This window comes from Pseudomonas sp. Root329 (assembly GCF_001424925.1).
In the GTDB taxonomy this organism is placed as follows: domain Bacteria; phylum Pseudomonadota; class Gammaproteobacteria; order Pseudomonadales; family Pseudomonadaceae; genus Aquipseudomonas; species Aquipseudomonas arabinosi.
In genome coordinates this window covers 55,663-160,489 of record NZ_LMCV01000005.1, presented here as the reverse complement: position 1 = coordinate 160,489, position 104,827 = coordinate 55,663, and the positions used below count along the sequence as shown (strand labels likewise).

116 protein-coding genes, 1 tRNA gene and 3 pseudogenes (1 of these 120 cut by a window edge) are annotated in these 104,827 nt (G+C 58.6%); 39 read left to right on the top strand and 81 right to left on the bottom strand.

Translation table 11 applies throughout. From position 1 onward, the window contains the following. Nucleotides 1–135: 135 nt before the first annotated feature. Nucleotides 136–2,766, bottom strand: a complete 2,631-nt coding sequence (locus ASC74_RS08230; protein ID WP_056740733.1) for an MGH1-like glycoside hydrolase domain-containing protein — start codon at nt 2,764–2,766, stop codon at nt 136–138. A 130-nt stretch (nt 2,767–2,896) separates the two neighbouring features. Between ASC74_RS08230 and ASC74_RS08225 the strand changes: the two genes are divergently transcribed. From ASC74_RS08225 to ASC74_RS08215, 3 genes and pseudogenes are all read left to right on the top strand, one after another. Next, nucleotides 2,897–3,760 (top strand): LysR family transcriptional regulator, encoded by an 864-nt coding sequence (locus ASC74_RS08225; protein ID WP_033061633.1) that lies wholly within the window; start codon nt 2,897–2,899, stop codon nt 3,758–3,760. A 106-nt stretch (nt 3,761–3,866) separates the two neighbouring features. Beyond that, nucleotides 3,867–5,012 carry a sterol desaturase/SRPBCC family protein gene (locus tag ASC74_RS08220; RefSeq protein WP_056740743.1) on the top strand — a complete coding sequence of 382 codons (1,146 nt, stop codon included), beginning with the start codon at nt 3,867–3,869 and terminating at the stop codon, nt 5,010–5,012. Then, nucleotides 5,009–6,095 (top strand): annotated as a pseudogene (locus ASC74_RS08215) (SMP-30/gluconolactonase/LRE family protein). Before ASC74_RS08220 ends, ASC74_RS08215 begins: the two are co-directional and overlap by 4 nt. 120 nt (nt 6,096–6,215) lie before the next feature. Here the strand turns inward: ASC74_RS08215 and ASC74_RS08210 are convergent. Beyond that, nucleotides 6,216–6,455, bottom strand: coding sequence for a hypothetical protein (locus ASC74_RS08210; RefSeq protein ID WP_056740731.1), 240 nt, complete (start codon nt 6,453–6,455; stop codon nt 6,216–6,218). Between the two features lie 110 nt (nt 6,456–6,565). Continuing rightward, complete coding sequence (locus tag ASC74_RS08205; protein ID WP_056740730.1) at nt 6,566–6,808, bottom strand: DUF465 domain-containing protein; 243 nt, start codon at nt 6,806–6,808, stop codon at nt 6,566–6,568. A gap of 217 nt (nt 6,809–7,025) precedes the next feature. Between ASC74_RS08205 and ASC74_RS08200 the strand changes: the two genes are divergently transcribed. Further along, nucleotides 7,026–7,547 (top strand): DUF4142 domain-containing protein, encoded by a 522-nt coding sequence (locus ASC74_RS08200; protein WP_056740728.1) that lies wholly within the window; start codon nt 7,026–7,028, stop codon nt 7,545–7,547. Nucleotides 7,548–7,714: 167 nt separating this feature from the next. Here ASC74_RS08200 and uvrA read toward each other — a convergent pair whose 3' ends face one another. From uvrA to ASC74_RS08185, 3 genes are all read right to left on the bottom strand, one after another. Next, a complete protein-coding gene (gene uvrA / locus ASC74_RS08195; RefSeq protein ID WP_056740726.1) occupies nt 7,715–10,333 on the bottom strand; it encodes an excinuclease ABC subunit UvrA in 2,619 nt (872 codons plus the stop codon). A 165-nt stretch (nt 10,334–10,498) separates the two neighbouring features. Next, nucleotides 10,499–12,610 carry a hybrid sensor histidine kinase/response regulator gene (locus ASC74_RS08190; RefSeq protein WP_056740725.1) on the bottom strand — a complete coding sequence of 704 codons (2,112 nt, stop codon included), beginning with the start codon at nt 12,608–12,610 and terminating at the stop codon, nt 10,499–10,501. 337 nt (nt 12,611–12,947) lie between these two features. Next, on the bottom strand, nt 12,948–13,637 hold the full coding sequence (locus ASC74_RS08185; protein ID WP_008154995.1) for a GntR family transcriptional regulator: 690 nt from the start codon (nt 13,635–13,637) through the stop codon (nt 12,948–12,950). 140 nt (nt 13,638–13,777) lie between these two features. On the opposite strand from ASC74_RS08185, the gene ASC74_RS08180 reads away from it, so the two are divergent. The 7 genes and pseudogenes from ASC74_RS08180 to ASC74_RS08150 all read left to right on the top strand — a co-directional run bounded on the left by ASC74_RS08180 (nt 13,778) and on the right by ASC74_RS08150 (nt 21,099). Continuing rightward, nucleotides 13,778–14,863 carry an ABC transporter ATP-binding protein gene (locus ASC74_RS08180; RefSeq protein WP_056740724.1) on the top strand — a complete coding sequence of 362 codons (1,086 nt, stop codon included), beginning with the start codon at nt 13,778–13,780 and terminating at the stop codon, nt 14,861–14,863. A 1-nt stretch (nt 14,864) separates the two neighbouring features. After that, complete coding sequence (locus ASC74_RS08175) at nt 14,865–15,782, top strand: ABC transporter permease (RefSeq protein ID WP_046052935.1); 918 nt, start codon at nt 14,865–14,867, stop codon at nt 15,780–15,782. Continuing rightward, on the top strand, nt 15,779–16,567 hold the full coding sequence (locus ASC74_RS08170; protein ID WP_046048507.1) for an ABC transporter permease: 789 nt from the start codon (nt 15,779–15,781) through the stop codon (nt 16,565–16,567). Before ASC74_RS08175 ends, ASC74_RS08170 begins: the two co-directional genes overlap by 4 nt. A gap of 17 nt (nt 16,568–16,584) precedes the next feature. Beyond that, nucleotides 16,585–17,592 (top strand): annotated as a pseudogene (locus ASC74_RS08165) (extracellular solute-binding protein); the annotation flags it as partial. Nucleotides 17,593–17,743: 151 nt separating this feature from the next. Next, complete coding sequence (locus ASC74_RS08160) at nt 17,744–18,940, top strand: amidohydrolase family protein (protein ID WP_056740723.1); 1,197 nt, start codon at nt 17,744–17,746, stop codon at nt 18,938–18,940. Beyond that, a complete protein-coding gene (locus ASC74_RS08155) occupies nt 18,937–20,424 on the top strand; it encodes an amidohydrolase family protein (protein WP_056740720.1) in 1,488 nt (495 codons plus the stop codon). Before ASC74_RS08160 ends, ASC74_RS08155 begins: the two co-directional genes overlap by 4 nt. A gap of 12 nt (nt 20,425–20,436) precedes the next feature. Further along, nucleotides 20,437–21,099: a flavin reductase family protein gene (locus ASC74_RS08150; RefSeq protein ID WP_056740718.1), complete on the top strand. Its 663-nt coding sequence runs from the start codon at nt 20,437–20,439 to the stop codon at nt 21,097–21,099. Between the two features lie 137 nt (nt 21,100–21,236). Here the strand turns inward: ASC74_RS08150 and ASC74_RS08145 are convergent, their stop codons facing one another. From ASC74_RS08145 to ASC74_RS08065, 17 genes are all read right to left on the bottom strand, one after another. Then, complete coding sequence (locus ASC74_RS08145; protein ID WP_056740716.1) at nt 21,237–21,896, bottom strand: DUF799 domain-containing protein; 660 nt, start codon at nt 21,894–21,896, stop codon at nt 21,237–21,239. Then, nucleotides 21,893–22,237 (bottom strand): DUF4810 domain-containing protein, encoded by a 345-nt coding sequence (locus tag ASC74_RS08140; protein WP_371925536.1) that lies wholly within the window; start codon nt 22,235–22,237, stop codon nt 21,893–21,895. The genes ASC74_RS08145 and ASC74_RS08140 overlap by 4 nt, the downstream gene beginning before the upstream one ends. Nucleotides 22,238–22,297: 60 nt before the next feature. Next, complete coding sequence (locus ASC74_RS08135) at nt 22,298–22,972, bottom strand: CsgG/HfaB family protein (RefSeq protein WP_162247434.1); 675 nt, start codon at nt 22,970–22,972, stop codon at nt 22,298–22,300. 190 nt (nt 22,973–23,162) lie between these two features. Continuing rightward, on the bottom strand, nt 23,163–26,261 hold the full coding sequence (locus ASC74_RS08130; protein ID WP_162247433.1) for an error-prone DNA polymerase: 3,099 nt from the start codon (nt 26,259–26,261) through the stop codon (nt 23,163–23,165). Then, nucleotides 26,237–27,652, bottom strand: coding sequence for a Y-family DNA polymerase (locus tag ASC74_RS08125; RefSeq protein WP_056740710.1), 1,416 nt, complete (start codon nt 27,650–27,652; stop codon nt 26,237–26,239). Before ASC74_RS08125 ends, ASC74_RS08130 begins: the two co-directional genes overlap by 25 nt. A gap of 7 nt (nt 27,653–27,659) precedes the next feature. Next, on the bottom strand, nt 27,660–28,277 hold the full coding sequence (gene imuA, locus ASC74_RS08120) for a translesion DNA synthesis-associated protein ImuA (protein WP_033061610.1): 618 nt from the start codon (nt 28,275–28,277) through the stop codon (nt 27,660–27,662). Next, nucleotides 28,277–28,894, bottom strand: a complete 618-nt coding sequence (gene lexA, locus ASC74_RS08115) for a transcriptional repressor LexA (RefSeq protein ID WP_056740709.1) — start codon at nt 28,892–28,894, stop codon at nt 28,277–28,279. The genes imuA and lexA overlap by 1 nt, the downstream gene beginning before the upstream one ends. Nucleotides 28,895–29,043: 149 nt before the next feature. Further along, nucleotides 29,044–29,319, bottom strand: coding sequence for a DUF971 domain-containing protein (locus ASC74_RS08110; RefSeq protein WP_056740708.1), 276 nt, complete (start codon nt 29,317–29,319; stop codon nt 29,044–29,046). Next, nucleotides 29,316–30,278, bottom strand: coding sequence for a HEAT repeat domain-containing protein (locus ASC74_RS08105; RefSeq protein WP_056740707.1), 963 nt, complete (start codon nt 30,276–30,278; stop codon nt 29,316–29,318). Before ASC74_RS08105 ends, ASC74_RS08110 begins: the two co-directional genes overlap by 4 nt. Continuing rightward, nucleotides 30,275–31,123, bottom strand: coding sequence for an ABC transporter ATP-binding protein (locus tag ASC74_RS08100; protein WP_008155013.1), 849 nt, complete (start codon nt 31,121–31,123; stop codon nt 30,275–30,277). Before ASC74_RS08100 ends, ASC74_RS08105 begins: the two co-directional genes overlap by 4 nt. Continuing rightward, nucleotides 31,123–31,905 carry an ABC transporter permease gene (locus ASC74_RS08095; protein WP_056740705.1) on the bottom strand — a complete coding sequence of 261 codons (783 nt, stop codon included), beginning with the start codon at nt 31,903–31,905 and terminating at the stop codon, nt 31,123–31,125. Before ASC74_RS08095 ends, ASC74_RS08100 begins: the two co-directional genes overlap by 1 nt. Before the next feature lie 151 nt (nt 31,906–32,056). Next, entirely contained in the window at nt 32,057–33,463 is a 1,407-nt protein-coding gene (locus ASC74_RS08090) for an ABC transporter substrate-binding protein (RefSeq protein WP_056740703.1), read from the bottom strand. 249 nt (nt 33,464–33,712) lie between these two features. Then, entirely contained in the window at nt 33,713–33,958 is a 246-nt protein-coding gene (locus ASC74_RS08085; protein ID WP_007946457.1) for a 4Fe-4S dicluster domain-containing protein, read from the bottom strand. 21 nt (nt 33,959–33,979) lie between these two features. Then, on the bottom strand, nt 33,980–35,710 hold the full coding sequence (locus ASC74_RS08080) for a fumarate reductase/succinate dehydrogenase flavoprotein subunit (RefSeq protein ID WP_056740701.1): 1,731 nt from the start codon (nt 35,708–35,710) through the stop codon (nt 33,980–33,982). A gap of 11 nt (nt 35,711–35,721) precedes the next feature. Beyond that, nucleotides 35,722–36,474: a GntR family transcriptional regulator gene (locus ASC74_RS08075; RefSeq protein ID WP_033061603.1), complete on the bottom strand. Its 753-nt coding sequence runs from the start codon at nt 36,472–36,474 to the stop codon at nt 35,722–35,724. Between the two features lie 95 nt (nt 36,475–36,569). After that, the gene (locus tag ASC74_RS08070; RefSeq protein WP_056740699.1) at nt 36,570–37,535 is read right to left on the bottom strand and encodes a Gfo/Idh/MocA family protein; all 966 of its coding nucleotides are present in this window, start codon (nt 37,533–37,535) and stop codon (nt 36,570–36,572) included. Between the two features lie 16 nt (nt 37,536–37,551). After that, nucleotides 37,552–38,439: a Dyp-type peroxidase gene (locus tag ASC74_RS08065; protein WP_056740697.1), complete on the bottom strand. Its 888-nt coding sequence runs from the start codon at nt 38,437–38,439 to the stop codon at nt 37,552–37,554. Nucleotides 38,440–38,683: 244 nt separating this feature from the next. Between ASC74_RS08065 and ASC74_RS08060 the strand changes: the two genes are divergently transcribed. Continuing rightward, nucleotides 38,684–40,309 carry an NADP-dependent glyceraldehyde-3-phosphate dehydrogenase gene (locus ASC74_RS08060; protein WP_056740696.1) on the top strand — a complete coding sequence of 542 codons (1,626 nt, stop codon included), beginning with the start codon at nt 38,684–38,686 and terminating at the stop codon, nt 40,307–40,309. A 47-nt stretch (nt 40,310–40,356) separates the two neighbouring features. Continuing rightward, nucleotides 40,357–41,397, top strand: a complete 1,041-nt coding sequence (locus tag ASC74_RS08055) for an FUSC family protein (RefSeq protein WP_177338840.1) — start codon at nt 40,357–40,359, stop codon at nt 41,395–41,397. Nucleotides 41,398–41,411: 14 nt separating this feature from the next. Here ASC74_RS08055 and ASC74_RS08050 read toward each other — a convergent pair whose 3' ends face one another. Next, a complete protein-coding gene (locus ASC74_RS08050; protein ID WP_056740695.1) occupies nt 41,412–42,308 on the bottom strand; it encodes a DMT family transporter in 897 nt (298 codons plus the stop codon). A 135-nt stretch (nt 42,309–42,443) separates the two neighbouring features. On the opposite strand from ASC74_RS08050, the gene ASC74_RS08045 reads away from it, so the two are divergent. Next, nucleotides 42,444–42,881, top strand: a complete 438-nt coding sequence (locus tag ASC74_RS08045; protein WP_056740694.1) for an Lrp/AsnC family transcriptional regulator — start codon at nt 42,444–42,446, stop codon at nt 42,879–42,881. 64 nt (nt 42,882–42,945) lie between these two features. Here ASC74_RS08045 and ASC74_RS08040 read toward each other — a convergent pair whose 3' ends face one another. Further along, nucleotides 42,946–43,617, bottom strand: coding sequence for a Bax inhibitor-1/YccA family protein (locus tag ASC74_RS08040; protein WP_046048530.1), 672 nt, complete (start codon nt 43,615–43,617; stop codon nt 42,946–42,948). Between the two features lie 122 nt (nt 43,618–43,739). On the opposite strand from ASC74_RS08040, the gene ASC74_RS08035 reads away from it, so the two are divergent. From ASC74_RS08035 to ASC74_RS08020, 4 genes are all read left to right on the top strand, one after another. After that, nucleotides 43,740–43,821, top strand: a tRNA-OTHER gene (locus ASC74_RS08035). Between the two features lie 205 nt (nt 43,822–44,026). After that, on the top strand, nt 44,027–44,236 hold the full coding sequence (locus ASC74_RS08030; RefSeq protein WP_056740692.1) for a hypothetical protein: 210 nt from the start codon (nt 44,027–44,029) through the stop codon (nt 44,234–44,236). A 287-nt stretch (nt 44,237–44,523) separates the two neighbouring features. Continuing rightward, nucleotides 44,524–44,874, top strand: coding sequence for a hypothetical protein (locus tag ASC74_RS31830; RefSeq protein WP_177338839.1), 351 nt, complete (start codon nt 44,524–44,526; stop codon nt 44,872–44,874). Between the two features lie 28 nt (nt 44,875–44,902). After that, nucleotides 44,903–45,598 carry an SOS response-associated peptidase family protein gene (locus tag ASC74_RS08020; protein WP_056740691.1) on the top strand — a complete coding sequence of 232 codons (696 nt, stop codon included), beginning with the start codon at nt 44,903–44,905 and terminating at the stop codon, nt 45,596–45,598. Here ASC74_RS08020 and ASC74_RS08015 read toward each other — a convergent pair. The 10 genes from ASC74_RS08015 to ASC74_RS07970 all read right to left on the bottom strand — a co-directional run bounded on the left by ASC74_RS08015 (nt 45,595) and on the right by ASC74_RS07970 (nt 54,041). After that, on the bottom strand, nt 45,595–45,825 hold the full coding sequence (locus ASC74_RS08015) for a hypothetical protein (RefSeq protein ID WP_056740689.1): 231 nt from the start codon (nt 45,823–45,825) through the stop codon (nt 45,595–45,597). The two genes, ASC74_RS08020 and ASC74_RS08015, sit on opposite strands and share 4 nt — an antisense overlap. 53 nt (nt 45,826–45,878) lie before the next feature. Then, nucleotides 45,879–46,316, bottom strand: coding sequence for a cell wall hydrolase (locus tag ASC74_RS08010; protein ID WP_056740687.1), 438 nt, complete (start codon nt 46,314–46,316; stop codon nt 45,879–45,881). Between the two features lie 58 nt (nt 46,317–46,374). Next, nucleotides 46,375–46,758 carry a hypothetical protein gene (locus tag ASC74_RS08005; protein WP_056740685.1) on the bottom strand — a complete coding sequence of 128 codons (384 nt, stop codon included), beginning with the start codon at nt 46,756–46,758 and terminating at the stop codon, nt 46,375–46,377. A gap of 1 nt (nt 46,759) precedes the next feature. Beyond that, nucleotides 46,760–48,121: a hypothetical protein gene (locus ASC74_RS32015; protein ID WP_236713255.1), complete on the bottom strand. Its 1,362-nt coding sequence runs from the start codon at nt 48,119–48,121 to the stop codon at nt 46,760–46,762. A gap of 22 nt (nt 48,122–48,143) precedes the next feature. After that, nucleotides 48,144–48,824, bottom strand: coding sequence for a hypothetical protein (locus tag ASC74_RS07995; protein WP_056740683.1), 681 nt, complete (start codon nt 48,822–48,824; stop codon nt 48,144–48,146). Beyond that, a complete protein-coding gene (locus ASC74_RS07990; RefSeq protein ID WP_056740681.1) occupies nt 48,824–49,132 on the bottom strand; it encodes a hypothetical protein in 309 nt (102 codons plus the stop codon). Before ASC74_RS07990 ends, ASC74_RS07995 begins: the two co-directional genes overlap by 1 nt. A 15-nt stretch (nt 49,133–49,147) precedes the next feature. After that, nucleotides 49,148–52,711: a host specificity protein J gene (locus tag ASC74_RS07985; RefSeq protein WP_056740679.1), complete on the bottom strand. Its 3,564-nt coding sequence runs from the start codon at nt 52,709–52,711 to the stop codon at nt 49,148–49,150. Nucleotides 52,712–52,768: 57 nt separating this feature from the next. Further along, the gene (locus ASC74_RS07980) at nt 52,769–53,353 is read right to left on the bottom strand and encodes a tail assembly protein (protein WP_056740677.1); all 585 of its coding nucleotides are present in this window, start codon (nt 53,351–53,353) and stop codon (nt 52,769–52,771) included. Between the two features lie 53 nt (nt 53,354–53,406). Beyond that, nucleotides 53,407–53,751: a hypothetical protein gene (locus ASC74_RS07975; RefSeq protein ID WP_056740675.1), complete on the bottom strand. Its 345-nt coding sequence runs from the start codon at nt 53,749–53,751 to the stop codon at nt 53,407–53,409. 83 nt (nt 53,752–53,834) lie between these two features. Beyond that, nucleotides 53,835–54,041 carry a hypothetical protein gene (locus ASC74_RS07970; RefSeq protein WP_056740673.1) on the bottom strand — a complete coding sequence of 69 codons (207 nt, stop codon included), beginning with the start codon at nt 54,039–54,041 and terminating at the stop codon, nt 53,835–53,837. A 148-nt stretch (nt 54,042–54,189) separates the two neighbouring features. On the opposite strand from ASC74_RS07970, the gene ASC74_RS07965 reads away from it, so the two are divergent. Together ASC74_RS07965 and ASC74_RS07960 are read left to right on the top strand one after the other, a co-directional pair. Then, nucleotides 54,190–54,633: a hypothetical protein gene (locus ASC74_RS07965; RefSeq protein ID WP_236713254.1), complete on the top strand. Its 444-nt coding sequence runs from the start codon at nt 54,190–54,192 to the stop codon at nt 54,631–54,633. A gap of 97 nt (nt 54,634–54,730) precedes the next feature. Then, nucleotides 54,731–54,994 (top strand): hypothetical protein, encoded by a 264-nt coding sequence (locus tag ASC74_RS07960; RefSeq protein WP_156400803.1) that lies wholly within the window; start codon nt 54,731–54,733, stop codon nt 54,992–54,994. 225 nt (nt 54,995–55,219) lie between these two features. Here the strand turns inward: ASC74_RS07960 and ASC74_RS07955 are convergent, their stop codons facing one another. From ASC74_RS07955 to ASC74_RS07895, 14 genes and pseudogenes are all read right to left on the bottom strand, one after another. After that, on the bottom strand, nt 55,220–55,984 hold the full coding sequence (locus ASC74_RS07955) for a C40 family peptidase (RefSeq protein ID WP_056740670.1): 765 nt from the start codon (nt 55,982–55,984) through the stop codon (nt 55,220–55,222). A gap of 2 nt (nt 55,985–55,986) precedes the next feature. Next, nucleotides 55,987–56,736: a phage minor tail protein L gene (locus ASC74_RS07950; protein ID WP_056740668.1), complete on the bottom strand. Its 750-nt coding sequence runs from the start codon at nt 56,734–56,736 to the stop codon at nt 55,987–55,989. Between the two features lie 9 nt (nt 56,737–56,745). After that, nucleotides 56,746–57,084 (bottom strand): phage tail protein, encoded by a 339-nt coding sequence (locus ASC74_RS07945; RefSeq protein ID WP_056740666.1) that lies wholly within the window; start codon nt 57,082–57,084, stop codon nt 56,746–56,748. Next, a complete protein-coding gene (locus ASC74_RS07940; protein WP_056740664.1) occupies nt 57,084–60,404 on the bottom strand; it encodes a phage tail tape measure protein in 3,321 nt (1,106 codons plus the stop codon). Before ASC74_RS07940 ends, ASC74_RS07945 begins: the two co-directional genes overlap by 1 nt. Continuing rightward, nucleotides 60,401–60,715: a DUF1799 domain-containing protein gene (locus tag ASC74_RS30870; protein WP_082555783.1), complete on the bottom strand. Its 315-nt coding sequence runs from the start codon at nt 60,713–60,715 to the stop codon at nt 60,401–60,403. Before ASC74_RS30870 ends, ASC74_RS07940 begins: the two co-directional genes overlap by 4 nt. Continuing rightward, nucleotides 60,712–61,089 (bottom strand): phage tail assembly chaperone, encoded by a 378-nt coding sequence (locus tag ASC74_RS07935; protein ID WP_056740662.1) that lies wholly within the window; start codon nt 61,087–61,089, stop codon nt 60,712–60,714. Before ASC74_RS07935 ends, ASC74_RS30870 begins: the two co-directional genes overlap by 4 nt. Nucleotides 61,090–61,098: 9 nt before the next feature. Further along, nucleotides 61,099–61,746, bottom strand: a complete 648-nt coding sequence (locus tag ASC74_RS07930) for a phage tail protein (RefSeq protein ID WP_056740661.1) — start codon at nt 61,744–61,746, stop codon at nt 61,099–61,101. Between the two features lie 70 nt (nt 61,747–61,816). Beyond that, nucleotides 61,817–62,233, bottom strand: a complete 417-nt coding sequence (locus ASC74_RS07925; RefSeq protein ID WP_056740659.1) for a phage tail terminator-like protein — start codon at nt 62,231–62,233, stop codon at nt 61,817–61,819. Continuing rightward, nucleotides 62,230–62,883 (bottom strand): annotated as a pseudogene (locus tag ASC74_RS07920) (hypothetical protein). The gene ASC74_RS07925 and the pseudogene ASC74_RS07920 overlap by 4 nt, the downstream one beginning before the upstream one ends. Then, the gene (locus ASC74_RS07915) at nt 62,880–63,251 is read right to left on the bottom strand and encodes a hypothetical protein (protein ID WP_056740657.1); all 372 of its coding nucleotides are present in this window, start codon (nt 63,249–63,251) and stop codon (nt 62,880–62,882) included. The pseudogene ASC74_RS07920 and the gene ASC74_RS07915 overlap by 4 nt, the downstream one beginning before the upstream one ends. Nucleotides 63,252–63,267: 16 nt before the next feature. Then, on the bottom strand, nt 63,268–63,771 hold the full coding sequence (locus ASC74_RS07910) for a DnaT-like ssDNA-binding protein (protein ID WP_056740655.1): 504 nt from the start codon (nt 63,769–63,771) through the stop codon (nt 63,268–63,270). A gap of 62 nt (nt 63,772–63,833) precedes the next feature. After that, nucleotides 63,834–64,406, bottom strand: a complete 573-nt coding sequence (locus tag ASC74_RS07905) for a hypothetical protein (RefSeq protein ID WP_056740653.1) — start codon at nt 64,404–64,406, stop codon at nt 63,834–63,836. A 46-nt stretch (nt 64,407–64,452) separates the two neighbouring features. Next, complete coding sequence (locus ASC74_RS07900) at nt 64,453–65,403, bottom strand: major capsid protein (protein ID WP_056740647.1); 951 nt, start codon at nt 65,401–65,403, stop codon at nt 64,453–64,455. Between the two features lie 12 nt (nt 65,404–65,415). Then, a complete protein-coding gene (locus ASC74_RS07895; protein WP_056740645.1) occupies nt 65,416–66,144 on the bottom strand; it encodes a hypothetical protein in 729 nt (242 codons plus the stop codon). 131 nt (nt 66,145–66,275) lie between these two features. Between ASC74_RS07895 and ASC74_RS31580 the strand changes: the two genes are divergently transcribed. Continuing rightward, complete coding sequence (locus ASC74_RS31580; RefSeq protein ID WP_156400802.1) at nt 66,276–66,866, top strand: hypothetical protein; 591 nt, start codon at nt 66,276–66,278, stop codon at nt 66,864–66,866. On the opposite strand, the gene ASC74_RS07890 is transcribed toward ASC74_RS31580, so the two are convergent. Genes ASC74_RS07890 through ASC74_RS07870 form a run of 5 tightly spaced genes read right to left on the bottom strand, consistent with a single transcriptional unit; the run spans nt 66,805 to nt 71,684 of the window. After that, nucleotides 66,805–67,893 (bottom strand): minor capsid protein, encoded by a 1,089-nt coding sequence (locus tag ASC74_RS07890; RefSeq protein ID WP_056740643.1) that lies wholly within the window; start codon nt 67,891–67,893, stop codon nt 66,805–66,807. The two genes, ASC74_RS31580 and ASC74_RS07890, sit on opposite strands and share 62 nt — an antisense overlap. Then, nucleotides 67,868–69,283 carry a DUF4055 domain-containing protein gene (locus ASC74_RS07885; protein ID WP_056740641.1) on the bottom strand — a complete coding sequence of 472 codons (1,416 nt, stop codon included), beginning with the start codon at nt 69,281–69,283 and terminating at the stop codon, nt 67,868–67,870. The genes ASC74_RS07890 and ASC74_RS07885 overlap by 26 nt, the downstream gene beginning before the upstream one ends. Beyond that, a complete protein-coding gene (locus tag ASC74_RS07880; RefSeq protein ID WP_056740638.1) occupies nt 69,280–70,581 on the bottom strand; it encodes a terminase large subunit domain-containing protein in 1,302 nt (433 codons plus the stop codon). The genes ASC74_RS07885 and ASC74_RS07880 overlap by 4 nt, the downstream gene beginning before the upstream one ends. Then, entirely contained in the window at nt 70,568–71,029 is a 462-nt protein-coding gene (locus ASC74_RS07875; protein WP_056740636.1) for a DUF2280 domain-containing protein, read from the bottom strand. The genes ASC74_RS07880 and ASC74_RS07875 overlap by 14 nt, the downstream gene beginning before the upstream one ends. Before the next feature lie 31 nt (nt 71,030–71,060). Continuing rightward, nucleotides 71,061–71,684, bottom strand: coding sequence for a putative metallopeptidase (locus ASC74_RS07870; RefSeq protein WP_056740634.1), 624 nt, complete (start codon nt 71,682–71,684; stop codon nt 71,061–71,063). A 72-nt stretch (nt 71,685–71,756) separates the two neighbouring features. Here ASC74_RS07870 and ASC74_RS07865 point away from each other — a divergent pair, with 72 nt between their 5' ends. After that, entirely contained in the window at nt 71,757–71,957 is a 201-nt protein-coding gene (locus ASC74_RS07865) for a hypothetical protein (protein ID WP_056740633.1), read from the top strand. Nucleotides 71,958–71,988: 31 nt separating this feature from the next. Here ASC74_RS07865 and ASC74_RS07860 read toward each other — a convergent pair whose 3' ends face one another. The 14 genes from ASC74_RS07860 to ASC74_RS07775 form a co-directional block, all read right to left on the bottom strand. Continuing rightward, nucleotides 71,989–72,243: a hypothetical protein gene (locus tag ASC74_RS07860; RefSeq protein WP_056740632.1), complete on the bottom strand. Its 255-nt coding sequence runs from the start codon at nt 72,241–72,243 to the stop codon at nt 71,989–71,991. A 181-nt stretch (nt 72,244–72,424) separates the two neighbouring features. After that, a complete protein-coding gene (locus tag ASC74_RS07850) occupies nt 72,425–72,616 on the bottom strand; it encodes a hypothetical protein (protein ID WP_056740630.1) in 192 nt (63 codons plus the stop codon). Continuing rightward, nucleotides 72,613–72,834, bottom strand: coding sequence for a hypothetical protein (locus tag ASC74_RS07845; RefSeq protein ID WP_056740629.1), 222 nt, complete (start codon nt 72,832–72,834; stop codon nt 72,613–72,615). The genes ASC74_RS07850 and ASC74_RS07845 overlap by 4 nt, the downstream gene beginning before the upstream one ends. Nucleotides 72,835–73,055: 221 nt before the next feature. Then, complete coding sequence (locus tag ASC74_RS07835; RefSeq protein ID WP_056740625.1) at nt 73,056–73,433, bottom strand: hypothetical protein; 378 nt, start codon at nt 73,431–73,433, stop codon at nt 73,056–73,058. Next, a complete protein-coding gene (locus ASC74_RS07830) occupies nt 73,430–73,744 on the bottom strand; it encodes a phage holin, lambda family (protein ID WP_046047667.1) in 315 nt (104 codons plus the stop codon). Before ASC74_RS07830 ends, ASC74_RS07835 begins: the two co-directional genes overlap by 4 nt. A 748-nt stretch (nt 73,745–74,492) precedes the next feature. Beyond that, complete coding sequence (locus ASC74_RS07820; protein WP_056740621.1) at nt 74,493–75,188, bottom strand: hypothetical protein; 696 nt, start codon at nt 75,186–75,188, stop codon at nt 74,493–74,495. After that, nucleotides 75,185–75,826, bottom strand: a complete 642-nt coding sequence (locus ASC74_RS07815) for a recombination protein NinG (RefSeq protein WP_056740616.1) — start codon at nt 75,824–75,826, stop codon at nt 75,185–75,187. The genes ASC74_RS07820 and ASC74_RS07815 overlap by 4 nt, the downstream gene beginning before the upstream one ends. After that, nucleotides 75,823–76,410 (bottom strand): DUF1367 family protein, encoded by a 588-nt coding sequence (locus ASC74_RS07810; RefSeq protein WP_048392606.1) that lies wholly within the window; start codon nt 76,408–76,410, stop codon nt 75,823–75,825. Before ASC74_RS07810 ends, ASC74_RS07815 begins: the two co-directional genes overlap by 4 nt. After that, a complete protein-coding gene (locus ASC74_RS07805) occupies nt 76,403–77,203 on the bottom strand; it encodes a hypothetical protein (protein ID WP_056740615.1) in 801 nt (266 codons plus the stop codon). Before ASC74_RS07805 ends, ASC74_RS07810 begins: the two co-directional genes overlap by 8 nt. After that, nucleotides 77,190–78,170 carry a hypothetical protein gene (locus ASC74_RS07800; protein ID WP_056740614.1) on the bottom strand — a complete coding sequence of 327 codons (981 nt, stop codon included), beginning with the start codon at nt 78,168–78,170 and terminating at the stop codon, nt 77,190–77,192. Before ASC74_RS07800 ends, ASC74_RS07805 begins: the two co-directional genes overlap by 14 nt. 1 nt (nt 78,171) lies before the next feature. Next, entirely contained in the window at nt 78,172–79,023 is an 852-nt protein-coding gene (locus ASC74_RS07795) for a BRO-N domain-containing protein (RefSeq protein ID WP_056740610.1), read from the bottom strand. Between the two features lie 64 nt (nt 79,024–79,087). Next, nucleotides 79,088–79,513, bottom strand: a complete 426-nt coding sequence (locus ASC74_RS07790; RefSeq protein ID WP_056740608.1) for a phage regulatory CII family protein — start codon at nt 79,511–79,513, stop codon at nt 79,088–79,090. 398 nt (nt 79,514–79,911) lie between these two features. Beyond that, a complete protein-coding gene (locus ASC74_RS07780; RefSeq protein WP_020799051.1) occupies nt 79,912–80,115 on the bottom strand; it encodes a hypothetical protein in 204 nt (67 codons plus the stop codon). Between the two features lie 35 nt (nt 80,116–80,150). After that, a complete protein-coding gene (locus ASC74_RS07775) occupies nt 80,151–80,357 on the bottom strand; it encodes a Cro/CI family transcriptional regulator (protein ID WP_056740604.1) in 207 nt (68 codons plus the stop codon). A gap of 108 nt (nt 80,358–80,465) precedes the next feature. Between ASC74_RS07775 and ASC74_RS07770 the strand changes: the two genes are divergently transcribed. The 3 genes from ASC74_RS07770 to ASC74_RS07755 all read left to right on the top strand — a co-directional run bounded on the left by ASC74_RS07770 (nt 80,466) and on the right by ASC74_RS07755 (nt 83,052). Continuing rightward, nucleotides 80,466–81,347 (top strand): S24 family peptidase, encoded by an 882-nt coding sequence (locus tag ASC74_RS07770; protein WP_056740602.1) that lies wholly within the window; start codon nt 80,466–80,468, stop codon nt 81,345–81,347. A gap of 170 nt (nt 81,348–81,517) precedes the next feature. Then, nucleotides 81,518–82,405 (top strand): hypothetical protein, encoded by an 888-nt coding sequence (locus ASC74_RS07765; protein ID WP_056740600.1) that lies wholly within the window; start codon nt 81,518–81,520, stop codon nt 82,403–82,405. A 248-nt stretch (nt 82,406–82,653) separates the two neighbouring features. Continuing rightward, a complete protein-coding gene (locus ASC74_RS07755; RefSeq protein ID WP_056740591.1) occupies nt 82,654–83,052 on the top strand; it encodes a hypothetical protein in 399 nt (132 codons plus the stop codon). A gap of 76 nt (nt 83,053–83,128) precedes the next feature. On the opposite strand, the gene ASC74_RS07750 is transcribed toward ASC74_RS07755, so the two are convergent. Next, on the bottom strand, nt 83,129–83,440 hold the full coding sequence (locus ASC74_RS07750; protein ID WP_056740737.1) for a DUF1654 domain-containing protein: 312 nt from the start codon (nt 83,438–83,440) through the stop codon (nt 83,129–83,131). Between the two features lie 373 nt (nt 83,441–83,813). On the opposite strand from ASC74_RS07750, the gene ASC74_RS07745 reads away from it, so the two are divergent. From ASC74_RS07745 to ASC74_RS07720, 5 genes are all read left to right on the top strand, one after another. Then, nucleotides 83,814–84,266 carry a hypothetical protein gene (locus tag ASC74_RS07745; RefSeq protein WP_156400801.1) on the top strand — a complete coding sequence of 151 codons (453 nt, stop codon included), beginning with the start codon at nt 83,814–83,816 and terminating at the stop codon, nt 84,264–84,266. A gap of 441 nt (nt 84,267–84,707) precedes the next feature. Continuing rightward, complete coding sequence (locus ASC74_RS07735) at nt 84,708–84,956, top strand: hypothetical protein (protein WP_056740585.1); 249 nt, start codon at nt 84,708–84,710, stop codon at nt 84,954–84,956. A 3-nt stretch (nt 84,957–84,959) separates the two neighbouring features. Beyond that, entirely contained in the window at nt 84,960–85,406 is a 447-nt protein-coding gene (locus ASC74_RS07730; RefSeq protein ID WP_056740583.1) for a hypothetical protein, read from the top strand. Between the two features lie 158 nt (nt 85,407–85,564). Further along, on the top strand, nt 85,565–86,455 hold the full coding sequence (locus ASC74_RS07725; RefSeq protein ID WP_056740581.1) for a RecT family recombinase: 891 nt from the start codon (nt 85,565–85,567) through the stop codon (nt 86,453–86,455). Next, on the top strand, nt 86,452–88,098 hold the full coding sequence (locus ASC74_RS07720; protein ID WP_056740578.1) for a YqaJ viral recombinase family protein: 1,647 nt from the start codon (nt 86,452–86,454) through the stop codon (nt 88,096–88,098). Before ASC74_RS07725 ends, ASC74_RS07720 begins: the two co-directional genes overlap by 4 nt. A 219-nt stretch (nt 88,099–88,317) precedes the next feature. Here ASC74_RS07720 and ASC74_RS07715 read toward each other — a convergent pair whose 3' ends face one another. Then, complete coding sequence (locus tag ASC74_RS07715; protein ID WP_056740576.1) at nt 88,318–88,677, bottom strand: hypothetical protein; 360 nt, start codon at nt 88,675–88,677, stop codon at nt 88,318–88,320. After that, the gene (locus tag ASC74_RS07710) at nt 88,674–89,177 is read right to left on the bottom strand and encodes a hypothetical protein (RefSeq protein ID WP_056740574.1); all 504 of its coding nucleotides are present in this window, start codon (nt 89,175–89,177) and stop codon (nt 88,674–88,676) included. The genes ASC74_RS07715 and ASC74_RS07710 overlap by 4 nt, the downstream gene beginning before the upstream one ends. A gap of 439 nt (nt 89,178–89,616) precedes the next feature. Between ASC74_RS07710 and ASC74_RS07705 the strand changes: the two genes are divergently transcribed. Continuing rightward, the gene (locus ASC74_RS07705) at nt 89,617–89,982 is read left to right on the top strand and encodes a hypothetical protein (RefSeq protein ID WP_056740572.1); all 366 of its coding nucleotides are present in this window, start codon (nt 89,617–89,619) and stop codon (nt 89,980–89,982) included. Between the two features lie 18 nt (nt 89,983–90,000). On the opposite strand, the gene ASC74_RS07700 is transcribed toward ASC74_RS07705, so the two are convergent. From ASC74_RS07700 to ASC74_RS07690, 3 genes are all read right to left on the bottom strand, one after another. Continuing rightward, nucleotides 90,001–90,600 carry a hypothetical protein gene (locus ASC74_RS07700; RefSeq protein WP_056740571.1) on the bottom strand — a complete coding sequence of 200 codons (600 nt, stop codon included), beginning with the start codon at nt 90,598–90,600 and terminating at the stop codon, nt 90,001–90,003. A 160-nt stretch (nt 90,601–90,760) separates the two neighbouring features. Next, nucleotides 90,761–91,030 (bottom strand): hypothetical protein, encoded by a 270-nt coding sequence (locus tag ASC74_RS07695; protein WP_056740562.1) that lies wholly within the window; start codon nt 91,028–91,030, stop codon nt 90,761–90,763. 94 nt (nt 91,031–91,124) lie between these two features. Beyond that, nucleotides 91,125–91,310, bottom strand: a complete 186-nt coding sequence (locus ASC74_RS07690; protein WP_056740561.1) for a hypothetical protein — start codon at nt 91,308–91,310, stop codon at nt 91,125–91,127. Between the two features lie 77 nt (nt 91,311–91,387). Here ASC74_RS07690 and ASC74_RS07685 point away from each other — a divergent pair, with 77 nt between their 5' ends. After that, nucleotides 91,388–92,245: a phosphoadenosine phosphosulfate reductase domain-containing protein gene (locus tag ASC74_RS07685; RefSeq protein ID WP_056740560.1), complete on the top strand. Its 858-nt coding sequence runs from the start codon at nt 91,388–91,390 to the stop codon at nt 92,243–92,245. 7 nt (nt 92,246–92,252) lie between these two features. Here ASC74_RS07685 and ASC74_RS07680 read toward each other — a convergent pair whose 3' ends face one another. Further along, entirely contained in the window at nt 92,253–92,717 is a 465-nt protein-coding gene (locus tag ASC74_RS07680; protein WP_056740559.1) for a hypothetical protein, read from the bottom strand. A gap of 48 nt (nt 92,718–92,765) precedes the next feature. Between ASC74_RS07680 and ASC74_RS07675 the strand changes: the two genes are divergently transcribed. Continuing rightward, nucleotides 92,766–94,823 (top strand): DNA cytosine methyltransferase, encoded by a 2,058-nt coding sequence (locus tag ASC74_RS07675; protein WP_056740558.1) that lies wholly within the window; start codon nt 92,766–92,768, stop codon nt 94,821–94,823. On the opposite strand, the gene ASC74_RS07670 is transcribed toward ASC74_RS07675, so the two are convergent. Then, nucleotides 94,820–95,143 (bottom strand): hypothetical protein, encoded by a 324-nt coding sequence (locus ASC74_RS07670; RefSeq protein ID WP_056740557.1) that lies wholly within the window; start codon nt 95,141–95,143, stop codon nt 94,820–94,822. The genes ASC74_RS07675 and ASC74_RS07670 overlap by 4 nt on opposite strands. A 109-nt stretch (nt 95,144–95,252) precedes the next feature. Here ASC74_RS07670 and ASC74_RS07665 point away from each other — a divergent pair, with 109 nt between their 5' ends. Next, a complete protein-coding gene (locus ASC74_RS07665; RefSeq protein ID WP_056740555.1) occupies nt 95,253–95,888 on the top strand; it encodes a hypothetical protein in 636 nt (211 codons plus the stop codon). 50 nt (nt 95,889–95,938) lie between these two features. Here ASC74_RS07665 and ASC74_RS31570 read toward each other — a convergent pair whose 3' ends face one another. Further along, nucleotides 95,939–96,901 (bottom strand): HEPN domain-containing protein, encoded by a 963-nt coding sequence (locus ASC74_RS31570; RefSeq protein ID WP_156400800.1) that lies wholly within the window; start codon nt 96,899–96,901, stop codon nt 95,939–95,941. A gap of 152 nt (nt 96,902–97,053) precedes the next feature. On the opposite strand from ASC74_RS31570, the gene ASC74_RS32010 reads away from it, so the two are divergent. Then, nucleotides 97,054–97,476 carry a hypothetical protein gene (locus ASC74_RS32010; RefSeq protein WP_236713251.1) on the top strand — a complete coding sequence of 141 codons (423 nt, stop codon included), beginning with the start codon at nt 97,054–97,056 and terminating at the stop codon, nt 97,474–97,476. After that, entirely contained in the window at nt 97,473–98,372 is a 900-nt protein-coding gene (locus tag ASC74_RS07650; RefSeq protein ID WP_056740551.1) for a hypothetical protein, read from the top strand. Before ASC74_RS32010 ends, ASC74_RS07650 begins: the two co-directional genes overlap by 4 nt. Here the strand turns inward: ASC74_RS07650 and ASC74_RS07645 are convergent. Then, the gene (locus ASC74_RS07645; protein WP_056740549.1) at nt 98,356–98,874 is read right to left on the bottom strand and encodes a hypothetical protein; all 519 of its coding nucleotides are present in this window, start codon (nt 98,872–98,874) and stop codon (nt 98,356–98,358) included. The genes ASC74_RS07650 and ASC74_RS07645 overlap by 17 nt on opposite strands. Nucleotides 98,875–98,975: 101 nt before the next feature. On the opposite strand from ASC74_RS07645, the gene ASC74_RS07640 reads away from it, so the two are divergent. Genes ASC74_RS07640 through ASC74_RS07630 form a run of 3 tightly spaced genes read left to right on the top strand, consistent with a single transcriptional unit; the run spans nt 98,976 to nt 100,644 of the window. Continuing rightward, the gene (locus ASC74_RS07640) at nt 98,976–99,305 is read left to right on the top strand and encodes a hypothetical protein (RefSeq protein WP_056740547.1); all 330 of its coding nucleotides are present in this window, start codon (nt 98,976–98,978) and stop codon (nt 99,303–99,305) included. 45 nt (nt 99,306–99,350) lie between these two features. Then, nucleotides 99,351–99,593 (top strand): DUF4224 domain-containing protein, encoded by a 243-nt coding sequence (locus ASC74_RS07635; protein ID WP_046048601.1) that lies wholly within the window; start codon nt 99,351–99,353, stop codon nt 99,591–99,593. Nucleotide 99,594: 1 nt separating this feature from the next. Beyond that, nucleotides 99,595–100,644, top strand: a complete 1,050-nt coding sequence (locus tag ASC74_RS07630; protein WP_056740545.1) for a tyrosine-type recombinase/integrase — start codon at nt 99,595–99,597, stop codon at nt 100,642–100,644. A 427-nt stretch (nt 100,645–101,071) separates the two neighbouring features. Here ASC74_RS07630 and ASC74_RS07620 read toward each other — a convergent pair whose 3' ends face one another. The 3 genes in view from ASC74_RS07620 to ASC74_RS07610 are tightly spaced (at most 24 nt apart) and all read right to left on the bottom strand, a layout consistent with a single transcriptional unit that may run on beyond the window. Next, nucleotides 101,072–102,715 carry a fatty acid--CoA ligase gene (locus ASC74_RS07620; RefSeq protein ID WP_056740544.1) on the bottom strand — a complete coding sequence of 548 codons (1,644 nt, stop codon included), beginning with the start codon at nt 102,713–102,715 and terminating at the stop codon, nt 101,072–101,074. A gap of 24 nt (nt 102,716–102,739) precedes the next feature. Beyond that, nucleotides 102,740–104,518, bottom strand: coding sequence for an acyl-CoA dehydrogenase C-terminal domain-containing protein (locus ASC74_RS07615; protein ID WP_056740543.1), 1,779 nt, complete (start codon nt 104,516–104,518; stop codon nt 102,740–102,742). A gap of 7 nt (nt 104,519–104,525) precedes the next feature. Next, nucleotides 104,526–104,827: the 3' portion of an efflux RND transporter permease subunit gene (locus ASC74_RS07610; protein WP_056740542.1), read on the bottom strand. Its footprint extends 2,215 nt past the window's final position; only the last 302 of its 2,517 coding nucleotides appear in the window; the start codon falls outside the window, past its right edge — the gene reads right to left on this strand; it ends in the stop codon at nt 104,526–104,528.

The following is a 104,827-nucleotide window of genomic DNA, read 5'->3' as shown; positions in this document are numbered from 1 at the left end:
TCAGACTCCATAGCTACAACGACTACCGGTCGCCGGTAGCCATGGAGAAATTGGCTGCGTGAACCTTAACTGGTGTCCAGAATTACTTGACCAGTTCAAGCTCGCTCCCACAGGGGTTTTGTGTCGGGTGGGAAATCAAGGTTGTAATAACAGCGCCACCAACGCGCTCCACCCGGTCTGATGACTGGCCCCCAGACCGCGCCCGGTCTCTGCGTGAAAATACTCATGAAACAACACCAGGTCGCGGCTGGCGGGGTCAGCCTGCAATTGCGGATACCCCGCCATCGACGGTCGACTGCCGTCTTCATCGCGCAAAAACAATCGGGTCAGACGCTGGCTCAGGCTATCGGCAACCTCCTCCAGCGTGGCCAGGAAACCTGACCCTGTGGGGTATTCCACCGAGAAGTTCTGATCGTAGTAACGGTGAAACTCGCGCAAGGATTCGATCAGCATGTAGTTGATCGGCATCCACACCGGCCCACGCCAGTTGGAGTTGCCGCCGTACAGCCGCGAACCCGATTCCGCCGGTTCGTAACGGGCGCAGAGCCGATCACCATTGATCTGCGCGCCAAAGGGCCGTTTAGCGAAGGCTTTGGACAGCGAACGAATGCCAAATTCAGAGAGAAACTCGCCCTCGTCGAGCATGCGTTTGAGCAAGTTCTTGGTGCGTTCGCCGCGCAACAATGCCAGCAGCATCCGGTTGCCTTCACCCGGTTCGGTCCAGCGCGAGACCAGGCTGGCCAGATCCGGTCGATGGCGCATAAAACCCAGCAGGCGCTCCCGCAACCCAGGCAAACCCTCGTGCTCGTGCTGCTCCAGCACCTGCACGGCGAACAGCGGCATTAGACCGACAATAGAGCGCAGGCGCAGCGGTTCGTTGACGCCGTCCGGGCGGTGCAGCACGTCGTAGAAAAACTGATCCTGCTCGTCCCACAGACCTTCGGCATCAGAATCGACACGATTAATGGCCCCGGCAATGTAGAGAAAATGCTCGAAGAACTTCACTGCGATGTCGACGTACACACTGTTGCGTTTGGCCAGTTCCAGGGCGATGCGCATCAGATCCAGCGCATAAGCGGCGACCCACGCCGTGCCATCGGCCTGATCGAGTTGGTAGCCGGGCGGCAACATCGCCGAACGGTCGAACAGTGCGATGTTGTCCAGCCCAAGGAAGCCACCCTGAAACAGGTTGCGCCCCTCGGCATCCTTGCGGTTCACCCACCAGGAAAAATTCAGCAGCAGCTTATGGAAAATCCGTTCGAGGAAATCCATGTCCCCTGTCCCGGTCAGCGTTTTGTCCTGCTGATAGACCCGCCAGCAGGCCCACGCGTGGACCGGTGGGTTGGCGTCGTCGAAGCGCCATTCATAGGCCGGCAACTGGCCGTTGGGGTGCATGAAGCGGTCTTTGACCAGCAACAACAGCTGATGCTTGGCGAATCCCGGATCGATCAGCGCGAAGGCAACGGCCTGAAAGCCCAGGTCCCAGGAGGCGTACCACGGATATTCCCAGGTGTCCGGCATGGAGACGATGTCGAAATTCGACAGGTGCCGCCAATGGGTGTTGCGAATGTGCGAGCGCCCGGGTGGAGGTGCAGGTTGCGCCGGATCACCGTCGAGCCACTGATTGACGTCGAAGTAATACAGTTGCTTGGACCACAGCAATCCGGCCAGGGCCTGGCGTTGAACGTTGCGCGCATCCGGGTCGTTGATCCCGATTTGCAGCGCTGCGTAGAATGCGTCGGCCTCGGCGCGCCGACGGTCGAACAGCGCCTTGGCATTCACCCGAGTGGCACCCGAGGGGGCGAAGCGCAGATAAACGCTGCGACGCTGGCCACCCTCGAATGCCAATACGAAATGCGCCGCCACCCGCGTTCCCGTGTCACGGCGGATCGCGTCGTTGACGCCATCGACCAGGAAATCGTTGATCCCGTCCTTGAACGGCCCGTTCGCCGCCACACCATCGAGCTTGGGGAAGTTGCTCTGGTTTTCGCAGAACAGCCATTCGCAGTCCTCCTCACCCCAGACACTGGCCTGCCGGTCAGCCAGTTGCGGGTGCCGGGCCAGAACCTGATCGCCGTCCAGCGTCAGGCTCGGTTTCTGCCCATCGGCCACCCAGCTCCAAGTGTTACGCGCCCAGAGCTGAGGCACTACGTGCAAACGCGCTGGTTGATCGGCGCGATTGTGCACTGTGACGCGCATAAAGATGTCGTCCGTCGCGTGTTTGGCGTATTCCACCGTCACGTCGAAGTATCGGTCGTCATCAAATACACCGGTATCGAGGATTTCGTACTCGGTGTCCGCCAGACCACGACGGGCGTTTTCGGCGATCAGGTCAGCGTAGGGAAATTCGGCCTGAGGGTATTTGTAGAGCATGCGCATGTAGGCATGGCTCGGCACGCCGTCGACGTAGAAATACAGTTCCTTGACGTCTTCGCCGTGATTGCCCTCGGCATTGTTCAGGCCGAAAAGACGTTCCTTGAGAATCGGATCGCGCTCGTTCCATAGCCCCAATCCCAGACACCAGTGCTGAGCCTTGTCGGAAAACCCCGCCAGCCCGTCCTCGCCCCAGCGATAGGCCCGACTGCGGGCATGGTCGTGGGGAAAATAGCGCCAGGCATCGCCATCGGCGCTGTAGTCCTCGCGCACCGTGCCCCATTGGCGCTCGCTCAGATAAGGCCCCCATTCGCGCCAGGCATCGGCCTCGCTGCCGGCCAGGCGCTGGCCTTCGACAGTGCCTTGGATGTTCGCAGCGGGTTTGGCTGTCATGGTGAGTCCGTTGGGCGAGAGACGGTTGCAGTGTAGTGCGCACGCCCCGCCAGCAACGTGAAACCTGTGACACCTCGCCACAGGTGGGGAGTGCTCTTACAATGCGTCCACTCCCAACACCGGCCACCCCATGGACATCGATCTCGCCCGCACCTTTCTGGAAATCGTCCGCCACGGCAGCCTTGCCGCAGCCGCCGAAAAACTCCACGTCACCCAGACCGCGATCACGGCGCGGGTACAGAAACTCGAAAGCCAGCTGGGAAGTACGTTGTTCGTGCGCAACCGCGCCGGTGCGCGCCTGACGCCGAACGGTGAAGCCTTCGTGGTCTACGCCAATCAACTGGTCGAAACCTGGGAAGCGGCGCGACGGGACTTGCCGTTGCCCGAGGGTTACCGCGACGTGTTGCACATCGGTGGCGAGGTCAGTCTGTGCAACCCGCTGATGCTCAGCTGGGCCGGCGCGCTGCGCGAGAAGATCCCCAGCCACGCCCTGCGCATGGAAATCCGTGACGGTGAAAACCTGCTGCGCCAACTGGAACTGGGGGTTCTGGATGCGGCACTGGTCTACCAGCCCGAGTATTGGCCGCGCCTGCAAGTCGAACAGGTGCTGGAAGAAAAACTGGTCCTCATCCGCCTGGCCGCAAGACCCGATCCCTACGTGTACATCGACTGGGGCCCGGACTTCCGCCGCCAGCACGACGCGGCCCTGCCGGAAAAAGCCAAAGCCGCATTGAGCTTCAACCTCGGCCCACTGGGCTTGCAATACATTCTGGAAAACGGCGGCAGCGGCTACTTCCGCACCCGGGTGGTCCAGAGTTATCTGGAAAGCGGTGTGCTGGAGCAAGTGCCAAAAGCCCCGGAATTCAGCTACCCGACCTATCTGGTTTACTCCCGCGACCGAGACTCCGCGACCTTGCAACGAGCCTTCGACCTGCTGCGCGAAGTGATCAAATCCGACGATGACTGGTCGCAACGCTGGAACCCGCTGACCTGAGTCCGGTTTGCACCGAAGCATGGCGGTTGCATCCTCAAGGTTGGGCCAGCCAAAACGCCGGGATCGTCTAATCTGCTGGAGATAACAATAACTACAGGTGATTGCAGTGAGGCAGACCACCGAAGCATTCCGCGCCCGCTACCGCGCCGACATTCATCCGCTCTACAACCCATGGCTGCACGGCGCTTTTGTGCTGCTGTTCGGGGTGCTGGCCATTGGCGGATTCTGGAGCACCGTGCACCAGGTTCAGCCACTGGAATGGCTGGCGACGCCGTTGACGTTGTTGTTCTTCAACTTCGGCGTGTACATGGTCCATCGACACCTGGGGCATCACAAAAAGAGCTTCGCGCGAATGTTCTACGCACGCCATGCCGGCGACCATCACAGCTTTTTCGCCCCTGGCCACATGACCTACAACAGTGCCCGGGACTGGCGGGTGATTCTGTTTCCAGCCTGGTTGATCGTGTTGCACACGGTCGTCATCACCCTGCCCGTCTGGTGGCTGCTTGAGCAGTTCGATAACAACGTCGCCGGGTTGTTCGGTGGCTGTCTGGTCTTCGGTTACCTGACCTATGAAGTGTTCCATGCCTGCGAGCACCTGCCACCGGAGAACCCCGTCACACGGTTGCCGTGGATCCGCCAGATGCGCCGCCTGCATGAACTGCATCACCGTCGTGAGCTGATGCAGGAACGCAATTTCAATATCGTTTTTCCGCTGATGGACTACCTGTTCGGCACCCTCTATTGGGAACCGGAGCCGACGGACCTGCACCCGACGAGAACAACCATGACCCGCATGCAGCATCAGATCGACATTGCTGGAGACCCGATTGACGTACTCGCCTATGCCAGTACCGTGACCCGTTGGCCGGAGTGGCATCCCTCGTCCCTCAAGGTCGATGGCCAGAGCGGGCCGGTGCATGCCGGGGGGCGGTTCGAGGAAGACATCAAGGCGGGCGGGCGTGAGGGACACTTGCACTGGGAGGTTAACGAATACCTGCCAGGACGCCGCTGGAGTGCCTGGGCCCATGACGATCACGGGTTGTCTTTAGTGGTGACTTACGAGTGCGAGGCCCGGGGCGATGGCACACACTTTGTCCGCACCCTGGAGTATCGGTTCGGCAGTCTGGCGATGCGGATTGCCAATCGACTGCTGCTCAAGCGTCGCATCGATCGTGAGTCGGCAGCTTCGATGTTGGCATTGCGCGAGATGGCGCAAAAACAATTGGCCCCGGCAGGAGTCAGCGCGTGAGTCGAACCGTCAAGTTTCGCCATGTGTTCTTGCTGGTAATCGTCGCCATCGGCGCCTTTCTGCTGCTGATGCCGACCAAGGTTCAACCGGTGGCCTGGACACCGCCACCGGCGCCTTCCCTCACCAGCGGCATCTACGCCGACAATCAGCGCCTCAAAGGCGTGGAGCGCGTTGGCGCCGCGGATATCGACGGTCCGGAAGCGTTGCTGCTGGAGGAAGACGTCCTCATCACGGGTTTGCATGACGGCCGACTGATCCAGCCTCGACGGCAAGGTCACCAAGGTCCTGGCCGATACGGGCGGCAGACCCTTGGGCCTGGCCCGTCATCCCAACGGTCTGCTGGTGATTGCCGACGGGGTCAAGGGCTTGCTGTCACTGGATGCCCAGGGCCGGTTGATTGCATTGACCACGGCGGCTAACGGCGTGCCCTTCGGTTTCACCGACGACGTGGCGATCGACAAACCCGGGCACTACGCCTATTTCAGTGATGCCTCCAGCCGCTTTGGCTACGGCAGTGACGGCGAAGCGATCATCGAGCACGGCGGCGATGGCCGCTTGCTGCGTTATGACTTCCAGACCGGAAAGACCGCGGTCCTGCTGGATAAGCTGGAATTCGCCAACGGCGTGACCCTGGGCCCGGACGATGCCTTTGTGTTGGTCAACGAAACGGGCGCCTATCGCATCAGTCGTTACTGGCTGAGCGGGCCGAAAGCCGGCACCCGTGATCTATTCATCGACAATTTGCCAGGGTTGCCGGACAACCTCGCGTTCAATGGTCGCGACCGCTTCTGGGTGGCGCTCTATGCACCGCGCAACGCATTGCTCGATGCCACCGCGCCGCATCCATTCGTGCGCAAGATGATCGTGCGAGCGATGACTGTCCTGCCTAAACCGGTGGAGAAACGCGCCTTCGCGCTGGGGCTGGATCTGGACGGTAAAGTGATCGCCAACCTGCAGGACGGTAGCCGCGACAACTACTCACCGATCACTACCGTTCGCGAGTATGGGGATTGGTTGTATTTCGGGTCGTTGAAGGCCAAACATATGGCGCGATTGCCGTTGAGCACTGCGCTGCAGAAGTAATGCACATCACATGTGGGAGCGGGCTTGCTCGCGAAGGGGCCGTGTCAGCCACCAAAGATGTCGACTGAAAGGCTGCTTTCGCGAGCAAGCCCGCTCCCACAGGATGTGTATCAGGCCAATTCAACGCGGATCCACCTCACCATCGCGCACCGCATTATCCGTTTCCTCAAGCACCCTTTCCGGGTCCATGGCGGTGGAGTCATTCTCGTCCATCGGGCGCGCTCCTTCATTGTCGGGCAGTTCGTCGATGCCCGGCTCATCTTCGGGATTGCTGGTGGTGCGTCCTGGACTCAGGGGTTCGGGATGTGTCGGGATGGGGTCGTAGCCACCCTGCTCTTCGCTGGGGAATTTTGGATTCATGGGGCACCTCGCATGGAGCCGTAAAGTCGGACTCTGAACATTCGAGGTGCCGGTATTTATCGCCGTTCCAATTTTTCAGTCACCGATCGTCGGTGACCAGACAGGGCGCGTCAGGACGGCGTCTGGAGTCGATCAACGATCTTTTGCTTAACCTCCACGCGCTTCGCCTTGAGTTTCTTCAATGCGTCATCAGTGGGCGCATCCGATTTTGCGGATTCAGCCTTTACGACCTCGGCATCCGCCTGTGAATACTTGTTGATCAGTGAATCCAGTAACGGATCCTTGGTGCGTTTTTGCTGGATATCTTCCTTTGAAAGCTTGAGATCCTGATAAAGGTCGTGTGGCACCGGCATGGAACACCTCCGTTTGTTGATCGGAGGCAAACGCGATCAATTGCGTTCACCAACTATCAGAATGGCCTCGGTTAGCCGGTTCTGTCGACCGCCTATCAGACCAGCGGTGCCCGTTCGTCGCCATGCCGCAAACGCAATAAAACCTTTGTCCGCCTGTCGGCCTCCACACGTTAACGATCAATCGATCGTCCATGAAAACCTGTGTGGAGAATAACCAATGGACGGAGTTACCCTGCGCCACCTCAGTTTGGCCGTTGCCTTGAGCACCAGCATGGGCACGGTGTTCGCTGCCACTTCCAATGACTTCGTCGACAGCGCGGCCGCGGGCGGTATCGCGGAGGTCGAAACGAGCCGACTGGCCCTCGAAAAAAGCTCATCGGCGGACATCAAGGCATTCGCCAACATGATGATTACCGACCATTCCCAGGCCAACGATGAACTGGCGGCGCTGGCGAAAAAGAATGACATCAAGGTGCCGGACAGCACGACGCTGGTCAAACAGGCGAAAGAGAAAATCCTCGACTTGCGCGATGAATCCTTCGATGCGGCCTACGCCAACAATCAGGTGAAGGCCCATGAAGACACCATCGAGCTGTTCAAGAAAGAAGCCAACACCGTGACGGACGACAGAACCAAAGGCGCCACGGACTTGAAAGGTTTCGCACAAAAAATGCTGCCGGCACTGGAGAAGCATCTGGATATGGCGAAAAAGCTCCAGGCTGCTCATCCGAGCAAATAACCCTCCCACAAAAAGGCCGCACCGTTTGATGCGGCCGTTTTCAATGCCCCCGGGGACAGGGTTCCATTGCAGGGCCGAATCAAAATCCAAAGATCGCAGCCTTCGGCAGCTCCTACAGGTGTACGCCGAACCAATGTAGGAGCTGCCGAAGGCTGCGATCTTTTGATTTACCCGAGGGTTCTTGCAAGGAACGGTGCCGTCCGGCTCTTTTTGCTCTTGGCGACTTTCTGCGGTGTGCCTGCAATAACAATCTTCCCGCCCTGATCCCCCGCCCCCGGGCCAATGTCGATCACCCAGTCACTCTGCGCCACCACGCGCATTTCATGTTCGACAACGATCACCGTATGCCCCGCCGTCACCAGCGTATTCAACTGTTCGAGCAAGCGATCGACATCCCTTGGGTGCAAACCGGTGGTGGGCTCGTCGAGCACATACAACGTGGCCCCACGCTGGTTGCGTTGCAGTTCGGTGGCCAGTTTGATCCGCTGGGCTTCGCCGCCCGACAGCTCGGTCGCCGGCTGGCCGAGGCGCAGGTAACCCAGGCCGATATCGCGCAGCACCTCCAGCGAGCGGCGAATACCCGGTTGCTCGGCAAACACCGTGACCGCTTCGTCCACCGTCAGCTGCAACACCTGGGCGATGTTCAAGCCTTGCCAGATGATTGCCAGCGTCTCGGGGTTGTAACGCGCGCCGTGGCAGGTCGAGCACGGTGCATAGACGCTGGGCATGAACAGCAACTCGACGCTGACAAAGCCTTCACCTTCGCAGGTCGAGCAACGGCCCTTGGCGACGTTGAAGGAAAACTGGCCCGCGTCGTAACCCTCGGCCTGCGCCTCGGGTGTGGCGGCGTACAGTTTGCGCACGTTGTCGAACAGCCCGGTGTAGGTCGCCAGATTAGAGCGCGGTGTGCGGCCGATGGGTTTCTGATCGACTTGCACCAGGCGCTTGATCGACTCCAGCCCCGCCATGACCTGACCGCCGCTGACTTGCGGTGCGTCGTCCTCAAGGCTCAACTCTTGCGGCTCGCTGTCACTTGCAGCACGCCCGAGATGCGCGCCCACCAGTTCCAGCAACGCCTGACTGACCAGGCTTGATTTACCGGAACCCGAGACGCCCGTCACCGCGGTAAAACAGCCCAGCGGAAACTCGACGCTGAGGTTGTTCAGGTTATTGCGAGTGATGCCTTCCAGCCGTAGCCAATCGTTCGCCTTACGGCTGGCTTGGGGCTGAGCGACCTGCTCGGCGAACAGATAAGCGCGCGTCTGCGAGTTCGTCACCTGCGCCAACCCTGGCGGCGGTCCGCTGTACAGGACTTGGCCGCCATGCTCGCCGGCCGCTGGGCCCACGTCGATCAACCAGTCGGCGCGGCGCATGGTTTCCAGGTCATGTTCGACCACGAATAAGGTGTTGCCGGCAGCCTTCAGGCGTTGCAGCGCTTCGAACAATGCTTCGCCATCTGCCGGGTGCAGACCGGCCGACGGTTCATCCAGCACGTAGATCACGCCGAACAACTGCGAACCCAATTGCGTCGCCAGGCGCAGACGCTGCAACTCACCGGACGACAGCGTCGGCGTGCTGCGTTCCAGCGCCAGGTAACCGAGCCCCAGATCGGTCAACGTGCTGACCCGTTCCAGCAAATCCTGAGCGATCCGCTGCGCGGCCAGGCGTTTCTCTACTGACAGATTCGGTGTGTGGCGGACATCCGGCGCGTTGGCGTGACCACTGGCGCCGTGGGCCACTCGTTGCTCGCGGGCCTCGCGGGTCTGGTCGTGCGTCAATACTTCGCCCGCCGCCTCGCTCTGTTCGAGGTAACTGTGAGCGGCCACTGGTTTCAAGACTTCGGCCACTTGCAGCAACGGCATCTGCGACAACTCGCCAATGTCGTAACCGGCAAAGGTCACCGACAACGCCTCGCGCTTGAGCCGTTTGCCGTCGCACAACGGGCACGGGCTGCCGAGCATGAATTGCGAGACGCGCTTCTTCATCAGCGCGCTTTGGGAATGGCTGAAGGTGTGCAGGATGTAGCGCCGGGCGCCGGTGAACGTGCCCTGGTAACTCGGCTCCATGTTGCGTTTCAGCGCGACTCTGGTTTCTTCGGGGGTGAGCCCGGCATACACCGGCACCGTGGGCGTTTCTTCGGTGAAGAGGATCCAGTCGCGCAGTTTTTTCGGCAGATCGCGCCAGGGTTTATCGACGTCGTAACCCATCGTCACCAGAATGTCGCGCAGGTTCTGTCCCTGCCAGGCGGTGGGCCAGGAAGCTACCGCGCGCTGGCGAATGGTCAGGCTCGGGTCCGGGACCATCAACGCTTCAGTGACTTCATACACCCGCCCCAACCCATGACAGTCGGGGCACGCGCCTTGGGGCGTGTTGGGCGAAAAATCTTCGGCATACAGCATCGGCTGCCCCGGCGGATAACTGCCGGCCCGGGAATACAGCATGCGGATCAGGCTCGACAACGTCGTCACGCTGCCCACCGAAGAGCGCGTGCTCGGCGTACCTCGTTGTTGTTGCAAGGCCACCGCCGGCGGCAAGCCTTCGATGGAGTCGACGTCCGGCACCCCGACCTGATCGATCAGGCGCCGCGCATAAGGCGCCACGGATTCGAAATAGCGGCGTTGCGCTTCGGCGTAGAGGGTCGAGAACGCCAGCGACGACTTCCCCGAACCGGACACGCCAGTGAACACCACCAGGGCATCCCGGGGAATATCGACATCGACGTTTTTGAGATTGTGTTCCCGGGCGCCGCGCACCCTGACCATGCCGGAGGGAGGGTTGGAAGTCATGGACCAGCCTTGATTCGAGGGTTCTAAGGAATGATTGATAGCGTGGGTCCGTACTCGATCAACATGTGGGAGCGGGCTTGCTCGCGAAAGCGGTCTCTCAGTTGACATCTCTGTCGACTGACACGGCCCCTTCGCGAGCAAGCCCGCTCCCACATTTTAATTGCGTCAGCCATTGAGGACGGTTCGAACCATTTGAGTAAGCGCCTCGGGGCCATAGGGTTTGCTCAGCAAGTAAGTGTCGGGGCTGAGTTGGTGATTGCGCGAGATAATGTCACGGGTGTGGCCCGAGGTGAACAGCACGGCCACCGGCGGCGTCTGCACCTTGGCCCAGGCAGCCAGGTCCGCGCTTTTGATCAGGCCGGGCATGACCACGTCGGTGAAAATCAGTTCTACCACGGCGCCATCCAGCAACATCTGCATCGCGACGTCACCGTTGGCCGCCGTCAGCACTTGATAACCCTCTTCGTTCAGTAATTCCACCGCGGAGCTGCGCACCGCCTCGTTGTCCTCGACCACCAAAATGGTTTCGTGTCCGCCTCGCTGTTGCGGGTCATGGCGTGTCGTTTCGTTGAGCATCGGCCGCAGGCTGCGAGGGAAATACAGCTGCACCCGAGTGCCCTGCCCGACCACACTGGAAATCTCGATATGCCCGCCACTTTGCTTGACGAAACCGAACACCATGCTCAGGCCCAGACCCGTGCCCTGGCCATCGGCCTTGGTGGTAAAAAACGGTTCGAAAGCCTGTGCGAGTACCTGCGGCGACATGCCAGTACCCTTGTCAGTCACCGCTACACAGACATAGTCGCCAGCGACGATGCCCTTGCCTGCACAAAACCTGCTATCAAGGGCGATGTTCTCGGCGTTCAGGTCAATGGTCCCCTCGCCGTTCATGGCGTCCCGGGCATTGATCGCCAGATTGAGAATGGCGTTTTCCAGTTGATTGTGGTCCACGTAGATGTGCCAAAGGGCTTCGGCCGCGCTGACATTGATCTGGATGGTTTCCCCCAGCGCCCGCTGCAACAATTCCCCGAGTCCATCGAAGACCTGGCGCAGATCGCAGACCGCTGGCGACAAGGGTTGACGGCGGGCGAACGCGAGTAGTTGCGAAGACAGTTTGGCGCCGCGCTCGACCGCGGCAATCGAAGCATTGACCCGGCGCTGCACGTTGGCGTTGTCCGGCTCATGCCGCGCCAGCAAGTGCAGGTTACCGGCGATCACCTGCAACAGGTTGTTGAAGTCATGGGCCACGCCGCCGGTGAGACCACCAATGGCTTCGAGTTTCTGCGATTGACGCAGTTGTTCTTCAGCGGCCAGCCGCGCTTCGACTTCGTCGGCAACGCGTTGCTCCAGGTTACGGGTGAACTTGAGCAGGGATTCTTCGGCGGTCTTGCGTTCGTGGATATCGATCAACACCCCGGGAAAACGAAACGGTTCGCCCTGCTTATTGAACTCGCAGCCGCCACTCGCCAGCACCCACAGATAGCTGCCATCCGGGCGCAGGACCCGATACTCGGCGTTAAATGGTTCGCCGGTTTCCACTGATTGATCGATCTGCTCCTGCACCCAGCTGCGGTCATCGGGATGGATCCGTGCTTCGGCGACGTCCATGGGCAAGTCGGCCAGGTTTTGCTCGGGCGGGTAGGAAAAAGTGCGGGCGAAACGCTCATCGCCGGAGAGCACATTGTCCTTGATGTCCCAGACGAACGAGCCGAGCAAAGCCCCGGCATTGAGTGCCAGGCGCACCCGTTCGTTGTCGGCGTGATAGGCGTCCTCGGCTGCTTGACGGCGGCGTTCGGAAATCACATGTTTGGTGGTCTCGACCACCATCGCCATGACCCCGGCCGGTTTCCCGTCATCATCCGCCACCGGGCTGTAATAGAGGTCCAGCCAGACGTCTTCGGGAACCCCGTCGCGCAGCAGCTCCAGTACTTTGTTGCGATAGGACAAGGTGCCGCCGGCCAGGCAGGTGTCGACCACATGCCGATTGAATTCGGCGACTTCCGGCCAGCCCAGCTCCACCGGAGAACCCAACAGGTAAGGATGGCGACCACCGGCAAACTTCGAATACGCGTCGTTATAGACCATGTAACCCGGCCTGCCCCACAGCATCACCATCGGCAGTGGCGAGGCGAGCATCAACTGCACCGCGCTGCACAGGCTTCTGGGCCAGGAGTCCATGTTCCCAAGCTCAGTCAGGCTCCAGTCGAACGCGCGAATGCGCCCGGCCATTTCACCGTTCCAGCCTGCACACCCATGGCTATCGTCTAGAAACTGCATCGACTGACTCTGTATCCCTGTAGATGACTGGCTTAAGGGATCGCAACGGCATGAGGACGGTGCGTGCCCGTTTGTTTCGAGCATCGCCGTCGCCAATGGTTTCATAGAGGTTAGCTGATTCACATCATCCAGGCTTTTGTGGCAATGAAGCGTGCCCTGGGGGGTAACCATAGATGTAGCAGCTGTCGAGCAGCGCGAGGCTGCGTTCGGCTGCGAAGCAGTCGTAAACCCTGCATCCGAATTTGTCCTGACACACCGAGGTGTTTGATTTCACGACTGCTTCGCAGCCGAACGCAGCCTCGCGCTGCTCGACAGCTGCTACGAGGTTTCAGCGTGGCTACACCTCGATCAGGTGCTTGAGCGGGTGGTAGCCGGTTTTCAGCGTGGCGGCGACGTCGAGAATGGCCTTCTCGATGCCATTCAAATGCATGCAGGTCAGTTCGATCGCGGCGCTCTGATTGCCCGCTTCGATGTACTCGATCAGCCGCAGGTGTTCGTCGTCGCGGCAAGCTTCGTGACTGTCGTCATCCAGCGCGGCGGCGTACAGCGAGGCCCGGGAAATCAGCTTGCGAAACCAGTCCAGCAACACCGGGTTGTTGAGGCTTTGCGCGAGCTTGATATGGAATTCGCCGAGCAAATGAATCAACCGTTCATGGTCGCCACTGCGGTGCGCTTCATCCTCCAGCAACAGGTGATCGCGCAGGTCCTGGGTCACGGCCGTATCACGACGACGACAGAGCTCAGTGACGATGCCAATCTCGATCAGGCGCCTCGTCTCAAACAGCGAACGGATCTCCTCATCACTGGGCAACGACACCGACGCCCCTTTGTTGGGCTCGGTGGTGACCAATCCATCGGCTTCCAGTTGCTTGAGCGCGGCACGAACCGACGTTCGGCTGACATTAAAAAGTTCGGCCAATGACGCTTCGCCGAGCTTCATCCCGGGACGCAATGAACGTTTGCTGATCGCCTCGTAAACCCCTTGGTAGACGCGGTCGACCGTGGTCTCGAGTTTTTTCTCGGTCATCTGAACACTCCTTTAGCGCTAAACAACCGGCCCCAGGCGATGAGCAGCCTTTGAAAAAGGGGGTTGCACGAGCAGATTAATCCGGTTATTTCTAGATTGCATCCAGATATTGCATACAATAATTAGAGGAATGCACCATTATGGGTCATCCAACAGCAATCGAAGTGCGTAACGTCTCCAAGCGGTATTCCGACGATCCGGGGCTGGCTCCAGCCCTCGACAACGTTTCAGTCGACATTGCCGACAATGAATTCTTCACCCTGCTCGGCCCTTCCGGCTGCGGCAAAACTACCTTGTTACGCACCATCGCCGGCTTCGAACAGGTCAGCGAAGGCGAGATTCGTCTGGCGGGTGAACCGGTCAATGATTTGCCACCGTTCAAGCGCCGGGTCAACACCGTATTCCAGAGCTACGCGCTGTTTCCGCACATGAGTGTCGCGCAGAATATCGCCTTCGGCCTCGAGATGCAGGGTCTTGATCGCAAGCAAATTGCCCAGCGCGTCGATGAGATGCTGGCGCTGGTGCAAATGCAACACCTGGCCCAGCGCAAACCAGCCGAGTTGTCCGGTGGCCAGCAGCAGCGCGTGGCGCTGGCCCGGGCCCTGGCGCCGAAACCCAAAGTGCTGTTGCTCGACGAACCGCTGTCGGCGCTGGACTTGAAGCTGCGCAAGGAAATGCAGGTCGAACTCAAGCGCGTACAGAAGGAAGCCGGGATCACCTTCATTTTCGTCACCCACGATCAGGAAGAAGCGCTGACTCTGTCCGACCGCATCGCCGTGATGTCCGCCGGCAAGATCCTGCAAATCGGCACACCGAACGATATCTACGAACGGCCGCAGCACCGCTTCGTCGCTCAATTCATCGGCGACATCAACTTCCTCCCCGGCCACCTCAAGCGCGGCCAGCAAAACGAAAAACTGTTCGTCCCGAGCGGCATGCCGGTGGAAATCCCTTGCCCGGCTCAAGGTTTCGATGGCAGCAGCGTGCAATTGGCGTTCCGCCCGGAACGTTCGCAATTGGTCGACCCGGCGCAACCGCATCACCTGCGCGGCGTCATTGAAGCGGTGTTGTATGTCGGCACCGCGACCCTTTACCAGTGCCGGTTGAACAACGACATCAAGGTCATGCTGCGCGAGAACAACGAAGGCCTGAACCGTGGCCGGGTGGTCGGTGATCGCGTCGCGGTCAACCTGCCGCCCCACGCCTGCCTGTTGATGGAGGCTTGAGATGAGCGTCAGCAGCACTTCTCCCGCCCTCAACCGCGCGCTGTTGCTCAGCCCGGTGGTTCTGACTTTGCTGGCGCTGATCGCCATTCCGCTCGGCATCATGGGCTACATCAGCCTGTTGCCGCGCAACGTTTACGGCGGCGTCGACTGGCAGGCCAACTGGCAATTGCAAAGCTACGTGCAGCTGTTTTTCCAGGAAGGTTTCGACGGTGAACTGGAACTGAACTGGGTCTACGCCCAGGCGCTGTTGCGCTCGGTGTTCCAGGCCGGTGGCACCACGTTGCTGTGTTTCCTGTTCGGCTTCCCGGTGGCGTTGTGGATGTCGAGCCTGACACCGCGGCGGCGCAACCTCATGGTGTTGCTGATCACCATTCCGTTCTGGACCAACCTGCTGATCCGCAACTACGCCTGGCTGATCATCCTGCGCGAGCATGGCTGGGTTGCTCAGAGCCTCAACGCACTGTTCCCGCAGGCGGGTGGCATCACCCTGCTCTACAACGACTTCGCGGTCAGCGTCGGGCTGGTCTACAGCTTCCTGCCGTTCATGATTTTGCCGATCTACTCGACCCTGGAAAAACTCGACTGGCGACTGGTGGAAGCGGCGTACGACCTCGGCGCCAATCGCTGGCACGCGTTGCGGCGGATCATCCTGCCGCTGTCGATGCCCGGCGTGATTGCCGGTGCGCTGCTGGTGTTTGTGCCGAGTCTCGGTGCCTTCATCACCCCGGCGATTCTCGGCGGCGGCAAGACGCTGATGATCGGCAACCTTATCCAGCAACAGTTCGGCACCGCGCGTAACTGGCCGCTGGGCAGTTCGCTGTCGTTCCTGTTGCTGGGGATTCTGCTGCTGTCCCTGGTGCTTTACGCCCTGTATAGCCGCAGCACCGCTAAAACTCTACGCCGGGGAGCCACCGCATGATCGCCCTGCACCTGAAAAAACTGCCCCTGACCCGCGAAGTCAGCCTGTTGATCCTGGCCTATCTGTACGTGCCGATCTTTGTGCTGATCGCCTACAGCTTCAACGCCAACCGCTCGGCGACGGTGTGGACCGAGTTTTCCTTTGCCTGGTACGGAAGGATTCTGGCCAACCCGTCGATTCAGACGGCGGCGCTGAACTCGATCATCGTCGCCGGCATCGCCACGGTCTGCGCCACGGCCATTGCCTTACTCGCGGCATTGGCGACTTACCGGCCGTTCTATGGACAGAAGATGGTCGAGGGCGGGATCAACCTGCCGCTGATCCTGCCGGAGATCGTCACCGCCGTCGCCACGCTGCTGCTGTTCATGGCGCTGGGGATCAAGCTCGGTTTGCTGACGGTGATCGTCGCGCACATCGGCTTCTGCATTCCCTTCGCGTACCTGCCGATCCGTGCGCGGCTCAATGACCTCGACAAAAGCTTGCTGGAGGCGGCGAACGATTTGTACGCCAATCCGTGGCAGGTGTTTCGTCGGGTGACGCTGCCGCTGCTGTGGCCGGCGGTGTTGTCCGGTTCGGTGCTGGCGTTCGTGGTCAGCCTCGACGATTTCATCATGACCTTCTTCGTTGCCGGACCCGGTTCGACGACGTTGCCGGTGTACATCTTCTCGGCGATCAAATCCGGTGTCACGCCGGAGATCAACGCGATTTCGACCCTGATGCTGGTGATTTCCATCGTGCTGGTGGTGCTGGCCTTCTGGCTGGGACAGCGCGGCAAAAACCAATGAGCTTGGAGCGTTCTCTAATGAAAACAAAAAGCATGCGTTTCGCTGTCGCCGGTCTGGCCCTGAGTTGCTTCACGGCGTTCAGCGCCCAGGCCGCCGAACCCAAGGAATTGTTCTTCTACAACTGGACCGACTACTACCCGGTCGATCTGTTGGCCAAGTTCGAAAAGGAGACCGGGATCAAGGTCACCATGGACGGCTACGACAGCAACGAAACCCTGCTGGCCAAATTGCAGGCCGGTGGCGCGGCGTATGACGTGATCGTGCCGTCGCAGTCGATCATGCGCACGTTGATCAAACAGGACCTGTTGCTGGAAATCGACGCGTCGACCCTGCCCAACTTCCAGTACGTCAAACCGGCCTTCCGCGACCCGAGTTTCGACCCGGGCCGCAAGTTCTCCGCCCCGTACCTGTGGGGCACCACCGGATTTTCCTATGACAGCGCGCGGGTGCCCGGCGGCAAACTGGACGATTCATGGAAAGAATTCTTCGAACCGCGCAAGGAACTCGAAGGCCAACTCGCCGCCCTCGACACCTCCAGCAGTGTGATCAACGCCGCCAGCCATTACCTGAACGTCGACGAATGCAGCGAAAACCCGCAGGACGCCAAGCGCATTCTGGAGCTGCTGCAAAAACAGAAACCGCACTTGAAGATGTACAGCTCGGACAACACCGTCGACCGCATGGCCTCCGGTGAAGTGATCATGATGCAAAACTGGAACGGCTCCACCGCCCGGGCCACGTTGCAAAAAAGCACCATCAAGTACGTGTACCCGCGCGAAGGCCTGGCGATGTTCCAGGACAACTTCGCCGTACCGAAAAGCGCCCCACACCCTGGCAACGCGAAGATCTTCATCGACTGGATGATGAAACCGGACAACGCCGCCGCCGTGTCCAACGCCATCGCCTACGCCAACGGCATCCAGAGCGACAAGCTGATCGACGCCAAATGGCGGGTGATGGACGCGATCAACATGCCCGACGAGTTCGCCTCGCGCCTGCGGCCGGAGAAAGAGTGCAGCAACAAGGAGCAGTGCGATGCCGATCAGGCTGCCAAAAAACATCAGGCCGGCGGCGAGTACGAAACGCCATTGTTCGCGTACCAGTCGGGACAATGTGGGAGCGGGCTTGCTCGCGAAGAGGCCCGGCCAGACACCATAGAAATCAATGAGGTTTGCAATGACTCAATCTCGCTGGCTGCGCAACGTGCGGCCCTACGGTTCAACCGCCGAAGACCTGCTTCTGGAAAACGGCCTATTCAAAGATCGACGCCCGGCGTCCAACGCACCGTTGGCCCCGACCGACATCGACGGCCAAAACCAGCTCCTCACCCCGGCCCTGGTTGAAAGCCACGTCCACCTCGACAAAACCCTCTGGGGCCAACCCTGGCGCCCGAACAGCGCCGGCCCGACGCTCAAGGACTACATCGCCAACGAGCGCCGCGTGCTGCGTGAAGTCCAGGCGCCGATTGCCCAGCGTGCGGGCGCCTTGCTGGAAAACTGCATCGCCCGCGGCTCGCTGACGATGCGTTGTCACGTCGACATCGACCCGGAATTCGGCCTGCGCCATTTCGAGGCCATGCAACAGCTGCGCGAAGGCTACCGCGACCTGATCGACCTGCAACTGGTGGTGTTCCCGCAAACCGGCCTGATCAGCCGCCCCGGCACCGCCGAACTGATGCGCGAAGCCATGGCCCTGGGCGTGGAAAACGTCGGCGGGCTCGACCCGTGCGGTATCGACAACGACCCCATCGCCCAGCTCGACTTCGTGTTTAAGCTGGCCAGTGAATTCGAGCGTGGCGTCGACATTCACTTGCACGACAAGGGCGAACTGGGCCTGTGGCAGATCGCACTGATCGCCGACTACACCGAACGTTTCGGGCGTCAGGGTCGGGTGATGATCAGCCACGCTTACTGCCTTGGGATGTTGCCGTGGAGCCAGGTCAAACCGATGGCCGAACGACTCGCGGCGCTGGGCATTTCGCTGATGAGTTCGGCACCGGCCGATTGCGCGGTGCCGCCGTTTCTCGCCTTGCGTGAGGCCGGGGTGAATGTCTGCCTGGGTTCGGACGGCATTCGTGATGCCTGGTCGCCCATGGGCAACGGCGACATGCTGGAACGGGCGATGTTGCTGGCGTTTCGTTTCGACTTGAACAAGGACGATGAACTGACGGCAGCGTTCGAAGCCGCGACGGTGAATGGCGCTCGGGCGTTGGGCTGTGAAGGTTATGGGCTGGAGATCGGCCAACCGGCGGACTTTTTGCTGATGCCGGTGCAGACGCTGGGTGAGGCGGTGGTGTCGCGGCCGGTGCGGCAGGTTTATCGCGGCGGTGAGTTGATCGCCTCCGGTGGCCGTCTGCTGGAAAGCCGTTTGTGAAGCGCATTGGCCTCAAGAGCAGCTGCGTCGTTGGTTTCGACGGCACCCAGCATGTGCTGTGGCGCGACGGTGAAGTGGTGTTCGAAGGTTCGCGCATCGTGTTTGTCGGGCGTGACTATCCGGGGCCGGTGGATCAGTGGATTGATTATGGCAACGCGTTGATTGGTCCGGGCTTCATCGACCTGGATGCACTCGGGGATCTTGATTCGACGGTGCTGACGCTGGACAACGGCGATGAACGCGACATGGGCCGGATGTGGTCCGAGGACTACCTGACGAGAGGTCCGCGAGAGAGTTACAGCCCCGATGAAGAAGTCTTCAAATACCGCTACGCCTTCACTCAGTTGATCCGCAACGGCATCACTACCGCCATGCCGATCACCTCGATGTATTACCGCGAGTGGGCCGAAACCTACGACGAATTTTCTGCGGTGGTCGGTGTGGCGGCCGAGTTGGGGCTGCGGACTTACCTCGGCCCTTGCTACATGAGCGGCATGAGTTACTGGCGCGCCGATGGAAGCCTCGGGCATCACTGGGATGAAGCGCGAGGCCTGGCCGGGCTCGACGCGGCTGCTCGGTTTTTCCATGATTTCGACGGCGCGCACGAGGGTTTGATTCGTGGCGCGTTGCTGCCGGACCGTATCCAGACCTGCACCCCGGCCCTGCTGCAACGCACTGCCGCGCTGAGCCTGGAACTGAACGCTCCGATGCGTTTGCATTGCTGCCAGGGGCTCGGTGAGGTGGCGATGGTCGAGCAACTGCGCGGTACTTCGCCGCTGGGTTGGTTGCAGCAATTGAATCTGCTGACCCCGCGCAGTCTGCTGCCCCACGGCATCTACACCTCCGGCGATGACGATCTGCAACGCGTGGTGGAGGGCGGCGCGAGTCTGGTGCATTGCCCGGTGGTGTTTGCCCGTGACGGCGAGGCGCTGAACTCTATCGGTCGCTATCGGGCCAAGGGCGTCAACTTCGCCTTGGGCACCGACACCTGGCCGGCGGACTTGCTGGAAAACATGCGCCAGGGTCTGAACATTGCGCGATTGATGGAAGGCAGTGGTTCTTTGACCCGCACCCTGGATTTTTACAACGCGGCCACTCTCGGCGGTGCCAAGGCCTTGGGCCGCAATGATCTGGGCCGTTTGGCACCGGGCGCCAAAGCCGACATCACGGTGTTCAACCTTCGCGGCCTGCATTTGGGGCCGCTGTTCGACCCACTGAAAAACCTGGTATTGGCCGGGCGCGGTGACGACTGCATCGCCAGCTACATCGACGGCCGCTGCGTGATGCAGGACGGTCAGGTTCAAGGCGTCGACTACCCCGCCCTGCAACGCCAGGCCCAACAACAATTCGAAAAACTGATGCGCAGCCACAGCGACCGGGCCTTCGGTCAACCGGACTGGAAAGGCCTGTTCAAACCGGCCATCCCGTTCGCTGATGACTACAGCGCAGACGCGCCGCTGAGCGCGATTGATCCCCTTCTTTAGAGAGTTCTGCCCATGCAAAGCTTCGACTTCAGCCAATTGAGCCCGCGAGACAAATACAAGATTCTGATCGGCAGCGTGGTGCCACGGCCGATTGCCCTGGTCACCACCATCGACGGCGAAGGCCGGATCAACGCCGCGCCCTTCAGCTTCTTCAACGCCCTCTCGGCCGACCCGCCGATCCTCGCGTTGGGCGTGGAAAACTACGGCGACCAAAGCCCCAAGGACACCACGCGCAATATCCAGCTCAATCAGGAATTCACCGTGAACATCGTCAGCGATGCCCTGGTGGAAGCCATGAACGTCTGCGCCGTGCCGTTCGCCCCCGGTTTTGACGAACTGACGGCCGCCGGCCTCACTGCCATTCCCGGGACCACGGTCAAATGCCCACGGATCGGGGAGGCGCCGGTGGCGTTGGAGTGTCGACGGATGATGGCGCTGTCCATCGGGCAGTCCCGGGAGATTATCTTTGGCGAAGTGCTGATGGCGCATGTGCGCGATGAATTGATCGACCCGAAAACTTTGTATATCGATCAGCTCGGGCTCGATGCGATTGGCCGGATGGGTGGGCATGGGTATGCACGCACGCGGGATTATTTTGATCTACCGACAAGGTCGTTGCAGGCGTGGACGGAGACGCCGGGGGGTGGGGAGCGGTTTTGGCCTGAGGCCAAATAGAACTCTGCCCTCATATATAAACCCTGTAGGAGCTGTCGAGTGAAACGAGGCTGCGATCTTTTGACTTTGCTCTTTAAAAACAAGATCAAAAGATCGCAGCCTCGTTTCACTCGTCAGCTCCTACAGGATTGTGCAGGTCAGTCAGTGCCGTATTTCGGCGAACGCGGCCCGTACAGCAACCCCGCCGGTTGTCCTGCCGACAGCAGTCGTGCACTGGTCACCCCGGCAATCGGGTGACCGGCATCGGTGGAGTTGTTGATCACTTGCTTCACCGCCGCCGTAATCAGCATGCCAACCAAACCACCGCCACCGTTGTTACCGCCCTCCTCGCTCGAAGCCCGAGCCGAGCCGGTCCACAGGGTGGTGCCGCTCTTGAGGTCCACCAGTTTCGCGCTGGCCGTCACCACGGTTTCACTGCTGATGATCATGTAGCGAGTGCCGTAGTCCGTCACGGTGATGTACAGCGCAGCATCGGCACCGAAGATTTCTTGCAGTTTGTTGGCCGGTGCCTGATGGATATCCGCCGGTGTGGTCAAGCCATTCTGGCGGAACGTCTCATCGACCAGGGCGATCGGCAGCACGTAGTAACCGGCTTCAGCCAACGGGTACGTGACCTGCGACAACAGGCTGTAGGACGCCTTGACGTCCGGCGAGTTGTTCAGCGGCGGCAGCACCAGAATGGTTTTCGGACGACTTTGCTTGTACGCCGAATAGTCCACGGTCTTGGGGCTGACGCAACCACCGAGTACCGCCAGAGCCAGTAGCCCGGCCATCAGTTTCAATGAGCGCGCGATCATTGGGTGTCTCCGGTCTTGGCGTTTTTAAGCAGAAAGTCCATGTACGGCGTCGACTCGGGGAACAACGTCTTCTCGGTTCTGAATTGCTGCACCATCTGATCGTCCTTGCCCATGCTCAGGTACAACAGCCCCAAATGAGCGTGGTAACCAGGCGGCGGCGTCTTGCCGGTGGACCTGATTTTCTGCAGGTCGCGCTCCAGCGCTTCGGCCTGAGCTTCCTTGGGCTCTTCACCCTTGAAGTACTCGTAAACTTCCGGCTGGTAGCTTTCCCACTGGTAAAGGGTTTTCGGGCCGCTGTTGCAGCCGGCCAACAGGCCACTGACCAGCACGGTCGACGCCATCAGCGCCCATTTTGCATAAATCTTGAACATGCTTGTACCGCTCCTTGTCATCGACCTTGATCAGTTGCCCGGTTTCCATGCACCGGCATTCATGCCGTCCACCAGACGATTGATCGCCTCGCGCATGGCCAGGTCGAGCACTTTGCCGTTGAGGGTCGAATCGTAGGCAGCAGTGCCGCCAAAGCCGATGATTTCACGGTTGGACAAGGCGTACTCGCCCGCGCCCTGAGTCGAATAAACCACTTCGGACGTGCTGATATTGACGATGTTCAGGTTGACCTTGGCGTAGGCCACCTGAGTCTTGCCACGACCGAGAATGCCGAACAACTGGTGATCGCCAGTCTCTTTGCGGCCGAACTCGGTGACATCACCGGTGACCACAAAATCAGCCCCCTTGAGGCGCTGGGACTGGCCCTTGATCGCGGCTTCTTGCTGGATCTCGTCCATGTTGTCGCGATCCAGCACGCTGAAGCGGTTGGTTTGCTGCAAGTGAGTGATCAGGATGGTCTTGGCCTGACCGCCGAGGCGATCCACACCGTCGGAGAAGATCCCGCGCATGTAGCTCGAGCGGTTGTCGAACTTGCCGACCGCCATGGGTACGCGCACGCCGGCATAAGCGAGGCTGGCGCTTTCGACCTTTTCTACCGGCAAGGTGCGCGAGCTTTCGGTCGCACACCCGGCCATCGCGCCGAAGAGGGCAATCGCTGCCGTCGATACCAACATTCGAGAGATCATTCTCACTGCGCATTCCTTTTGAAAAACGGTTTATCCCGACACGGCAATAGCCAGCCACTGCAGGTTGCAGCGCCCGAAAAAGCGAGGGGGAATCAAATCGACAATCGACGTGCGGGACGTCGGCGGCCGGCATTATGCCAAAGTGCCATCATCGAAGACAGTATTAAATGTGAGGGGTGGTTTTTAATGGTTAACGGAAATCCCGGCTGCGCACGCTGATGCCGTCGAGTAATGGGCTCAGGTCGCTCAACCGTCCGGCAATCAAATGCCTCACCTCGCCTTCCTTTTCCCAACGCCCATCGACCTTGAGCAATTGCGAGCCCACCAACACCTGGCGCTGCCGGTCGGCCAGGTCGCGCCAGACGATGACGTTGACGTTGCCGAACTCATCTTCAAGGGTGACAAAGGTCACCCCACTGGCGGTGCCCGGGCGTTGTCGACCGGTCACCAGCCCGGCGACGCTGACCGGTCGTCCATGCTCGACCTCCAGCAATTCCTTCGAACTGCGGCAGCGCCGGGCTTTCAATTCACCTCGCAACAATGCCAGCGGATGCGGGCCGAGCGTGGTGCCGACACTGTTGTAATCGGCTAGCAGATCCTCGCCGACGGTGGGTTTGGGCAACGACACCGCGCCCTCCTCCTGACTCGGCAGACCGGCAAACAAGCCGAGCTGTTTCTGCACACCCGCCACTTCCCAGCGCGCCCGATGACGGTCACCGGCCAGGCCACGCAGCGCACCGGCATCGGCCAGTTGTTCCTGGGCGCGGGCATCGAGTCGCGCCCGTTCGCCGAGGTCGGCAATGTCGATAAACGCCCCCTTCGACCTCGCCGTTTCGATGCGCCGGGCATCGTCCTCGCGAAAGCCCTTGATCATCCGCAACCCCATGCGAATCGCCGGCTGGGCTCCGGTGATCGGTTCGAGGCTGCAATCCCAGTCACTGGCGCGCACGTCCACCGGGCGAATCTGTAAATGATGCCGGCGCGCGTCCTGCAGAATCTGGTCCGGGCTATAGAAACCCATGGGCCAGCTGTTGATCAGCGCACAGGCGAAGGCCGCCGGCTCGTGGCATTTCAACCAGCAACTGGCGTAGGTCAGCAAGGCGAAACTGGCGGCGTGGGACTCGGGAAAACCATAACTGCCGAAGCCTTTGATCTGCTCGAAGATCTGCGCGGCAAACTCGGCCGTGTAGCCGTTTTTCTTCATCCCGGCGGCCAGGCGATCCTTGTGCGGTTCCAGTCCGCCGTGGCGTTTCCAGGCGGCCATGGAGCGGCGCAACTGATCGGCCTCACCGGGGCTGTAGTCGGCGGCGACAATCGCAATCTGCATCACTTGTTCCTGGAACAGCGGCACGCCCAGTGTGCGCTTGAGCACGGTTTCCAGTGCCGGGGACGGATAGATCTCGGGTTCTTCCTTGTTTCGGCGCCGCAGGTACGGATGCACCATGCCGCCCTGAATCGGCCCCGGACGGACGATCGCCACTTCAATCACCAGATCGTAGAAATTCACCGGTTTGAGCCTCGGCAGCATCGACATCTGCGCCCGGGACTCGATCTGGAACACACCGATGGTGTCGGCACGGCCAATCATTTCGTAGGTGGGCGCGTCTTCGGACGGGATCGTCGCCAGGCTCAGGTCCCGATGGCGATGACGGCGCAACAGATCGAAACAGCGGCGGATCGCACTGAGCATGCCCAATGCCAGGATATCCACCTTGAGCAGCCCGACGGCATCGAGGTCGTCCTTGTCCCACTGGATGATGGTGCGCTCGGCCATGGCGGCGTTTTCCACCGGGACCAGGCTGTCCAGAGGCTGCTCGGAAATCACGAAACCACCGGGGTGCTGTGACAGGTGTCGGGGGAAACCGATCAACTGCCCCGTCAGGCTCAGCACCCGACGCAGCACCGGGCTCTCGGGATCGAACCCGCCTTCAAGCAGGCGCTCCACGGGCGGTGTTTCATCACTCCAGTGGCCACAGCAATCGGCCAGGGCGTTGATTTGATCCGGCGGCAAACCCAGAGCCTTGGCCACATCACGCACCGCGCCGGCCGCGTGATACGTGCTGACCACCGCCGTCAACGCCGCGCGGGTCCGGCCATAACGCTGGAACACGTACTGCAGGACTTCTTCGCGACGTTCGTGTTCGAAATCGACGTCGATGTCCGGCGGTTCGTTGCGCTCTTTGGAGAGAAAGCGCTCGAACAACAGCGTGGTGCGATCCGGGTCGATTTCCGTAATGCCCAAGGCAAAGCACACCGCCGAGTTGGCCGCCGAACCACGGCCCTGACACAGGATTTTTTGCTCACGGGCGAATCGCACAATGTCGTGAACCGTCAGGAAATAGCTTTCGTAGCCCAGTTCGGCGATCAGCTCCAGTTCCTTGTCGATCTGCGTCAGCACCTGGGCCTGCGGGCCTTTTGGCCAGCGCCACGCGATGCCCTCTTCAGTCAGATGACGCAGCCAGGACGTGGCTGTCTGGCCTTCCGGCACCAACTCCCGGGGATATTGATAACGCAACTGACCGAGGTCGAAGGTGCAGCGCCGGGCGATGTTCAGCGTTTCGTCGAGCAGTGTTTGCGGGTAGATCGATTGCAGCGCCTCGAGACTGCGCACATGCCGCTCGCCATTGGGATGAAGACGCAGCCCGGCCTCGGCCACCGGCAGGTGATGACGGATCGCGGTCATGGTGTCCTGCAAGGCGCGCCGCCCACGAGCGTGCATGTGCACATCGCCACTGGCCACCGCCGGGATTCGCAGTTCGCCCGCCAGGGTCAGCAGCGCAGCCAGTCGCCGGGTATCGTCCTGGCCGCGATGCAGCTGGACGGTCAGCCACAGGCAATCGACGAAGGTCTGTTTCAGCCAGTGGCCCTGTTCGACGTCATCGACCGCGTCCGGCACCCACAATGCCAACAGCCCCGGCAAGGGTTCACTGAAGTCCTCGCGCAGCACTTGATACTGGCCTTTCTGTGTGCGGCGCCGCGCTCGGGTAATCAGTCGGCACAGGGCCTGGTAGCCCTCGAGGTTTTCCACCAGCAACACCAGTTTCGGGCCGTTCTCGATGCGCACTTCGCTGCCGATAATCAGCGGCAGCTCCACGGATTTGGCCGCTTGCCAGGCGCGGACGATACCGGCCAGGGTGCATTCATCGGTGATCGCCAAGGCCTGATAGCCCTGCTTTTTCGCCCGCTGAAAGAGTTCGAGGGCACTGGAAGCACCGCGCTGGAAACTGAAGTTCGACAGGCAGTGCAACTCGGCATAGTCGACACTCATGCGAACCAGCCCTGCAGCCACAACGGGCCGTCCTCACCAACCGCACGATAGGCCCAGCCCTGCTGGCCGGAACGGGTTTCGATCAGGAAGTAGTCGCGGCGCACATCGTCACCGTCCCACCAACCGGACTCGATGCGTTCCGGGCCCATGAGGATGCGCGTCGAACCTTCATGCACCGCCAGCGGTTCAGTCAGCAGCCAGCCCGGACGTTGCACCGCAGGCAGCCCTGCACAGCGCTGACTGTCGACACTGGCCTGCCACGCGCACTCCGGCCGGTGATCGGCCTGGAACCGCAAGCCCTGCACCGCGTCATCCCCCAGCCGCGCGCGCAAGCGTTCGCGCAGTTGCTCCCAGGGCAAGGACTGCTGCGGGCGGTCGTCGAACAGTTCCTGGCGCTGGGGAACGAAGGCCGGCAAGTCTTCGGCGCGCAGGCGAAAACCGCGCACCGGGGCCTCGACCTGGACGTGCTCCAACCGCCCCCGGGCCAGTTCAAAGAGCATCGCCGGATTACGTTCGGCGCTGAGCAGGCCGACCTTGATGACGGTGTCCGGCAACCCGGCGTGTTCCAGGTGCAGGTCGAAACGCTGCACGCCGCTGTCCCGACCGCACAGAAACGCCGACAGGTCACCGGTCAGCCGGCGTAACGGAAACAGCAGCGCCTGATGGGACTGCACGTCGAAGTTGAGCTCGATGCGCACATCGAAGCGGTCCGGCGGCAAGTAGAACGCCAGCGCCAGCCGCCGTAACCCGAGCAAGGCGTCCAGATGCTTGAGCACCTGGGCCTCGAAACGCCGGGCCAGGCTATGGCGAGGCAACGCCTGAACCTGACTCAAGGTCCGCAACCCCATGCGCGACAACGCGGTGGCAACGCTGGTTTCCAGCCCGATCCGGTCGATAGGCAACTGCCCAAGATGATGCTGCAAGGCTTGATCGTCGGGCACCACCAGACCGTCATAAGCGTTGGCCAGCACCCGTGCGGCCACCGGGTTGGGCGCGGCAACAATCCGATGGCGAAACCCCAGCTCGCCGAGCTCGGCCCGCAACCGCGCCTCGAATTGCGGCCAGGCGCCGAACAACCCCAGGCTGGACTCGATTTCAAACACCACCGCACGCGGGTAATGCACGCTGACTTGTGAACTGAATCGATAAGCCCAGGCGGCCAGAAACTGCTGCCAGTGCTCGATCTCGGCAGCGTCGTATTCAGCCGTGACAAACCCTTTGCTCAAGGCCTGGGCGGCGGTCATCGACTGGCCCGGACGCAAACCCAGCGCCCGGGCCGAAGCGTTGACCGCTTGCAACACCCGACGCTGGGCCGGGCCGGTCAGCAGCGCCAGCGGCTCATCGGGATCGGCGCGTTGACGCAGTACCGCGTCCAGCGCCAATTGCGGGAAGAGAATGCAGACCCAGCGCATGGCAACCTCAATGCCCCACGGGAAAGGCAATCGGTGCCGAACGCGCCAACCCACCCCGGCACTTGAGCACGCGCAATTGCGCAGGCCTGGCATCGATGGCGATGCGCAACGCTGCTGGCGAAGGGTTGATCGCCTCATTGATCGAGCGGTAGGCAAACGCCAGGGTCGAGCCGGTTTCCGCCGCCACCTGCAATCGTCGCAACGCCCGGTCATCGGCCTTGTGCGGCCAGCACAGCACTGCGCCGCAACTGCCCGAACGCAGGCATTGTTCCGCTGCCCACAAGGCATCGCGTTCGCTGGCCTGGATGATCGACAACTGACGCAGATCGACCCCGGCGTTCTGCCAGGCCTGGGGGTATGGCACGTAAGGCGGCGCCACCAGCACGATGCGCTCGCCCGCGGCGGACAACCGCGCCAGCGCCGGCCACACCAGTTGCAGCTCACCGACGCCCTGCCCGGCCAAAAGGATTTCGGTCAGCGCCGCTTCCGGCCAACCGCCCGTAGGCAACGCCGCATCCAGCGCGGCATGCCCGGTGGGTTGCGGGCTGACGGCCGGGGGCGCAGGCCGGCCCTTCCAGACCTGGCCGCCATTGAACAGCGTATCCAGCGCAACGACGGCGCCCATCACCCTTGCCTCACCAGGCCGCAGAACACCCCTTCGATGGCCAGGTCCTGATCGGCTTCGACGATGATCGGCTTATAGGCCGGATTGCGTGGCAGCAATCGGACAACCTCGCCGACCCGTTCGAAACGTTTGATGGTGACCTCCCCGTCGAGTCGCGCGACGACGATCTGGCCGTTGACCGCCTCGGGATTGCGGTGCACGCCCACCAGATCGCCGTCGAGAATGCCGTCCTCGATCATCGAGTCGCCCTGGACCCGCAGCATGTAATCCGGCACCCGCGAGAAGATCGACGGGTCGAGCAGCAAGCGGCTGTGAACCTCGGCATCGGCACCGATCGGCGCACCCGCCGCCACCCGGCCGAGTACCGGAATGTCCAGCAATTCGGGCCGTGCCGGTTGCCCGAGCAAACGAATGCCCCGGGCCTGATGTGGATTGACCTCGATGAAACCGGCCTCGGTCAGCGCCAGCACATGCTTGCGCGCCACGCTACGGGAGGCGAAACCGAACGCCTCGCTGATTTCAGCGAGGCTCGGGGACTGACCCTGCTCGGCGATTCGATCGCGGATAAAGGTCAGGATGGCGGTACGGCGGGGAGTTAAAGTCGTCATGGAGTACATTTGTACTCTTTTGGCTTTTTTCTGGCAAGGACTTGTAGGAGCTGTGTAGGAGCTGTCGAGTGAAACGAGGCTGCGATCTTTTGACTTTACTCTTTAAAAACAACATCAAAAGATCGCAGCCTCGTTTCACTCGACAGCTCCTACAGGTTTCAGGTGAGTCCTGAAAGGTAGGGCCAGGGGTAGATCCCGCGCTCATGGCCGTCGCTGAACACCAGTTGCAGGCCGTAGCCCTGTTGATTGAGTTCGATCACGCGCACGCGAGCATCGACCTTCGGCACCAGCCCCTGCAACCGAAACGCCCGGCACTGCGAGCACGGGCATTGGCGGCGCAACTCAGCGTGATCAAGCAACTGCTCGCGACCATCCGGCCAGCTCAACCGCAGCTGCTGTTTACCTTGGGAATTGCCAATCGCCACCGGGTTCATTGCAGCTGACTCAAGGCGATGCGCACGGCTTTGCGCACTTCCGGGTCGCCGTCATCCTGCGCAGCCTGTAAGGGCGCGATGGCGCCTCGGTCGTTCAACTCTCCGAGCGCTAGGGCGGCTTCCTTGCGCAGGTTGCTGATGCGGTGGCCGAGGGTTTCGATCAACGCTTCAAGGGCCGGGACGTAACGCAAACGGCCGAGGCTACGAGTGGCGCGCAGGCGCACTTGCCAGTAATCGTCACTCAAGGCTTCAACCAAGGCCGGGCCGGCGTCGACGTGACCGACCTTGCCCAGCGTGGTGGCGGCTTCTTCGCGCACTTGCCAGGCCTCGTCCTGCAAGGCGTGGCGCAGCGCCGGCAGCACGTGGGCGTCGGAGGCCAGGCCCAGGGCACCGGTGGCGGCGCGGCGGACTTCGGTGTCCGGGTCGTCACTGGCCAATCGAGCAAGCGCCGGCAAGGCATCGAGCTGCTTGAGCCAGCCGAGTACACCGACGGCTTCGCGGCGAACGCTGGCGTCCTCGTCGGTCAATGCCCCTAAAGCGGCAGCGGCGGCATCGGGAAAGCGCAACTCACGCAAGGCTCTGAAAGCGGCGATGCGCACGTTGATATCTACATGCCCGGTCCACGGCAGAATCACCCTGCCCGCCGCCTCGGTCTTGAGCAGGCTAAGGCTTTGTGCGGCGGCCGCTTGCACAGCTTGGGAAGGATCGGTCAGCGCCTGGCACAGCGCTTCCACCACCGGTTCGTCCTCCCAGGCTTCGAGCAAGCGTGCGGCTTCGGCGCGGACTTCTTCGGTCGGGTCTTGCGCCAGGCGATTGACCAGCCACAGCAAACCGTCCGGCTCTTCAAGGTCGGCCAGTTCGATCAGGGCAATTCTGCGCACGCCGGGATCTTCATCCGTCAGGCGCGGTTGCAGGGCGAGAATGTCGTCGTTATCGGTTACATCGAATAGAGAGGTCATAGGGCAAATCGCGGCAGTTTGTTTTCAAGGGGAAGTCCGAGAGGGTTCAGGCGCGGTAACTGCCGACCGTCTTCGTGACGCAGCAACTCGAGGCAATGACGCTTCAAGCGGGAGAACTCGTGGCTGGTGACCAGTTCGGTGGTGCGTGGCCGGGGGAAATCGAGGCGCAGGTCTTCGATGATCCGCCCCGGGCGCGAACTCATGACCAGCAGCCGATCGGCGAGGAACAGCGCTTCATCGATGTCATGGGTGACGAACACCACGGTGGTGCGAATTCGCGTCCAGATGTCCAGCAGCAGCTCCTGCATGTTCAGCCGGGTCAGCGCGTCGAGAGCGCCGAAGGGTTCGTCCATCAGCAATAGGCGCGGGCGGTTGATCAGCACCCGGGCGATTTCTACCCGTTGCTGCATGCCGCCGGAGAGTTGATCAGGCCAGCGCTCGGCAAACCCTTCGAGGCCCACCAGGGCAAGGATTTCGTCGGCGGCTTTGTGCCTTTCGGCTTTGCCGATGCCACGCATTTTCAGGCCGAAAGCCACGTTGTCGCGCACGGTGCGCCAAGGGAACAGCGTGTGGTGCTGGAACACCATGCCGCGCTGCGGCGACGGGCCCGAGACCGGCGCACCGTCGACTTTCAGGGTGCCGGTTCGCGGTTGCAGGTGACCGGCCAGGGCACCGAGCAGGGTCGATTTGCCGCAACCGGACGGCCCGAGAATGCACACGAATTGCCCCGGCTCGATCTGGCAATCCAGACCTTGCACGGCTTCGAAGGCTTGCTTGTGTTCGCCGAGGACAATGGACAGTTGGCGGATGTCGATCCGTCCTTCAGGGGTTTGCATCACGCTCATCAGGCTTTTCCTCGTGGTCGGTGCCAAGGCGTGAACAGCCCGCCCAGACGTTTGATCAGCAGGCTGCTGCCCATCCCCAGTACGCCGATCAGCAACATGCCGACCACGATGTCGGCGTAGTTCTGGATGGTGTAGGACTCCCAGGTGTAATAGCCGATGCCGTATTGGCCGGAGATCATTTCGGCGGTCACCAGGCAGAACCATGAGGTGCCCATACCGATAGCGAGGCCGGTGATGATGCTCGGCGCAGCGCCTGGCAGGATCACCTCCAGCAGAATCGCCCGGCGCCCTGCCCCGAGGCTTTTCGCCGAGGCAATCAGCCGTGGGTCGACGCCTTCGACGCCATGCACGGTGTTGAGCAGAATCGGGAACAGCGCGCCGGTGAAGGTGATGAAAACCATCGACAGCTCCGACGAGGGGAACATCAGGATCGCCAGCGGAATCCAGGCGACGGCGGGGATCGGGCGCAGGACTTCCAGCGGTGGTAGCAGCAGGTCTTCCGCCCATTTCGAGCGACCGATGGCCAGGCCCAAAGCGATGCCGATGATCAGCGCCACGAGGTAACCGGCAAAGACCCGGCTGAGGCTGCTGCCGAGGTGTTGCGCGAGCTTGCCGGAGTCGCCGAGGCCAAGGGCGGCTTCGATGACCGCCAGTGGCGTCGGGACGTTGGCGAAGGTGACCAGGCCGAGGTTCCAGTGGTGGCTGGCGGCGAGTTGCCAGAATAGGAGGCAGAGCAGCAGTGACGCGGCTCGGGGGATCCAGCGTAAATAGGATCTGTACACAATACTTCCTCTCAACCGAGATCACTGTGGGAGCGGGCTTGCTCGCGAAAGCGGTGGTTCAGTCAACATCGATGTTGAATGTCAGTACGCATTCGTCGGAACGCCGCCCGGAGCCGGCTCGCTCCCACAGGGAATTGCGGTGCTTTGGCGGTTAGCGAACGGCGACGGCCTGGGTGGTGGCGTCGGTGAAGTCGAAGACTTTTCCGCCTTGTGCCGTGGCGAACTGTTGGGCCTGGCCTTTGAGCAGAAACGCGCTCAGGCGCCCTTTCGCATCACTGGCAAACCACGCCTGATCCGCCAGCAACTTGATCCCGCTGTCACTCGCCTGGGCATACACCGCGCGGATGTTTTTGCCTTCCTGCTTCAGGCTGGCCAACGCGGTGAACGCCGACTCTGCCGAGGCGTACTGCCGAACCTTCGGCTCACCCCGCACCCAGATCTCCGCCACATGGCTGAAATCGGTAATCGCTTTGCCGCTCGACGCATCCACCGCTTTAAGCGGCGCCTGCCCGTAGTTGGCCAGTTGCGCGGTGTAATCCAGCTTCGAGGCCTTGAACGCAGCGCGGATGTATTGGTCGTCGATGAAGGTATTGAGGTCCAACCCGCGATCCGCCTTCTTCAACAGTTTGAGGGTATCGATGGCAGTCCCGACGGCCTGACGGTATTCCGGCTTCCAGCTGAGGTCGCGAGTTTGCACGCCCAGCGGGCCGTGGAACAGGTAATTGACCTCGGCATCGACGCCGGTGACCTTGGCGATCAGCTCGCTGTATTTCTCCGGCTCAGCCGCCAGCAACTGGTTGGCTTCGATGCTCGCCCGCAGGTAAGCCACCACAATTTCCGGGTACTTCTTCGCGTAGGCCTGATCCACCAGCGCACCGTGGAAGGTCGGCGCATTGGCCTGGGCGCCGTCATAGATCTTGCGAGCGAAACCACGGCTGGGGAACAGTTCGGCGAACGGCACGAAGTCGGCGTGGGCATCGATCTTCCCAGCCTGCAACGCGGAGCCTGCAACTTCCGGCGGCTGGGCGATGATGTTCACGTCTTTCAGTGGGTCCCAGCCTTGGGCCGCGACCGCCCGCAGCAACATGCCGTGCGCCGTCGAGGCGAACGGCACGGAAATGGTCTTGCCCTTGAGTTCGGCCAGCGACTGCACACTCGAGGCGCTCGGCACCACGATGCCGTTGCCACTGCCCTTGATGCTGCCCGAGAGCACGCTGATGAACAGGCTGTGCTTGCCCGCGGTTTCGAACGCCACACCATTGAACGAACCGGGGAAGTCGGCCATGGCGCCGAAGTCGAGTTTGCCGGCGACCATCTCATTGGTCAGGGGCGCGCCGCTGGTGAAGTTCTTCCACTCCACCTCGTACTTGGCGTCTTTGTAGGGGCCGTCGTGGGGCAGGTATTTGTCCAGCAGGCCCAGCTCGCGAATCAACAGACCGCCGGCGGCGCAGTTGATCGTGGTGTCCTGGGTGCCGATGGCAATGCGGATAGTTTCGGCTTGAGCAGACAAGGTGAATGAGGCCAGTACCAGACCGGCGAACGCTGCACGCAATAACATAGGTGTATCCCCTCGAATCATTTTTAGGATGTTCGTCTCCGCCACGATCAGGGCGCGGTGGGAAACGAGGGGTGTTTGAATCAGGCGTCCGGTGGTTGCCGGATGGCTTTTACGGTGTTTGGGCTGGCCTCTTCGCGAGCAAGCCCGCTCCCACATTTGTAATGCATTCCCCTGTGGGAGCGGCGGTGCGACGATTCGACTTGCTCGCGAAGGCGTCCGGTCATTCAATGAAGATGCCGGCACTCACACTCAGCGCAACAGGTAGGGGATTTCGACTTTCACCGCCCCGGTCGGGCAGTCCTTCTCGCACGGCATGCAGTACCAGCATTCGTCGAACGCCATGTAGGCCTTTTGCGTGGCAGGGTTAATCGCCAGCAGGTCCATCGGGCACACGTCGACGCACACGGTGCAGCCTTTGTGGGCGATGCAAAGGTCCTCATCGACCGTGACGGGCGCGTTGGAGCGGAAGAAAATTTCCTGGGGTTGATAGGCCATTTTGCGGTCTCTCTTTTGGGCTCAAGCAGCAAAGGCACCGACTCGCAGCCGGTCGTAGGCCTGCATTTCATCGGCGTCCAGCGGGATGATGTAAGGCTCGACGGCTTTCTTGAAACTGCTCATCACGCCGTTTTCATCCTTCTTCAGGTGGCAATGGCAGAACCAGTCGATGTCGTTGCGTTGCGGGTGGTCGACCCGATAGTGGTAAAGCCCCCAGCGACTTTCGGCGCGAAACAGCGAAGCGCGGGCGGCCATTTCGGCACAGTCGCGAATCATGCTGACTTCCATCGCGCGCATCAGTTCGTGGGCGTTGTGGGCCTTGATCTGATCGAGATCGCGCTGGATATCGCTAAAGCGTTGCAGGCCGATTTGCATCTTCTTGGTCACTTTCGGCGGTTGCAGGTAGTCGTTCACAAAACGTCGCAGCTTGTACTCGACCTGGGCCGGCGGCAGGCCGTGTTCGCGGTCCAGCGGTGCGTAGACCCGGGCCTTTTCCGTTTCGATCTGCTGGGCATCGACCGTCGAAAACTCACGTCCGGCGACAAAATCCGCCGCGTTGGTGCCGGCAAACCAGCCGTAGGTGAACGCGCCGAGCATGTAGTTGTGCGGCACCGCGGCCATGTCACCCGCCGAGTACAAACCCTTGACCGAGGTCTCGGCCTTCTCGTTGACCCACACTCCGGAGGCCGAGTGACCGCTGCAAAAACCGATCTCGGAGATGTGCATTTCGACCATTTGCGTACGGTAGTCAGTGCCGCGATTGGCGTGAAACTGACCGCGACTCGGGCGTTCGTTGCTGTGCAGGATCTCTTCGATGTTCTGGATGGTTTCCTCGGCCAGGTGATCGAGTTTGAGGAACACCGGGCCGTTGCCGCTTTCGAGTTCCTGGTGGAACTCCCACATCATCTGGCCGCTCCAGTAATCGCATTCGATGAAGCGTTCGCCCTTATTGTTCGCGGTGTAGCCGCCCAACGGACCGGTGACGTAGGCGCAGGCCGGGCCGTTGTAATCCTTGATCAGCGGGTTGATCTGGAAGCATTCCAGGTTCGCCAGTTCCGCCCCGGCGTGATAGGCCATGGCGTAACCGTCGCCGGCGTTGGTCGGGTTTTCATAGGTGCCCATCAGGTAACCCGAGGACGGCAAGCCGAGACGCCCGGCGGCGCCGCAGCAGAGGATCACGGCTTTGGCCTTGATCACGTGAAAGTCGGCGGTGCGGCAATCGAAGCCCATCACACCGTTGACCGTGCCCTCTTCGTCCGTCAGCAAACGCGTGCAGACCAGCCGATTGGTGATGCTCACCCGCGCCCGTTTCAACTGGCGATACAGGACTTTTTTGATGTCATGCCCTTCCGGCATCGGCAGCACGTAGGCGCCCATGTGGTGGACCTTTTTCACCGCGTAGTCGCCGGTCTCGTCCTTCTCGAACTTCACGCCCCAGCGGTCCAGTTGCTCGATGGTTTCGAAGCTGTGGGTCGCGTAGGCATACACCGCCGCCTGATTGACGATGCCGTCGTTAGCGATGGTGATTTCCTTGGTGTATTGCTCCGGCGTCGAATGGCCGGGAATGATCGCGTTGTTCAGGCCGTCCATGCCCATGCTGATCGCGCCACTGCGTTTGACGTTGGCCTTGTCGATCAGCAGCACGCGCAAATCGCGATTGCGTTCCTTGGCCTTGATCGCCGCCATCGGTCCAGCGGTGCCGCCGCCGATCACGACGATGTCGTATTCCTGTTCGAGCGTCTTTCTAGTCATTGAGCCGTGAGTCATGCCTGCGCCCCTTTTTGCCGGTCGATCCGCAGGCGGTACTGGAAGGCATCGCCGCGGTAGTAAAGGTGTTCGAAGTCCACGGGTTGGCCGCTGGCGTCGTGGGTCAGGCGCTCGATGCGCATGATCGGCGAGCCGGGCTCGACGTTCAGCGCCTGGGTCAGGTCGCTGTCGGCCAGCACCGCGTCGATGGCCAAATCCGCGTGACCGAGGGCCAGGCCGCAGTCGTTTTCCAGGATCAGGAAAATGTCACGGGTAACCAGATCGGCCTTCTCCAGGCGCTCGCCGATGGCCTTGGGCAGGTAAGTGATTTCCAGCGAAATCGGCTCACGGTTGATCAGCCGCACGCGTTTGATCTGCGCCACGGTCTCGCCTTCGGCGACCTGTAAACGCTCGGCGACGAGCTTGTCTGCCGGTATGAATTTGAAACTGCGCAGGCGGTTGATCACCTCGTAGCCGCGACCGGTCATGGACTCGGCGAGGCCTTGCAGGGTGCTGACGTTCTGGAAGGTTTTCGGCTTGGCGACGAAGGTGCCTTTGCCGTGGATCTTGAAGATCAGCCCTTCTTTCTGCAGATCCCCCAAGGCCTGGCGCACGGTGATGCGGCTGACTTTGAACAGCGCGCCGAGTTCGCTTTCGGAAGGCATCTGGCTGTCTTGCGGGTATTCACCGTCGAGGATGCGGGCGCGCAGCACATCCCGCAGTTGGGTGTGCAGCGGAACGCTACTGAGGGAGAGAACGTTATCGGTCATGGAAGATCACTTGTCATAACGAGTTATGACGTGATCTTAAAGTTCTAATGACAGGCTTGAGAAATACTGTTTGAGCATAAGGTTAGATGCGGTAATCAGCGCTTGAGGATCTGGTCCATCACCCAATCGGTTTTCAATGCCTGCTCGGCCACCGCCGGATGCTGCGCCTCACCCCGAATGTGCGCGTTCATGCCCAGTACGTGATGCCACTGGATGTGCTCGTGATTGTCGATGTGCAGGCTGAGGGTTTCATCGGCTTCAAGCTGAACCGGCTGTTCATCGAATACGGAAAAGCTGATCCGGCCTTTGCCGCCGATCAGTTCGACCCGATCTTCGCGGCGGTCCGCAACGAAATTCCAGCAGCCCATACCCAGGGCGCCCGAAGCAAACCGCCAACTGGCGCTGACGGCATCCTCGGCGGCATACAAACCGGCCTGGTGCGCGGTAAACCCGGCAACTTCGACGATGTCACCGAGCAGGTACTGGAACAGGTCGAAGCCATGGCTGGCCAGGTCGGCGAAGTAACCACCACCAGCAATGGCCGGGTCGGTGCGCCAGTTATCGGTACCGCCAAGATCGGTCGGCGATGGCGCTTTAGTCAGGGTCCAGGTCAGGTGCCGGACCTCGCCGATCCGCCCTTCCTCCAGCCATTGTCGCACCTGCTGGAAGCGCGGCAGCGAACGCCGGTAGTAGGAAACAAACAGGTGCAGCCCGGCATCGGCAAAGACCTTTTGCATCTCACGGCTTTGCCCGGCATTCAACGACATCGGCTTTTCGACGCAGCAGTGTTTGCCGGCGGCGGCCACCCTCAAGGCGTAAGCGTGATGGCTGTCAGGCGGCGTGGCGATGTACACCGCGTCGACTTCGGGATCATTGATCAGCGCATCGACATCGGTGTAGACCCGAGCGATGCCGTGGCGCGCGGCGTAATCCGTCACGGCTTCCAGACGCCGCCCCATCACCGCCACCAGCGCCGAGCCGGGCGCCTTGTAGAAGGCCGGCCCGCTCTTGCGTTCAGCGACGCTGCCACAACCAATCATGCCCCAGCGCACCACGTTCATACTCACTCCCTGATGTTTAGCCGATGCGCAGAGCGCGCAGGTCCAGATGACAATCCTTGAGCGGTGGGCACCAGTAGTAGCCGCCAGTGATCGGCCGGCTGATGCGGTACAGACCGTCAGTGATGCCGTCTTCCAGACCGCTCATGCGGCGCAGTTGCGCTTCGAAGGCGTCGAGGGAGAAACCGAAGGCCAGGAACATCAGGCCGGCGCGATCGCCTTCGATCCAGGGCATGGAACGGCGCACCACGAAGGCCTCGGGGGCGAAGCTTTCCTGGGCGGTGCGTTTGACGTGAGCGGAAATCGGCGCGTCGTCGATCTCTTCGTTGTCGCTCAAACGACGGCCCATGATGTTGTCCTTCTCATGGGACGGCATCGCGTGGAAGCCCTTCAGGTCATGCTGCCACTGCTGGATCGCAGCGAAACTGCCGCCGACCATTCCGTCAGCGCCGTCACTCACCAGCGCAGCGGCGACGGCGGCTTCGTCGTGAGGGTTTTCGGTGCCGTCTTCGTAACCGGTCAGGTCGTGGCCGGTGAGGTGGCGGAAGGTTTCGTTCATCTGCACCAGGCGCAGGGCCGGGGCCAGTGCGGCTTCGATGGCGTTGCTGCGATTGAGCAATTCACCACGGTCGACGCCGTGCAACCAGCACCAGAGCGCGTGCTGGGTCGACGGGTTGTCGACGCCGACACCGGTCAACGCTGGAAAGGTGCGCAGGCCTTCGATTTGCCCCATGAGGGCCTTGACCAGGGACTCACCGAAACCGACCACTGCCGACTTACCGTCGATCAGCCCTTTCAGATTCTCCAGCGCGGCCGGCAAGGCAGCGGCGGATTCGAGTGCGAAGAACATATGACGGGCTTGAGGCGGAACTGGGGTGGCGAGAATGCCCGGCTGGTAGTAACTCATATGAACTCCTTCAGTAAGAGCGCGAAGTTTAACCGATCAAGACAGCCCGTGTGCTGTAGGTCATGACAAGCCGTGTTGCCATCTGATAAAACGATTCAGCTATGCTGATCGAGCGCGCCGCCTGTAATAGGCAGCCTCTCGCCGCCACTTTCGACAACCGCGTTGTGATCAGGCCTTGACCTGATAGCAGTGCGTAGCGATAACAGACCTTATCCGCATCACCCAATCCAGACGGGGTAGCGACATGACCACAGCACACATCCTTGGCAACCTGTTTCCCGACGCCACCGACATCCCGGAAAAATACCGCCTCGACGGCCAGACCGAGCAGCGTGAATACCTGGTCGACGGCGAGCTGAAAACCTGGTCCGGGCCCCTCGCCCAAGTCCGCAGCCCGGTGTACCTGACCGGCGAAAATGGCGACGAACAAGTGATCCTCGGCAGCACGCCGCTGCTCGATGCCGACACCGCATTGACCGCCCTCGACGCCGCCGTCCGTGCCTATGACCGAGGCCAGGGTCTGTGGCCGACAATGCGCGTGGCCGAGCGCATCCAGCACGTCGAAGCCTTCCTCGGACGCATGCGTGAACAGCGTGAAGCCGTGGTCAAGTTGCTGATGTGGGAAATCGGCAAGAACCTCAAGGACTCGGAGAAAGAGTTCGACCGCACCTGCGATTACATCGTCGACACCATCAACGCGCTCAAGGAACTCGACCGTCGCTCCAGTCGCTTCGAACTGGAACAGGACACCCTCGGCCAGATCCGCCGCGTACCGCTGGGCGTGGCGTTGTGCATGGGACCTTACAACTACCCGCTGAACGAAACCTTCACCACGCTGATCCCGGCGCTGATCATGGGCAACACCGTGGTGTTCAAACCGGCCAAGCTGGGTGTGCTGCTGATTCGTCCGCTGTTGGAAGCATTCCGCGACAGCTTCCCGGCCGGGGTGATCAACGTGATCTACGGCAGCGGCCGCGAGACCGTCAGCGCGCTGATGGCCAGCGGCAAGATCGATATCTTTGCGTTTATCGGCACCAACAAAGCCGCCAGCGACCTGAAAAAACTCCATCCAAAACCGCACCGCTTGCGCGCGGCGTTGGGTCTGGATGCGAAAAACCCCGGCATCGTGCTGCCTGAGGTGGATCTGGACAACGCGGTCAGCGAAGCGCTTACCGGCTCGCTGTCGTTCAATGGTCAGCGCTGCACCGCGTTGAAAATCCTCTTCGTCCATGAAGACGTGGTCGAGGCGTTCATCGAGAAATTCAACGCCAAACTCGCCAACCTCAAACCCGGCATGCCGTGGGATAGCGGCGTGGCGCTGACGCCGTTACCGGAAGCGAGCAAGGTCGATTACCTGCACTCGCTGGTGGCGGATGCTGTCAGTAAAGGCGCCACCGTGGTTAACCCCAACGGCGGTGAAGCCCGCGCATCATTCTTCTACCCCGCCGTGCTGTACCCGGTGACGCCGCAGATGCGCGTCTACCAGGAAGAGCAGTTCGGCCCGGTCGTGCCGATCGTGCCTTACCGGCATCTGGACACCGTGATCGATTACGTTCTGGAATCGGACTTCGGCCAGCAGCTGAGTATCTTCGGCACCAACCCGGTGGCGGTCGGCCGGCTGGTGGACACCTTCGCCAACCAGGTCGGCCGGATCAACCTCAACGCGCAGTGCCAGCGCGGCCCGGACACCTTCCCGTTCAACGGCCGCAAGAACTCCGCCGAAGGCACACTGTCGGTGCATGATGCGTTGCGGGTGTTTTCGATCCGGACGTTGGTAGCAACCAAGTTCCAGGAAACCAACAAAGAACTCATCAGCGAGATCATCAGCGGACGCAGTTCGAGCTTCCTGACCACCGATTACATCTTCTGAGGAGACCGAGCCTGAGTACATTCAGAGACAGCCGACTGCCACCGATAATGCGCCGACTATTGCGTCCGTTGCTGGACCCGTACCGGCGTTATCGCCACGCCAAGGTAATCCACGCGGTACGTGTATCGCTGGGGTTGCTGGCAACGATCCTGCTGACCACCGGCATCCATCTGCCCCACGGTGAGTGGGCGTCGGTGACGATGCTGGTAGTGATCGGCGGTTTGCAGCACCACGGCAACATCGGCAAAAAAGCCGCCGAGCGCGCCATCGGCACCTTGATCGGTGCCGGCGTCGGCTTGCTGCTGGTGGCGCAACAGGCCTGGCTCGGGATGCCGTGGCTGACCTATTTCGCGATGGCCGTGGTTTGCGGGTTCTTCTCGTACCACGCCATCGGCAAGGGCGGTTACACCGCGTTGCTCTCGGCGATTACCGTGTTTATCGTCGCGGGGCATGGTGACAACCCGATCACCGACGGGTTGTGGCGTGGGGTGGACATCCTGATCGGCATCGCCCTGGCCCTGGCGTTTTCCTTCGCCTTGCCGCTCTACGCGGTTTATTCGTGGCGCTATAACCTGGCCGATGCCTTGCGCGACTGCGCGACGATCTACGGGCGCATCATCAATGGCCAATCGGTCACCGATGACGAACACCATAAACTCGTGGGCCGCTTGAACACGGTGATGGTGCAACTGCGTTCGTTGATGCCGTCGGTGTCCAAGGAAGTGCGGATCTCCATGACCGAACTCGATGCCATTCAGCGCCACTTGCGGATGTGCGTCAGCACCCTGGAAATCCTCGGCAACACCCGACCTGATGCCAGTGACCCGGACGCCATGGCCCATCTGCAATCGTCCTTGAAAGCCGAGCATCGGCTGATTCGGGTGCAACTGATCGGTATGGCTCGAGCGCTGAAATCCGGTGCGTCCCAGCGGCTTAGTCGCCCCGTCGAATTGCCATCGGATTCAAGCCTGACCGCGCCGGTTTACAATCCGCTGGACGGCTATCGGTTATTGGTCCGGCAATTAGCCGCCAACATCGGCGAGATGCGCCAGCGCCTGGCCAAGACAGCACCGCGCTGGAACATCTGACGTTTCTTTGCGGCTTACTGCGTTGTCACCGTCCGACGAAACTTCAGGCTCCAACCCTGTTGCATGCCGGCAGCGGCCAACAGAATCGCGGCAACACCGATCCATTGCAGTGGCTCCAGGCGATGGCCGAAGGCAAACCAGTCGACGAAAATCGCCGCAATCGGGTAGATGAAGGACAGCGCACCGGTCAGTGCCGTCGGCAGTTTTTGGATCGCGCCGTAGAGCAGCACATACATCACGCCAGTGTGGACAATGCCCAGCGTTACCAGACTGGCCCACGCGCTCGGCGCTTGCGGCAGCGCCGAAAAGTGCGCGAATGGGGCGAGTAACAGCACGCCGGTGGTGACCTGGACCAATGCGATCAGATGCGGCGGTGTACCGGTCAGGCGCTTGATGATCAACGCGGCAATCGCGTAAAGAAATGCCGCCCCCAGCGCCAGCGCGATGCCCATCAGGTAATCATTACCGCTCTCGCCCTGCCCGCCATGTGCGCTGACAATCGCCAGCATCCCGAGAAACGAAATGCCCAGCCAGAACAGTTTCTGCAGGGTGATTTTCTCATTGAGGAACAACGCGGCCAACCCCACCAGCATGAACGGCTGAACGTTATAGACCGCCGTACCAATGGATATCGAAGCGCGGGAGTAAGAAGCAAACAACAGCACCCAGTTGCCGACAATCGCCACGCCGCTGAGCACGGCCAGCAAGAACGTGGTGCGGGTCAGAATGCCGGGGCGCAGGAAGCCGAATGCCGCGCAGATCAGCAACAACGTGCCGGCGCCGAACACGCAACGCCAGAACACTACGTCCAGCACCGGTTGCCCGGACACCAGCACGAACCAGCCGATAGTCCCGGAAATCAACATGGCGGTGGTCATTTCGAATGACCCGTGACGTATTGTTTTGTCCATCATCAGACTCCTGTGTTTGAGCCCAAAGTATGCCAATCCGCCGGAGGGCTTCTCCAGAGCAAAAAGCAGGCTAAACTCGAAATCTGCCTTTTTTATCAAGGTGGTTTTGAATAATTGCCTAATTGAGGTTTCGCCATGACTGACGATATCGACCAAGTACTGATCACGGCGTTGATGGAAGACTCACGGCGCTCGCTCAAGGCCTTGGCGCAGATCAGCGGCCTGTCCTCGCCCAGCGTTGCCGAACGCTTGCGGCGCCTTGAGGAACGCGGCGTGCTCAAGGGCTATACCGTCGAGATTGATCCCAAGAGCTTCGGTTATCAACTCCAGGCCATCGTGCGTATTCGCCCACTGCCGGGCCAGTTGCAGGAAGTGGAGCGGCAGATTCAGGCCATCCCTGAATTCACCGAGTGCGACAAGGTCACCGGCGACGACTGTTTCATTGCCCGCCTGCATGTGCGTTCGATGGAACAACTGGACACCCTGCTCGACCGCCTGAATACCCATGCCGAAACCAACACTGCAATCGTCAAGAAAACTCCGGTCAAGCGCCGCTTGCCACCGATGGCGTGAATTTTTTCCAAATCGCAGGCAAAAAAAACCCGCTTTCGCGGGTTTTTTATTTCAAGCCTGGCGATTAATCATCGCGGCTCATGATGCCGAAGATCTGCAACAAGCTGATGAACAGGTTGTAGATCGATACATACAGGCTGATGGTCGCCATGATGTAGTTGCGCTCGCCGCCGTGAATGATGGCGCTGGTCTGGAACAGAATGCAGACCGAGGAGAACAGCACGAAACCTGCGCTGATCGCCAGTTGCAGACCGCTGATCTGGAAGAACAGGCTCGCCAGCGTCGCACCCAGCAGCACGAAGAAGCCTGCGGTGATGAAACCACCCAGGAAGCTCATGTCCTTGCGGGTAATCAGCACATAAGCCGACAGACCGCCGAACACCAGCGCAGTCATCGCGAAGGCCGAACTGACCACCTCGGCGCCGCCCTGCATACCCAGGTAACGGTTGAGGATCGGGCCGAGCAGGAAACCCATGAAACCGGTCAGGGCAAATGCCGACACCAGGCCCCAAGCCGAATCACGGAGTTTGTTGGTGAGGAAGAAAAGGCCATAGAAACCGATCAGCACCACGAAAACGTTCGGGTAGCCGACACGCATCTGCTGAGCGACAAACGCCATCACGCCGCTGAATGCGAGAGTGAGAGCGAGTAAGCCGTAAGTGTTGCGCAGGACGCGGCTAACCTCTAGCTGCTCAGCCTGCACGCTGTTATTAACTGCGTAATCCTGTTCGCGCATGGCGACACTCCTGTTGGTTTGAAACGTTCAGTCGCAAAGATCATAACAGACGCTCTGTAACAAGCTATGCAGAGAGTTTGACAGTGTGTTTCATTCAGGTATTATGGCGCCCGCAACGCAACGGAGGTGTGGCCGAGTGGTTTAAGGCAACGGTCACCGTCGACTGTAACAGGTCCATGAGTTCGAATCCCATCGCCTCCGCCATATTTGTACCGACAAAGCCCTGATTATTCAGGGCTTTGTCGTTTCTGGGGTTTGAAGAAATCAGCGCCGCTCGGCATGTGTTCCATAACTATTCTGGAAGCGTTCCAGAACTAACCAGCTTTTACCCTCCTCCGGCGTCCTGCCGATCGTTAAATATCCTTCATGTAACGCGATGCTACGCTGTCCTCAAAACCGAGGAATCGCGATGCCACATTCAGACCTGCTCCCTTCCCTGCTCTTTAAGATCAACGAAAACCAGCTCGCCCTGGAGGCTGCCATCCTGGAGCTTTCAAACTGGGTCGAGGCCCGCGGCTCGGCTGACGTCGCCGACAATGTTCGTGGCGCCCTGGACACCATCGACAAGAACGAGGAGTTCATCAAGCTTACGCTCGCTGTGCTGATGACTCCCGAGTGACAGCAATCGATCGCCACGCTAAGCCCCTAGCACCCCATGCTTGCAGGGGCGCTTAAAAGCTATACGGAACAGTCCTTTGGAACGGCGCCCACTGCAATCGATGCCGTACCGTGACTAACCGTGTTTTACGAATCCCCGCAAAAGTCCCTACAGACTTTCGAAGAGAAAGTCCCTGTCTCCCGGCGTCCTGCCGACCGTATACCACCCCAAACCTACATCTCGTCGCCTCACCCTCGCCCGATCACGCCCACCTCGATTACTGTATATACGAACAGTATTGATAAGGCATGACCGTGGACCCTCTCGACATCGAAGACACCAGCGACTGGCTGGGATGCCCGACCGAACTGGAAACCATCACCCACTACAAACAAATGCTGGAAAACGAAGTCCAGGAATTGAATCTACAACTGCGCAGCGCTCGGGAGAACATCTTCGGCCTGGTGCAAATGTACGACGAAGCCTCAGCGCAACGTGACGTAGCAATGAGCAATCTTCGGGAGCGATCCGGGCAGCTCGCAAAAGTCCGCAAGGAGCTGTACGACCTCGACATAGCAGCGAGAGGCTACAAGCGGGAAGCTGACCGGCTGCGCGGGTTACTGGATGGCCTGACCCCTGACTCAAAGACGATCATCTAAGCTCAGTATTCAGATTGAGGGTTTAGCCATGTGCGGACGACTTTCCCAGTACCGAGGCATTCACGACTTTGTGGCAGCGCTCAGTATTCCAAACGCACTGATCAACTATGCCGGGGACCAACCTTTCGAGCGCTATAACGCCGCTCCGACCACTCAGCTTGCCCTCTTTCACCAAGAAGGCCAGTTTCTGCGCGCTGACATGGTTCGCTGGGGCTGGCGCCCGCACTGGGCGAAAGACCGCGCCGCGCCGATCAATGCTCGAGTAGAGAAAGTAGCCCATGGCCCATTCTTCAAAGCGATCTGGCCGCACCGGGCGATCATTGCGATCGACAACTGGTTTGAGTGGGTTTATGAAGGCGGACCGAAGAAGCAGCCTTACCTCATTCGCCACCGTGACCGGACACCAATCCTGTGTGCCGCGATTGGTCAGTACCCCATCGCCGAGCATGAACCGAACGAGCATGACGGCTTCGTTATCATCACCGCAGACAGCGCGGGCGGAATGGTGGACATTCATGACCGCCGCCCGGTGGCACTGTCACCCGAACTCGCTCGCGAATGGCTGGACCCGGCCACGCCCAAGGAGCGCGCTGAGCAAATGGTATTGCTCCAAGGGGAGCCGACCGAGGCCTTCGAGTGGTTCAAGGTGGACCGCGCCATCGGCAATGTGCGAAATCAGGGACCCGATTTGATAAAGCCAATGGAGCCGGATGGGTTGTTCTAAATAGGTGCCAACGCTTTCAGCCGATCTTCGGTGGCGACATCGAAGATGACATAGAGCTGATCAATTGTTGAGTCATTCAGCGCTCCGGACGATTCTAGGCCCAGGACGAATCCTTCAGCTCGAGCGCCCGCCTTCGCCGCAACAATCATCGAATCAGCCCGCGCGATTTGAGCAAGAAGCTTATCGGCCTCGCGCTCAATCTTTTGGCTCAGCGATATACCTTCCATACGGCCATCCTGTCATTCAGAGAATGGGGGGGAAGGATAGCTGCATGCTCGCCTTAAGGAACACTCTTGAAGAAGACGTGGTTGCCGAGCTTCAGCGTCTGCTTGGCCTTCGCCGCCCAGTCCGGGGCCTTCGGCATAGTGGTCGCGTAGTAGTGGGTGGCGCCGCCAGTAGGATCTGGCAACTTGCCGGCCAGCACCTGGTCGGCGGCGATCTGCGCTTGGGCGAACTCGCGAAACGGAATCGGCTTCGCACCACTCAGGTAGGCATAGTTCGGGTCGTTCCTGTTCCAGCAGCTGAACTGATACTTCGCCTGACACACGCCGGCGTACCCCTCACCCCACCAATCCGACTTGCCGTCTTTGTGCAGATCCATCTCAACGCGGTTGCGAATGGTCCAGGCCACGGCGATCTGGCCGGCCAAGCTTTCGCCGCGAGCCTCACCCCACAGGGTGCGGGCAAGGATGTCGCGGTCTCTATCAGTTACAGGCATCACTTTTCTCCAGGCAAAAAAAATCCCGCTCAGTGGCGGGCCTACAGCTGCATATGGTTTAAACGGGCCGAACCGGGCGGCCGCCTGACTCAGGGAAGAGCTCGGCGGCTTCATTCCAGTTACTGACCTGGCCGCGATACTTCAGCCATTGCTTTCGCGTTCCGAGCAGCAAATCGGGCGGCGTCTCGTCGGCCTCGTCCTCCTCAATGGCGTCGAGCTGTCGCGCAACAATCAGCAGCTCCCCCGCGCGCCAGGCAGTTTCAATCATGGTGTCGAGCAGTAGGTTTTGACTGGCAAGCTCTTCATCGGTGAACTCTGGAAGGGTTACGCCACCGGACTCAACCCAGGCCAGGTATTCCGCGTAGTCGCGATTTTCTGGATCTTTAGGGATGTAAGCGCTATCCAACAAGCGAAGGATCACGTCGTCTGAATATTTGTACATTTCAAACCTCGGCCGAGAAGAATAAGTTGGGGGATGAACCGAAGTTCAGCATGGTGCCGTAGCCAAATGGAAAGGAAGTGGATATCGCCGCAGCAAGGAAGCAAGAGTCTCGCCCGAGCGCTGCAATTGGGAGGTTGTCCAAGTTGTAGGAGCCACCACCGGCAGCAGTGACGGTAAAAGAGGCTGGAGAACCCGCCAAGAATGCGGCAGTTGGATTCACCCGCATTGTACGAGGGAAGCGCAGCACCCCTACAGCCGTGTAGTTGCTGTAGGTAAAAGTCATCGAGCAGATAGGCTGTCCAGCAACGCTTGGAGACAGTGCATACCCGTAGTACTGGCACAGGAACAACTCAAGGTCGTAGTTGCGATCCTCGAAGGTCGTGGAGATTGTGCCGCGCTCAAACATCACATCTTCAGCAGTTCCGGCGGCAAACGTTACCGTGACGTTGTTTCCTGCTGGCAATGAGGCTGTTTGCCCACCATTGATGATCGCGACCCCGTTCACTTTGGCTGTGGCGGTACCAACCCACGACAAGCTGTAAACACCGCCGCGAATGTTTTCACCCAGAATGACCTGCTCGCCACCGCCAGCCGGAAAGGTCACTCGATTACCTGCGCCAACCGCGACAAATGTCAGAGACTGCCCCGCGGCGACTACTCGCCAACGATCCAGAGTGTACTGGCCAGCCGCGGCAGCCACGCCTGATGCATATTGCCGCTGGTTAATCTTGAACTTCGGATTCAGCAGCAGGTTCTTTCCGCCGCTGGCGCCAAGAGCGGCGCGCGCCCCGGCCGCTGTGGCCGCGCCCGTACCACCTTGCTCGATCGCAACCACCTTGCTCACGCCTACCAGGTCCGCCTTGCTGGCCTGAAGCTTGCCAAGTGCCTTGATAATCGTGTCGGTGGCAACGATTGCACCCGATGTCACCAGATCGATACCGGTCAACGGCACAGCCAGAACGCGGGGGGTAGTCAGGTATTTGTTGGTTGCCCCCTCTGGAAGTCCGTCCGCCGTAGAAAGATTGAGCGCCTGACGCACGCCTATCTGCGTTGGGTCATTGCCGAGAACAGCCAGTACGCCGCCGAACTGATTGACCAGCGCGCGCAGCGCATCGGCCGAATCTTTGACGTAGCCCTGCATCGGCGCCAGCGCATAGGTGCCGGTGGCATTGGTCGCGCCCTGGTAGTTCGGCGAGACCGACAGGGCCGAGTCGCTGGCAATGTTGGTAACTTCATACCATCCGCCGTCCGGGCCGCGGAAGGCATCACCGACCCGGCTGTTGGCAATGAATGCGGTACCCGTGCCGATCACGGCATTGGAATTTAGGGCGACAGAAACTGTTCCTGATTTGTACCAGGGCATGGAGTACATCCTTTAGAAAGTTTTAAACGCCGAGTTTGGCGAACACAGCGGGCAAGAAGAAAGCGAAGGGATTACCGCCGCCGACGGTTAATGCGTACAAATTCCCCCCAGAAAAATCCCACCAGCAATAAAGCTGCCTACTCAGCACTCCGTCATTCAACATATTCATTCCGAATGTGTTGAGTAGCATGTGCTCGCCAGCCGGGAAGTTGAAGTCAACCCGATAGTAGTTTCGCGGCACACCCTGAGTTGTGTAATCCGTTTTTATATAAGCCCAGTTTTGAAATGACCGAACGAAGCGGGCGTATGGCGTATCGGAATCGAATAACAGCTTTCCGCCTCCATCCCATAAACGCATCCCATATTGGGCGATTGGGCTAGCGGCGAAGCCACAGACAAAATATGTCCCATTTGGCTGCAACGTGTTGACGTCATAGGCTCTGACATAGAACCCCGTCCACGCCCCCGGCGATCCATTGACTCGCATTAAACATAGGCCGGCCACGCCAGCGTCCCCAGATGGTCGAACAAATACTAGCGGCGGTTCCTGGCTCATAATTACCGTAGGGAAATACGTGGTGGACCCTAAACCTGATTCTTCAGTGGGCTGGTACGTCCCTTTTGCGAGAACCACTAGCCTAGCGAACTCAGAGTCGATGGTCACAACGTTACTGTTGTTTGTGTATTCTAAGCCGTATGCCATTAAAAGAACCTTATTACAATTAGCCGCATAGTGACACCGGTCTTATTACTGTACTGCTCACGGCCACGGATATAGCTATATACACGCACCGCCCCCGCTATCACTTCCGTTTCGAGTTGTTTGTCGAGGGTCGTGTACGTCCCTATCGGGACAACGAACGCCGCGCCGTTCTCAGGGGTAAGCCCAGGAACAGCAATGGTCTGGAATGTGACGGCGTTGCTTCCGGTTACCACGCCGCTATAAACGACGCGCATGGTGAATGAGTTCTCATCAATCTGGAGCACCCCATCCCCGCCCCAGATACGCATTCCATAAGCCATTTTTCACCCCAAATAGCCGAGACGGACACGCAATACGTTATTGGCGTCGTAGACAGAGACGTTCAGCGAGTTGATCACCAGGCGCCCCTGACCGGGAACGATGCCGTTGATCTCCAAGGTTCCGTCCTTGTTGAGAATCCAGCCTTGCTGGCCGGCGATGTAGTTGGTCGAGCTGATGTAGCTGCCGATCTTGGCGTTGGTGATGGTGCCATCTGCGATAAACGCCGAGTTCATGAACACCTGGCCGCCCTGTACCGCAAACGGAACCGAAATGGCGCCGCCGGCGATGGTGTTGACGATGGCGAAGCGATCGGCGCTCACCAGAAACTGGCTTTGCAGGCCGGCGCCGGTGTTCTCGATGCCAAGGCCGATGCCGGCCGCGACGTACTGCCCCCCGGCGGTGATCTGCATCTTCACTGACCACATGGTCGAGAGCTTGCCGCTGGTGTCCGCGTAGGCGGTTGAAGTTTCCTGAATGGCAGCAGTGTTCTCGCCGACCTTCACATTGACCTGAGTGATCGCCGTAGCGGTTGCTTCCTTGTCCGTGGCCACGGTCTGGCGCAGGTCGATGACATTGGCTTCGTTCTCGCCGACTGCGGCGGTCAGAGTGGTGATCTTCTGCGCGCTGGCAAGATTCTCCGACGCCCTCACCTTCTCTTCCGTGGCGATCGCCGCGGTGCTGCTCCAACCCTTTAAAGCGTCAGCCAGATCACCCTCACCGCTGTCATCACGGAAAGATGCTCGCAGAGCCTGGAACGCTGTCGCCTGAGCAGTGACCACACCGTCGAGCTCGGTGATCTCCGTGGTATTGGTAGCCACTTGTTCGGCCAGGCCATTGGCTGTCTCGAGAAGGTCGCCTACATCAGCCCAGTACGTCAGGTTTGGCGGAGGCGTACTGACCGGCACGTTCTGCACGGCCTGATAGATGTGGCCGCCTTCGACGATCAACTGCCCCTTGGTGTAAAGCAGCTCAGGGTCGTAGCCCTTCAGTCCGTCCAGCGCATCGATCTGATCCTGAAGGCCCGGGATTTTGTTGATCTCGTCCAGCAGGTCTTGGCCAAGCTCTGTCTCACCGATCTGGCCGGCAATCATTTCCAGAATGGCAGCAGCATCAGAGCTGGACTGACCCTGCACACCCATGCCAATCGGGTACCACGGGCCGATGTTGCCGATCCGGTCCACCAGGCGGCCCCAGAAGTAGAGCGTCACCCCGGCGCGCAAGCCCAGCATCGAGAAATCGCTTTGCGGGTACGACAGGTCTGTCAGCTTGGTTGCGGCCTCAAGGATGGTCGTCGGGCCGTACCAGACTTCAGTCCGCTGGGTATCCTCGGCACCAGCCGGGAATCCCCACTTCAGATAGATGCCGAACAGCAACGGTGTGGCCGTCAGATAGCTGAGCGCCGGCGGTAGACCCTCCTTGCCCTTGAGGTAGGTCAGGATCGAGTTACGCCAGATCGACGAGATGTCGAAGGCGCTCACCGCACGGACACGAGCCACGTAGGCGCCGGCGTAAATGCCAACCACGTCGACACTGGTCATCCCGGTGCGCTGCAGCTTGATCCAGTTCCCGCTGTCCTTGCGCCACTCCACGTCGTAGCCGACTGCGCCAGCCACCGCCGGCCAGGTGATGGTCATGGTGGCGACAGCAATGCCCTGGGACACGACCGAGTTTGACGTGACGGTCACGCTGGCCGGCGCCGGAACGACGGTGATCGGAATCACGCTGATCGGCCGCTCTTCCAGTCGCGCGCCGGTGTCGATATGAGCGAACTTGCTCGGGTCGTACTGCAGCGCACTGATCTCGAAGTCTCCTTCGGTTGTGCGCTTGGTCCGCAACACGCGGTACAGCGGAATCGCCAGATCATCGGCGTCCAATGCCCATTGCAACTGTGGCAGCGGGGCCTCGCTGTAATTGGTGGTGACGGTCACCGCGCGGCCATTCACGCTCTGCACGGTGCGACCTTCGGCCCGCCCGCCTGGCAGGTTGATAATCAGGCGGTCGCCAGCCTTAGCTTGGGTGTCACGGTCCAGCGTCACGACACGGCCAGCGACGACAGAGATGCGACCGCCGACCTCACGACCAGCCAGCAGCGAATCCGCTATCGGGATGATGTGGCCAGGAAGCGGGATCACGCCCTCCATGCCTGTTTTGAACGAAACGGTGCGGTCCTGATTGTTGCTAAGGATCGCCCACTTGCCCCGACGTTGGGCTTCGGAAGCGCGCGTGCAACCGATGGCACTGAGCTCGGTCGGCTTGTCGCCCAGGCGACGTTGCAGATCCAGATCGGCGAATGGGATGACGTCGGTGTCGTAGTTGTTCACCGGGTTGTCGTAGCTGACCAGAGCTCGGGTGTAGCGGGTCTTCGCCGAGGCGCTGCCGTAGGAGAACTTCCCGTCAATGACGTTGGCCCGGGTGAAGACATAGTCGAAGTCCTGCGCGCGCGGCATATCCGCCTGCATCACCAGTTGACCCTGGGCCCAGTAGGTCATTCCGCGGTAAATACCGGCGATATCTCGCAGCAGCGACCAGGCATCGGCCTTGCCCTGCAGGTTCATGTCGCAGAGGAAACGCGGCTCTACCCCGCCGAGGCCATTCGGCACCAACTGGTCAGCGTATTGCGCAATCCGGTAGAGCTCCCATTTGTCGACCATGAACGACTTGATGCGCTTGCCTAGGCCGAAACGGTCCTCAGTGCAGATGCCGTACGTGATCCAGGCCGGGTTATTTGTCCAGGCCTGTTTCATGGAGCCGTCCCAAGTACCGGTGTAGGTCCGGGCGATTGGGTCGTAGTTGCTCGGCACCTGCCACTTGCGCGCACGGCACTTCACGGTGACGGCGGGAATGTTGGTGAACTGCTCGGCATCAAACTCGATGTAGAGCAGCGCGGTGTTCGGGTAGCGCAGCTTGGCGTCGATCACCTCGGTGTAACCGGCGATCAGCATGGTGTCGGCGATCTTGTTGCTGTTCTGGTTCGGTGTCAGGCGGCGGACGCGGATCTGCCAACCAGTGGTGGCGTCCGGCAGGTTGATGCGCGGCGAGCGCTCGTAACGCGTGGTGGTCTTGCCATCCACAGCGTCGACCAACGCCTGCTGATAGGATCCGCCGTCAGTGGCCACGTCAATGGCGTAGTCGATGCGGTAACCGCCGACGTTGCCTTCATCGTCTTGCTGCTGAAGCGCCGGCCAGGCCAGGCGCACGCGCACGGCAGACAGCTGGATGTTGCTGATTGAGCGCACCCAGGGTGCATCGCTGCGCAGTTCAACGTTCAGCGAGGTTTCGTTTTCTACCGATGGAATGCCAGGGATATAGGTCTGGTCGACCGAACCAGAGCGCCAGTCCCACTTCACATTGGGGAAGTTGTAATTACCGCTCGCATCCCGGATCGGGGTGTTGTCCAGATAGATGTCGTAATCGGTTGGGACTTCGTCGAACTCACCCTCGCCCACGGCGATCAGCAGCTTGGCCAGGTTGGTCGAGCGCAGGCTATCGCTGGCCTCGGACGGCGACTTCGGCTTGCTTTCCCCGCCCTTCGCGCCGTGGATATCCATCATCTGTGCTGCGCCCATGCTTTCCTCCAGGCGAAAAAAAACCGCCTCATGGGCGGCCTGCTTGCTACGTGCGGTTTACGCCTTGTCTTCGGCGAGGATCGATGCGGAAATGATCATGCCGCCCCACCGGCGATCACCGATGCAGATCGGCACCGGGTTGCCGCTGGCCGTGGTGTTCTTGGCGCTGCCGAAAGCGTAGGACGGTGAGTTCTCGGGGGATGCGCTTTGCTTGAGGCCTGAGGCCTGCGGGCTGAGCATCTGAATGACGCCGCCGGCAACCAAAGCAATACCAGCGGGAGCCAGCGATGGGAACCAGATACTCGCAACCAGCAGTACCGCCCCAAGGATGGTTTGAAGGATTCCACCGCGCTTACTGCCCTCAACGACAGGAACAACCCGAACTTCGCGAGTGCCGGACAAATCAAAACCGGACATCCCGACGTTCTTTCCGTTTCGGAAAATAGCAAAGCGCATCCCTAGACGATCAAGGCGCCTGATTTCTTCTTCAAAACCCTCGATCGTGTACTTCAGTGCCTTGAACAGCTCCCAAGATTTACCTGAGTCCAGCAGGCGACGGTGAATGCGGCCGAACTTCTTTGCAAGCGAACCGGACAATTTTATGGTGGTCATCGGCTGGTAATTGATAGCGATTGCGGCCATGTTTTCCTCGGGCATAAAAAAACCGCCCGGAGGCGGTCATTGGACACTTACAGTTAAAGACAGCTTTTCACTGCAGATTCGATTCCGCTTCTACCTGGCATGGCGGACCACGCCATTCGCTGGTGAAGCGTTACAGAGCTGCCACTTGAGGTCTTTTTGATTTCGAGTAGTTCATCGGCCATGTTGTTGCTAGCCACCCACAACCGATACCCAGTTTCAGTTTCGACCATAGACGAATCAGTGCGCTCTGATTGCCACTTAGGGAATACGCACAATGCGTATCGCTTCGGGTCCTTTGTTGTGGAGGTCTTGACGCTTGGGTCATTTTTTTCCAAGTCGCTCGGCGACACACACCCGACCAGCAACGCAACAGCCAGCGCTCCTACGAATAATTTCATGCAGATCACTCCTGTGGAAAGGCGGGCAATGTAGCACTGGCCCCCAGAAACGAAAAAGCCCAGCGGGTGGGCTGGGCTTTTTCTTACTCTTCTTCTCCAGAATCGTCTGTTCGCTCATCTGGATTAGGGCCAACTACATCGCGAGCAACCTGATCAGCTTCATCCCACAATTCATCAGGCACATCTTCATAGGGAACGCCGGGGACCACCTTATCGAGATGTTCCTTTGCGGCATCATCCCGAGCCTTTTCCCAGTCCGTACGGTCATCGTCATCTTCAAAATCGTACATTCAGAAACTCTCCAGTTTTCGTTTTTTCAGCAGTGGCAATCTAACACCACCGAAGCGTAACGCTAGCCTGTACGAATCCCCAGTAACGCCCGCCCGACTCAAAGTAGTAGCTTTCGGCTATCAATCGGCCGCTCATAGGGACAAGGACATGGCGAAGCGGGTTTCGAAGGCTGAGAAAGAGATGACTGGGTGGCTGTTCATGATCGCGCTCGTCATCGGAGTGCCGATCTATCTTTTCGACAAGATGAACAAAACCGTTGGTTGGCAGATCCCGGCCCTGGCTGTAGCCGGATTTTTGCTGCTCCTATTCCTTAATAAATGGTTAAAGAAGCGGGCACGTTTACGCTATCTGCGGGAAAAATATGAGGACGAAGTTATCGTCCAAAAAATACTCAAAAAGACGATCTGGATCGGTCAAACATCGGAACAGCTCGCCGACGCTCTCGGTCATCCAACCGCCACCGATCGCAAACTTCTGAAAACCAAGACTCGTGATATTTGGAAGTATCGCCATCAGGGTGCGAACCGATACGGGCTGCGCATTACTGTCGAGAACGACGAAGTAACAGGCTGGGATTCTAAATCCAGTTGAGGAGCCCGCCATTTTTAAGGATTTCCCAGTCCTTTGCCTGCAAGCCCAAGGACTGGGATTGCGCCAATTTCGGCGCTTTTATGACCTGGAGGTCAATGTGAGTAATGTTCAGAAAGTTTTCCCCTACCTGTTAATCACTCCGCATCAGGATGTCGGGATGTCGGCAGGGGCGCTTGCCGAGGGTGGTCTTTATCAAACCGACGACGGTCACCTGTACTCCTTCTTGAGCACAAAGAGCTTCGCAGATGTGCACGCAGAGCTGGCAAAGGTCGGCAAGGAGTACGTATTGGTTTTAGCTGAAAAATATGGCTATGCAAACGCGGGCGGCCAGCTTGCTCGCGTATTTGATCACATCAAATAGGTCGGGATCGACCTCCTGACCATCGCACCTTCCCGCCAACCACCTCTACTTTGGATCCTTCGGTCATGCGGTAGGGGCCGCTGAGCACATACTCGGCGCGCCCTTCCTGTACATCCACATCAACAGGGTCGCGCTCGGGCTGATTACTCAGCCCATTCCTCCAAGTGATGACCGGGTGGTATGGATCATTCTTTTGCATAAAGTCTCCCGCGCGGCCCTGCCGCATCATGTGGTTGTTTGTGCATCTTTGTGCCTGAGGATCAGGCGTGTTCGGTCCAGCCAAGGCCCACCGAAGACGATGATCTCCGATGGTCTGCCATACACATGGTGCAGTAGGAACGGACCGGGCCCGAAGGTGGCTGTATCCTCGCCAGGCAATGCCGGCTCGGCACCGAGAAATATCCCGGCATGATTCGGATAAACCGTCCGCCCTACTTCCATCACAACCATGTCGCCGCGCTGCGGCTGATCGACACGATAGAACCCGGCTGCCTCGTAGTTCGCCTCGTACAGACTGGTGTTGTCGGTGCTTTCCCACCAGCCATCAGCGCGCTTGAAGGCTTCAAATTCAAGCTCCCACTCGCGCTTGTACCAGTCGGCGCAGACCTGCCAGCAGTCCCAGGCGCCGTGCACGAACGGCCGCTTCAACAGCGGAACATCACCCGTCGGCATCACGGTGCGCAGGTCACCCTCGGGCCAACTGAGGATATGCCACGGCATTGCAGTCGCTTCGCACATGGCGAGATCACGCGGCGAAGGTCTGCTGGTAGCGTCCGGATGCGAATGAACGATGCCGATCACTTCGCCGATGTCTTCCGCCGCGGCGTACTCCTCCGGATCGATTCGAAACTCTTCGTTCGGCTCGGTCGAGGTATTCAGGCACGGGTAATACTGCTGTTTTCGCCCGATGGCCAGCAGCAGCCCGCAGCACTCTTTCGGGTACTCGGCGGCTGCATGAGCCTGGATCGCGCTCAAGATGTGCTTGCGCATGGTCAACTCCGAGCTATCAGGGAAACAGCAGGGAAGCCACCAAACGGCAGCTGGTTGCCCTCACCGAAGCGCGGGATGCACCCTCGGCCCAGCGTGGCATCACATTCATCCAGCTCAGGGTTATCAGTAACGACACCGTCCTTAGTGACGTATGGCCCGACGTAACCGCAGTTCGGCCCCCGGTAACCACCCGTGAGGCACCAGTGGCACAAGGTGGTCGCCTGCCGGCCAATGGATTCACCACCGACGTCGCCCGGGCTGGCCAGCTCCCAACTGACCGTCTCCCCGTCCTCGTTCGTTTTCTGGTCGATGTACCAGACCTCGATCGTCTCTTGGGTTGGATCAGCACCGGGATTGCCGGCCGGAAAATTCTGCGCGTCCAGGTACGTGCCCAGGGTGTGGCGCATGGTCAGCTTGAACTCGAGCAGATCGTCGAATGCCAAGCACAGCGCAGTGATGCGTCCGTTGACGTTGCCGACTGACAGCGTTGGCCGTACCGCGGTGCCGTCGCCATTAGCCTCAATGCCGTCGATCTGCATGGGCCAGGCGCCGTACTCGTTGCCCTGGAACCAGATCGGCTTCGCGGGCAGCTGGTCAGCATCCGCACCGGCGGCGATCAACTCCTCAGGCGTATGCGGGATGGCATGCCCATGGAAGCGCAGCACGTCCGCCCCGTAGTCAGAGCCGTCCAATTCAAAGAGCAGCACTTCGCTGCCAGGCTGAAGCACCTGGATGTCACTGATCAGCGGCATGGTTGCCCCTTATGGTTGGAATGCACGGTCGAAAGTGGCCGTGAGCTTGAATACGGTCCCGCCCATAGGGGTAGGAACCGGCTTTTTGCAGGTGAACAAACCAAGTTCGCCGAGTGGAGTGGTCCAAAGGAACGCCTTGGCGCCGGCGTGCCGATCAAAGAACGCCATGATCTCCAGCACCTTGGTCTTGGGTCCGGTGTAGGAGATCGGATAGGAGTCCTCTTTGTTGTTCGGCCCATCACCGACCTCTTGCTTGTAGCCGCCGCCGAATTTCGAGGTGCGCACCCGATAGGTGATATCGGGCGCGTCCCCGTTTTGTGTTGGCCAGGCAAAACGCTCGATCGCCATCAGGCTCTCCCGTTAACGTTGCGAAAACTGACACCACCGGCGCGCCAAGACTCAGCCACGGCTTTCTCCGCCGCGGCCTTCATTTGCGTCTGAAGGTTCTGTGCCAGTGCTTGCTGATCGAGCTGCATGCCTTCCGAACTTCGGTCTTGCGTGACCACGCTGACCGGAGCGTTGATGCTGATTGACGAGCCGCCACCGCTATTGCTGATCGCCGCGACACCAGGCCCCGCACCGGAAGTCAGCGGCGTAACACTGCCGCCATTGGCACCGGTCATGAGGAAGGACTTGCCGCCTTCGTTGTACAGCTCCGGCCCTAACTCGTTGACCTCGTACAAGGAGTTCGGCGCGACCGGGCCGCCGACCGCTCTGTAGCCAGAGAAGTCGACACTGGTATAGCCGGCCTGCGATGCCCCAGCAGCGGACGAGGCGGCACCAGCAGAGCCAGCCGCCAAGCCATTAGTAGCGCTACTGCCAGTGAAATAACTGGTCGCAGCGCCCACCAAACTGCCCAGCAGTGCCGAACTGGCCTGTCGGGTAGCGATACGAGCCATGTCGGCCAAGATCGATTTCGCGAAGTCACCAAACGAGGCCTTCCCCGTCATGGCGAAGTTGACGATCGAATCCTCCATGGAGCTGAACGCGTTGGTGAACAGGTTCCGAGTTTGGCCGGCAATGTCTCGAGCGGAGTCCAGGTAATTGGCCCAGGCCGAGGTAGCGCCCTTCGTCCAGTCACCCTGCGCCGCTTCGACGTCGGCATAGTTCTGCCGGATCTGGTCGGTGGCCTTCTTGTTCGCATCTGCGAGCGCCCGCGACTTCTTCTCGAACTCGTCGGGGTCCATCTTCCGTGATGGGTCAGACTGCTGATTGGCAAGGTCCAGCGACTGCTGAGCGAACCGGTCTTGCTGGCTGTTCAGCTCGCCGTTGAGCGCGTTCTGCCGATCACCTTGGCCGACGCCATTGACTGCGCGCTGCCCAGCAAGCTCAAGAGCTTTCTGTTGCTGCCCGAGGGCTGCGACATACTGGCTGATGGCGTAAGTCTGCTTGTCGAGGCGTCCTTTCTCGGCGGTGGCCAGCACTTCCTGTTGGCTGTCGGCATCCTTCTGCGCCTTGACCATGGCTGTGCGTGCGTCAGCAATCTTCTGGTCCAGCTGAATACGCTGCGCTGCCGTGGTGCTGGATTTGTTCTTTACAGCTTCCAGTGCCGCGATCTCAGCCTCGTACGCGGCCGTAACTTCATCTCGTTCGTTGCCGATCAGGCCGTCACGCTTTTGCGCGTACTCCGCCTGAGAGATGAGTCCGGCTTTCTGCTCAGCATCCAACTGCTTCTGGGCATTGCCGTACTGGGCCACAATGGCGGTGAGCTGGTTTTTGGCATCGTTGAAGCCGGACAGGTCGATGCTGCCCGCTGCAGCCTTAGGGTCTTTTTTGCTGTCATCGATAGCTTTTCGCAGCTTGTCGTATGCTCCGCCGGAGAACTTGGCTCCGTCGAAACTTACACCATCAAGCAGCGAAGCCTTCTGCCCTGTTTTCTCCGCGTCCTGATAAAGCGTTGTGAATTGATCATTCAGCTTTTTGTAGGCCTCCTGCCGCTTTGCAAGCGGGTTCAAGTCCTCCATCTGCTTGTCCAGATCTTTCTGGACGGCGATCAACTCCTTGTTTGCATGGGTTGTCTCACCGGTTGCCCCAGCAAGATTCTGACTGGCCAACTGCCGAGCTTTCAAGCCTGCAAGCTTGGCCTCCAGCGCCGCGGTAGAGTCATCATTCTCGCCAGTACCGAGCCCGAGAAACGAGTTGAGCGAACTCAGGCCGTTCGAAACCGCACCAGCAACACCGCCACCCTTGCGAGTGTCGAGCACGCGCTGCGTAATCTCGATCTGCTTGGCTAGGTCCGGGAAAACTTCCGACCGAATGGCGCCATAGGCACCAGTGATCGCGATCTTGATGTTGTCCCAATCGCGCTCAACATCTGACAGGGAGGCGCGGTAAGCCTTCAGCCGCTCCTGAGCCGACAGATTCAGGCTTTCACTCAGGACATCCAGCGCACGCTGATGGTCGCCCTGATCGTCGATGGCCTTGATGACTTCGTACTGCTCATAGGTGAGCAGGCCGTATTGGTCGCTGATCTTGGCGGCAGCATCGGTGGCAGTCTCACCAGCGCTGGCCAGTGACTTGGCGATATCGCCCGCGCCCTTCCCTGTAACCTCTCCGATGGCAGCCGCTGCCTGCGCCAGGTTCTGCATCTGGACGCCGCTGGTAGCTGCGCCGGATGCCAGCGCAATGACAGCCTCGCGCGCACCGGGCAGATTGCCCGTCAGCACGCCAGCCGATTCGCTCATGGACTTCAGGCTGGCAATGCTCTGACCTGCGTCGTTCGATCCGCCGTTGATTGCAGCGTTGAACGCTCTGGCCTGCTTCATCGCGTCGAAATAGGCGTAACCGAGGCTGCCGAGCACGCCTGCAAGAAGGCCAGCCGGAAGCAGCAAAGCCGCCATACTTTTGGCAGACGCTCCAGCACCAGCGCCGAGCTGGGCAATAGCTCTCGCCCCACTGCCAAAATCGCCGGATGACAGCGCGTTGGTCAGCTGCATGACGTTTTCTTGAGCCTGGCGGGTGCCGAGCTTCAGCTTGTCGAATGCAGTTTCTGTCGCGGTCAGCCCAGCCCGGTCTTTGCCGATTTTGGCCAGGGCTTCCGCGTAACGCTCGGACGAGATCGCCCCGCTGCTCCTGAGCGCTTCGAGCGCCTTTTCCTGCACCTCCAACTTGCCCAGCTTCGCGGTCACGGGGTCGATGCCGTTGACTGTGCGCTTCAGTGCTTCAATCTGGCGGTTCTCTGCATCGATCAGACGCTGTTTCTGCGCAACTTCCTTGGCTTCGGCTTTTTCGATCTTGTCGTAGGACTTGCCGAGCCGATCCTGATACGCCTCCTGCTGCTCGATCGTGACCAGGCCGCCCTTCCGTGCGCGCTCCAGCAACCCTTCCGCTTGAACCAACTGCTCGATACTGCCGATGTTGCTGGACATCGCCTTTTCGAGCTGGCTGATGATGGCAATTTCGCTGGTAGCGCTTGCGCCTGATTTTCGTCTTGCCTCGGTCTGGCGCTGCGTAGCGCCAGTCGATTTGTCTAATTCCTGAGCGACTTCACGCTCTGCCTGAACGATCTTTTTGCCAGTGTCGGCCAATCCGGTCCCGGTCTTGCCGAGATCGTCGATTGCCTTTTCGGCATCAACAGCCGAATCAACCAGCTTGTCCAAATCGTCAGCGGCCTTGACCGCTTGCGACGAATTGACCTCGATGCCCAGGGACGTGAAGTTGGTGCTCATTTACTGTCCCTCTGTTCCGCCATCACCCGCAGGGCTTCGGCTTCCATGATGCGGAGATCTGGGAAAATGTCGGTGGCCTGAGCCCGGGTTAAACCGAGGAAGCCAGCGACATCGCGAATTGACGTGTAATCCAGACCGGTAGCGCCGCACGCACCTGTACGCCATTGAGTACTCAGCGCCTCGAAGACCAGGAAGGCCTGCCAGTTGTCAGGCCATACCTCGACCTCATCCCCGTAGTCTTCGGCAGAAAAGCCGAAGGCGTCCTGCCCCTTGAGGGCTGGCTGATAGAGGGCGCATGCGGCGCTGGTCAGTTTCCCAGGCGCGCCTTGCTGTATGCCTCGGAATAGGCTGCCAGCACCGCGCTTGGAGTGGCGCTGATCGAACTCACCAGGATGCGGAGGTTTTCGTCGGTGAAGTCTTCATCGACATCCCAGCCCACGACAATGGCCTTGAGCTGTTCCACCTGGAGGTCAATCAGCATGGCGGTGAATTTCTCCAGTCCCGCCTCTTCTGACTTTTCCCCTAGCGCCTTATGCCGCTCACCCCAGCCGGCATAGAGAGTCGCCAGCTCGACACGGTCGCGGTACTTGAACTCGAACCCCACCTTCACAGGATCGCCACCGACCGCAGGAAGCATCACATCTGCTTTGAAGGTGGGGCTCTGGATCAGTTTGAACTTGGCCATGGGTGCCCCTTACGCGGCGTAGCGGATGAATTTTGCGACCACGGCAAAAACGGCAGTGACTGCCATGATGTTGTTCTTGGTCAGCGACGGCACGTTGTCGAACGAAGCGAACGCGTTGTAGGTGATGACACCGCCAGAGGCGAGGTTTACGCGGACCGCGCGCGGCTTTTTGTCGTCGTCAGCTTCCAGCAGCACGTCGTTATGCGGCAGGCTCGGGTCATCTGCCATGGTCAGCGTGAAAGACAGCGCCGATTTCGACGTTGGAATCTGGTGTTCATCGTCCTCCTCAAGGAACGAGTAGGTGACGTTCTGTTGTTCGCCGCCGGACTTGCTCGATTCCGTGACTTGACTGATAGGCGTCCAGGTCAGAATTCTCCGAACCGATCCGGCGCCTGCACCAGCGATGAAGCGCGCTGCATTAAGCGTATTGACCGACTCAAGCACGAAGGCATCGGCGGTCACGCTCTTGATCCGAACGACGCGATTGCTTAGGCGAGCCCATCCAGACGTCACCTCGACAAAATCACCCACTTCAAGATCGTGACCGACAGACGAAGCAGATGCCTCGGTTGCGTTGGTGATCGCGGTAAAGATTACCGGCGCGTCATAAGTCGCAGCGATACCGACAGTCGAGCCGTTAGGTAGAAACACACTCATTGGTTTTTCCTCTTTTCAGAAATGACAAAACCCGCTCAATGGCGGGTTCTGGGTTTGCCCAATGGGCGGATTAGTTAGTGTCGGACCGGTACAGGAAAGACACAGGCACGGTAAAGGTGGTGTCGTCAGGAATGCCTGGCCCAGGGTCAACCGGGGTCATCGTCACGACGGTCAGCGCACCCTTGGTGTTCCGCTCGTACAGCGGGAACAGCGCGGCGATCTGGTCTGCCAGCGCACCGGCGGCGCCGCGGTACTTGCCCGACGGCGTCACGATGCTGACCTGAAATACACCGGTGTACAGCTTGTGGTCGCCACCGAGCGTGTTGCTCGCGGTATCGGCCGGCAGCGTGAACGCCTTCAGGTAAGTGGCGCCGTCCACTGGCGTGTAGGCCTCGTTCTCGACGACGACCTTCAGCGGTACCGGCAAGGCTTTCGCCCAGTTGATCAGCTTGGCCTCGTAGATTGAAGCGATGAGGTTATGGCTCATGTTTGGTGTTTCCTGATGGCTTCATCGACGATCTGCTGGAAGCGGGCCAATGTGATGCGAACCATGCCGCCTGGCGCCTGCTTCGAATGCCCGTACTCGAGCGGTATCGCGTACGGCAGGTTATTCACGATGTAGGCCGTCTCACCGATACTCAACTGCTCGACCTGAAGCTTCAGCTTGGCGAGCGTGACATTGCCCGATACATCGATTTGGTCCAAAACGCCGTCAACCGGCGAGCCGATCGAGAACTGCCAGTTTCCGCGAAATCACCCACCCACGTAGTCCTTGCCGGCGACCAGACCATTCACATTGAAGTTCTGGTCGCGCTCAGTCTTGGTCAGAGGTTTGGCGTATTTCACAGTGCGCTTTAGCTTCCCAGCCTTCGTGAAGTTGCTCGGCTTCAGCGCCTTGATGACGTTGCGCACTTCGACGTGCGCGTCATAGGCATCAGCCGCGGCGGTGTTTGCCTGTCGATGCGCGACGTTGGCCGCCCAGATCTCGGGATTGCCCACCGGCGACATGCGGATCACGCTGCTGCCGATCTCGATCACGATTTCGCGGAAGGTTGCATCGAGCCCGGCCTTGGCCCGCTCAGCAAACTGGCGAATGTTCTCGGCGAAGCTGCCATTGAGGCCCGAGTACTTGCTCACGACCGAACCTGCAATTCGTAGAGGATCGGCGTGCCGGCTGGGTTGATCTCTTTCAGCGGCGGAACGATTGACCAGGTGCGATTCTGAACGAACACCTTGTTCAGGAGGCCGGGCGCCCACTCAAGCCCCTTGGCGGCGATCTTTAGCTTCTTATCACCCTGTTTGATCAGGCTATTGGCCTGGAATTCTTGGCCGCTGTAGTCGAGCAGGATGCCTTGAGCTGTCTGCTCTATGATGGTGTCAGGGCCTGCTGTGCCGGTATCAGGGTCGTACTCGCCAGGCTTGATGTCACGGATAGGCACGTCCTGGCCGAACTCTCGGATCATCTCCAGAGCCATCTCGGCCATTTCGTCGTAGAAGGTGGCCATGAAAGCTCCGTTTCAGCTATGCGCGGACGGCGAAGAGGCCCCGCTTCTGTAAGTAGTCAGCAAACTGCGTGGCGCTTGGCCGATCCGGCGCTGCCGGCAACAGTCGGCCGCTGGTGTTGGAAATCGTCGCGTACTCGCGAGTTACCGCGCCTTCGACACGCTCCAGCGTCACGGCGCCTTTGCGCTTCTCTATCGGGTCAATGTCGTCGGTGTGAATCTCAGCGGCCAAGGCCATCTGGCCGTACTGGATGCGCGCCGGCAGGTAGTTGTCTGGCTTAATCTGACAATCCAGCTCAACACCCCGGCGCGGCCAGGCCAGAGCCTGATCGCTGTCCGTCTTGCGCCCCTTCCAGGTCTTGCCATCCATCGCCAAGGCGGCCCGGCGAAGCAGTGCTTCTTGCGCTGGCTCGTCCGCAGGGATGGTCACGCCGAACTTGCCGGCGTACATGACCAGGTCCTCGGCGCTCGCGTAGCTTTCGGCGTTTGGCTTACCGGTGCCGTCCTCGATGATGAGTGTCATGGATCAACTCGCTGAAATGAGCTTTGAATGATTGGCCGCCGCTTTACCGACAGCCTGCAGTATTACGCCCTGGGCAGGTCGGCGACGAGCTTTTCCAAGGATTCTTTCGACGCATTCGCACGGTACGAAACGCCTGCCACATCGAGCGTAGCCTTCAGGGCTTCGACCTCTACGCCTTCGCCCGCCTTCAACTCGGCGAGTTCATTGCGCAGCGTCTCATTTTCCGTTGCGAGATCATCTCGCGCACCGGCCAGATCGACCATCTGAAGGCGGATGCCGTCGAGCGCCTGAAACAGGCGGATTGCGAGCTCGCCGGCTTCCGGCTTTTCAATCTCGCCAGCGTCAAGCCCATCAATGACAGCGCGGACCATATCGCTTTCGATGCGCAGCTTGCCGATCAGCTCTTCCAGTTCGGCCTTGTTGTCACCAGCATCAACAACAAGCACCTGGCGCGACTCCGCTTCTATCGCCGTCACTTCGACGCCAATATTCTCGTATGCCTCGACCACTTTCGGCCATTCGCCAACCACAACAACACCGGTTACACCCGCTTCCGGACGGTCGAAGTGCTCCGGGTTACGGTAGCGCTTGTCTGGATCAAAGCCGGAGCTTTGAGTGGAATAGATGAGTTCCATGGAAATCTCCGTAGCGGCCATTTCTGGCCGCTGTCTTGGGTGAGCCTTAAGGCGTAGTCGTCAGGGTGATCATCACGCCGGCGGTGACCTTGTTGCTGTCGGAGTGCTTGACCCAGTTGGCCGCCGAACCAACGGCCGCCAGGGTTGGGTTCGCGCCGCCGACGGCGTCCTTCCAGCTGTAACCCAGCACGTCGATGTTGACTGTGCCCTCGGCGCGGTAGCCGATACCGAGGTTTTCCTCGTCGTCCACGTTGTACGAACGGAAGCCCGGGGCCTGGGATTCAGTGATCACCACAGCATTCGGCAGCAGGCCAAAGATCACGTCCGCAGGAGCGGTGTCGGTCACCAGCACTGGCTTGCCCAAGGTGCCCGGGAGGCCGCCGTAGATCACCACACCGGCTTCTTCGTAAACCTTGTTGGCAATGGCCTCGTCGACGATGTCGAAGTAAGCGCTGGAGTGCATGACCCAAAGGGCAATGCGACCGAACTTGTCGCCGAATTTGCGCATGCCGCGGGTCAAGGTCTTCTTGCCGTCGGTTTCGATGTTGGCGGTTACCACCATCCCGGCGTTGGAGCTGATAGCAGCACGCAATGCGGCAGTGGCGTACTGGATGAAGCCTTCCAGGGTGGCATCGGCCACGTCGGCGCCGATGATCTGGGAGAACTCATCGACCGGGCGACCACGGCGCTTGAACGCCTCTTCGGTGGTCTGGTACGGGCCGTACTTCCACGGAGCCTTAACGCCCACCGCTTCGCCGGCGCCAATCTTCTTCGCGGTCACCTTGCCAACGGAGTTGACATCGCGATGCTCCAGCGAGCCGCCGATTTTGTAGAAAGAGCGCTTGCGGAAGTCACCTTCGATCAGCTCGTTGTCGAGAACGATCGCGCCGTTGGAAGATGCGTTGAAGACATCAAGGTTGTCCTGGACACGCTCGAGGTATGCGGTTTGCGCCTCATCGTTGTAGATGATCAGGTCGCTGTTAACGGTTGTAGTCATGGGTGGGTCCCCTTACTTAGGCAATTGCAGGAATGCGGTTTGGCCGTGCTTGCGCTGGTAATCGCGCTTTTGCTCGGAGGTCATTTCGGAGCGTTTGAATGCAGCCTGGCCGCCACCCCCGCCCGGGGCTTGTGTCCCTGAAGCCCTTGGCCACAGGTGAGGCGCGCTTTCGCGCAGTGATTCCGCCCATTCGAGCAGGGTCAGAGGAGTTTTGCCGTCTTTGCCGAGGATGGTCTGGCCAGACTCATCAACGGCTACAGCTTCGCCCTCTTCGTTCAGTGAGAACACGCCCTTAGCGCGCAGGATGATGTCGTCGGTTGCTTCCGGCAGAGCGCCGGCTTTCAGTGCTGCGCCCCGCACCGAGTCACCCAGAACTTTGCCCTGGAACTTGGCAGCGAAGGCTTCTGCCTTCTCGGCGCGCGTGGTGATCGCCTTCAGTTGTTTGTCGGTATCAGCACGCAGGCGCTCGGTGCGACGGTTAAAGACTTCGTCCACCTTGCCTTCTGTCAGCAGCTTGGTTTCTTCGTCCTGGCCTGCCCGACTCAGCAACCCTTTGACGGCGTCGATGTCGATGCCTTCAAACTGGGTTTCGAACTGGGTCAGCTTGCCGGTGGTGTCTTTCAGCTTGCCCAGCAGTTCCGTGTTCTTGGTTTTCAGACCCGAAACGGATGCTTCAACGGCAGTCGCGATAGCGGCCTTGATTGCCGGGTTGTCCAGGTCGATTTCGTTTTCTTCTGCCACGTTGATGCACCCCTTGGGTTTGGTCGGCCTGCTTTGCAGGCATAAAAAAACCCGCAGTGCGGGTTGGTTTTTGCGGCGATTTCGTTAGTCTGCTCGACCATTCAAAATCTATTGTTTAGACAGGAAAAGCGATGCGTCGCCAGTTGAAGAAAACCAAACCTTCCCCATTGCCACCCAAGAAAAGTCGAGTCACGGAAGTGTTTTTTGCAGCATGTTTAGCTGGACTTGTTGGCCTAGTGGGGGCTGGGCTGACGTGGTATTCAAGCGACAAGGCATTGAAACAGTCGATGTACGAGAGCTGCATCAAAAGAGTTGACGAGCAAGAATCAAAACTTCGTGATAAAGCAGGAGTTTTCTTAGCTCTCCGTGCTGAATGGCTCAGCAAAAACATCAACCCCAATATGAAGAAAGACGATTACTACCGCTCTGGGGAGAAGGCAATTGCCGCTGCAAACGAGCTATCAATACACGCCCCGCTCAAGCTCGGGCTGGCCGCGATGAATGCGGGTGAAGCAATTGCGCAAATAATGTCTGCTGATACACCTGAAAAAATCAAAGCCGTAAAAGAAGAAATTCATAAAAAAGATTACGACCTGCTTTCTTTTTTCTTCGAGGAGACTGACAAATTTCAACAATCCAAAAAAGAATGCTCGGATTTGACTAAATCAACCTGGCCTTCTCAAATGCTAGGGGCTCCAAAGTCTTCATCTGAGCAAGGGTGAGCGGCGCAAAGTTGCGATCTAGCTGCAGCTCAGCAAAGCGCTCCACGCTCAACCCGCCTTCACGGAATAGCTTCGCCCGAACGGGGCCAATAGCTACATCCTGAAACGAAGCCGGCTGCTGCTGTAGCCAGTGGTAATAGTCGAGACTCGCACTGACCTGCCCCGCACCATCGGCCCCTACTGAAGCCCGCGTAGCGCCCTTGGCGAACATCTCGCTGAGCTTAGTCAACAGAATGAACGTGGTGCGGCAGTTCGGGTGGAACGGCGGCCTTGGCCCAGAGATGACTGGGAAGCGCCGCTTATCCATCGAGCGACATTGCTGGCTGGTCTTGCTGTCCAGCGTGGCGACCATTTCGATCTCGGACACGATGTCCGTGTTGGCCTTGGCCACTTCCATGCGCGCCTGTGACGACACATGCTGAATCGCGGTGTGCACGACCGTGCTGGCATTGCGATTGGTAGTTGCCAGGATGCCGTCCTTGTACCCCGCCGCCTTGGTGCCGCGAATATTGCGGATGACCTGGAAGTTCGTTTGCCCTTCGAAGAAACCCTGCCGGATCGTGCCGGTAACGCGCTCCCGCTCGGCAGTGGTCCAACCCTTGATGAACGACTTCAGCAGCTTCCCGCCGCCGCTGCCGCGCACGCTGAGTGGATTCGTCAGCACTGCCGCCCTGATGGCCGCAGCCGTCGGCGCCGCAACATCAAGCGACACGCCGACCGGCGCGGACCTGGCCAGACTTGTGGCCTCGAACTCAGCTTCGTAGTTGGCAATGTCGATCAGATCGAGGTTCAGTTGCGTGCTGTAACGATCGAAGATGCCCAGCAGCAGGCTGTCGACTTCTTTCAAGAGCGCTTCAAGACGCTTGACGTTGTACTCGGTCAGGTCCGACTGGGTGAGCCTGTCCCGGATCGAGCGGTCAATCTCCTTGAGGAAAGGTGCAAACTTTCCGACCTCCCCTGCCTTCAGCTTTTCGAGGAAGACCGCATGCCGGATCGTGGCGTCAAGGATTGCTTGGTTTGCCGCCATTTGGTGTTACCTCATCATCCAGGCCCAGGCCATCGCTCTGCTCTTGAAGCTCGCCATCAATCTGCAAGTCCGTGCGCTCCGGGGCAATCAAGCCCAGTTTCCGCAGGTAAGACCGCAGATCCGCCTTCGCGAAGCCGCCGTTCTGCCATAGGCCAACCAAGGCCGTGATCATCTGCGGATCAGCTGTCAGCTCGACGAACTCCTGATTGACCTGGTACGCGACCTTGTCACTGATGCCCATGTACTGGCCGCACCAAATGATCGCTCGGGTATAGGCCTCGCTGACGTTCGCCACGCACCCAGCCAGCACCGATGTTGATGCAGACTGATCACCGCGGGACTCGGTAGCCGTTTTGGCAGCCAGTGACGCAACAACCATTCGGGCGCCCAGCTCGATCATCATCTGGTTCTTGTCGGCCATTGCCTCTTTGACCAGGGTGTTCGGCGATGGCTGTGCGTAACCAAAGGCGCCGCCTGCGGGGAGCAGCATTGGCGCCCGGGAACCGACGTAAACGCCGTTTTTCTCCATATGGTCGCGCCACTGCTCATCCAGGCCAGAGATCCATGGCTGAGCCTGGCCACACCAGAAGACGCTGTCTTCGTAGTCAGCGCTGTTGCGGTAATGCCCCAGGTTGATCATTGCGATGTCGTATAGCGGTGACTCGTCGATTGTTGGATCGTTGTTCTGTGCACCGACGAATGTGAACGGGATTTCTTTGAGGCGCCCGGTAATGCCCTCCGGAATAAATGTGTCCGCGACCTCAAGCGGGCCACCACCTCTCGGACCAGAGCGACGCCAAACTCGACAGACAAAACCTTCAGGCTCAAGCGCAAGCTCACGAAACTGCTCGACCACCTTGAATCCGAAGCCTTCCTCAACCTCCGGCATCTCACGCAGCACGACCAACGTCAGCACGTTGTGGCCGTTCACCATGCCGGTGCGCCAGTTGATGATGTCCTCGGCGCAGTAAGACAGGATGACTGAGTGACCACCAGCACCGTCATCTTGGTGGAAATCGACGTACAGACCATGACGCCCAGCCTCAAGCACCTTCTCAAGCGTGCCTTGCGAGTGCTGGTAGATGCTCACCCCGGACCCGTTGGCATTGTCCTGCAAGTACTCCAGCTTCTTCGGCACTGTGAGCGTCGGGTCTTTGTGGAAGGCCAGGCCCAGCAAGCCGTTGCGTGTATGCCCGGTGGCGTTCTTGAACACGGCGCGCTCGCGATAGGCCTTGTTCCGGTCGGCATTCTCCGGCGATTTGTCGTGTGCGTTGATGTACGGCAATCGAGAAACCACCCGGTGCTGGCCGGCGCAGATATCGCGTACGGTAGCCCAGCGGTCCAGCACTTCGATGTAATCCGCCCGCTTGAAGGAGACGTCATTGCTCATCGGGCGTATCCCATTTTGATAGCGGTGACCGGCTTGATAATCGGGTACTCGCGGTGAATGAAGTAACCACCGCCATCGTTGGCGTGGTCGTTGCCTTGGCTCTTATCCGGCTCACCGTTTGGCGCCCAGATTTGCTGCTCAAGCCCGTCGGCATACGTCGGGCATGTAAACGGGTTGACCAGGTAACGCCGCTCGCCCTGCGCGTTGCAGAACATGGCGTTCATGGCGTTGATCCGATCCTTGACTGGCGGGTTGGCCGCCGGCGCGATGACTGTGAAGCCCGCCTGCTTGAGCATGGCGATATCGGTGACGCTGGCATTGACCGACTTACGTGAATCACCAGAGGCGTCCGGGTAGATCCGGATCTCGCAGGTCTTCTTGTAGTCGTTGCCGGTGTGCTCCCAGTAGCGTTCTTTGATGCGACGGATCATGTCCGGCGTGTCGTAGCCATCCATCAACTCATCGACGGCCCGGGGCAACCCTTGGTCGCGCTTAACGTGTGTGATCGCCGCCATCTTGCCCACGTTGAAGTCCATGCCGATGAACAAAGGCTCACCCGGCTGCACCGTATCGAAGCACTGATTCAGCTTGCGGTCGTAGGTGTGGTAGATCGATCCGGACGCCAGGTTGACGAACTGGCCGTTCAGGTAAGCGAGGATCAGTTGCGGCGGATACGACTCCATCAGCGATTCGATGTAGTCGCTCGGCAGGTTCAGCTCGTTGTCGAACGTGCTCGCCTGCACCAGGCCATACATCTCGTTCAGCTTCGGCTTGTCGCGAAGCTGCTTCACGAATTGCAGGAAGACGAATTTGAAGCCTTCCGGCGTCGTGGTCACGTCGACACCGTTCTTCAACCCCGGCAGGTTGTAACGCATCCGGGCAATGATCTTGCGCCAGGCCTGCTGAGCCTTGATCGACGTCAGCACATCCAGCTCATCGACCAAGGCGTGACCGATCTTGAAGCCGACAATCGTCTGCGGCTTCTCCATCGACCGGCAAATCACAGTGCCGCGATACTGCCGGCCGCTGTAAATGTGAACCTCATGGTTCGCCTGGTTGATCTTGGTCTTCAGTCCCCAGTCATAGGCCACCTCTTCCACTGTCGGATAGAAGATGTCCCGGATCTGCGGGTAAGTCGGCGCGAAGTAGCCAGCGTTGACACCAGGCCACTCCATGAAGTGCTTGCACAGCGCCGAGCATCCAACCCAGGTCTTACCTGAGCCGAACCCTGCAACGAATGCGCGAAATTTGTGCGGTAGCGTGAGGAAGTGAGCCTGCGGAACGTTAAGGCTCGGCATTCGGTTTCCTCGCATCCACCACGTCTACTTGAATGCGGGTCGGGATCACTGGCTCGTCGCCGGCGTCTTCCTTCTTGTTCCGGTTGACGTAGATATCGCCGCACTCTTTGGCCGCCTGCTCATAGAGGTGAGCGGTAAGCGCCAAATTACGCATGCTCTCGGCCTTTTCTGCCATACGGCCCAAGCCGCGAAGTCGGTATGCCCGGTTGGCGATAGGTATCTCTGCCATTTCCTCCCGGAAGCGCTTGCGGGTGTCGTGAAACAGGGTCACCCATTTGGCCGCGAGCGTCTTGCTGGATCGCTTGGTAGCGTCGTGTGATTCGCAGAGCTGCCGGGATATCTCGATGCCGAATTCTTGTTTGACGGCCTCCACCACTTGCGAGGGGGTGTCAAAGCACGCCAACGCCTGAACGATGAAGCCTTTCACCTCACTATTCAGGGTCGCCATAAATTGGATTCCGTCTAATGCCTGTCAAATTTCAGGCCGATCTGAGCAGACAGGTTCCGCAGGCCCTCGATATGTTCAATTTCCCTACCTCAGCAGGTTTGTTTGCTGCATCCACCAACGCTTGAACGTCAGGGCTCGCACCGTAGCGGCGAACCACACCGACGAACTCTTCGACGTCGTGGCCACGCAGCTTCAGCTTGGGAGCGCCTTCTTCAGTGAAGGCTGGTTGACCGTACTTATCGGTAGCTTGAGCGATGTGGTACAGCTCGTGCTCGATAAGTGCGCAGAAGTCGGCGTCGGAGCACTGCGAGCAGTAGTCAGCAGCCAGGGTGATGATGAAGGCCGGCACATCGCCGAACCAATCACGCATCTGTTGTTCCATCCGGGCTTTCTGCCAACCACCTGCGCGGAACGCCACTTGCTCGGCCTGGCCAAGAACTGTCCGCCCCTGCTTCTCGAAGTGTGAAGACGCCCACATGATCCGGATGTCTGCATCCAGTAAATGAGCATGGTCTTCGTTGTGAATGCTTCCGGTGTCGGCAAGGATCTCGGCTTGGAGCCACTCCCACACTTCGGGAGCCGGGGTCAGGCGGGTACCGAAGTCGGAAAGATCGGACAGCTCAATCAATGACGATGGAGGGTATGGCCTGTCCATGAATCACCTTGAGCTTGAAATAGTGGCGAGTTGCCGGTATTGGTAAGGATCAATCAATGCAAGGAAGTAGTTATGTCTGAAACATTCGCCCCAATAATTGCCAACAACTCAGCCTTGAAAAGCGAAGCAAAGCGCGCTGCGGCGGTTGCTGCGGCACTAGATTTGATCCATGCATATGCAGGGAGCGGCAATCAGAAGTTCAGCCTGAGTGCTCACATGAAGATGCTCTCGACTTACGCCGACCAGATCCAGCAAGCGCTGAAGGTCAAGTAACAAACCCGTGCCGCACTCGCCTGCGGCACACCTACCCCGCCCCGCCATCCAGCAGCACATCAATCAGCTTCTGCTCACCCAGGCGCATGGCACCCAGACATTGCAAGTCGTCGCACTTGGGGCCGAGGCCGAACACAGTGACCTCACCCTTCACGCCGATCAGCGTCAAGGCGCCCACAGTGCACTCGGGATGCTCACCGGCGTCCAGGTCATCGGCGATCTTGCGCAGGGTCTTGGCGGCGTCGCGCCAATCTTCCCGCTTGAACTCAACGACTTTCATGGTCATTCGGTCACCTGCTGTAGCCACTCTTCAATGATCCGGCGCACTACTGGCTCAGTCAGGATGGCGGACGGCTTGTCTCCAGTGATCACTGAGCGCACTAGGTCACAAGGCAGAACGTGGATGGCGTCACTTGCCACCACTGTCAGGTGCGGTCGCTGGTCCGCGATGTCGTGAACATCTGCGGTCATTTGCTCACCATGATGTGGGTCTGTCCGTGCGCATGCCCATGCAAGAGAGACACGACCAGTCCTTGAGGCAGGCCCGCAGCCTTGGCAGCGTCAATCGCTTTGGCGATGGCGCTATCCAGCTCAGTAGTCGCCTGATTGATGGCAGGGCTCAGCGGTAATGCGTGATGCAGGCGGGTGATGCTGGTCATGCGCCCTCCATGGGAACGACAGTGATCTCGCCCCAGAGGGGATGGAAGTCGACATGCTCTCCATTTGATGACTTGAGAGGGTAATCCGTTACTACTGCAATGCCGACCTTCGTGTCACACCAGATCACGTGGGTTACTGGCTGGCCATCGACGAGGACCTTGCGCAGCCCACGACCGTCGTCCCAGCTGTGAATATGCTCGCCTGACTGATCGCTCATGATGCTCTCCAAGGTCGCGACACAATTTGCAGATACGCGAAACGTGTCGCGGATTCGGTTACTTGCTCTGACTGCGCTTGATCTGGGCGTCCACCTGGTCGGCGCACGTGTCGAGCAGCTTGATGGCCTGATCCTTCAGCTCCCACACATCGCCATTCAGGCGAAGGCCAGCCTCAGATTCAGCTGCGTCGATCCGCTCGCACGGGATCAGCTCGGGCGCTTCAATTCTTACTGCCTGGGTCTTTGTTACTACTGCCGGTTTTCCCGCGCAGGCCGTCAGGCAGAGGCTGAGCAGCCCAATCACGAACAGGCTTGCTGTTGCGCTTGAGATCTTCAAAGTCTTTCCTCGCCTTTTTGGCTTTGTCTTCGCTGGCCCTGATTCGCTTGTTCAGGTCTTTCAGGTAATCGGCGTTGCGCTGGGCTTCAGCGCGCAGGGTGGTGATCGTCAACTGGCTCTCGTTGTTGGCCGCGATGGCGTCCTGCTTGCCCTTGGCCTCGATCGTCACCTGACCTTCAAGTGCAATGACCTGGTAGTGCTGGATGCCCAGCAACAGGCAGGCAACGAGCGCGATGATTGCTGCGGCGGCAAAGGCCTTCATAGCGAATCCACCTTGCGACCCAAGAAGCGGGTCACCATCTCGCGAATGGCTGTCACGCCGAGGAAGCCAATGGCCCCGCCGGCTGCGACCGAAAGGTTCGATGGCCACTCCATCCAGGCGATCACGCTACTGGCTGACAGGCTCAGGCCTCCGCAGATCAGCGCCTCGAAAATGATCCGGCGCTTGCTGGTTTCTTTGGCGTCGTACAGCACGCGCAAGAGGGAGATGAGGATCGCCATAATTGCGCCCTGTAGGAGTGGATTGCTCATTGCCTCCCAGAACTTGGCCCAGCTCTCAGGTCTGTCCGGCATGATTGAGAATCCAATGGCTCCCTCTCGGGGAGATTGATAGATCCGACTCCAGCAACACTCCCAGCTCGGAGCAATGGGCGTGGTGGAGTCGAAAACGAAAAAGCCCCAGCAGATGCCGAGGCTCGAAATAGGTGTGAGGGTCTTTCCCCTCCTGTCTGCCGAAGACCTTCACTGCGTCGACGCCCCTTTGCATCGATCTCGCGATTCAGTCTCGCGCCACCCCGCAGCATTGCGAGGTCAGGGTGCGCGGGCTGCCGGTGTTGATTCCGTACGTCGCACTGTCCGGTTTATCGACGACCAGGCCTTTCCGAGGGCTGTCCTTGCTACAGGTAAAAACTGGCGACATAAAAAAACCCCAGTCGACTAAGGTCGCCTGGGGTTCTGTTGGTTGCGCTGGACTCGCGAAACCGGTGGCCTATTACATCAGCCGAATGCTAAGTGCTGGAAGGTTGTTAACGAGTAGGGCCGTTGAAGCATTTGCCACGAATGTTGCCACGGAAACACCAAATAATTTACCCATACCATTACCCCCTTTCGGTCCAGTTTGCTGAGTGTCAGAAGTGATTTTTAAAAGAACGCACCACATAATCAGAACAATAATTCCAAAAAACGCGGCCCCTCCCAACGTCAACAACTTCCCTGCACCGCCCGCTCCGAAGAGTACGAACTGGTCGTCACACCTTGATGCACACAGGAATGACAGGATGGGATTAATTTCGCTCATCCGCTCAATGATGTCAACAGGCAATCATGCAGCCCGCTCAATCAGTAATCCTTCCGCCTCCAGAATGTCGGCGGCGTGTGCCAGCGCCTCGTTGACCAGATCGTCAGCAGCGCGGCCGATGTCCTGCCGCCACCGCCGCCGAGTCGATTCCGGCGTCCCGTCGTTGTCCCACGTGCTCATGTCGTAGAAGCTGTCCTTCAGCACGATCATGTCGGCGGATCGCAAAGTGTCGCGCTTAACCTTCGCCTGACCGGCAGCCAGCGCAGCCTTCACCACGGCTTCGCGGCGCCACTCCGGAGCGTCGATCGGGATCTCGACCGATACTGACGTCACCACCTTTGGCCGCGCGCCCTTCAACTGTGGAATGGCCCACGCTGTCGTCGCCTTGAACAGGAACAGCTTCGGCGCCGGGGTGGCAATCAGGGTCTGCAACGCTGCAATTGCCTGAACCTTGCGCCCCTTGTGCGTGCTGTACTTCGCCACCAGCGCATCCCAATGGTTCTGCTCGAGCGCGCTGTGCAACCGGGCGGACACCCAGCAGTCCACTTGCGTGCGGTCTATGGTGCCGGCGCCACGCGAGCGAACCAGCGTCGCCAGATCGCCGCCCTCCTCCTCGTCGGCAGAGTTGTACAGCTTCTGCCATGCTTGCTTGCTGGTGTTGTCGATGGCCTCAGCCGCGAGGGCCGAGACAACTGCGTTCAGAACGCCTGGATAGATCATGCTGCAGCCCTCTTCAGTTCGCGGGTCTTGACTCGGTATTCGGCCTTGATGGTTTTGATTTCTTCGACGGTGTATTTGCGGGCCGGATGGGGCCCTTCGAGAAATGCGACCTGCTCGGCGCCGATGCGCAGCACCAAACGGATTCGGTACTCGACCGCGTTGCCGGACAGGTTGCGATTGCACTTCACGCACTGGCGGTGAATGTTCAGCGGCTCGAAGCGCAGCTCCGGGCAAGCGCCGACAGATCGGTAGTGACCAGCGTCCCAGCGGCTGCCGGTGATCAGGTCATGATCACTCGGACTTGAGTCGCAGCTGATGCACGGCAGGTGCGCGTCTCGCATGCGCACGTACTCGTTCACCGCGACCTGGGCTTCGCGCAGATGGTCGGCCCGACTCTTCAGCTTCTCCTTGCGGACCTTGATCTCTTTGCGCTCGATGTCGGCCAGCGCCTTGCGTGCGCGGACTTGATTGGCCGGCGCATGAGCGATGGCGCAGGCGATCTCCCCACACACCGCCTGGAAGTCGCGAGCCGGGGCGAACATGGCCTTGCATACTTTGCAGCGTTTCTTGCGACGCTCGCGCGCCTGGATGCCTCCAGACTTCAACGGCGTGGCGCGCTTCAGCTCTGTGCGTTTCATGCGTAACTCCCCAACTGATCAGCCGCGGAAAGCGCATCAGCTTCATTCTCAAAGTGCGCGGACAGCACCAACCGCCAGCAGGCGTTGAAGACGTCGCGATAAAGTGGCTCGAAGGCGGTGTCATCCATGTTTGCCCAGCTGATCGACTTGGCCTCTTTGCGGATCCCTTCAGGCGTGTGCACCAGGTGGAAATGGCCGGCCTCGATCGTCACCCACTCACGAAAGGCTTCCCGGCTCTTGTCTACTGCCGGGAAACGCTCAGCGCGAGCCGACTCAAGGCCGGTGATGTAAGCCGCAACCGCGTGCGAGAGCTGCCCCGGTTTTCCGCTTTGCGCCTCGAAAAACTTGGCCAGTCCTCGAATGCCGCGCATCTCCTGGCGCGGGATCAGGCCGCCGACTGGCTCCCAGTATTCCCACGCCAAATCGAGCATCGAGAAGAACTTGCCGTGGAACTTGCCGTTGCGCATGCGGGTGAACTTGCCATGAATGATCTGGCCTGCCTTCCACTTCTGGACGGTTTCACGGTCGGCTTCGGTGGCAGGCACCAGGCCTTGGGCGGTGCGGATAAGTGCGAGTTCAGCCATGGGATACCTCCTTGCGTTGCGCTGCTGCGATGGCCACACGGAACTTGCGCTTGCGCAGATAGGTGTCAACCCGATCCGCCTGGGCCTTCTTGAGTCGTTCGTGTTTTTGCCGGCCCTTCGCCGCATCGACGATATGGCGTACTTCGGCGAGTTTCTCGCGCAGATGAGGAGATGGCTCCGCGGTAGAACCGGTAATAAGCCCAGCGATGGCCTGGCCATCGGCGGTGACGGGCGCGATGCGCAGGTCCGCCAGGTACTGGGTTCCCGTCTGCTGGGTGATCAATTGCATACGGACTGCCGACTCAATCGCTGTGACCCGGCGCGCCGGGTCAAGCCCGAGGGAAACGCTCCAAGTGGTCGGCTTGGCTTCGGACCTGGCTGCGGATACCAGACGCTCGTAGGCGCTGTTGAAGGCCATCCGGGCACCAACAACATCTCGACGACTCAAAATCGGCTGCGCGGCAACCATCGCCTGGCGTATCTCGGCGGTCATTACGACTGTTTCGGATTCATCGCCTGCGGTAAGAGCAATCGACCACGCCTCGTCCTTCCCAGGTCGGCCATCCTTGAGCTGCACCCGCGTAAGGATCTCGACCATTGCCAGCCGGCCCTTCACTTCGTTGCGGCACGACTTCAATGCGTCACGAACGATGGCGACCGGATAAACCGACAAGTCTTCAGCCATCAAAGCGGCGGTGCCTGGACTGATCTCCTGGCCCATCGCTTCAGCAGTGGCACAGATGGCCGCCGCCAGACCTGCAACTTGGGCGTCTGACATTTCAGAGGTATTCATTGCGCTCTCCTGCCTGGCGTTTGGCCAGAACGAGCTGAGCGGCTTGCTCTGCGGCGGACAGGTTGGCTTCGGTGCGCTCCATCTGGCGGGCAGTGGCCCCGTTGATGCGCTGACCGGTTACCCACTGGGTGTGGTAGCTCTCGGCGTTGGCCAACAACTCGTTGAGGCTGTGGCACTTGCGCAGCACAGAGGCATCGCTGGTTTTCAGGAAGTGCGCGGCGACGTGGTGGGCGACATCAGCACCAAGGCGGCTGACAATCTGACCGAGCTGGCCGCCGACCTTGGCATTCCACACCGGCCAGGCGCCATAGCGCTTGCGGTAAGCCATGGCGTAATTCGCCCAAGTCTTGAAGGTCTTGCAGGTCTGGTCTTTGGGGCCTGGCATGTCGGCAGGGATTTCAACCCGTGGCGCGTCGGTGCGATCAACGACCAGCACCAACCCGCCGGATCGGCTCGGCTTGTCCGAGCCGTCCTGCAAATCCTGATTACTGGTTACCTGATTGGTACCCTGATTATTGGTACCCTGATTTGTCGGAGATTTTTCCGACCCTGAATCGGATTTTTTTCCGGCCTTGCTCGGAGATTTATCCGAGGTAGATCGGATTTTTTTCCGACCATCAAGGGCATCGGAGGTCGGATATTTTTCCGACCCATCCAGTTTGCGATTCCACTCTTTCGCCTTCTCAGTAAGGCGGATCAGCGTGATGCTGGAAGTGCTGGAAAGCTCAATCAGACCGGCATCACGCAGAGCTTTCAGTAGTCGGTAAGCGGTGTCCGGTTTATCTGTGAGCAGCGGCAGTTCGTCAACGATTTTGCTCTTGCTCAGCGCGAAGTAGATCCCGCTATCCGTCTTGATTGGATTGGCCCAGCTCGGGCTCTCGTAGACGAAGGCGAACAGCAGGGCCTGCTGAGAGTTCAGCCCCCACTCAAGCGCCTTCACCTGGTTGATCGTGACGGTGTATTGCATGTCAGGCCTTCCCGACCAGTTTGGCCAGTTCGAGGAAACGATCGACATACCAGTGTGGCTGCGTCTCGCGGGGGGATTGGGGGCTGGTGAGGTTTTTGCCGTAGGCCAGACCTTTCTCAGTCACCGACCAGAAGTCGACGTATTCCTGCTTGGAGTTACGGCGCTGCATCTCCTTGAGGAATCCATGAGCCTCCAGCAGCTTGTTAAAGGCTGGCGCCGACGTGCGCAGGTCGAAGTCTTTGATCAGCGCGGTAACGGCCTTGGTCGGCATGGAACTGCCGCCGGTGGCGTCCGGTGCTGCGTCGATGGCGTAGCCTGGGAGGAACTGCGCGTCGAGTCCGTTGTTCGCGGCGATCTTGGCGAGCATCAGCATTTGACTGGACGGTGCCGGCTTCAGAAGCCGGGTGAAACATTCCATGATTGCCAGTTCGCCGACGACCTTCGAACTGCTCGGGCCGACCACTTCGAACTTACCTGTCTTGCGCACGCTCGGAAGTACCTCACCAACAACCCATTCCTCGAAGCGCTCGGCACCTGTAAGTTTTGAGCGCATCACCAACCGGTACACATCGCGCTCAGGAATGATGGTCATGAAACCACCACCCTGTTTCGGGGTAGTGGTCGCGGCCTTGCAGTGGCGGGATACAGCGTTTTCTGGTTTGGCGTAACCCAGAGCGTCAGCAACGTCACGAGCGACGAACCACGGATCACCAAGTTGGTCAGTGATGACGCGGATGGCACCGCCGTCGAAGTCGAAAGGGATAACTGAATTGGTGCGCGACACGTTTTCGGAATTAATAAAACGTGTCGCGACATGGTTCGGGGTATTGCTTGAATTGGGTTGGCTCTGCATAATCGGCGCTCTCTAGTTTTGCGAATCAGCCGACCTTCTCCGTCGGCTTTTTTGTGTCTGAAATTCAGGCAGCCTTCAGCGACTCGCGCAGAACGTGCAGCGCGTCGATGGCTTCTTGGATGGCTTTGTCGCCCTGGGCTTTCTCGTGCTGGCTGATGTGGTTGTCGGCAGTGGCATCGAAGATCAGTCGGCCGACGTCGCCGCACTCGGCGGTCAAATGGCACAGCGCAATCATTAGCGGCTTCGCTGCCGGGCGCTCACGCGCCACCAGGTCAAACCCGAAGCGATCCGCCCAGGCCGCCAGCGGGCGGAAGTCACGAGTGAACGCCATGATCCGATCAAGCTCGGCAACGTTCATGTTGTGGCTGTCATAGTCAGGGTTGGCTTTCTGGGCTAGCAGGGTGCGAGAAGTGAAGCTCGCGCCTTCCGCGATCTTCTTGGTGCCGTGCTCGTCGACTACGTCGTAGATGGCTCTCATCAGTGATTGCATGTAACACCCCGAAAATCGTTACGTGGCTTCGAGCCACTACTTTGGAGAAACTCTGTTCATCAACTGATCAGGGACGAATCCATGACCTTCTTTTCTTCCAGTCCCGAACCAGGGACCAGCGCCAATCTTGAAATCCCTAACCGGCCCGCCCTGCTCACTCTTCGGTCCCTAATAAGGGCTGTGAATCACCGCTTTGGCGGGAAGGCAACCACGTTGCTTCCGGGTGGTGCGCTGTCGCAGATCGCTTTCTTGAGCCCTGGCATCGCCAGTCGTAAAAGCTCGGAAGCCAAGGCATCCGGGGTGATTCCGATCTCCGACGCCCATCGCGCCAGTTCTTCTGTTGCGCCCTTCCTGAGTTCAACTACTGCACTGGGCATGAATCCCCCTCTATGGCCTTCTCAGGCGCGTCTTTTCTCCAGCTCAAACGGCAGCTCTCCGAGCGTTCGCTTGACCTCAAGCGCGGCCTCGATGATTTCTCGGCTAAGCACGCTGTGTTGCAGCTTCATGTCGCGGGCAACGTCCTTTAGTTCCTGAAAGACTTCGTCATCGAGGCGCACCTTCACCTGGTGCTCGTGCCGATGCGCTTTATCGTCGTAGGCCATAGGTTCACTTCCGCTTTCGGTATGACTGGGCAGGGTTAGGCGGCTGATTTCTTTGGGATCGCCTGAGCCGGGAAGGACTTGAGCTCATGCGCTTCAAAGGTCCCGTCCTGATTGCAGGTGACTGAAATATTTCGCTCGGCCGAAATGGCCTTGCTGATTGCGGCAGGGCTGACCCCAAGAGCTTTGGCCGCAAAGGCCTGCCCTTTCGTAGCAACCAGCTCTGTAAGTGGGATCTGCTTCATTCTGGAAATCTCGAATGGTGTTTTCGAGAATGATATTAACCGCCGGTTAGTTTTCTAGCAATACCGCCGGTTGCCGCAAATTAATTAACCAACGGTTAAATTCCACGGATGACGAAAAAGAAAGAGCTTTCCCCAGAGCTGAAGGCTGAGTGCGACGCGGCGAAAGCATTATTCGTGTCGAAAAAGAACGCCCTCGGCCTCACTCAAGCAAGCCTTGCCGAAGCGGCTGATATTTCTGCTGCTGCTGTTGCGATGTATCTAAACGGCACAAATCCTTTGAACGCAAAATTTGCCACCGTGCTTTCGCGGCAGCTTGGCGTGCCGGTCGAAAAATTCAGCAAACGATTGGCAAAAGAAATCTACGGAATGACCAACGCCGTGGAGATAGCAGTCGGCTTCGGGTCTTCCGCTGCTGAAATGGTTCGCCAGATGCTGGCAAAACAAGGCAGTGGCATTCCAGAGTTTGTGCGCGACCGGCTACTGGCTGTAGCGGAGGAGACTGACAACGGGCACGTCGATAGCGGTAATGTGATCACTGGCGACTTCTCCCGACCGGGCTTGGTGGGTGATGAGGTATGGATCGCCCACTACGACATCCGCGGCGCCATGGGTGGTGGCCAGATTGCTCATGATCATCCAGAGATGTTCAAGGATGTCCGAATAAGCCCGAAGCATCTGCGCGAGCTTGGAGTTGATTTCGAAGAACACTTCCACCTGAAGATGGTTACCGGCTGGGGCCAGTCAATGGAGCCGACGATCAAGCACCGCGACCCGCTGATCGTTGACGTGAATATTCGCGAGTTCGCCGGAGATGGGATCTATCTATTTTCTTGGGACGATCACATCTACATCAAGCGGCTCCAGGTTGCCGATGAAGATCATTTTGAGATGATCTCGGACAACACTAAGCACAAAGACCGGATGATTCGTCGAGACATGACGTTCATCCAGGCCCGGGTGCTTCTGGTTTGGAACGCGCATCTCGTCTAGCCCTATAGCCCCATCAAACCGGATAGGAGTTACCTGAAAGTGAGGATCAATGATGTAGTGGTTAATCCAAGCGCTGGATTGGAATGAAAAATGCTCAGAAGCTTTAAAATAAATGATCTGCCGAATACATAACTAAAAATCCAATTCTTAAAGCTGGGGAGCAGTAGTAATTGAAAGGGAATTTTGAAAAATTCAGTATTTCTTATGATGCAGAATCCGAGGACTTGGCAAAACACAAAATAAATGCCAAAGACCTAGGTGAAGCTATCTCCGCGATGTCTGACCTCTTGAATGAAGCGACGCTCATATATACTAAAGGCGGTGCCGACTTAGAGCTCATGGTGACCACGCCAGCTAAGAAGGGTTCTATTATTGTAGACTTTCTTGTGCTAGCCAAGACCCCCGGCGCACTTGAGGTTTTGAAGTACCTTGGATTTACGACAGCAGGAGCCGCTGCTACGGTCCCCACAATTTTTCAGATCATTAAAAAACTCAAAAATCGCAAAATTTCCTCTATCACTATAGAGACTAATAAGAATACAGCAACGATCCATACAGACGATGGCGACATTCCATGTGACGCAAAGCTCGCCGAAATGGTCGGAAACAAAAAGATCAGAGATTCGCTACACAAGATAGTTCAAGCCCCCCTACATAACAAACCGCATGCTAAATTCAAGGTTCTTGACGAGCAGCACGAAGCGATCGCTGTTGTAGATGAAAATCGCATCGACGACTTCTCACCTCTCCCTAAAGGGAGTCTTGAAGAGATAACTGTTGACAACGAACATCTCAACATTAGTTTTGCTCAAGTCAATTTCGATTCGAGCAAAGGATGGAAAATAATACTACCAAACGGAGAGGAAAAATCAGCGTTGATGAAAGACGTATCTTTCCTCTCCAAGGTAAAAGCAAACCAGCAGGCGTTCAAAAAGGGAGATCTGTACGAAGCAAAACTTCGTATAACCACCACTTCTCGCCCTATAAGATCAACTATACTGTATGAGGTTATTGAAATTACCCGTCACTGGGTAAAAAAGGAAGAGCGCATTATCTGAGGTTTTGCGAATGATTTTGGATAAAGACATAGCGTTATTGTTTATGTCGTTAGGACTGATTGCAATCAGTCCCCTAATCGCCATTCTATCGAGTCGAATTTCTAAATATTTACTTGATAAATATGTTGCCGACAAGATATTAATAATAACTTATACGACGAACGGCGTTATAGATTCAAGAGTAACCATCAAGACAAAAACCGACGGCTCTACTGCTGCAAAAATAAAACGATACTGGGAGAGTACCAATGAGTGACAAAATTGGATCTCCAGAAAAAATAGGAAAGCCACTTAGCGTCGGAGGCATTACAACCCTTCTTATAGGTATTTGTGCATACCTGCCCAAAGAGTGGCAGCAGATAGCGATTCTCCTTTCAAGTTTTATTTCTCCAATAATAATTCACGTCGCTTTTTTAGTGCTTGTAAGGGTGTCAGTCGACCCCGAACTGACCCAATATTTAGGCTCGCTAAATAGAGATTTAAAAAACCAGCGTAAGCAGATGAAATCCGTAGATCCTAACAGCGAAGTATTCAAAAAACTGAAAGAACGCGAGGAAACAACTGTGCTTTTGTTGGCGACGGCTCATCAAGATCACTCATCAGGAAAGCTATCGCTAAAGGCTGTTCCGCGTCTTGAGGGAAATTAGGGCGAACTGAAAGTCAATATCTCCAGACTGGGAGTCAATGAAAAAGCCCGCCTCTGCGCGGGCTTTTTGTTGCCCGTCAGAAAGGAGCTGGCTCTTCAATAGGCTCTACAACCTCCACCGGCCGATCTTCATCGGCGCTTGCCTCCCATCGAAGCGTCACCGACTCGTCTTCGTTGAATGTCATGTCTATGCCGTCCGTTTCGGACAGCAGTCCCATCACCTCCTTCCACTCTCGTTCACCGTCAGTGTCCAGGCGGTGGATCGTCACCCAGCGCTGAACCTGCGCAACCGGGTGATTAATCATCGAAGAGACTCGCAGTCCGAGCCTCTCAATCCCGCTCATCTCCTGCCGCTCTGCCTGCTTTTCATGTTTTTTCGCCTTCGCCATCTCGCCCCCACAGATACTGGATATACATACAGCATTAGCGAAAGCATACGCCACCGGAGCGAAAAATAAATTAACCGGCGGTATTGACCAATACATAAACCGGCGGTTAACTTGCATCCATCGCAACCCAGTCCCCACATCGGGACCGGAAGTCGAGACAGAAAAGAATCACCCAGAACCCGCTCTTTAGCTCCACCGCTTCACCTTGCCGGATCACCACCGGCCCAGATTCAAAGGCAGCGATGAACCGGCCTCAACGGTTCAGAGGGTTGGCAACTGACCCGGGCGTGCAGCGTAAAACGCCAAGAACAGTTATCCAGCGGGAGAACAAGCCGAAAGGCCCGCGGCTGGAAGAACAATTTGGGATAGGCCAGTGACCGACGCCAGTAGCGGGTCACGGCGGAAAGCATCACTGGAGCGCCTTGGCAACAGGGCGTTCTGGGATGACAACCAAGAGGTACTTGATATGCCGAAGCAGGCCTATGAGTGCGGAAGCTGCAACGACGTGCACAACACGCACTACGCCGCCGAGCAGTGCTGTCAGCCAGAAGTGAGCGAAGTTTGGCTGTGCGATACCTGCGAAGAGGCGCATGACGAGAAAGACGATGCGGAGAAATGCTGTGTCGGCAAGGTTAAGGCGCGCGGCATTGAAACAGTTCGCTGCCCGGCCTGCTTCCGGGATCAGGAATTGGCGCAGCACGCCATTGAGATTGAAGTTGCCGGCCACTGCTCTGAGTGCAATCCGCACTACTCGGTAGACGACACATTCAAGATTGGCGACCTGGTAGATCAGCAAATTGCTGAGAACCTTGAACACTCGCTTTGACAACCAGCGCCACGACAGCCTGTCGTTAACTGCCCGAACGCCTGGTACTCCCCAGCACCAGGCCGCATCGGAGAGTGATCGAAGCGTGCCCAAGCGGGCTGCAGCGCTAGGATCGCAAAGACCCGTGAATGTCCTGAGCCGGTATGAGCGAGACGGCCAACACTATAAACGCGGCGGGAACCAAGCAGGGGTAGCGCCCTGGTGTTTCGATCACTCTCCGATGCGGACGAAACTGCGGCCTATAACCGCCCACCTGCGTCACCATCGTCCAGTTGGCCAGGTCGTTTATCGCGACGTCAACGCTGGAGCCGGACAGCGTTACCGGCAACCCCTTCCCCTCCGACACCACCCGCATGCACTCCCCTCCGCGCCCAACGGCAACCAGCGGAACGGATGAGTGCAGCCGAGTTTTGTTGGTTCTCACATCAAACGGAGATTGCCATGCACCCCAGCATCCAGATCGGAAACGAAGTGCGCGCAGCGCTGCGTATTCGCTCACGCATCGCCACAGAATACCTCTACGAGCTGATTGGCCGGCCGGTTCCGGTCACGAAGCCTCGCTTCATCGTGAAGCCGGTGGGCGTTGCTTTCTTTCATGTCGTGGACAGCCGCACCGGCAAGGCCCGTGGCTTTCGTCGCGATCACAACGAGGCCTGCGCCCTAGCACGCCGACTGGAACAGCAGGAATAGACCATGACTGATTTTCTCGAAACGGTCGAAGGGCCGGACTGGCTCCACGATGCAATCAATGCACTCATCTGTGGCGACAACGTTACCGCACCGCGTGCTCACGGCAAGTCAGTCGCACTGGTCACTCCGCAGTCGCTGTGGGAAGCGTTGGCCGAGCACCTGGATGCGCAAGAACACATCGCCCCGCTACTCACCGACAATCGCGAGTATCCGATTGAACGCCTACTGTGCGAGATCGTCGCCGATGGGCGCCGGGTTCATGGCGTTGCTTATGACTTGGCAATTGAAGCGTTGGGCCAGCCTAAAAGCACTCGCGCCACGGCCCTGCACGATGTCGCCGAAGCACTGATCCGGCCGCACGCCAACGAATACGGTCGGGCTCGCGCCGAAGAACTGGCAGCAGACCGCGCCGCCGAACTTACGGAGCAACGGAAGGCGGACGCGGCATGACACCCAGCCAACGAACCCGCCGCATCGTCTTCTGGCGCAGCTCGTTCTTGACGCTCGCCAACTGCACCGCCCTCATGTTGCTCGGCGCCCTCTCCGCGCCAATCCCTCACTAGCACACACCTTTCAAGAGCTGCGCCAGCGCGCGGCAAGGAGTTGTCATGTCCACACAAAGCGTGGCGCCAGTGGCGCACGAGCAAACCCTGCACATTCTTCCACACGCAGCGACCAGCACCAGCGCCTTGGTGCTCGACGGTGACAGCCTCGACAAGATGATGCGCTTGGCTGACGTGATGGCTACCGGCCGCGCCACGGTGCCGAAGCATTTCAACGGCAACTCAGCGGATTGTCTGGCGGTCGTCATGCAATCGATGCAGTGGAAGATGAACCCGTTCGCGGTAGCCCAGAAAACGCACTTAGTGAACGGCGTACTCGGCTATGAAGCCCAACTGGTCAACGCAGTGATCACCACCTGCGCGCCGGTTCTGGATCGCCTGCACTACGAGTGGTATGGCGCTTGGGAAAAGGTGATCGGCAAGTTCGACATCAAAACCAACGGCGAAGGAAAGCAGTACCGCCAACCCGGTTGGAAGCTCGAAGACGAAGAGGGTTTGGGCGTCAAAGTCTGGGCCACCTTTCGCGGCGAAGATGAGCCCCGCGTTCTTGAGTTGCTGCTGGCCCAGGCCCGCACTCGTAACAGCACGCTTTGGGCTGACGATCCGCGCCAGCAACTGGCCTATCTCGCTACCAAGCGCTGGTCGCGACTGTATTGCCCTGACGTGATCCTTGGCGTGTACAGCCCGGACGAGCTCGAAGAAGTCACCCCAATCATCCGTGATGTCTCACCGCCTAAAGGCAGGCCCACCGCAGAGCTTCCACCCTATCCCGACGACAAGCTTGCCGAGAACCTGCCCAAGTGGCGCGCCGCCGTCGACTCTGGAAGGTCTGCACCTGATCACCTAATCGCGACCGTCAGCAGCAAATTCACCCTGAGCGAAGAGCAGATCGAAGCGATCAAGGCCCTCGCCCCCATTGAAGGAGAGCAAGAATGAGAATCCATAACGTCGCTCAGGGCTCCGAAGCCTGGCATGCGCTCCGCGCCAACTACTTCACTGCCTCCGAGGCACCCGCCATGATGGGCGCCTCGAAGCAGATGAAACGCACCGAACTACTCAGCGCCAAAAAGACTGGACTCGACCGCGATGTGTCGTGGTGGGTGCAGAAATACCTGTTCGACAAGGGCCACGAAGCTGAGGCCATGGCTCGCCCAATTCTAGAAGCTCGGATCGGCGAAGACCTGTTCCCCATCGTCGGCACCGACGGCGATCTGCTCGCCTCACTCGATGGCTGCACCATGCTCGGCGAAACGCTGTTCGAGCACAAAATGTGGAACGAGCAGCTCGCCGCCGATGTACGGGCCAGCAGTCTTGACCCGCACTATTACTGGCAGCTTGAGCAGCAACTGCTGGTGAGCGGCGCTGAGAAAGTGATCTTCGTTTGCTCCGATGGCACCGAAGACAATTTTGTGTCGATGGAGTACACGCCGGTACCGGGTCGCGCTGCAACACTCATTGCTGGGTGGAAGCAGTTTCAGGCCGACCTGCTCGACTTCACGCCAGTCGAGGTCCTGCCTGAGGCCGTCGGCAAAACACCGGAGAGCCTACCGGCGCTGCGCATCGAAGTCACCGGTATGGTCACCGCCAGCAACCTGGAGCAGTTCAAAGCTCACTCGCTGGCCGTCTTCGCGTCGATCAACACCGAACTGGAAACCGATCAGCACTTCGCCGACGCAGAGAAAACCGTCAAGTGGTGCGGTGACGTCGAAGAGCGCCTGGCCGCTGCCAAGCAGCATGCGCTGAGCCAGACCGAAAGCATCGACGCCCTCTTCCGCACTATCGACGAGATCAGCGCCGAGGCACGCGCTAAGCGCCTGATGCTCGACAAACTGGTGAAAGCTCGCAAGGTCAGCATCCGCGAAGACATCGTCATGGATGCCGCAAAGGCGCTGCAGACGCACATCGATCAGATCAACACATCACTGGGCGGCAAAGCACGCATGCCGGCCGTGCCCGCCGACTTCGCCGGCGCCATCAAGGGCAAGAAATCCATCAGCAGTCTGCGTGATGCCTCTGATTCGGAACTGGCCCGGGCGAAGATCGCTGCCAGCCAAGTCGGTGACAGCATCCGCGCCAACCTGGCCAGCTTGGTCGAGCTCGCCGCCGATTACGTATTCCTGTTCAACGACGTTCAGCAGCTTGTGCTGAAGGCGAACGATGACCTGGTCACGCTAACCAAGGTGCGAATTTCGGAATACAAAAAAGCCGAGGAGGAGAAAGCCGAAGCCACTCGGAAGCGAATCCGCGAGGAGGAACTTCAGCGGATCGCCGACGATGAAAAAGCAAAGCTGGACGCCTCGCATGTTGTTGAGCCTGTACCTATTGTGACGCCCGCATCAGTCAGGGTAGCGCCGGCAGTACATCAGGCTGCATCCAAGCCCGTAACGGCGGCTGCCACCCCGTCTGTGAATTTGCAGGCCGAGGTATTCGATCTAGAGGCGTTGATTAAGGCGGTGGCTTACGGCCAAGCCCCACTATCGATTCTGTCCGTCAACTGGGAAGCACTCGACGCACTTGTCGCGGACCAAGGCCCCCAGTTTAGCATGGCCGGTGTTCGACTAACGAAGGCTGCCGCATGAGTACGATACGGCGAGTGGTAATCAGGGATCACGGCAATTTTGATGATTTGCTGGGCTTATGAAATAGAAGTAAGTAGAAGTCGCATGCAGGATAAACAAACGTCAAAACGACGAAGTAGACTTAGCTTTTTGGGGTGGTGTTCGTGTGTGCGTTTTTTTGGGGGGATGAGGGGGGGGGGGACGAGGAACTAACAATTCAACTCGCCCCAAGAGGTCTTTTCATCTAAAGTAGTTAAGAAATGTATCGACATCCGTGAGAGAACGGCGAACATCTGAAAATAACTCTCTCATTTCTGGATCATACCCTTTATATTGCCAGAGGACCCGATCACCCTCATCAAGCATGGCGATCACTAGAGTACTATTCCAATATTGCTCACCATCTACAAACTCCGAGTATTTTAATTCGTACAGTGCTATTCTCTTACCTTTAAATGCAGTCTCCATATATAACGAATAAATATCATCCGTACCCAAACGCAGTAAGCGTGGAGCGTCCTGCACATGCCAAACAATAGCCCGACTAGAGGTCTCAACAATAAGCCTTACAACTAAATTTTCAGCCGTTCTATCTCTCATGACCCAGTAGCCTCTCTGTCTTTTATAAGACCTTCGAGTAGCACGATAAAACCATGCAACTCATTATGTATTTCCCATGCCTGCTTCGTAGAAAGCGATCTATTACTCTGATCAAGCCATGTTTTTTTGACGACAATGGCGTTTACAATTTTATCAGCGGCGTGCTTCTGCAAGGACTCTAGATTTGGCCTTACAGTTTGCAAGTGTGCTTTCACTTGATACATCAATACCATAACATCCTGTCTACGAACTTCCTTTTCCTCATGAAAATCTTCTTTATTTAATCTTTCAAGCTCCTCCCACCCCTTAATGCCCGCGCGTAATTTAAGTACGAGCTGTGCAACTTCCAAATGAATCTCTGGAGGCCTTACTTTTCGCTTCAGTATATTTCTTATTTTTCCTGCATAAACAAGAGTAATAACAGCTAAAATCGTCCCAAAAACGGTGCAAATTATGCCAATCTTATTAGCACTTTCCCAAAGATCTTTGTCATCCCACATCAAACTGCCCCGAACCAGTTAATAAGGCCGCACGGTATATTCACATCGTTGCGACTATGACGTAGTGATCTGTAAGAAAACGCAGATCCTAAACCTAAAAATCTCACCAAACACCTCAGAGAATAGTCAAAATAATCATCCAACACATTCGGCTCATGGACTTATTACTCCTTACATTGCGCTCAATTACTTACGCTTGGCCGGTTCGGGTGGCGCTTGATTTCAGACTACCACGAGCCTCCCCAGAAAACGTTGTTAAAGATAACCCACATTCCACTATGCCGCATTTTACAGACCGTCGCCATCGAGCTAAAAAATCTGGATCACAGTGAAAAATATCAGACCCTAAGCCCGATGCAGAGTCTCAACAACCAGGTGCGCCAGCGCCAACGACAGACATGGCTGGATCTACCGGCCCACGGAATTGAAGAGGCAGGCAATGGCCGAGGAACAGCAGGAGCCGACGGCGGAAGCCATCAAGCAGCGCAAGAAGCGCGAGAAGAAAGCGGCGGACGATGCCGAGAAGGGAGTCGGCGTTTTCAAGGTTGAGGTGGCCGGCGTGTTCATGCCGGACCTAAAGCGCCTGATGATGGAACACGGCTTCAACAACCAGCAGGAGGTGTATCAGAACCTGCTGCGTAATGTGATCGCCGCTGACTTCGAGACGGCGGCGTGGATGCTTCGCAATGTCACGACACCTTACGAGCCAAGCGAAAAGGTGTTGCGACAGTTGATAGCTGCCGGGCTGCTGCACTTGACAAAACACCCCGGCGAGCCCGAAGACGAAATAATCGAGCAGAGTTAGCTTACATCCAACTGGACGTCATTCCATTCTCTTAGCTCTTTCCCACTCAGTTTTTAATATCACTTGCGCTATGTTAACGATTTCACCACATGTATCAATCGCACCACCTTCGTGGATTTCGGCTTTTTCCAAAGCGCGTCGCACAGAAGTTAGTAACTCTTGAAATGAGGCCTCGCCTGGGTTTGATAAAAGATGGATTTTTGCATTAAGCGAGAGAGCAGACAGTTTCAAACGTCGTTTTTCTTCTTCCCATGAAGCCATCAAACTCGCTGCCGTCGGCTTATCGTGGTCACAGATTTTATCGATAAATATCTGATGGGCTTGTTTGCTTTCGGTGTGTATTTGCAACAGACCTATAGCAGCAACATAGTCTGCACAGGCCTGGCGCAGATCATTGATCCATGCTTGACGACTGTCCTTAAGGGCCACTGCCTTGGCCAAAGCCATTTGATTGCTCGCGGTTCGCTTATAGGTAAAAACAGACACCCAAGCCCCCACTATTACAGCGATTGCGGTAAGTACAAACCCGAAAAGAGTTACTAAGTCCGTCCCGGTATCAACGACAGCTTTGATTTCTGGAAGTTGATTGAGAGTTACCATCAAATTTTCAATCGCCACATCTTCTCCTTGACCCGGCCTCATGCCGGGCGAACACAAATACCCCACCACAACCCCAATCGCCACTGTCACATCCAGTCACGAAAGGCGGCGCCTGACTGGAGAAAGCCACGTCTCAGCAACACCACATATTGGTAGGCGACCGCATCGACATGGGGCTTTATCCAGGAATAAACATTGAGATGCCCTGAGTAAAAGCCGCAAAAGAAGCAACGACGGCGGCTCCTGCATTCCACCTAGACTGCTTTCGCAGTGTTTCGTGGATGTTGGAGCCCGCTGTGGTGTCATTAATTGCGAATGACTTCATCCCATCACTTTCCAAGCGGTCACCAGATTTAACTGTGGCCATTGCAGAGTAAAGCCAAAGACCGGCGGAAACTATCGCAGCACCCGCCGATGCAAACTGAAGACATTGCTTCAAACATTCCACTCTGACACTCCTTGATTTGGCTCCATGCCAGGCCGAACACCAATACCCCACTTCAACGAATCCCACCAGTGGGCAGGGAGGCTGGCGTCGTCGCCTACCGCACCGAAGGATCAGCAACTCGGTCAATCGCCTTCCTGTAGCTGGCCAGATCAATGATCTGCCGCAAGCAAATAACGACTTCCAGCTTCTGCTTGTCGTCGGGAATCCCTATTCGCTTGAGCATCATTTGAGCGTCTTCTTCGATTGCCGCGAGTGCATCGATATCGCTTTGCAGTCTCATGTCGGCCTCCCTCCAGGCTGAGTTCGACCTAAATAAATACCCCACTTCAACGAATCACGCCAGCCGGCGAGGATCCCATGTCGCCATATGAAATATCAGGGACCACCGTCGTGAGCTTCTCCGGCGGGCGGACCAGCGCCTACATGTTGCGCCAGGTACTGGACAACAACGATGACCTGAGCAATCTGGTCGTCACCTTCGCCAACACTGGTAAGGAACACCCGTCCACGTTGGAATTTGTACGGGAATGCGCCGAACGCTGGTCGGTACCGATCATTTGGCTTGAGTTTCGAGACAACGAGGCGGGGTTTGAGGTTGTCGATTTCGGCAGCGCCAGCCGCCAGGGCGAACCATTCGAGGCGCTGATCCGTAAACGGAAGTACTTGCCCAATCCGGTGACTAGGTTCTGCACCATCGATCTGAAGATCCGGATCATCCACAAATACTTGCGCAGCCAAGGCCTATCAACCGAGGAAGTGCCGGTTGACATGATGACCGGCATCCGCGCCGACGAACCGCGCCGAGTGGTGAAGATCCGGCACCGGAAAAGCACCAGCGAAAGCAAGTGGGCAACGATGGTGATGCCGCTGGCTGATGCCGGTGTCGGTGTACAGGACGTGACGGACTTCTGGGCCGGCCAACCATTCGACCTGATGTTGCCGACGATCAATGGCCGCACGCTGGAAGGCAACTGCGACCTCTGTTTCCTGAAGGGTGCCAAGCAAGTCTATTCGATCATCGCCAGCGACCGCCCCAAGGCTGAGTGGTGGGCTCGCATGGAAAGCTCAGTTGTATCCGGCGGCAAGTTCACCGGTGACGGTGCGCGGTTCCGCAGCGACCGCCCTAGCTATCAGCAAATGCTCGACTACTCCGACACCCAATTCGACATGTTCGCGGACCAAGACGAAGCCATTGGGTGCTTTTGTGGTGACTGAAGGGTAATCAACAAGCCGGAATTCGGCTAAGAATGGCCTCATACGCCTTATTGAAATCGTAACCTGGCACATATGGCGACTGTCGAAAATCTGCAAGCCTCGGCTCCGAATCAATTTGGAACGAATCTAAAAACTCGTCCTGTTCAGCAATCAGAATCTCAGGCTGATTGTAATTCTCAAACTGACTGCCAGTTATATCGATGAGATGACTGCCAAGCTTCAGCCAAACATGGCTCATCAGCTCCTCATTCTTTCCGCCGTGCGCTCCTGAGATCCTAACCGCACCGGGAAAGCCCTGATCATGAAGGTATGCAGCCAGCAACAGCGATGAGTCGTCACAGCACCCGCGTGGAAAGTCGCCCTTGATAGACATGTTGTCAAACCAGTGACCACTCAATACAAGTTCAGTTAGTGCTAATCGAAAATCCGCCACAACCTCACTCAAACGACCGTTATCTATCCCGCTCTCCATCTTCACACTCCTTTTCTGATCCCGGAACTATACCGGCGAGGATCCCCTATGTCCGCACAACAGAAGAAACACCCCTTCGATTTCAAAACCCAATACGGACTTGGCTTCAGCACTCAGGACGAAGAGATCGTTGTCGACTTCTTCTGCGGTGGTGGCGGCGCCGGCACCGGGCTGGAGATGGGTCTGGGCCGCGCGGTGAATGTCGCGAAGAACCACAGCCCTCAAGCTATCAGCATGCACACCGTCAATCACCCAGGCGCCGTGCACTACACCACCGACGTATTCGAGGGTGATCCAGATACCGAATGCGGCGGCAAGGCCGTGGGTTGGTTCCACATGTCGCCGGACTGCACCCACCACAGCCAGGCCGCCGGCGGCCAGCCGCGCAAGCGCGAGATTCGCAACCTGTCTTGGATCGGCCTGAAGTGGGCCGGCAAGAAGAAGCCCCGCGTCATCAGCCTGGAGAACGTGAAACAGATCCTCCAGTGGGGGCCGCTGATCGCCAAGCGCTGTAAGGCTACCGGCCGGGTGGTGAAGCTTGGCGGAGGCATCGCTGAGCCGGGCGAAGTCGTTCCGGTCCACCAGCAGTTCCTGGTCCCCGACCCGAAACGTCGCGGCCAGACCTGGGCAACCTTCGTCGCCGAGTTGCAACATCTGGGCTATGTCGTCGAGTGGCGCGTCATCAAGGCATGCGACTTTGGCGCGCCAACCAGCCGGGAGCGACTGTTCATGATTGCTCGCTGCGATGGCGAGCCGATTGTCTGGCCAACGCCGACCCACGCCAAGAACCCGGTCAAAGGTCAGCAGAAGTGGCGCACCGCCGCCGAGTGCATCGACTGGACAATCCCGAGCAAAAGCATCTTCGACCGGCCAAAGCCACTGGCACCCGCCACCCTTCGCCGGATTGCCAAGGGCATGAAGAAGTTCGTCATCGATGCCGCTGACCCGTTCATCGTACCGATAGCGAACTGGTCAGGGGAAAGCGTGCAGTCAGCACATGACCCGCTGCGCACCGTCACCTCCTGGCCGCGCGGCGGATCGTTCGCCATGGCCAGCCCGATCATCGCACCAGCCACGCACCAGGGTAGCGATCGCATCAACGACCCGGGCGAGCCGATGCCAACAGTAACTTGTGCCAATCGCGGAGAGTTGACTCTATCTGCCGCCACGCTTGTGCAGCTGGGCAACGGCGACAAGCCCGGATCTGCACCGCGTACCGCCGACCAGCATGAACCGCTCGGCACCATCATGGCGTCTGGCGGAAAGTACGCGGTTGCCGGCGCGCACCTAGTGAAGTTCCGGTTTGCCGATGAAGGCAAGGCGCTCAACGAGCCGCTGCCCACCATCACCAGCGGCGGCAACTACCAGCGCCCGGCTGGCGCTGCCCACGCGATGGGAATCTCGACGGTGTTCATGGCCCAAATGAATGGTGGATTCAACACCACCGACGCCAAGAACATCGAAGACCCGATGACTACGGTAACCAACACCGGCAGCCAGCAGCAGCTGGTGACCGCCAACCTGGTTCACCTACGCGGAAACTGCGATGCGCGGGACGCCACTGACCCGCTGCACACCATCAGCGCCGGCGGCACTCATCACGGGCTGGTCACTGCGTTCATGGAGCGTCAGTTCGGCGCCAGCGTTGGCCAGGCCATGGACGAACCGGCACCAACCATCACCGCAGGTGGTGGTGGCAAGAGTTCGCTGGTCGAGTTCCAGCTGTCGCCAGAGGTTGAAGCAGGGGCGCTGCGGGTCGCGGCATTCCTCATCAGCTATTACGGCATCGAGAACGTGAGCGGTGCCGGCGAGCCTGCTCCGACGATCACCACAAAAGATCGCCTGGGCCTGGTCACCGTCACCATCAAAGGCACGCCGTACGTGATCGTCGACATCTGCCTGCGGATGCTTCAGCCGGCCGAGCTGTACAAGGCTCAGGGCTTCCCCGCCGACTACATCATCAGCCATGGCGCCGACGGCAAACCGTTCACCAAGACTCAGCAAGTCCACATGTGCGGGAACAGCGTCAGCCCTCCACCGATGGCTGCGCTGGCTCGGGCAAATGATCCATGGCGTGTAGTTGAGCTTGAAGCTGTGGCGGCTTAAAGCGGTTGACCAAACCAGTAAGCAAGTTCATCGACCAGGCTAGAAAACGAAAAACGCTCATCCTCTGTTAGAAGTGATGCCTTTACTTTGTACAGGCCAATGCTATCCGGGTCCGTCAACCCTGCTGTGCTCTTTATAGCCCTGAGTTCTGCAATAAGACGCTGAACATCGTCAGACAAACTGCTGATATTGAGATCGGAAAGTCCGTGATCGCACTCAGCGAAAGCGTTGGCAATCGACTGATTCTCACCGTGAGGGTGAGGCAACATCAGCATCCTGCGGGCATCGCTAAATTTTTCGGCAGCATAAGAAATGGTCATAGATTTTCCTCGATAGATTTGAGCGTTAGAGCTTAACCATATCTACCCAAATAGACACCAAGCATGCGGCCAAGCTCGGCAATCGCCTGCTCCAACTAGAGAAATGCCCATGCCCACAGAAAACAAACTCGCTGAACCGCTGAAGGTTGAGCGCTCGACAGTGACAAAGCTGGTCATCACCGGCGCGCCTCGGCTTGACCCGATCACCGTGTTCTTCGAGGATTTCGGCCGGCGGGACTGCCCGACCGAATCCAACCCGAACTACCAGACCGCCCAGGGCAAGATCACCATTAATTGTTGGGACAAAAGCTGGAATGCTTATTGGGGTGGCATGGGACCCCGCACTGTCGCGGAATTCGTCGCCGACTGCGGATGGGACTACGTCCTTAATTGCTTAGATCGCGGCATCAGCTCCACTGTCTTCAGCGGCGACGCCCTCCACGCCTTGGCCAAGAAGTGTATCGTCCAGCGTCGGCGGCAACAGACCGAGCGCCACGAGTGGGAACTGGGCGAGCTGAGCAAAGATGAAGCTCGCGAGCTTTGGCATGACATCGATGTACTGCGCAGCATCGAAAGCTCAAACGAATGCTGGCATCACAGCAACCTTCTGACCGAACTATTCGGTGAGGAATGGCATTACACGCTCGGCGATAAGGCCGTCGAGGAAAACCACGAATTCACATATTTGCGTCGCATTGTCGAAACGGTACAGTCAGCTGTTCACCACAACGTCGTGAACATATGAAGACTAATTCTTGATCTTCGTGCTAGCCATACAACGGGAAACCCGGCTCACTATGTTCTAGCGATACCGAACAAAAGCCTCCTGAAATACGCTTCAATACCGTCGTTATCACCATCAAAAAGCTTGGACAATTCTGGACTATCAATAATTTTTAATGCTATCTCTCGCAACATCACCATCATATCGAAGCTCATGTCAGGTATCTGCTCAGCCACACTATCTTTAATATGAGAACCGTGTGTTATTTGAGATCTCACCGCATAACACTTTTTCATCATCTGATAGCTCTTTTCCATCGCTTCTCCGTCACCTCCCAAGAACATCGCTACTCGCTCGGACAGCCTATGAGTCAGTTCGGAAGTGTCAGTAGAAAACAAACTCTCCAGAGCGCTACACATCTGAGCTATTTTCATAGCAGGATGCGAGGTTCTACGTGCCAACTGAACAAAGTTTATAAATCTAGCAAACCGAGTATAACTCTTTGATATAACAGGAGTTGCAATCGTTACACCACGATCATGTATATAAGTTCTAAGCTTTAAACTCCTTTCAATCCACTGCTCCAGATCATTCAAGCTAATAGTTGTTACGGTTAGTCGCCCCCCATAAGAATCGCTGGCATGTGATGCCAAGTTATTATTCGACCATTCTACTGATTTGTTTTTTTCACTTTTTTTTGCGAAAGCAATTTCACTATGAATGGAACTATCATAGACAAGCCACGAATCTTGCAGAATCCACTCAATCCACACTAGCCAACAAAACAGAATCTCTGAAGCAGTCGCATCATCCCCCCAAGCCGCATGATCAAACTCACCGACCACTATATTACTTGCTCTTTGAAAATGAGAATATTCTATTTCCCCCGCATAACGCCTAAAATCTGATCCAATATAATCTGATACATTTTTAGCCCCAACAATTAGAATAACGCCGGGCATAAACTCATAACTACCAGAAGGAACATTGAAATCCAAATATCTAATAGTAGTTAATAGCTTGACCTTCCACATACAAACCCCGCCTAAATTGAAATCCCCATTACTTTCTCATACAAAAAAGAAATAGACGAGCATCCACCTTTTAGCTCTTCATTCTGCCCTCAATGGCAGCCAGAAACTCTTACCCTTCAAAGTCAGCCGCTATAGCGGCAAAGGACGAAGTCATGCCTGAAGTAAAGATCGTATTCGTCAACGACAAGCCTGCCGAATGCGGCTGTCAGCTGAGCTTTAGTGATGGCCAAGGCCAGTATTCGAATGTCTACCGTGTCACTCCGTGCGCCACCCACGCTGAAAAGCCATTCGGTCCCGCCGAAGTGAAGCGCGATAAGGATGGCTGGTGGTACCACCCGAACATCCCGAACTTTGGTGAAGGCGAAGATCCTGCCCCATACACCGCTTGGACGAAGGAGCAAGGGCTGGAGCTGAAAGGCTGGCACTCGGGTGACGAGACTTACGACCTTCCGGAAGAAGACGCTGCTTGCAATGCCTGGAATCCCGAGTCACCGGGGCCTGAGTGGTTCCTTATGGGGATTTTTGATACTGAGGACGGCCCGTATGTGCAATGGGCTCGGAGAGTCACGCCATGACCAAGAAAGTGCACCTCACGACCAGCTCAGGATCAGATCAAAACGGCGAGTGGCACAGCTCATCAGCTTGCGGCCTGAACGAGGATTCAAACGCTGACTGGGACGGTACCGGCAGTCGCGACAAGGTGACGTGCAAGCGCTGCCTGACAAAGATGGCCAAGCCTAGAACACCATCAACCATCGGCCTTCACAAGGAACATCCGATACTTTTCAGCGGGCCAATGGTTCACGCCATATTGGAAGGCCGAAAAACGGTAACCCGGCGACCTCTCAAGGGACACCATATCCCGCACCAGATCGGCACCGAGGGTGAAGAGCTCAGATGGATGGCAACCGTCCAAAACCATCCTCGCTGGGGGTTTGGCGCTTTCGGAGCTACCGAGGCCGAGTGCGTCGCCGAACTGGCGATGTACGGTGGTTGCCCATACGGCAACCGAGGTGACCGGCTTTGGGTACGCGAGACATTTGCTGGTCCGCTGGTCGACGAAGAGGAAATGCACCTGGTCGAGCGTGATGGCTGGGATGCTTTCCGCAAGCCAGAGCACTGCCAGTACCGGGCGAGCGGCGGCAACGCCGAGTTCTACGACCACTCCAAAGAAGAAACGGTTAGCCGGTGGACGCCAAGTATTCACATGCCGCGCTGGGCAAGCCGCATCCTGCTGGAGATCACCGAGATCCGCGTCGAGCGGTTGCAGGACATCACACCATCACAGGTTACCGCCGAGGGCGTGAGTACCCACGGCGAAGCACTCTGGGGTGGTGAGTGGTGGGTAGATGCGCCCGATCAGGCCATCGAAGATGCTCGAAAGGGCTTCTCTGATCTTTGGGTCTCCACTGGCGGCGACTGGGACGCCAACCCGTGGGTCTGGGTCGTCGAGTTCAAGCTTTTGAATTAGGAAGCCCCTGATCGCGGCGATACATTTCATGCAACTTTGCCGCTTCGATACCTTCCTGCATGTTTGGAAATCGCTTGCCCCACTCCCCCAACAACTGGAGAAATGTCGTATGCAGATCTAGACCCTCAGCGCTTACCTCGATACACAGCTCACGGATGTCAATTCGTTGCTGATCTGTCACATTGCCTGGCCACCCGGTTGCTTCCTGAAGACGATGCACAACTATATGTCGCCTTTCAATCAGCGCCAGAACCCTGTCCTCTAAAGCTGCAATTGGCTGCACCCCTGACAACTCCTTTAACAGAGCCTTAACAGGCTGTTTGAGCGCCTTATCAGCTTGGACTGGCACAACGTCCTCCACTGTAGTGGCGTCGGCCTGCTTGATTGCCAATCTGCAAGCAATGATGAAGATATTCTCAAACATCTGAGCTGCGACAACTGCCATCCCAATGGCCTCATAGATTCTACTGTCAGTAATTTCGCTTACATCTGTATCAGTCATACAAAAAAGTCTCCGCTAAATGACTTGATCTGCAGCAGCCTTCTAAAACCACCCCCCTCCTAACTTTAAACCTGCCGGAGAACGGCGGGCGAGGAATTCCTGTGACCAAAGATCAGCTCCCAGCGCTGGCAGCAGCTGTTGCGCGCGCAATTGAGGCAGGCAAGGCGGCCGCCAACGCAGCGCCAGATGATGGCGGTAGCGCCAACCTCGATCGCGTTTACATCCGGGTCGGCCTTCTCCGCGAAAGCACCCTGGACAAGGCAGGCATTGTTGGCTGGATACAGGCTGCCACCACTTACCACACCAGGGCTTTTCACCTCAGCGCCCCATTCGATGGTCAGGGCAACCGGCGCTACGCCGGCGTGCAAGCCATGTACAAATCCCTGAAGGCAGAAGGCGTCGAGTGTGGCGTCTGGTACCAAATGGATTAACCCCCTCCCCACCTTCTGCCGCCACGCGCGGCATGGAGCATCTCTATGGAAACTGAAATTCTCTCGGACGACGAGCTGGCGGATCTCACTGGCTACAAGGCTCGGGCCTACCAGCGGCGCTGGCTGGCAGACCGCCATTGGGTGTTCATCGAAAGCCGCGGCAAGCGTCCATTGGTTGGACGGATGTATGCCCGCATGAAGCTGGGCATGATCTCCCCCACCATCGCTGACCCCAACCCACCGCCGGCAGCTCCGGCATGGACGCCAGACTTCTCGCGAGTGAACTGATATGCGCCCCCGCAAGACCGAGTATCACCACCTTCCCCCACGGATGTATCAGCGCTCCCGCAAGCGGAAAAGCGGTGGTGTGTGGACCGCGTATTACTACCGCGACCTGCTGGGCAAAGACATCCCTCTAGGCAAAGACCTCGACAAGGCGAGGATCAAATGGGCAGAACTCGAAGCCAAGGAAAAACCGCTTGACCTGCGCACCATGAAGGGCATCTTCGACAGGTACATCCGCGATATCGTCTCCAAAAAAGCACCGCGAACCCAGAAGGACAATATGTCGGAGATCAAGCAGCTGCGGCCGATGTTCGACAGCGCTCCCATTGACTCGATCACCCCGGCCACGATTGCCGGGTACCGGGATGCACGGACGGCAAAGGTTCGGGCGAATAGGGAGATCGCCACCCTTTCCCACGTTTTCAATATCGCCCGGGAATGGGGGCTGACGACAAAGGAAAATCCCTGCCAGGGCGTGCGCAAAAACAAGGAAACGCCGCGGGACTATTACGCGAATGATGTGGTGTGGGATGCGGTTTACAAGAAGGCAGCTCAAGAGCTGAAAGACGCGATGGACCTGGCCTACCTCACCGGGCAACGACCGGCAGATGTCCTGGTGATGCGAAAGGATGATGCAGAGGGGGGATACTTGGGAGTGCAACAGAACAAGACGCACAAGAAGCTGCGGATTCAGATGACCACCGGCGGCGAGGCGAATAGCCTGGGGCGACTGATTGCTGAAATAACCGAACGCAATACTCGGCACGTTTCGAACTACCTGATCGTCAGTCGTCACGGCAAACGGATGACCGCGACGATGCTGAGAAAGCGTTGGGACATTGCTCGCGAGAAAGCAAAGCTGGCCGCAATCGAGATCGGCGACGAACTGCTGGCAGCAAAGATCGGTGGATTTCAGTTCCGGGATATCAGGCCGAAGGCTGCTTCGGAAATCTCCGATGTCGGCGAAGCGAGTCTGCTTCTTGGGCACACCAAAGGCGACATTACCGAGCGCGTTTATCGCCGCGTTGGCGCCATTGCCAGGCCGTCAAAATGACCTGAAAAAGCGTTCCATAACTCAAAGCGGAGCCCTTGTAGAATGCGGTCTGTAGGGGTGCTGTAAAACCAAAGTAATGGAACGAAAAATCGCTGCAAGCCGCGAATTCAGCGGCTTTGAATAGCGGTCTTGAAAACCGTCGACTGTAACAGGTCCATGAGTTCGAATCCCATCGCCTCCGCCATCTTTATACGACAAAGCCCTGATTATTCAGGGCTTTGTCGTTTCTGGCTTTTGGGAAAAACCTGCCAGCCCATACCCTAGCCTCGGTGAGCCACGCTTCCGAACACGATACTCGCGCATTAATCCGCACCGTGGTCAGCCGCGCAGCTCCCCCCAAGCCATCAGTTTCTTAAAGCAGACTGATCTGAAACAGAACACCTCGCGACATGCGGGTAGGGTTCGCGTAGCACCCACCACACCTTTTTCAGCCCAATTCACTTTCCCTGATAAGCTTCTTGTTAATCTTCCCGACGCTGGTTTTAGGGATCTCGGCAACGAACTTGAACTGCTTGGGAATCGCCCATTTATTGATCCTGCCCCGCTCGACAAATCCTTGAAGGTGCGTCTCCAGGATCTTGCGGTCGAGATACTGCCCAGGCTCGCACACCACCAACGCCATCGGCCGTTCGCCCCATTGCTCGTCCGCAATGCCCACCACCGCGACCGACATGACGGCCGAGTGCTCGCTGATCAGGCTCTCCAGTTCCAGGGAGCTGATCCACTCCCCGCCTGTCTTGATCACATCCTTGATGCGGTCCTTGATTTCCACTCCACCCAACGCGTCGATAGAGGCCATGTCGCCGGTGTGCAACCAGCCGTTGTGCCACAACTCGGCGCCCTTTTCGGGTTCCTTCAAATAACCTTGGGTCAGCCAAGGCGCGCGCACCACGATTTCGCCCAGAGACTCGCCGTCATGGGCAACGTCATTGCCATTGGCATCGATGATTTTCAGATCGACCATCGGCACAGGTGTGCCCGTCTTGATGCGGGTGGTCAGTTGGGTTTGCGTGGATTGATCGAGGTCTTCGTCACGCAGGTAAGTCAGGCACAGCAACGGACAGGTTTCCGACATGCCGTAACCGCTGTGCACCTGAATCCCTTTGGCGCTCGCTTCGCTGGCAATACCTAATGTCAGCGCGCTGCCGCCCAGGAGCATTTTCCAGCCATCGAAACGAGTCCGTTGTGCTTCCTCGCAGTTCAGGATCATTTGCAGAATGGTCGGCACACAGTGGGAGAACGTGACCTTCTCCTCTCGATACAGCCTGACCAGGCTGTTGGGTTCGTAGCGTCCGGGGTACACCTGCTTGATCCCCATCAGGGTGGCGACATAGGGCACACCCCAGGCATGCACGTGAAACATCGGTGTGATCGGCATGTAGACGTCATCGGAGCGCAGCAGCGGCAACCCCTGATAGACGCCCAAAGTGCCGACGGCATTCAAGGTGTGCAGGACCAATTGGCGGTGGGTGAAATACACGCCTTTAGGGGCGCCAGTGGTGCCCGTGGTGTAGAAAAGAGTCGCGACGGAGTTTTCATCGAAATCGGGAAAGTCGTACTGGTCGGCCGACCCCACCAACAGGTTTTCATATTCCCCCAGCACCGGTAGCGACGTGTGAGTGGCTGTGTCATCCGTAAGCTGCAGGTAACCTTTGACGGTCTTCAGCTGTCCGTGAATCTGTTCAACCAGAGGCAGGAAATCATCATGCACCAGCACCAGGTCGTCTTCGGCGTGGTTCATGGTGTAGAGCACCTGATCCGGCGAAAGACGGATGTTCACGGTGTGCAGCACCGCGCCGATCATCGGTACGGCAAAGAAACATTCCAGGTAGCGATGGCTGTCCCAGTCGAGCAGGGCCACCGTATCCCCGGCCTTGACGCCGGCAGCGGTCAAGGCGTTGGCCAGCCGACGGATCCGCTGGTTGAGCGTCTGGTAGCTGTAGCGCAGTTTGTCGGCATACACGATTTCCCGGCCCGGCCCGTAGCGCACGCCGGACAGCAACAATTGCTTGATCAGCAAGGGATAGGCATAGGCGCCGTCGGCGGGCGGAATTATTTTTGTCGCCATCATGGTTGGGAGTCCTTGTTCTTTCGATCAGAAGTGCGCTGCGTCCAGTTCGTAGAGGCATTCGCTGCCAGCCTTGGCCGACGCGCTCAACGAATGGATACGCGGCAGCAGACGGGCGAAGTAGAAGCGCGCGGTGGCCAGTTTGCTGGCGTAGAAATCGTCTTTGGAATGCGTGCTCATGGCGGTTTTGGCCATTCGCGTCCACATGTAGGCGTACGCGGTGTAGCCGAACACGTGCAGGTACTCGACCGAGGCCGCACCGATTTCATTCGGGTTGTTCTGGGCTCGGTCCAGTAGCCATGCGGTCAGTTCGTCGAGGGTGTCGACGGCGGCGTTCAACGGTTGGGTGAACTCGCCGAGGTCAGCGCAGGCATTGGCGGTAAAGTTGCGGATTTCCGAAGCGAACAGCCGGTACAGCGCCCCGCCGCTGCCGACGATTTTGCGCCCGGCCAGGTCCAGTGACTGGATACCGTTGGTGCCTTCGTAGATCTGGGTGATGCGCACGTCGCGAACCAATTGCTCCTGGCCCCATTCGCGGATGTAACCATGGCCGCCGAAGATCTGCTGGCCATGCACCGTGGTTTCCAGCCCCATGTCGGTGAGGAACGCCTTGGCCACCGGGGTCAGCAGCGACACCAGTTCCTGGGCGCGGGTGCGGGTTGCCGCGTCATCGCTGTACTTGGCGGTATCCAGTTGCAGGGCCACGTAGCTGGAGAACGCCCGCCCGCCTTCGTTCAAGGCTTTCATGGTCAACAGCATGCGCCGTACATCCGGGTGAACGATGATCGGATCGGCGGCTTTGTCCTTGTTCTGTGCGCCCGTCGGCGAACGGCTTTGCAGACGGTCACGGGCGTATTCGACGGCGTTCTGGTACGAACGCTCACCCAGCGCCAGGCCCTGGATACCCACGCCCAGACGTTCGTAGTTCATCATGGTGAACATCGCCGCCAGGCCCTTGTTCGGCGCATCGATGATCCAGCCGGTCGCCCCGTCAAAGTTCATTACGCACGTGGCGGAGGCCTTGATGCCCATCTTGTGCTCGATGGAACCGCAGGACAGCGCGTTGTGCTCACCCAGCGAGCCATCGGCATTGACCAGCACCTTGGGCACCAGAAACAGCGAAATACCTTTGGGGCCGGCGGGTGCATCCGGTAACCGCGCCAGTACCAGATGGATAATGTTTTCGGTCAGGTCGTGCTCGCCGCCGGTGATGAAGATCTTGCTGCCGCTGACCTTGAAACTGCCGTCGGCCTGAGGTTCGGCTCGGGTGCGAATCAGGCCGAGGTCCGTGCCGGCATGCGCCTCGGTCAGGCACATCGAACCGGTCCAGGTGCCGGCGTACATGTTCGGCAGATAGCGTTCCTTGAGTTCCTGACTGGCGTGGGCATTGATCGACAGGCACGCACCGGCGGTCAGCATCGGGTACAGGCCGAACGACAGGCTTGCCGAGTTGACCATCTCCTCGACCTGAGCCGAAATGGCCTTGGGCATGCCCATGCCACCGAACTGCGGATCACCGCCAACACCCACCCAACCGCCGTCGGCGAAGGCCTGGTAAGCCGCGACAAAACCGTCCCGTGCCTGGACCGCGCCGTTGTTCCAGGTGCAGCCCTGTTCGTCGCTGCTGCGGTTCAGCGGTGCGATAACTTCGCCACTGATTTTGCCCGCCTCTTCAAGGATCGCGGCGGCCGTTTCTTCATCGATCACTTCGGCCAGGCCAGGCAATTGGGCCCATAGCCGGGACACCTGGAAGACTTCGTTGAGTACGAAGCGCATGTCGCGCAAAGGAGCTTTGTAATCAGACATCGTTGGCTTACTCAGAAGTGGTCAGGGCATGCGGCATGCCCTGGCGTTGGGATGTGCCGGTTGCACCGGCTTGTGCCACTTGGGCTTGCGGAACGGGGTGACGCAGCAGGAAGTAAGACAGGGCAGGAATCAGCACCAGCGCGCCGAGCATGTTCCACAGGAACATGAAGGTCAGCAGGATGCCCATGTCGGCCTGGAACTTGATCGGCGACCAGACCCAGCACACCACGCCGGCCGCCAGGGTGATGCCCACCAGGCCCACGACCCGGCCGGTAAACGACACGGCGTTGCGGTAAGCCTGAGACAGCG

Bases quoted from the DNA above. Each gene is read 5' to 3' on its own strand.
- ASC74_RS08230 (WP_056740733.1), bottom strand. From the start codon at position 2,766: ATGACAGCCAAACCCGCTGCGAACATCCAAGGCACTGTCGAAGGCCAG.
- ASC74_RS08225 (WP_033061633.1), top strand. From the start codon at position 2,897: ATGGACATCGATCTCGCCCGCACCTTTCTGGAAATCGTCCGCCACGGC.
- ASC74_RS08210 (WP_056740731.1), bottom strand. From the start codon at position 6,455: ATGAATCCAAAATTCCCCAGCGAAGAGCAGGGTGGCTACGACCCCATC.
- ASC74_RS08205 (WP_056740730.1), bottom strand. From the start codon at position 6,808: ATGCCGGTGCCACACGACCTTTATCAGGATCTCAAGCTTTCAAAGGAA.
- ASC74_RS08200 (WP_056740728.1), top strand. From the start codon at position 7,026: ATGGACGGAGTTACCCTGCGCCACCTCAGTTTGGCCGTTGCCTTGAGC.
- uvrA (WP_056740726.1), bottom strand. From the start codon at position 10,333: ATGACTTCCAACCCTCCCTCCGGCATGGTCAGGGTGCGCGGCGCCCGG.
- ASC74_RS08190 (WP_056740725.1), bottom strand. From the start codon at position 12,610: ATGCAGTTTCTAGACGATAGCCATGGGTGTGCAGGCTGGAACGGTGAA.
- ASC74_RS08185 (WP_008154995.1), bottom strand. From the start codon at position 13,637: ATGACCGAGAAAAAACTCGAGACCACGGTCGACCGCGTCTACCAAGGG.
- ASC74_RS08180 (WP_056740724.1), top strand. From the start codon at position 13,778: ATGGGTCATCCAACAGCAATCGAAGTGCGTAACGTCTCCAAGCGGTAT.
- ASC74_RS08175 (WP_046052935.1), top strand. From the start codon at position 14,865: ATGAGCGTCAGCAGCACTTCTCCCGCCCTCAACCGCGCGCTGTTGCTC.
- ASC74_RS08170 (WP_046048507.1), top strand. From the start codon at position 15,779: ATGATCGCCCTGCACCTGAAAAAACTGCCCCTGACCCGCGAAGTCAGC.
- ASC74_RS08160 (WP_056740723.1), top strand. From the start codon at position 17,744: ATGACTCAATCTCGCTGGCTGCGCAACGTGCGGCCCTACGGTTCAACC.
- ASC74_RS08150 (WP_056740718.1), top strand. From the start codon at position 20,437: ATGCAAAGCTTCGACTTCAGCCAATTGAGCCCGCGAGACAAATACAAG.
- ASC74_RS08145 (WP_056740716.1), bottom strand. From the start codon at position 21,896: ATGATCGCGCGCTCATTGAAACTGATGGCCGGGCTACTGGCTCTGGCG.
- ASC74_RS08140 (WP_371925536.1), bottom strand. From the start codon at position 22,237: ATGGCGTCGACCGTGCTGGTCAGTGGCCTGTTGGCCGGCTGCAACAGC.
- ASC74_RS08135 (WP_162247434.1), bottom strand. From the start codon at position 22,972: ATGATCTCTCGAATGTTGGTATCGACGGCAGCGATTGCCCTCTTCGGC.
- ASC74_RS08125 (WP_056740710.1), bottom strand. From the start codon at position 27,652: ATGCGCTGGGTCTGCATTCTCTTCCCGCAATTGGCGCTGGACGCGGTA.
- imuA (WP_033061610.1), bottom strand. From the start codon at position 28,277: ATGGGCGCCGTCGTTGCGCTGGATACGCTGTTCAATGGCGGCCAGGTC.
- lexA (WP_056740709.1), bottom strand. From the start codon at position 28,894: ATGTACTCCATGACGACTTTAACTCCCCGCCGTACCGCCATCCTGACC.
- ASC74_RS08110 (WP_056740708.1), bottom strand. From the start codon at position 29,319: ATGAACCCGGTGGCGATTGGCAATTCCCAAGGTAAACAGCAGCTGCGG.
- ASC74_RS08105 (WP_056740707.1), bottom strand. From the start codon at position 30,278: ATGACCTCTCTATTCGATGTAACCGATAACGACGACATTCTCGCCCTG.
- ASC74_RS08100 (WP_008155013.1), bottom strand. From the start codon at position 31,123: ATGAGCGTGATGCAAACCCCTGAAGGACGGATCGACATCCGCCAACTG.
- ASC74_RS08090 (WP_056740703.1), bottom strand. From the start codon at position 33,463: ATGTTATTGCGTGCAGCGTTCGCCGGTCTGGTACTGGCCTCATTCACC.
- ASC74_RS08085 (WP_007946457.1), bottom strand. From the start codon at position 33,958: ATGGCCTATCAACCCCAGGAAATTTTCTTCCGCTCCAACGCGCCCGTC.
- ASC74_RS08080 (WP_056740701.1), bottom strand. From the start codon at position 35,710: ATGACTAGAAAGACGCTCGAACAGGAATACGACATCGTCGTGATCGGC.
- ASC74_RS08075 (WP_033061603.1), bottom strand. From the start codon at position 36,474: ATGACCGATAACGTTCTCTCCCTCAGTAGCGTTCCGCTGCACACCCAA.
- ASC74_RS08070 (WP_056740699.1), bottom strand. From the start codon at position 37,535: ATGAACGTGGTGCGCTGGGGCATGATTGGTTGTGGCAGCGTCGCTGAA.
- ASC74_RS08065 (WP_056740697.1), bottom strand. From the start codon at position 38,439: ATGAGTTACTACCAGCCGGGCATTCTCGCCACCCCAGTTCCGCCTCAA.
- ASC74_RS08060 (WP_056740696.1), top strand. From the start codon at position 38,684: ATGACCACAGCACACATCCTTGGCAACCTGTTTCCCGACGCCACCGAC.
- ASC74_RS08055 (WP_177338840.1), top strand. From the start codon at position 40,357: ATGCGCCGACTATTGCGTCCGTTGCTGGACCCGTACCGGCGTTATCGC.
- ASC74_RS08050 (WP_056740695.1), bottom strand. From the start codon at position 42,308: ATGGACAAAACAATACGTCACGGGTCATTCGAAATGACCACCGCCATG.
- ASC74_RS08045 (WP_056740694.1), top strand. From the start codon at position 42,444: ATGACTGACGATATCGACCAAGTACTGATCACGGCGTTGATGGAAGAC.
- ASC74_RS08040 (WP_046048530.1), bottom strand. From the start codon at position 43,617: ATGCGCGAACAGGATTACGCAGTTAATAACAGCGTGCAGGCTGAGCAG.
- ASC74_RS08030 (WP_056740692.1), top strand. From the start codon at position 44,027: ATGCCACATTCAGACCTGCTCCCTTCCCTGCTCTTTAAGATCAACGAA.
- ASC74_RS31830 (WP_177338839.1), top strand. From the start codon at position 44,524: ATGACCGTGGACCCTCTCGACATCGAAGACACCAGCGACTGGCTGGGA.
- ASC74_RS08020 (WP_056740691.1), top strand. From the start codon at position 44,903: ATGTGCGGACGACTTTCCCAGTACCGAGGCATTCACGACTTTGTGGCA.
- ASC74_RS08015 (WP_056740689.1), bottom strand. From the start codon at position 45,825: ATGGAAGGTATATCGCTGAGCCAAAAGATTGAGCGCGAGGCCGATAAG.
- ASC74_RS08010 (WP_056740687.1), bottom strand. From the start codon at position 46,316: ATGCCTGTAACTGATAGAGACCGCGACATCCTTGCCCGCACCCTGTGG.
- ASC74_RS08005 (WP_056740685.1), bottom strand. From the start codon at position 46,758: ATGTACAAATATTCAGACGACGTGATCCTTCGCTTGTTGGATAGCGCT.
- ASC74_RS32015 (WP_236713255.1), bottom strand. From the start codon at position 48,121: ATGCCCTGGTACAAATCAGGAACAGTTTCTGTCGCCCTAAATTCCAAT.
- ASC74_RS07995 (WP_056740683.1), bottom strand. From the start codon at position 48,824: ATGGCATACGGCTTAGAATACACAAACAACAGTAACGTTGTGACCATC.
- ASC74_RS07990 (WP_056740681.1), bottom strand. From the start codon at position 49,132: ATGCGTATCTGGGGCGGGGATGGGGTGCTCCAGATTGATGAGAACTCA.
- ASC74_RS07985 (WP_056740679.1), bottom strand. From the start codon at position 52,711: ATGGGCGCAGCACAGATGATGGATATCCACGGCGCGAAGGGCGGGGAA.
- ASC74_RS07980 (WP_056740677.1), bottom strand. From the start codon at position 53,353: ATGGCCGCAATCGCTATCAATTACCAGCCGATGACCACCATAAAATTG.
- ASC74_RS07975 (WP_056740675.1), bottom strand. From the start codon at position 53,751: ATGAAATTATTCGTAGGAGCGCTGGCTGTTGCGTTGCTGGTCGGGTGT.
- ASC74_RS07970 (WP_056740673.1), bottom strand. From the start codon at position 54,041: ATGTACGATTTTGAAGATGACGATGACCGTACGGACTGGGAAAAGGCT.
- ASC74_RS07965 (WP_236713254.1), top strand. From the start codon at position 54,190: ATGGCGAAGCGGGTTTCGAAGGCTGAGAAAGAGATGACTGGGTGGCTG.
- ASC74_RS07955 (WP_056740670.1), bottom strand. From the start codon at position 55,984: ATGCGCAAGCACATCTTGAGCGCGATCCAGGCTCATGCAGCCGCCGAG.
- ASC74_RS07950 (WP_056740668.1), bottom strand. From the start codon at position 56,736: ATGCCGCTGATCAGTGACATCCAGGTGCTTCAGCCTGGCAGCGAAGTG.
- ASC74_RS07945 (WP_056740666.1), bottom strand. From the start codon at position 57,084: ATGGCGATCGAGCGTTTTGCCTGGCCAACACAAAACGGGGACGCGCCC.
- ASC74_RS07940 (WP_056740664.1), bottom strand. From the start codon at position 60,404: ATGAGCACCAACTTCACGTCCCTGGGCATCGAGGTCAATTCGTCGCAA.
- ASC74_RS07935 (WP_056740662.1), bottom strand. From the start codon at position 61,089: ATGGCCAAGTTCAAACTGATCCAGAGCCCCACCTTCAAAGCAGATGTG.
- ASC74_RS07930 (WP_056740661.1), bottom strand. From the start codon at position 61,746: ATGAGTGTGTTTCTACCTAACGGCTCGACTGTCGGTATCGCTGCGACT.
- ASC74_RS07925 (WP_056740659.1), bottom strand. From the start codon at position 62,233: ATGAGCCATAACCTCATCGCTTCAATCTACGAGGCCAAGCTGATCAAC.
- ASC74_RS07915 (WP_056740657.1), bottom strand. From the start codon at position 63,251: ATGGCCACCTTCTACGACGAAATGGCCGAGATGGCTCTGGAGATGATC.
- ASC74_RS07910 (WP_056740655.1), bottom strand. From the start codon at position 63,771: ATGACACTCATCATCGAGGACGGCACCGGTAAGCCAAACGCCGAAAGC.
- ASC74_RS07905 (WP_056740653.1), bottom strand. From the start codon at position 64,406: ATGGAACTCATCTATTCCACTCAAAGCTCCGGCTTTGATCCAGACAAG.
- ASC74_RS07900 (WP_056740647.1), bottom strand. From the start codon at position 65,403: ATGACTACAACCGTTAACAGCGACCTGATCATCTACAACGATGAGGCG.
- ASC74_RS31580 (WP_156400802.1), top strand. From the start codon at position 66,276: ATGCGTCGCCAGTTGAAGAAAACCAAACCTTCCCCATTGCCACCCAAG.
- ASC74_RS07890 (WP_056740643.1), bottom strand. From the start codon at position 67,893: ATGGCGGCAAACCAAGCAATCCTTGACGCCACGATCCGGCATGCGGTC.
- ASC74_RS07885 (WP_056740641.1), bottom strand. From the start codon at position 69,283: ATGAGCAATGACGTCTCCTTCAAGCGGGCGGATTACATCGAAGTGCTG.
- ASC74_RS07880 (WP_056740638.1), bottom strand. From the start codon at position 70,581: ATGCCGAGCCTTAACGTTCCGCAGGCTCACTTCCTCACGCTACCGCAC.
- ASC74_RS07875 (WP_056740636.1), bottom strand. From the start codon at position 71,029: ATGGCGACCCTGAATAGTGAGGTGAAAGGCTTCATCGTTCAGGCGTTG.
- ASC74_RS07870 (WP_056740634.1), bottom strand. From the start codon at position 71,684: ATGGACAGGCCATACCCTCCATCGTCATTGATTGAGCTGTCCGATCTT.
- ASC74_RS07865 (WP_056740633.1), top strand. From the start codon at position 71,757: ATGTCTGAAACATTCGCCCCAATAATTGCCAACAACTCAGCCTTGAAA.
- ASC74_RS07860 (WP_056740632.1), bottom strand. From the start codon at position 72,243: ATGACCATGAAAGTCGTTGAGTTCAAGCGGGAAGATTGGCGCGACGCC.
- ASC74_RS07850 (WP_056740630.1), bottom strand. From the start codon at position 72,616: ATGACCAGCATCACCCGCCTGCATCACGCATTACCGCTGAGCCCTGCC.
- ASC74_RS07845 (WP_056740629.1), bottom strand. From the start codon at position 72,834: ATGAGCGATCAGTCAGGCGAGCATATTCACAGCTGGGACGACGGTCGT.
- ASC74_RS07835 (WP_056740625.1), bottom strand. From the start codon at position 73,433: ATGAAGGCCTTTGCCGCCGCAGCAATCATCGCGCTCGTTGCCTGCCTG.
- ASC74_RS07830 (WP_046047667.1), bottom strand. From the start codon at position 73,744: ATGCCGGACAGACCTGAGAGCTGGGCCAAGTTCTGGGAGGCAATGAGC.
- ASC74_RS07820 (WP_056740621.1), bottom strand. From the start codon at position 75,188: ATGATCTATCCAGGCGTTCTGAACGCAGTTGTCTCGGCCCTCGCGGCT.
- ASC74_RS07815 (WP_056740616.1), bottom strand. From the start codon at position 75,826: ATGAAACGCACAGAGCTGAAGCGCGCCACGCCGTTGAAGTCTGGAGGC.
- ASC74_RS07810 (WP_048392606.1), bottom strand. From the start codon at position 76,410: ATGGCTGAACTCGCACTTATCCGCACCGCCCAAGGCCTGGTGCCTGCC.
- ASC74_RS07805 (WP_056740615.1), bottom strand. From the start codon at position 77,203: ATGAATACCTCTGAAATGTCAGACGCCCAAGTTGCAGGTCTGGCGGCG.
- ASC74_RS07800 (WP_056740614.1), bottom strand. From the start codon at position 78,170: ATGCAATACACCGTCACGATCAACCAGGTGAAGGCGCTTGAGTGGGGG.
- ASC74_RS07795 (WP_056740610.1), bottom strand. From the start codon at position 79,023: ATGCAGAGCCAACCCAATTCAAGCAATACCCCGAACCATGTCGCGACA.
- ASC74_RS07790 (WP_056740608.1), bottom strand. From the start codon at position 79,513: ATGCAATCACTGATGAGAGCCATCTACGACGTAGTCGACGAGCACGGC.
- ASC74_RS07780 (WP_020799051.1), bottom strand. From the start codon at position 80,115: ATGGCCTACGACGATAAAGCGCATCGGCACGAGCACCAGGTGAAGGTG.
- ASC74_RS07775 (WP_056740604.1), bottom strand. From the start codon at position 80,357: ATGAAGCAGATCCCACTTACAGAGCTGGTTGCTACGAAAGGGCAGGCC.
- ASC74_RS07770 (WP_056740602.1), top strand. From the start codon at position 80,466: ATGACGAAAAAGAAAGAGCTTTCCCCAGAGCTGAAGGCTGAGTGCGAC.
- ASC74_RS07755 (WP_056740591.1), top strand. From the start codon at position 82,654: ATGAGTGACAAAATTGGATCTCCAGAAAAAATAGGAAAGCCACTTAGC.
- ASC74_RS07750 (WP_056740737.1), bottom strand. From the start codon at position 83,440: ATGGCGAAGGCGAAAAAACATGAAAAGCAGGCAGAGCGGCAGGAGATG.
- ASC74_RS07735 (WP_056740585.1), top strand. From the start codon at position 84,708: ATGCACCCCAGCATCCAGATCGGAAACGAAGTGCGCGCAGCGCTGCGT.
- ASC74_RS07730 (WP_056740583.1), top strand. From the start codon at position 84,960: ATGACTGATTTTCTCGAAACGGTCGAAGGGCCGGACTGGCTCCACGAT.
- ASC74_RS07725 (WP_056740581.1), top strand. From the start codon at position 85,565: ATGTCCACACAAAGCGTGGCGCCAGTGGCGCACGAGCAAACCCTGCAC.
- ASC74_RS07720 (WP_056740578.1), top strand. From the start codon at position 86,452: ATGAGAATCCATAACGTCGCTCAGGGCTCCGAAGCCTGGCATGCGCTC.
- ASC74_RS07715 (WP_056740576.1), bottom strand. From the start codon at position 88,677: ATGAGAGATAGAACGGCTGAAAATTTAGTTGTAAGGCTTATTGTTGAG.
- ASC74_RS07710 (WP_056740574.1), bottom strand. From the start codon at position 89,177: ATGTGGGATGACAAAGATCTTTGGGAAAGTGCTAATAAGATTGGCATA.
- ASC74_RS07705 (WP_056740572.1), top strand. From the start codon at position 89,617: ATGGCCGAGGAACAGCAGGAGCCGACGGCGGAAGCCATCAAGCAGCGC.
- ASC74_RS07690 (WP_056740561.1), bottom strand. From the start codon at position 91,310: ATGAGACTGCAAAGCGATATCGATGCACTCGCGGCAATCGAAGAAGAC.
- ASC74_RS07685 (WP_056740560.1), top strand. From the start codon at position 91,388: ATGTCGCCATATGAAATATCAGGGACCACCGTCGTGAGCTTCTCCGGC.
- ASC74_RS07680 (WP_056740559.1), bottom strand. From the start codon at position 92,717: ATGGAGAGCGGGATAGATAACGGTCGTTTGAGTGAGGTTGTGGCGGAT.
- ASC74_RS07675 (WP_056740558.1), top strand. From the start codon at position 92,766: ATGTCCGCACAACAGAAGAAACACCCCTTCGATTTCAAAACCCAATAC.
- ASC74_RS07670 (WP_056740557.1), bottom strand. From the start codon at position 95,143: ATGACCATTTCTTATGCTGCCGAAAAATTTAGCGATGCCCGCAGGATG.
- ASC74_RS07665 (WP_056740555.1), top strand. From the start codon at position 95,253: ATGCCCACAGAAAACAAACTCGCTGAACCGCTGAAGGTTGAGCGCTCG.
- ASC74_RS31570 (WP_156400800.1), bottom strand. From the start codon at position 96,901: ATGTGGAAGGTCAAGCTATTAACTACTATTAGATATTTGGATTTCAAT.
- ASC74_RS32010 (WP_236713251.1), top strand. From the start codon at position 97,054: ATGCCTGAAGTAAAGATCGTATTCGTCAACGACAAGCCTGCCGAATGC.
- ASC74_RS07650 (WP_056740551.1), top strand. From the start codon at position 97,473: ATGACCAAGAAAGTGCACCTCACGACCAGCTCAGGATCAGATCAAAAC.
- ASC74_RS07645 (WP_056740549.1), bottom strand. From the start codon at position 98,874: ATGACTGATACAGATGTAAGCGAAATTACTGACAGTAGAATCTATGAG.
- ASC74_RS07635 (WP_046048601.1), top strand. From the start codon at position 99,351: ATGGAAACTGAAATTCTCTCGGACGACGAGCTGGCGGATCTCACTGGC.
- ASC74_RS07630 (WP_056740545.1), top strand. From the start codon at position 99,595: ATGCGCCCCCGCAAGACCGAGTATCACCACCTTCCCCCACGGATGTAT.
- ASC74_RS07620 (WP_056740544.1), bottom strand. From the start codon at position 102,715: ATGATGGCGACAAAAATAATTCCGCCCGCCGACGGCGCCTATGCCTAT.
- ASC74_RS07615 (WP_056740543.1), bottom strand. From the start codon at position 104,518: ATGTCTGATTACAAAGCTCCTTTGCGCGACATGCGCTTCGTACTCAAC.